The sequence below is a fragment of the Evansella sp. AB-P1 genome, assembly GCF_029688925.1.
In the GTDB taxonomy this organism is placed as follows: Bacteria; Bacillota; Bacilli; order Bacillales; family Salisediminibacteriaceae; genus Evansella.
The window spans coordinates 56,143-171,485 of the sequence record NZ_JARUKY010000008.1; the positions used below are offsets into that span (position 1 = coordinate 56,143).

A 115,343-nucleotide genomic window follows, 5' to 3' on the forward strand; every position below is an offset into this window, starting at 1 on the left:
TTCTAATTTTTCTGCTACATCCTTTGCTTTCATTTCTTATTCATCTCCTTTTTTAATAAACAGATTCTCTCAAAACCCATACACCAACATACCGCTTAACTGAATCGTTCATAATAGTGAACGTTTAGCCTATATCACCACCTACGATTTCGTTTATTCAACCAATCAATGAATCCAGCTGCTTTTTCAAATGCTTTATCAAAGGGGACGTTTTTTCCCAGAATAATAGTTTTATAGGATTGATTGTCCCCTACCTTATAGGATGACCTGTAGGCGTATGTAAGACCGTTATCCAGGCGTTCAATGAACAAAAAGCTATTAAAGCCATAACGGTACTCATATAGATCTCCATCGCCATATATCAAAAATTTTTTCTCTTTTGCTTTTTTATTTTCTTCTAAGCGTTGGATTAAATCTTTTTTATTTTCTTTTATTTGTTGTTTTATTTTTTTTATTTCTATATTATTTAATTTATCTTTCTTATATTTAATTGTTATATTTCCATTATCAAGAAATAACTGAATATCAAAGTAGTAAAGGGTATCTAGTAACTGATTTACTGTCATATTTTCTCTTCCACATAATCTTCTACTGAAGTAACTGAACTACTGAAGGTATCTGAATCAATTTTGCCCTTTCCCCCATAAAAATTTTCATAGGGGGGAATACCCTGAAACGGTTCAGTTTTCTTCAGTTCTTCAGTTCGTTCAGTAAAATCACGATCTAAAATACCAATTCCATGAAATTCTGTGTTTCCAGCTTTACCACTTCGCTTTTTGATAAATCCTTTTTCTTCTAATCTTCTATTAAACTTTCTTTGGCTAAGTTCATATTCTCCAGTTTCCTTACACCAGTTTTTATAAAGATCATATAATTCTTTTACACTAGATCTAGCACCAGGACGAATAACACAATAATCTAAAAGAAATTGACCAAGGATATCCATTTCATCTTTATAGCCTTGGGTAGCTTGTTTTACCTCATTCGGTTCACCTAATCCATCTTGCAGCCACTTCAAGCATCCTTGCACCGCCCAATTTAAAATACCTGGTAATTCTTCTTTAAGCTTTTCTGGAAGCTCTGTATCAATATCTTCCTTTGGGATCGTCACCGTAAATGGAATCAGCTTTATCCTTCTCCAGATCCCTTCATCATTTCCCTTTACAATCGGCTTATGGTTCGTTGTAAAAAAGATTTTAAACTGAGGAAGAAATTCAAAAAACTCTTTCCGTAAAAATCGTGCTGTAATGGGTTCTCCACCTGTAAGCTGCTTAATCAAAGACTCTGATAAGCGTTGCCCTTCTTCACTCTCTACTGCTGAAACGAATCTAGCATCATTTAATCTTGCAATATCGTTGTTTATTCCACCTTCATGTGTTTTAGATGTGAAGGTGTCCGCATTCGTTTGCTTTCCGTAATCACCTAACATATCTTTCACAGTGTTAATAAAAGTTGATTTACCATTTCTACCACTACCCCACAGGAAGAAAAGTACTTGCTCTCTTGTATCTCCAGTGAGAGTATAACCAATTGCTTTTTGTAAAAATTCAATCAGTTCTTGTTTTACAATCCCTTTTTCATCCTTCATAACGCTTTCTATAAAATTGATCCACGTAGGACATTCAGCTGCAGGATCATATTCAACATTGCTGTAATTCGTAATAAGCAAATCTTTATCATGTGGTAATAGTTGACCAGTTTTTAAATCAATGACTCCATTACGACAATTAAATTTAAAATTATCTTTATTTAAATCAGTTTGTAATACTGGAAGCATTGCTTTTGCTCGATCAATACTATTTAATAAAATGGAGCTCTTTTCACTGGATTGTGCCCACTTTACTAGTTTCCTTCGTGTTTCCTCGTCTTGAATGGTTGAAGCTTCCTTGTATATCTGACGGAATGTTTTAGTTGCAATTCGTTCTATTTGCTTTTTCTTATCGTTTTCCCAAACCTTCCCATTCCATATCAACCACTCATCAAATTCAATACAATATTTCAACTTATTTTGATGGTAATGTACTAGCCTTTCAGCATTACCTATTTCTGTTAAGTTGAAATTTTTATTTTCTGCGACTTTTTCCGTTTGTCTACTACTTGGAGGACTACTATTTCCTCCTGTTGGCTGTAAATAACTTTTTCCACTTTGTTCTCTCTTTAGCGCACTATGTATTGTATTTTGAAACTCTCGTTGATCAAGAGAGGGACGGAAAAAGTATTTATTTAAAAAATGAGTAATTTGAATCATTTCATCATCTCGATAACCAAACTCTACTAATCTACATGCGTGCTTGTATAATGTATTATTTCTCCCACCTTCTGAAAGGGGGATAGGGAATGGTCTCGTATGATCTACTCTTTTTAATCGATCAAAATAGATAGGCATTTCAGAAAGTTCTCCAGATGCTTGGTGTATCCAATAGCGACCATCCGTATTAGAGGATGGTAAAACAATTTGTCCTCTTTCAGCCAGTCGATAATCTCCAACTGATCCGCAAGCCATTAGTACTTTAGCATCCTGTGTTTTAATCCGATTATTTGATCTAAAGATGAATTGAAACCCGTTATTCGTTTTAATCGCATGAAAATTAAAGTTTTCTTGCTGGAGAGCTCGAAAAATGAGCTCCCCTTCTTCAACTTCATCAATGTCTAACACATCATACCCAGGAGGAATTAACAAACCGATCCAACCTTTTTTGTTTAACCACTGATTAATCTCATAGTGATTTAACCCTGGATTATTTTTATCCTGCCATCCTTTCATGAAAGGGCGCTTCGCTATGCTGTAACGTTTATGAACATCCTGTTCGTTATTTTTATAAGAATACCCTATAAGTGAAATAATTTTTATCACATTTGTGGAAGGGAATAATCCTTTTATATCATTGGAAGCATCCGTTTCTTTTAATGTTTGTGTTGTCATAGTATCCTCCCTTGCTACAGTCAATAAATCGTGTTACTATACATTCAAATAGTGTTTTTAATGGCTGTTAAGAGTTGGCGCTCCTGACAGCTCTTTTTTATTGCTCTTCATGCTGTTGATCCTTCTTGCTTTCTAAAAATTGTATTCTTTCAACGACAACTTCTGTAACATAGACTGTTTGACCACCATTATTTTCATATTTTCTTGTTTGAAGCCTTCCATCAATACCACACAAGCTACCTCTGTTTAGATACTTCACAGTGTTTTCAGCTTGCTTTCCCCATACGTTACAAGTAATAAAGTCTGCACCCTTTTCACCATTACCATCTGTGTATGTGCGATTTACAGCTAAAATAAAATTTGAAACAGCTTTCCCATTTGGTGTGTAATTCATCGTTGGTGCCTTTGTTAGTCGTCCTGTCAAAACAACTCGATTTATCATCAATTTCTCTCCTTTCTTCATTTCTACGACAACATTTTTCGCACATTATCGTTCTTTTTAGTCAACTTTTCGATAAACAATTAATACGCCATCTTCTACATTAGAAATTACTTTGATCTCAACGATTTCCACATCTCCATTGTTTTGAAGCCAATCGTTTATGAAAGATTCTCCGTACAAGAATTTCACTTGTAAAAATGCTGCAATTTCAGCATGTTCTGTCATATGTAACACCACCTTTCACATTCACCAATTTTGGAGACTCCCATTCATCGATAAATTTTATAGCTTCTTCATAGTCGGATACTCTTATATCTCTAAAAGAATCGACTAGGAATTTTGTTTTCAGATCTTGATAGATTTTTGAATAATATTTTCTTCTCCCACTATCTCTTACGTGAGAATATAAACTGTGAATCCTACGGCGTATGTTAACTTGGATTTCTTTTTGCTGTTTAGATTTTATTGTTATTTGGCATTTGAATTCTTCAAGTAATTGCGTATTATTACTATTTGTTTGTTGACTCTCCAAAATGGAACGCATCCGGTTAAATTCTTTGATGTACCTTTCCTTGAACTGCATGGATTCCTTTCCTGTATATCCCATTGCTAACATGGCGAATCCGTCCTGGGTGATAATATATTTTGGCATCAAACGCCCTTGCTTATTTTTGTATTTCGTCTCTCCAAAATTGGTGATGTAAAATTCCTTAGAACACTTTTGTTCTAGTTGGCGAATATCACGTAGCACTTTGTCGTGTCCTTTTTCAAAGGTTGATGCTAAAACTTTGGAGTCTGTTACGATTTGGGAATCTTGGAAATAAACTAAACTATTAGTCTCTGACACTTTGAAACCTCCTTAACATTGATTTACAGTCATTTCAACTAGACTAATGAGCATTAATTTTATTTTTACTTTCAGATAAATAAAGTGAAATTGCTTGTTTGATTTCCTTATCAGATTTACCTTGATTTCTCATATTTTCAGAAATCCGTTTCGAGTCAGCTATTTGCTTTAAATACAACGTTACTCCTCCTACCTATAAAGATCGTCTTCACAATCTCTACATAAAAAATATGGTTCTAAACCTTCCGGATAATAAGAGGTCAATTCTTCTGTGTTTCCACAATCCCTACATTCCTTTAATGGAAAGTCATGAGAAGTTATAGCTAGTTCACCTTCTACTAAACCGTTATCTTTATCGTAATACCCTTCATTTACATAAAAATTTGAGATCAAATAAGCGATAAATCCGTTACGATTAATGACTCCTGGTTCTTCTCCTTCCTTGTCTAATTCTTTAACCATGTAGTCCATTTTTATTACAATAGATGTAGGAATAGTTACTTCAAATGTAGTGAGATGACCATTTTTCTTATCCATTTTTTCTACCTCCAGTAATGAATAGTAATTCTCAACTATTTCTAAATTTTCCAACCTTCGTCCGAGATCTGTTGATGCAACATTGCCTTGTATTTTATTAAACGCTGCTGACGGTATTTATGAGATCTTGGTGGCTTAATAGCTGGATGAATCGCTGCTTTTTCAGCAACTTTTTTTGTATAATAAGCAATACGTTGTGGAACATCCTTTTTCATCAGTACCACGTCCCATCTAAAGTATAATGAAACCAGTCAGTATTCCCTTTCCAAAAAACATGAAAGCATCTTTCTTTTGGTACCCATTTCACTTCTTTCAAGTTTTCAGCAATGTACTTTTTTCTCATTGCTGTTCCCATAGCCGATAAGTGACGTTTATGGATCCGTTGGAATTTATCTTGCAGATCAGTGGATAACTTGGACAACCCTTTTACATTCTCATACATTTGACTTCACACCCTTTCATGGATTGCTTGTCCAACTGCAACAGGCTCAGCTGCCTGTTGTTTTTTGTATTTTTTTCTCGTACTTTTCAGCCATAATTAAGTACTGTTCAATGAATTCATCCAATGCTTTCTTAGTTGGTTCTGCCCTACCAATACAAGTTACCTTTGCTTGTGGCTTCTTCATATCACGATCACCTCGTGACAATATATGACCATTGGACATTTGTACTGCCCTATCTAAATACATTTTCTTCCCCTCCTATCTGTTTTGTGGTAGGAAATCCAAGGGCAAACTCGAATTATTTATGGTTAGTGAACAATTAATCTGCTTATGTTGTTCAATAACTTTAATAACGGATTCCGTTAGTTTTTCATCAAAAAAAATTCCTGGATTTACACCTAAAATATTTGCAATAATACTTAGTCTTTCAACATCTAGCCTTACTTCTCCAGAAGTGATGTGTCTGTAACCTTGTAAAGATAGACCTAATTGTGTTGCAATGAATGTTTTTGTGATCCCTTTTGCCTTCCTCACTCTTTCTACATTATCATGTATCATTTTATCCACCCCCTAACTAACGATTTCCGTTAATTAAAGTATACTAACGAATTCCGTTATAGTCAACACTATTTTTTTAATATTTCTCAATATCCGTTACTTTTGTATCTAAATCCGTTACCAAATGGTAAAATTTTATAAGAAACAATAGGAAGGGAAGGGCTTTCTATGTCTATAGGAAATCGTATTCGTACATTAAGAAAGAAAAATGGCTTTACACAAAAAGATTTAGCTGACAAAGTTAAAGTTTCTCCACAAGTAATATCTAATTGGGAAAGAGGATACACTTCTCCAGATCATAATGATGTAGAGAACCTTGCTGACTCACTCTCTTGCTCGACAGAATACCTTCATGGTAGAAGTGATAATCCAGAAGTAAATAAAAAAGCAGCTTATAACCCAATAAATGAAATAAATACAATCCTTGATGAATTAGGAATAGAGGATATATTTTTTCATGATATGGATGCCTGGAAAAATTTCACCCCAGAAGATGTGGAAGAATTAAGAAAACACTTTGAATGGGTATCTCATAAAGCTAAGGAGAGAAATAAGGATGCTTGAGGGAGTAGATAACTCGATTTTGACAGAAATGTCACTACAATTATATGGCGTTCTCTTAATAATATTAATTGTTTTTAGTCTTTTTTACTATTTATATAATAGAATATCGATTCCAAGAAGAGTAAGAAAATCAAAATATAATTTAATGGAAATCACTATAAATGATATAGATAATATGGAGAATAAAGGTAGCGATTTTGAAGATTATTTATTTGTACTTTTTTCAGCACTTGGATACAAAAATACATATCAAACAAAGTCAAGTGGAGATTTTGGAGCAGATTTAATTTTTACGGATAGTAATGGAAATAGAACTGTTGTGCAAGCAAAAAACTATGCGGATAATAAACCATTAGGTAATGATGCAATACAAGAATCATTTGGAGCAATGCCCTATTTTAAAGCTGCTAAAGCAGTTGTTATTACAACAACTTCAAGAATATCTAGACCATGTGAAATTCATGCGGCAGCCTGCGAAATTAAAATTATTACAAGATCTAATTTCAAAAGTATTATCAAGTATTTCAAAAAAGGGTTACATAGTGAAGCAAGAAAAATTATTGAAGGAGAATATAAAAAAATAGAATATACTCCAAAAGATAGGTTTAAAAACGATACTATTCATTCAAGTAAAAAAATCATTTCTGGGGATTATTATTATATAATTCCTGAGAGGAAAAAAAATACTGGTTAAAATTCAAAAAAAAATGACAAGGAACCCTGCTTGTCATTTTTTATTTTACATTATTCACACTGCAATGTAATCATTAATCCCAATCTCATAAATATACCTCCTCCCATTTCCGTTGTATTTTTAGTTCATTACAACACATTTATTAACCATCCCAAAACACCCCAAAACTCTAGCCATATGTATACCTAGGTCTTTTATCACTTGTTTCTTATATTACCAAATTCCCAAACCTACTATTTACAAATTAAGGTTTTTATTTTTATAATGAAATAAGAACATTTGTTCGATAATTTTTGGGAGGGACTCATGAAAGCTATATACAAACCAACACCATTAGAATCCTGGGTGTCACAAAGATATAAAAGAATGGGTATTTATAATCCGTCAGATTTGGATGAGAAACGAATTTGTGATGCATTAGGTATATTCTTCAAAAGAATAGAAAAAAGTTCTCACAGTATAGAACAAGGGGCATTTAAGCTTATTGCAGTGAACAGTCTATTAACAGTAGCTGAACAGAGGGAACAGTTTTATCATGAACTAGCTCATATATTGAGACATTCAGGCAGACAATCAATGATGACAAGTGCATTTCGAGAGCTCCAGGAATGGGATGCATCCCATTTTACTCGATATGCTGCTATTCCTTTTCATATGCTCCACCAGTTTGATTTAAATGATCAAAACATTGTCAAAAACCTTGCAGAACAGTTTCAGTGTACCCCAAATCTTTGTCATGAAAGATTAGAGAAAATTTATAATAATAGTAAGGTCGTTTAAAAGGGTGATAAGTGATGAAATGCGTTATTTATATTCGTGTATCAACAGAGGAACAAGTGAAAGAAGGTTTTTCAATTCCTGCACAACGTGAACGGCTCCGTGCTTTTTGTCAGAGTCAAGGATGGGAAATAGTAGAGGAATATATTGAAGAAGGAAAGTCAGCTAAAGACTTAGAAAGACCAAATTTGAAAAAGTTATTGAAAGATATCAAAAGAAAAGAGATTGATATTGTTTTAGTTTATCGCCTGGATCGTCTTACTCGTTCTGTACTCGATCTATATCAATTGTTAAAAACATTTGATAAAAATAATGTTGCCTTTAAATCAGCCACAGAGGTCTATGATACCTCTACAGCTATGGGAAGGTTATTTATCACATTGGTTGCTGCCCTTGCACAATGGGAACGTGAGAACCTTGCAGAACGTGTTAAATTTGGCATTGAACAAATGATAGATGAAGGAAAAAAACCTGGAGGACATTCTCCATATGGATATTATTTTGACAAGGATTTTAACTGCACAATCATCGAAAAAGAGTTGGATATAGTGAATAAAATTTTTAATTGGTATATAGAAGGTTTTGGCTATCGTTCTATAGCCAAAAGGCTTAATAATATGGGAATTAAACCTCGATTAGCTAAAGAGTGGAACCATAATTCTATAAGAGATATCTTAATGAATGATATGTACATCGGTACATATCGCTGGGGATCGAAAATGATTTTAAACAATCATGAACCGATTATTTCAGAACCAATCTTCTATAAAGTTCAAAAAGTTATGGAATCTAAGACAACAAATAGTTCAAGAATCGGAAAGTACCCTTTAACTGGAATATTACGATGTGGCAGCTGCACAGAACATAATATGCAAGGTTTCTTTGATAAACGTGATCAAAAATTATATTATCGTTGTTTAAAGTGTAATAAAATGACCTGGGATAAAAGAATATTGGAGCCTTTGTTGGATGAAATAGAAAAGTTAATTACATCTAAAGAGTATTTTCTTAGTAAAGTAGAAACTAGTAATTCCTCTCAAGTTGATATTAAAGAAATAATAATGCAAATAGAGAGTATTCAAGCTCAAAAGGAAAAATGGTATGACGTTTTTATGGATGATAAAAACCCAATATCTAAAGAAGTTCTATTTGAAAAAATAAATAACCTTAACAAAAAAGAAGATGAACTTCAGCAGCAGTTATATAAATTGGACGTTGATGATGACTCTCCAGAAGAAAAATACGAAATGATAAAGAGGTTAAAAAACTTTAAAGAAGTATACTTAAATTCAAGTACTGAAGATCAAAAATACCTGCTTCATAAAATATTTGAAACAGTTGTTATGTATAGGGAGTCAGGGAAAAACAAGCCGATTACTATTAACTATACATTAAAATAAATTAATTAAATATACGTTTTGTGTAAAGTTGCATCAATATATCCGAAAAAACAGGGGCTCAGTTGCCTCTGCTTTTCTTATTGAGATTAGTTATGTACTTTATAAAATTAACCACAGATTCATTTTTTATATCTATGTTTCCTTCTAAATTCTCCACCTGTATAGAAATTGGATAAAAAGTTAGATGTTCATCTACTATTACTTCTTCGTTGGTCTGTTCAGCAATCATTTCGATAACAATACTATGTTTGGTTTCACCTTGTGTATGCGCAACCTGATTGTCATCAACCCAATAAACATTAATTTCTATGGAATATTCTGATGGATCACTTACAGAATCTTACATCTTAAATTTAATATTTACTTCTTCCATTTAGTCCTTCTTTTGAAATACACTTATTTCGACTAGACCTTATTTTAATTGTGTCGAAAATAGCCAACTCCACACCCTTCTTTTCTGTGATATGATTACTTTATACACGGGAATGCATTGGTGAAACCTCCATTAAAGGAGGTGATAAGTCAAGTGTTTGATATTACAACAGCAATGTTCATGATAGTACTCTTCACGTTTCTTCATAATCATTTCGAACAAAAAAAATAACCCACAGCAAGCCGACCAAAGCTAAAAACCTGGGATTATTTTTTCGGAGACTTGCCAAATGCAGTCCCACAACGGTGATTAGGTGGTGGTCCACCTTGTCACGGTTTTTTTTATACTTTCATTATACATTATAACAAGTTGTTTCCAAAAAAAAAATTAAAAAATTAAGGTACAGGTTATAGATACAAATTAATTAAAAAGGATTAGTCAACCGATGGTTTTAAATCTATTTTGAGGCACTGGTAGTATATATAATATCACTCATTTAGCAATTATGATTACCATACGAATATAGGTAAAATTATAACAATTGATTGTAATTATAGGTTTATGACATAACAGAACACTTTATTAAAGCGATGAAATATTACTCTTTACTTCATCAATTAAAGCAACAGCATTACTTTTATCTGTAACTGTATTTAATAATAAATCTAAATATTTTCTAATTCTTATTACTTTGTTCCATTGATCGGAATTTTCAGAATACACCTGGATTGAAAGTTCTTTACAAAAGGCCGTATAGAATGTTAAATCTAATTTTGAATAATGTATTATTACTAATTCTTTTATAGGTCCATTTTCCTCAGTAATTAATTCAAAAACTTTTTCAGATGGTACATGTCCTATGGCTTCATAAATAGATTTTATAATATCAACATTATTACTATACTCTGAATTAATTTTTTTAAGGAATTTTTCCTGTTCTTCGTCTTTATCTAACGACTCTTTTCTGTTATTTAAATAGTAGATGAAAAATGCTACAAACCCTGATAAAAAGCTACCAATAAATACAAAAGACGTACGTAAAATGATTTCAAATATGTTTATGTTTGTTTCATCTACCAAAATTCCACGGTTAATTATAAATAATATAAGAGTAAATGCTGTACAAAGTGCAGTGAAGCTTATTAAAGTAGCAAATATAAAAAAAGAATTTGAAAGAATTTTTTTCACTTTATGTTTTCCTCATTGAAACTCTTAATGATTCTGCTATTTGTTCTCTGTACCAGTCAACATCTGGTGTTGATGGTCCCTTTTGGTTATGAACATCAGCAATATTAGGATTAGAACTTGACTGCTCCCTATCCTCCTCTAAGTCTCGCTTTGTTTCCTTAGAGGAGGATTGCACTTTTTTTATTTGTTGCTTCACATCCGTAAGTATTTCACTTTTTAACTTAAAAATAAACTCAATATATTTTAGGGAATTCTCATCTTCAATAAAAAACGGTGTATAACATTCATCACAAACTAACATTTCTGTAAGCACAAAAGAAGTTAATATCTTGGGTAAGTTACAATTCACACAATTATATTGATAATTCTTCTCGAAAACTGTAGCTTTTCCTGTTGATAAGGAAATGAAAAAATTTAATGACTTTTTGGAATCTAAACTAAATTCATTAGCAAATCTGTATGGGTTAAAATATTCCGCATTTAATTTTATTTCTTTGGTAATGTGACTTTGTAATAAAGGATAGTATTGATCGAATGGATAATGCTTTTCAAGAAAAGGTTTAGCTTCATAAATAGTCTTTAATTTTGTATATAACATAATCCTCCTTTAACCTCCGATCTGTTTTAGTGTTATAGAAGTGTATTTCAAGAGAGCCATTCTTTTCACGCAAACTAATTTCTACAAAAGAAAATTCTTTCCCTACAGGGACTTTGGTAAAATCCTCTTTATCAAAACGCCAATATAGAGAAATTTCAGTTAGTTCCTGTTGTTCATGAATTAAATCTTTTAAGTTCCAATATATTTTCTTGTTATATATAGGGTCTCTTTTAGAATTCCTAGTTGCAGATCTAGTTAATTCACGATCTAAAAATGAAATTGCAAAAACATAACCTTCATAGAAAATTTCGTCTCCTAATTGAGAGGAAAGGTCTTGGTAAAATGCAGATTTTACTCGATCTATATAATTATCTGGATCTTTTAGTTTCAAATCCTCTTCAAGAAAGTTTGTTACTTTTTCAATTAATGTTGATTCAGTAAATTCGTCCATATGTTTTTTTATTACTTTTTCAGCTTTATATGATTCATCTTCAAACATTTGAAATAAAACTTCATGTATTGATTTACTATTGAAATTAGAAATAGTGAAGTCAAAATCTTCATTGTCATTTATATCGTTAATTACAAGTTGGTGTATTTCATGTAAATTGGTATTTGACATTTTCACATGGTGTAATCTTACTTTCACAATAGCAAAATCATTTTCAAAATCCAATATACAAGGGATATATAAAGAAGCTTTCACTTCGCCAACTTCAGCAACACCACTCCTATATAACAAAACCACTTTATTATCAACTTGTCTTATAGTAATCAGTTTAGTTTCCGAAGGTAGAGTCATGGCAATTCTTCTATTTATTTCTTCTGCATCAGAATGTCTTTCCATAAACTCATTAGCATCAATCTCTGAAATAAGAGGGAGAATAAAAATATGGTCTGGAACATCAAATACTAATTTTTCAAACAACTCATTCTCAATTTCTGAATCGTCAAAACCATCACGAACTTTTTTGTTAAGTAAGTCAGTAATTTTAGCCCATCCAGTTACCCCTTCTGCTTCATTATACGCTTTGTTAAAATCAGGAATATGCTTTCCAATTAGAGGCTTGAGATACTGAACTTCAAAATTTCTTATTAATGGCACGTTATAAGTATTTAACAACTCTGCATCACTCATATTATCCCTCCTATTAATGTATCCAGTACAATTAAATTCAACTATAACATTATTTAACATTAGATATCATTTAATAGAATTCTCTGAAAAATTATAAATTCCTGCAAAAAATATAAATATACCTCAAAAAAAGACTATACAATCAAATATTTTTAGAATTTATTATATCTCTTTTCATATCCGTTATAGGATAACTTTATTTTTTCTCCGAAGCAATCTTTCACCTTTAATTAATAAATCTCTATACTCTTTAACTCCCCCAATTTAATATCAATAAACAAGATTACCCAGTTTTATAGTTATTCTTGCACAATTGACCCAAACAGATGGGACATTCCTTGTTTCACGCGAACCTGTTGATAATTTTGAATGGGACGATTTAAAGGGAAGCACTTTCCTTGGGCAACGTGCAGGTGGAATGCCTCAAATGGTTGGTGAATTTGTTCTTAAGCAACATGGTATTGACCCTCATAACGATTTAGAATTAATTCAAAATATTGACTTTGGAAACATTCCTTCTGCCTTTGCCTCCGGTACGGGAGATTACGTACAGTTATTTGAACCACAAGCTACTCAATTTGAAGAGGAAGGGATTGGCTATATTATCGATTCCTTTGGAACTCAATCTGGTAATATTCCATATACTGTTTATATGTCTAAGGATAGCTTTATCAGTGAAAACGAAGAAACAATTGAGAAATTTACTAGAGCACTTTATCGAGCTCAGCAATGGGTACAGGAACAATCAGCAGATGTAGTTGCAGAGGCTATTTCGGAATTCTTTGACGATACTTCTTTAGAGACTATTGAGCAAGTAGTAGAACGTTATCGTGACCAAGGATCCTATGCAGACACACCATTATTACAAGAGAATGCCTGGTATCTATTACAGGAAATGATGAATGAAGCTGGTGAATTGCCAATGGAAGTACAATACTCTGACTTAGTTAATACAGAGATATCAACGAAGATAATGGAAGAATAGTAAAGGTATAGAGTTTAAATGAACGTACGACAAATTACTAGGAAATAAATTCATTAAAAAGCAATGTCTCGAAAGGAATAGTGCCTTTTGAGACATTGTTCAACCCTTTTATGGAAGAAAGTTACAGTATTGAGAGGAGGTTTTATAATGGCTTTTCTTCAATTAGATAACGTTGATAAAACATTTTTTTCTAAGGATACGTTTACAGAAGCAGTAAAGGATATAAGTTTTTCTGTTCAACAAGGAGAATTTGTTTCTTTAATTGGTCCAAGTGGATGCGGTAAAACAACCCTCCTATCACTAATTTCTGGTCTAATTCTTCCTACAAGTGGAACAGTGAAACTGGACGGAAAGAACATTAAAAAACCTACACCTGAAACAGGCTATATGCTTCAGCAAGATTACTTATTTCCTTGGTTAACAATAGAAGATAATATTTTCTTAGGATTGAAAACGATGGATAAATTGACAAAAGAGACAAAGGAAAATGCTATAGATTTATTAAATCAAATGGGGTTAAAAAATAAACTAAAAGACTACCCTAATCAACTATCTGGCGGAATGAGACAGCGGGTTGCACTTGTGCGAATGTTATCCACAGACCCTAAATTACTATTATTAGATGAACCTTTCTCAGCATTAGACTTTCAGACAAAGCTCAAATTAGAAGATTTAGTATATTTAACAATAAAAGATCACGAAAAAACAGCTATTTTAGTAACACACGATATTGGTGAAGCTATCGCAATGAGTGATCGAGTTATTTTGCTTGATCATAGTCCAGGTAAAATTCACAAAGTTTTTACGATCCCAGATGAATTAAAATATAAGCAGCCTTTCGAAGTTCGAAACCATCCTTCCTATAATAATTGGTTTCAAGAGGTATGGAAGGAGTTGGAATCTCTTGAAAACTCTAAATGAAAAGCTTCATCGTGATTATGTAAATAAATTAGCTAAAACAAATCGTTATATTCGATTATCTCAAGTTTCCATGCTTATCTTCTTTTTTTCATTTTGGGAGATAGCTACTGTAAACCGATGGATCGATCCTTTACTATTTAGTTCTCCATCAAGAGTATGGAATCTTTTTCTAACTAGAATGCAAGATGGAAGTTTGTTTACCCATACTTCTGTTACCTTATTTGAAACTATACTAGGATTCTTACTAGGTACGATTTTAGGAACAATGATGGCTGGAATACTTTGGTGGTCACCATTTTTATCAAGAGTGTTAGACCCATATATCGTCATTTTAAATTCAATGCCAAAAGTAGCCCTTGGACCGATATTAATTGTAGGATTAGGGCCAGGCTTTACTTCAATCGTTGCCATGGGGGCATTAATTTCTGTCGTCATTACTACAATGGTTGTGTACAGTGCATTTAAAAATGTAGATGAGAATTATCTCAAAGTAATTAAGTCTTTTGGCGCGTCAAAAAGACAATCCTTTTTTTCAGTAATATTTCCCGCTTCCTATCCCACCATTATTTCAACTTTAAAAGTCAATGTTGGGCTTGCATGGGTTGGAGTAATTGTAGGTGAATTTTTAGTATCTAAGCAAGGATTAGGATATATGATTGTTTATGGATTCCAAGTATTTAATTTTACTCTTGTCATGCTATCACTTATCATAATTGCTATCCTTGCAACAATTATGTATCAATTAGTTGAGGTATTAGAGAGAAAACTTATTCATAAACATCAATCATAAGAAAAGCGTAAGGCGCCCCAATTATGCCTAACTACAGCCCACGTCCTGTGGGCAATGGCGTAATGTCACCGTCCTGGCTCTGGCGACAAGCAAATGTTCTGCCAGATAAAAAGCGCTTTTTTACTTTTTTTGCTGGTAGGTTATTTGACCTCGAGCCTCTGGCGCCTTAAGCTAGATATCATTAATAAAACTTATATTAAAAAAACCTTCGATTAACTTCCTTTATACTCAGCTCTAATACATCATCTTTCATAATGAAGCTATACTGATCATTCGTACGTACATTTGTAGGTATTTTTTTTAGTAGCTTTGGTCCCTTGGTTTCAAAATAGTTTTTCTTTGAAATTAAATCTTCTACAACAGCAAAGTAAACATTTTTTATAACTACTTCACTTTTTCCCTCTACCTTGTATTGACCAATGTAATGGAGTTCTGAAACAATTCCTCCAGTTTCTTCAAAAACTTCACGCTTAGCAGCTTCTGATGGAGCTTCACCTTCTTCAACCTTCCCTCCAGGAAATTCCAAACCTCTTGAAGGATGAATAGTTAATAGCCAGTTACCAAGATATTGACTTATAACCCAAACATGCTTTGGACTTTTTGAAAATGGGTGGTCAGCAGTGGAGAAGGAAACAAGATTATTATAGAAGTCTGTAAATTCTTTTGTAACTATGAAGACCACCTCCAGTCTAGTATCTATTCTGAAATTTATGCTTTTCTATAAATAATTTTAAATTGAAATGTTGTGCCTTTATATAGTCCTCTGGACGATTCATATTAAAAAAAGCCATTTCAACCTCTTCCTCAGTAAATCCTTTTTTATAGAAGTCCCTCTCAGAAATAATACAAACATCTAATTTTTCTAATAGTTCCGTTATTTTTAACGTGTTACTATTTAAGCTGTTTTCTACTTCCTGAAGAATAGATCGATGATATAAAGCATAGAGAGGGTGTAGCTTTCCGTTTATTTTCGGGACAATTCCTCCTATAGGCTCTTGTCCTATTAACGATATCATATATTGGCCAATGGGTTCATTAAAGAAAGGGAGATCACATGCCACTACAAAACACCATTCATTAGTAGAATGAGTAATACCAGAATGAATACCTGATAAGGGTCCTTTCCCTATGTGAATATCTTTTGCAATTTTATGTTGAATAAAACTAAACGCTTCTAGATTATTGGTAATTAATACGATATCATTCGTAATATTATTTAAATGCTTTTCAATACGATTTACTACCTTTTCTCCATTTATCTCTAATAAAGCTTTATTCGTTCCCATCCTACGTGATTTACCACCAGCTAAAATAACACCAGTTACAGGCTGTACAATATTTTGCAGTACCTTTTTACTCATTTAATTAGAATCACCATATCCTTCTTCCTGCGCAACAAAATCTAAAGGTAGTGTTTCTAAGTCTATAAGTGCAGCAGATTTCTTCTTATCTTTTTCCTTCTCAACAAGCTTTAAATAGTTCCTACAGGTTTTACACACTTCCAATAAGATAGAATCATCTTCTTCCATGCCTAAATATATAAGCATTCCTTCACGATCTTCTCCACAATGCACACATGCATTTTTTTTCTGATTCCAATCTGTTTCGCACCGTGGACATGTTAGCAATTTATTCTCCCCCTCATCTACTTTTCCTAATCGAGGTGGTTCTCCACAACATGGACAAGTCCCCATTACATCAAATTTATGAATAATGGTAGTACACTTTTCACTAACAACATGTAAAAATGGTCTTAACGCTTGTTCCGCAACAAAATGAGGCACCCATGCTTCAAGATCATTTTTCACAGAAAATGATTGGAAAAATTCTGTATCAAACATGATGCTAGATTTAATCCAATTCACTAGCTCTTCTTTCTTAAGCTGCTTTAAGGTATCAATTAGCTTATTTTCGATTAATGTGTTCTGTTCTATGAGAACATGTGCAATTTGTAGTAATGCTTCATGAAATAGAGGAAGCGGTATTGGAACCTGTTTTAATTGAGGTAAAACTGGTTTTTCAAAATTTAGCTCTTCTTCTATAATCTCTAATTCAATATTTTTTTCAATATTAACTTTTATTTTCTGCTGTGCTTCCATCATTTCATATTGAAGGGTTAAGTAGTCTTCTGACACAATACCTGATTCCATTCTTTCACCTTCCTTGAAGTTTGATTACATTTATAACATTTTTATTTACAGGACAATTCCATTCTCCCCCATTATATAGTTGAAAGGACAGGGATGTCTATGATAGACAAGTTAGGTTTTTCTATAAGTTACTTGTCATAGATAAAGAATAATGTAAAAATAACATTAGATGAGGAAGAGACAGGACCATGTGCTTCTGTATACAAAAAATATCTACGAACAAAATAACTTTTTTGGAGCAAAAATATGAAACGTTCGAACAAAATGATAGTTATATTTCCCCTGCTAGCATTCACCCTACTAGTATCCTTTTTATCTTATTATTTCAAACATGACAATGTTTCTAATACTACAATACTAGAAGGTCATCATATAATCTATAGTATGAATAAGAAAGAGATTCTTTTACCATCTATTGAAGAACAACACTCAATAGCCCAGGCGGATATAAAGGATATAAAAAATCGATGGGAAAGTGAATCATTACATCCAACACAATGGGGGGAGCAGGTTACAGGAGTAAAAAACAAGTTAGAAACGAATGACCATGTCATTGCCTTAACTTTTGATGCCTGTGGCGGTCCATATGGCAGTGGGTATGATGAGAAATTAATTAGGTATTTAAGAGAAAATAATATACCTGCAACTTTGTTTATCAATGCTAGGTGGATTAAAGAAAATAGAAGTGTATTTCTTGAATTAAGTGAAGACCCTCTCTTTTATATTGAAAATCACGGGACAGAGCATCTACCGTTATCAATTAATGGTGGAACAGCCTGGGGAATAAGTGGTACGAAAAGTGTAGAAGAAGTAATAGCCGAAGTTATGGAAAATCAACTGCTTATCTCAGAAATAACAGGAAGAAAACCTAGTTTCTTTCGTTCAGGAACTGCCTACTATGATGAAGTTGCGGTGAATATTGTTAATGACCTAGGGTTATCTGTCGTAAATTATAATGTTTTAGGTGATGCAGGAGCTACCTTTACTAGTGAGCAAGTGAAAAATTCTCTACTAGCTTCTCAACCAGGTTCAATCGTCTTACTTCACATGAATCAACCAACTAGTGGTACTGCTGAAGGAATAATAGAGGCAATTCCCATCCTACAACAACAAGGCTTTGAATTCGTAACATTATATGATTATTCTCTATCTGAATGATATTATTGGAATAAATTCATATGTATAAAATAGCTATCATTCAATTTCATACGTATCAATTTATTAATCGTTGTGAATGATAACATTAAAACAAAAATTGTTATTATCCATTCGCATCTTAAAATAAGAGTCATTATTATTCCAATGTATATCTCCTATACATGTTACCTATTTCGTTAATAATTTTTATCTATTATAATATATATCTAAGTATATTATTGACTATTCTACCTACCTACTTTGAGGTGAAAAAATGACAAATAGAAAGAAATTATATTATTTAGTTGGAGGAATAGCCCTATTCGCCTTATCATTATCTTTATTTTTCATGTACACAAATGAACCACAACAAGAGTCTCAACCAATTGCAATTAGTGAAACAATAGAACCAGATGAAGAAACGATTGCAACTGATATTGAATCCATCAACATTGCTGAAGAAAGAGAAGAGAATTTTGAAGCAACTATGGAAGATAACGAAGAGGATGAAGAAGATCTTCGAGAATTTGCAGAAGAAGCAATTGAAAGAGTAACTCTCACTCCACTAGAAGCACCAAGTGAGCAATCATTCTTTGAACATGCACGCCTTGACCAAGTACTATCCAGTCTTATGGGGAGCAACTTTACTGAAGACATTGAATTGGAGGATGAAGCAAGGTGGGTAGCTAGAGATCTTCAAGCATGGATGCAAGTAGCAACAGAGACTGCAGATTTCAGTTATTCAGATGAAGATTTTTTAGCATTTGTTGAGGAAGAAAACTTTCTAGAAGAGGATGACTTAAAGAAGACTGTTCTTGTAAATGAACTGAAGAGAATAGATGATTCATTGTATGTACGACATTTAGAATACCATTACTTAAAACCTTTTATATGGAATAATATTGAAAGTCATTTCAGTTCACAAAGCAGTCAAAATCATAGAGAAACAGATGAAGAGTATTTATATCGAATTTTCCTCCAATTTGAAGATGAAGTCACGAATCATTTATTAGAATCATATCCAGAACTCCAAGAAAATATGTAAGTATAAGGTGTACCAAATCTCTATTGGTACACCTTATTTTATTTTTCTCGACAATAGGCCTAATCAAAAAATAAATTACTATAATATATATTAAATAGCTTGATATTAAAGGAGTGAACAATATGGTTCGAAGTATTTACTTTTACTTAGTTATGTTAATTACTTTAGTAATGATGATTGGTGGCGCTGTTTCTTCATTTATATTTCTAAGTGATATAGTCTTTCCTACCCCTTATTACGAGTCATTTGATGAATATTCATTAAATCGCGCCTATTTTAATGACAAAAGCACCTCCAATGAGGATCTTTCACACGAGGAATTATATGAACGCTATGAACAATTAAAATCTGACTCTATTGATAGAGAAAAAGCATACGCTAAAAATGGTTTTTTTAAAAGTCTCGCTTGGATTCTAATTCCATTACCCGTCTTTTTTATTGCACGGAAACAATTAAAAAATAGAGAATAGTAGATGAAAAAAGTCATACTTGAGATTTAAATTAAAGTTTTGAGAAGTATAGCAATGTTTTTATTAGTAAAACTATATAAAAAAATGCTCTGATAAAAATTGGTGAGTTGTCTCACTGAAAACAAATAGCTATCTATGATTTAATGAATGTAATAATATAGGTAGGTGAAATCAAAATGGACTTTTACTCCACATTAAGTAATTATTATGATGATATTTTTGCTACGAATGAAAAAGCAATTTCATTAATTGAAAGCCTTGTATTACAAAAAACAGGGGCTATATCCGTATTAGATTTAGCTGCAGGAACTGGAGCAGAGGCAGCAAAGTTGACTCAAAAGGGATATAACGTAGTAGCGACAGACATAAATGAGGATATGGTATCACTAATGAACAAAAAGAATAGCCATTTATTAAAACCATTTCATGCGAAACAGATGAATATGAAAGACATAGGAACACTTTCTCCACAGACATTTGATATTATCCTTTGTATCGGTAATTCTTTTGTGCACTTAGATAGTCATAATGAGATGATAGACGTTTTAGATGATTGCTATGAACGATTAAATAACAATGGAATACTAATTATCCAAACTGTAAACTACGATCGAATATTCGAAAAAAATATAATGGAACTACCAATCATTATTAATGAAGAAAAGGAAATTCAGTTTGAACGTTCTTATAAACTAGAGGACCCTTGGATTATCTTTGAAGGAAAAATAACTATTAAGAACAACGAAGAGACGAATGAATTAAAAAATGTTACGAAGCTTCTACCACTTAAAAAGGATTCGTTTGTAAATATTATCAAGAAATCTAGTTTCTCACACTTTGATATTTTTGGTAGCTTTAATAAGGAGGAATTTACAATCAATTCCCCTGCATTAGTCGCAGTTTTAAGAAAAGTTTGATGTGATTATAGATAAACATCAAGGTGGTTCATCCTTTACTGGTGAACGCTTTCACCACAGGCAATAGTCACCTACTGCATTTCGGGCGTCTAGAACCCTTTTTATTTTCAGGGTGACAGCCCATGCAAGTGTAGATTTGCACCATAGGGGATGAAAATACTTATCAAGTAGGTTCATTTGTTACAGGTAGCAGCTTTCCGCGGGCTATGCCTCAGCCTCCACACTTCGCATTATCGTGCCGAATTGTCGGGTCTTCTGCTATTGCTTTTCCCGCTGGAGTCGTCACCCTTCACTACTGAACCGTCTATTTTCAGGGTAGAAAAAAAACATAACCTTATATAACTCTTACAAAGAAAAAAAGGAAATGCTCTTAGCCTAACGGGTTCTGTTACCTATCACAAATGTCAAAAATGCATTGCAAACTGAGTGTAAAAATGTACGCTAAATTGACACTCAATTTTTGTTGATATTGTAGGGTTTATCATTAAATCAATACAAAATATGTATCATAAGTTGCAGTACAAATTGTCCATATACACTGGCTGGTGTATATGGACAATTTTATATACAATTCCAGATATATTTAACCGAGCATATTTTTAAGGTTAATCATATATTAGTTATTTATTTGAATATTTCAAAAAATAATCTAACTATATATGTTAAAATATGTATATAGTTTGTGAACAAAGCTACTTAAACAAACGGGGAGTTGAAGAAACAATAAATCTATTGAGAAGTATAGGTAAATACATTATTGGAAAGGAGCTGTGAGTGTGCTTTTAAAGTCTTTTGAAAAACCTTTGAATAACATTAGCGGAAAAAGTGGAATAGGCATAACAACAAAAGAGTACTTGGAAATTAACGGCTCAAAACAAGGAATAATCATTGAATCTTTAAATCAAGGCAACCCTCTATTATTATTTTTACATGGTGGTCCAGGATTTCCTGCTTATCCTATCATTAAAGCTCATGGTATTAGGCTCGAACAGTTCTTCGACGTGTGTTATTGGGACCAAAGAGGAACAGGAATGTCATATCATGCTAAAGAAGCTAAAAAACCACTGACCGTCGAACAGTTAGTTGACGATACTATTGCAGTTGTAAATTATCTGAGAAGTAAATATTCACAAGACAAAGTGTTTATTCTTGGTCATTCATGGGGGACTTACCTTGGAAGTCTTGTAGCAAGTATGAATCCTGACCTTTTCCACGCTTATATTGGAGTTGGTCAAGTAGGCTCACCAAAAGAATCGGAAAATGAAACATATAACTTTATTTTAAAAACGGCAATCAATCACAATGATAAACGAGCGATTAAACAAATAGAAAATATAACATTTGATGAAAATTACTATAAGAATCGGTTATACGGTTCAGTTAGAGCTAAATTTACGAACAGGTATGGAGGTGGCTTTAAGCACAGTGGATACTCGAATTTTGAAAATCTAAGACAAGTTCTTTCTTGTCCAAATTATACTCTAAAAGAACGAATGAATATTTTTCAAGGGAGTGTTTCCAGCTACCAGTCATTAGCTCATGTTATGGCAACAACCGATTTGGTACATCTTGTTCCAACGCTTAACCTCCCAGTCTTTATACTTCAGGGGTTGCATGATTATCAAACAACACACACCCAAGCTAAACGTTTTTATGAATCAATTGAAGCTCCATACAAGAAAATGTACACCTTTAATAATTCCTCACATACTCCTTTTATTGAGGAGCAGGAACGTTTTTATAATATTATTCAAGATGAAGTTTTGGAAATTATTAAGAGGAATCAATAACGTCTAAGGAGATTATAGTGAAATCTTCTTCAACAATCGGGTGCTTTAGTTATTAACAAAATTTAATGAAAGAGGTACTAAATGAATATATTGTATGACGATAGATATCATCTGCATTTAGGTTATTACGAAGATAACTGTGATTATGAATCCGTAGCGTTCAAAAGACAATCAGAAGATGTATGGATATCTTCTTTAATTTTAAACAGTACGGATTTATAAATACTTTCCCAGAAAATGAATTATCATTAGATGAATTTGGAACAAGGATTTTTTCCATCCACAATAAAGAACTTAATTATGATATTGGAGTACAGAGATTTGGGCAGTGGTTATTCTTACATAAAATAATCTAATAATAATTGAATCCCTTGTTAAACAGGTGCGTTAGTTCAACAAGTAAAAAGTAAGAAAACTGTAAAAATGTATCGATCATTTTGATACATTTTTACAGTTTTTGATATGTCACAAATCAGGGTGAAATATAGGTACAAATTTACTTACATTTTCGGCTGTAATCTGCAATTTTGCGATAGGATACGGAACCCGTTACTCGTAGCATCTCCTTTTCTTCTTTTCATTATTTTAATGTTCCTCTAATATCTCTAAAAGTATATCTGGACGATCTGTAATTATACCATCCGCACCTAAATCTATTAATTCTTCCATCGTTTCTCGATCATTAATTGTCCAATAATGAACCTCCATCCCACGCCGATCAGCACCTTGAATTAATTTCCAATCCTGTAAATTAAAGTTACCTTCCTCAGTAGGAATTTGAACAGCATCTACCTTTGGCCTATACAAGCTGTTCAAAAATAACTTATGAAAGACAACAAACCTAGTAATTTCATCTCTCCCACCACTTACGGCGATTCTTCCATTTGTAATTTCAGTAAATTTCTCTATAATTTGTTGATCAAAAGAGGCAATTAATATTTGGTCTTCTAAATCATATTGCTGAATTAATTCCCAAAGCCTCTCCGTCATAGGCATGTACAATTCTGGATCATTTGTTTTTTTCGCTTCAATAACCATTTTCATATCCGAAAACTCTTCGAAAATCTCTTCAACCGTTGGTATTGTAATGCCCTGCCCTCGATAACGATACTCACCGTTTAAATCTTGAAAATAATCTGCCGCATCTAACATCTTTATTTCCTCTAAAGTAAGATCATTAACACGACCTTCACCATTTGTTGTTCGGTCCACTGTATTATCATGGATAGCAACAAGATGCCCATCCTTTGTCATATGTACATCAAATTCAATAGCATCTACCCCCATATTCCTTGCTTGTTCAAAGGCAATTAGGGTATTCGAAGGTGCTAAATGCTCTCCACCTTGATGCGCAATTACAATTGGGCGATCATGTTCCCATTCAAAAAATGGTTTCATAGGTCTTTCAGAGACTGGAAATATGAAAATAGTTGCCCAGATTAAAACAACTATACCTACGCCTATCCCAATCCCTTTAAAAATTTTCTTCTTTTTTGATTTAGAGCTTACATTTATTACTTGAATTCTCATATGCATCCCCACTTTGTAATTTTATATAAGATCTCCCTATGCAAGTGAAATTTTGCACCATGGAGGATGAAAATATTCTTTCTAAGGGTGTTCATCCGTTACTGGTGGCTTTCACCACAGGCATAAGTGCGACATCTGTTCATGCTTCACAGTGTCTTCTTTAACGTGGGCCACGGCCTCAAATTCCTACCACTTACTCGGTAAGTGGTAGGGGATTTTCGGACTCGTGCTGATCCCACTGGAGTCATCACCATTACCCTTCACTCCTGAACCATTTCTATTTTCAGTGTAGACCTCACATGCAAGCGAAGATCTGCACCATGGAGGATGAAAATATTCTTTCTAAGGGTGTTCATCCGTTACTGGTGAATCAATTACGCCTAAGGTCAGCCCACGTCCTGTGGGCAACGGCGTAATCCTGCCATCCTGGCTGCACGGGCAATGCTTCAGCCTCCACACTATATATTTTGTAAACTGCTAAAGTACATGGGCCTGTCTCTGCCTCTGCAAGTGTTGCTCTGTTGTTATATGCGTCGAGACAACTCGAAGCTTATTCGTGAAGCATATGCTCGTCGCTGGAGTCGTCACCCTTCACTCCTGAACTGTTTCTATTTTCAGGATAGACCTCACATGGAAGCAATACTTGTACCACATCCACTCTATATGGACAACTTAATTACAATTATGCATTTTCCAAGCCCATCATTCCTCTTTCTGAGAATTATAATATAAATAACAGAAAAAAATTAGTCCAATACGGTAAGTTTAAACAACCTATCATCATTTGAAACAGGAGTGCCTCTTCCATCTGTGTTATTAATTCACCCTTCACCTACATGAACGATGGGATCAGAGGTTTCTACAGGAAAACGTTCAAAAGATTGATTCTCCAATTCTACTATATTTCCTTCTCGTTCGGTAATAAAGAATGTATTTTCATATACATTAATATCCAAGGAATCTGCAAATTTTCTGCAACTATTTCTATATTCCAATTCCTTTCACCTATAATATTGTTATTTGTAATATTCATAGTCTTCACTCTCATTATCTTCACTAATTTTACAAGCAGAAAGTATAAATAAAGATAAAACAATAATAAAAAAGTACCTCACTTTCATCCCCCTTCTATACAAGTATACTGTTCTGTTAAAATTAAAATAAACCTTCAAATAATTGCAACTATTATAGTTGGTTTAATAACTTTTTATATCATTCTTTTATTTTGGCTATTCATGCATAAGTAAGTAACAATTGGTACAATTTTATCTCAATTCATTATTGGTAACGTTCTTTTTATTTTTCCTAGGGTTTATTCGATTTATTTTATCATTTTTTAGTTCATTAAAAATGTTGTTTGGATCTTCTGCTTTAATGACACTTTTACTAAGTGGAGGCTGAGGAAACTTGGCTTGGATTAGATCAATCACCATTTGAATATCTTCCTTGGTTGCATATTGCAAATGCTTTTTTAATGCATAGCCAATTTCACCATTTGGTTCGATTGTTGCCCACTGCACATCTTCAATTTTTTTCACATTTTTTTGTCTCAATCTCATTTCTAATTTATCAACAGTTAACCGAAGCTTCTTTAAGTTTTCAATATTTAATTCTCCATTTTCAATTATAACGATTGCATTGCCACTAAAAAACTTTTCAAATTTTTCAAACTTTATTTGCAAATATTCGATAACAAATAATGTTATGACTAGTAGAATTGCTATTAAAAAAGTAATCCAAATGTTCTTATCACTTACTGGCTGAATCATCAATGTACCAATAGATATCATAAGTACCGTTTGAGCTACAGTCATTTGAGATATTGATTTTCGCCCCGCAACTCTTAAAACAACTGTACCAAACAGCACGATGATGACAGCTTTCCAAATCCAATGAAATTCCATTCGTAATACCCCTTCCTAAAAATCAATCCTTTGCTTAGGATACTTCCTACTACCTCCACCTATACTTATAAACCTCCCCCTATTTCCTATTTATGGACTAAGTAGATTCACTACATAACTTTTGAATGATTAGAAAAAATAACATCAAGCTATATACTATTTTTTTAAAGGAGTACAGAAAATGAAAGCTGTCACTTATCAAGGAATAAAGGATGTAAAAGTAAAAGAAGTTCCAAATGCAAAGCTAGAAAAAAAGGATGACGTCCTCGTTAAAATTACAAGTACTTCTATCTGCGGTTCAGACCTTCATCTCGTTCACGGAATGGTTCCCAATTTCCCTGAGGATTATATTATTGGACACGAACCGATGGGGATTGTAGAAGAGGTAGGTCCTGAAGTAACAAAAGTAAAAAAAGGAGATCGAGTCATCATCCCATTTAATATCGCATGTGGAGAATGCTTTTTCTGTAAAAATGAATTAGAGAGTCAATGTGACAATGCAAATCCCAATGGAGAAGCAGGAGCATATTTTGGGTACTCAAATACTTTTGGTGGTTATCCAGGAGGTCAAGCTGAATTACTAAGGGTTCCTTATGGGAATTTTACACCGTTTGTCGTACCTGAGTCCTGTGAATTAGAAGATGAAAAGCTGCTATTTTTATCTGATATTATTCCAACTGCCTATTGGGGAGTAGAGCAAGGGGAAGTAAAAAAAGATGATACAGTCATCGTTTTGGGCTGTGGTCCAGTAGGGCTTTTAGCTCAAAAGTTTGCATGGTTAAAAGGGGCAAAGCGAGTAATTGCCGTAGATTATGTTCAATACCGATTAGAGCATGCGAAAAGGACTAATAATGTGGAAGTGTTTGACTTTTCAACATTTGATAATCTTGGATCTCACTTGAAGGAAATAACAGGAGGAGGTGCTGATGCTGTCATTGATTGTGTAGGAATGGATGGAAAAAAATCAGCAATGGAAATGGTGGAAACAGCCCTTAAGCTTCAAGGGGGGACAATGGGACCAATCGTTATGGCAAGTCAATGCGTTCGAAAAGGGGGTACTGTTAGCATCGTTGGTGTTTACGGAACAAGGTACAACATGTTTCCTTTAGGAGACTTTTTTGCTAGAAATATTACTTTACGAATGGGACAAGCACCAGTGATCCATTTCATTCCTGAATTATATAAAAAAATAGTAAACGAAGAATTCGATCCAACTGATATTATTAGTCATCGTCTACCTCTAGATAAAGCTGAATATGGCTATGATATTTTTGATGAAAAGCACGATGACTGTATTAAAGTTGTATTAAAGCCTTAAATATTCATAATTCACGGAAGTGGATAAATGCATGGTGCTTCACACTACAAATATTAAGTACGAAAGGAAATAAAAATGTACAATACATGCTTCTACTGTCAAAATGAAATTGGTGAATATACTCGATTCGCAGTTTTTACGAATACAACGGAAAGTGAACACATGGAAAAACCTCTGTGTTATGATTGCTATAAGGAATGGTTAGAAGGGATTAAGGAGTAATGTTAACTGTCTCAAAGAGACTGAAAAACCTTTGAGACAGTCATTTACATCCATATAAAAACCTTACTAATAATTACTTATTCTTAAAGTGTAAGAAATCCTTTGGAACCTCCGTTCCTCGAGAACCTCTAATATCTAACTCCTCTTCTTCAGCTGGATAAAAGATAATAAAGCTTTTGCACTCTGCTTGGACGAACTTTACAGGTAATTTTTCTAATTGAGAATGCCAAGCGATTGTTCCTCTTCTAGCACTTAAGATAATCGTTAAATCATCCTTATTCATTTTAGGTACAAAGTTATTATAAAAAAGCTCCCATGATTCTATTTGAATTAAAGTAGTAGGAGGTGTAGGCTTTATTGTTTTCATGTATTGCACGTATTTTTCTGTTTCTTCGTTTACAACAAATACAACTAAAGAAACATTTAATTTAGTTGTAATCAATTTTATTTTCTGTAAAGCATCTGTGAATCCTGGTTTACGATTAGCACCATAAGAAATAACTAAAACTACTCGTTTAGTCGTATTTAGCGGTTGACCTAATTTAGACACGAGTACAGTCTGATTCGTTTGATCAATTACACGATCAATAACACTTCCAAACAGTTGCTTGTATGACATTTTAGCATCCCAACCTGCAACAATAATATTAATTCTTTCTTCCGTTATAGCACGAGCAATACCATCTGACACGTTTAAATCTACTCTCGTTAACACACGTACAGGCATATCTGCACCAGAGGCATACATAACCGCATGCCCAAGCATTTTTTCAGCTTGCGCCACTCCACTTTCTGCGGCTTTTCCTTCCTTTTGAACAACAGTTAATGGATATAATGGTTGATCCACACTCTTGGATTCTTTAATAATAAAAGATAGATCTAGCAAAGATTCCATCGTATTAGGATCCGATAATGGAATCATAATACGTTCTGGCCCCTCTTTTCTTATATATGGTTTTTCTTCCTCGCTTAATGCTAGTTTTCGTCCAAATTTATCAACATACGATGGGCCAATGATACAAGTAATGAGTATCATAACGATGACTCCATTAATCGTTGATTGATCTAATAGTCCGACATTAAATCCAACTAGTGTTGCAGCTAATGTTGCTGCTGCTTGTGGAATGGTTAAACCAAACATCACTTTAATCTCTGTGGTACTGTATCCGTATATTTTCCCTATTAGATATGGTGCAAGTGCTTTTCCAAGAAATACAGCACCTAAGATTAAAGTTGTTAAAAGCCAAGCACTTGGATCACTAAAAAGGACAGTTAAATCCATTAGCATTCCTACAGATAATAAGAAAAAAGGGATAAACAATGCATTTCCAAAAAAGCGAATACGATTCATCAGTGGGCCATTTTCAATAATGAGTCGATTTAGTGCTAAGCCTGCTAGAAAAGCTCCAATTATAGGTTCTAATCCTGCAACTAAAGCTAAAAAACCTGCCACAAATAATATAACCATTACAAAAGTGAAATCTTTAATTCCTTCGCTACTAATATTTCTAAAAAACCAGCGTGAAATATACGGGATACCTACTAAAACAACTGATACAAATATGGTAATTGAAATACCTAATGTAATCCAAAATTGTAATGACAGCTCACCATACACGGCCCCTGTAATCACTGCTAATACAAGCAATGCCGAAGTATCTGTTACTAGAGTTCCTCCAACAGCAGTGGTTACAGCTTTGTTTTTACCTATACCTAATCTACTTGCAATCGGATATCCGAGTAATGTGTGAGAACCAACAATGGAACCAATCAAAATAGATGCGATAACAGAATAGCCCATCATAAGACAAAATGTTGTTCCTAGCATAAAAGGAATTAAAAAAGATAAACCACCAAAGTAAAAGCTTCTATCCTTGTATTTTTTAAAACCATCAAGATCTAATTCCAATCCAGCAATAAAAATAATAAACAATAACCCTACAGTCCCAAGTAAAACGATGGTTTGATCCCGATCTAAAATATTTAGACCATTTGGGCCAATAATAATTCCAGCCAAAATTGGACCAATAATACCAGGTATTCTCAATTTATTCATTAAAAGAGGGGCCAAAAAAAAGATGACCATTGTTAATGCAAATATCTTAACAGGATCTTGTATAGGTAATTGAAACAAGAAACATCCCCCTTTTAAGAGTATTTTCTTCCTGGCCAGTTATTTATTTTGATAAAACAATACTATGTATATGATGTTGGAATTATTTAATCATTAATGTACAAGATATAATTCATCACATAGGTTGTATTTTTTATGCAACAACAGAATTATTTCTAGATTTCCAATTAAAATCTAAATAAACATATTAGCTTTTTTGTTATAATTAGGTCTATATCATTTTTTAAAAGGAGTTAATTATGGAAAATAAAAATAAAGTAATGTTAGTAGACGGTATGGCCTTACTATTTCGATCCTTTTATGCAACTGCAATGAGTGGCTATTTTATGATAAACAGTAAAGGAACACCTACAAACGCCATCCATGGCTTTGTAAAACATCTCTTTACGGCTGTTAATACGTATAAACCGACACACGTCATATGCTGTTGGGATATGGGGAGTAAAACTTTCAGAACTGAAATGTATCCTAATTATAAAGCCAATCGCGGAGAACCACCTGTGGAGTTAATTCCACAATTTGACATTGTTAAGGATGTTGTTGAAGAGCTTGATATTCCAAATGTAGGATTAGTTGGATACGAGGCTGATGATTGTATCGGCACGTTAGCACATCATTACAAAGAAGATTCCGAAGTTTATATCCTTACAGGTGATCAAGATATCTTGCAGCTAATTGAAGAAAATGTTTATGTGGTACTTCTTAAAAAAGGGTATGGAAATTATGAAGTATATAAAGAAGATGTATTTTTTGAAGAGAAAGGTATCACTCCTCAGCAAATGGTAGACTTAAAGGCTCTTATGGGTGATAGTAGTGACAACTACCCTGGTGTAAAAGGTATAGGAGAAAAGACAGCACTAAATTTACTGAAAAAATATGAAACGATTGAAGGGATTTTGGACAACATTCAAGAGCTTACTAAATCACAACGAAATAAGATTGAAACAGATTTAGAAATGCTTCATCTTTCACGAAAGCTTGCAAGAATTTATTGTGAGGTTGGGGTTACTTGTCCACTAGACTCTGCTATCTTTAATATTAACCGTTCTAAAATGGTAAAGAAATTTGAGGAATTAGAATTAAAGAATTTAGATTCCATGATTGGATAGGACTTGTTTGGAAAACAATAGAGGTTCTCTTTCCAGATATAACAATAATCGCACTGAGACTAAGTCTTAGTGCGATTATTTTATAAAGGATAGTAAAAAACAGTAAGTTAGAAGCTCATTTATAACAAATCCATTCCAGTATTCTTCATTCTAACCTACACACTAAAATATCTACCTTCTGGATGAGCAAACACCATTGCAGTAACAGAAGCCTCAGGCTCCATCATAAACCCTTCTGTTAATTGAACACCAATATCCTCAGGATGGATTAATTGAAATAACTTTGCTTGATCTTCAAGATTTGGGCATGCTGGATATCCATACGATACTCTGACACCTTGATATTTTGCGGAAAAACGATCTTGCATTGTAAAATCCGCCGAATCAGGAATGCCCCATTGATCTCGCATTAAATGGTGTACGTATTCCGCTAGTCCTTCTGCTAACTCTAATGCCAATGCTTGTAATGCGTGACTGCGTAAATAATCTCCTGCTTCTTTCATCTTCTGCGCTTGCTCTCTTATTCCTTTTCCAGCAGTAACAGATAAGAAACCAACATAATCCATTTCTCCACTACTCACAGGACGTAAGAAGTCCCCTAACGTTAAATATGGTTCCTTCTGCTGCCTAGGAAAACTAAACCTTTTAATGACTGTTTTTTCATCAGCAGGATCATAAATGAGAATATCATTATTATCCGCTTGAGCAGGGAAAAACTGATACATCCCATTTAAAGAGATATTCCCATCTCTAGTGGCTTCTTTAATTAATTCATCGATTACCTCTTTTAGCTCAATAGCTTTTTCATTTTTTTCATCTAACAACCTTTTGACTTTTCCTTGCAACCCTAAATGCTTTCCTAATAACATTTGCAAATTTATATAAGGCACGATGTGTGGTAAAGAAATATTTCGTAAAATATGTCGCACAGTATCAGGTGGTGTATATACAGGAACAGTCGTTGAAACTTTTGAACGTACCTTCACCGCGGTCATTGTTGTAGTAATTTCACTTGCTACATTATTTCCTTCAGCTAGCTGTCTCTGCTCCTGCTTTTCTTGGAAAGAGAGATCGATTTTTTCCCTCTCCTCAGGGTTCTGTAATCTATTTGCTATATTTAATCCATCCATTGCATCCTTAGCATAAATAACAGGTCCTAAGTATTCAGCAGAGATCTTATTATCTGTAAACTTTCTTGAAAGGGCAGCTCCCCCAACAAGAATTGGAATAGATATATCTGACTGACGTAAGTCTTGGGCCGTTAACACCATTTGCTGAGCAGATTTCACAAGTAATCCTGAAAGTCCAATCATATCTGGATTCTCTTTGCGTACTGCTTCAATTAATGTTTGAGGTGCCACCTTAATTCCTAAATCTACGACCCTAAAACCATTATTACTTAGTATGATTTCAACAAGATTTTTTCCTATATCGTGTACATCACCTTTTACAGTTGCTAATAGTACCTTTCCTTTTCCACTATCATCTTTTATCTCCATAAATTGCTCTAAATAGGCAACAGCAGCCTTCATAACCTCAGCACTTTGTAGTACTTCCGCCACTATTAATTGATTCTTATCAAATAGTTCCCCTACTTCTGCCATCCCTGTCATCAAAGGACCATTTATTATTTCCAATGGATCTGAGTAAGTAGATAATGCCTTTTCAAGGTCTGGAATTAATCCTTCCTTTGTACCTTCTACAACGTAATGAGCCAAACGTTCCTCCAATGGCATTGTATTTACTGGTTTCTTATCAATGGACTTTTTCCCTCGATAGAACTCCACTAATTTTGCCAATGTTTCATCTGTCGTATCAAACAACAGCTTTTCAGCCATCTCTCTCTCCACATTTGGGATAGAGGCAAAACGTTCTAGCTTTTCCGTGTTAACAATTGCATAATCTAGACCTGCTTTTGTACAGTGATACAAATACACAGCATTCACGATTTCTCTACCTACAGGAGGAAGTCCAAAGGAAACATTACTGACACCTAATATTGTTAAACATTTAGGTAGTGCTTCTTTAATTAGTTTAATACCTTCTACAGTTGCTTTTGCAGCACCGATGTACTGTTCATCTCCTGTACCTACAGGAAAGACGAGTGGATCAAAAATAATATCCGTTGGATTTAACCCATACTTGTTTACTAATAAATCATAAGACCGCTTAGCAACCTCTAATTTTCTCTCGGCAGTCGTTGCCATTCCAACTTCATCAATTGTTCCGACAACAACCGCTGCTCCAAATTTATGAACGAGAGGGATAATCTTTTCAAAACGTTCTTCCCCATCCTCTAAATTAATTGAATTTATAATTGCCTTACCTTGAGAATAAGTAAGTGCCCGTTCTATCACTAGCTCATCGGTAGAGTCAATCATTAATGGAACCTTCACTTTGTTAATTACTTGTTGAAGAAATAGCTCCATATCCTCTAGCTCGTCACTATCAGGGTCTGCCAAGCACAAGTCAATAATATGTGCCCCACCTTTTACCTGAGCTCGTGCAATTTCAGAAGCTTCTTCAAATTTCCTCTCATTAATAAGACGCTTAAACTTTCGCGAACCAATCACATTCGTACGTTCTCCAACCATGAGTGGACGCATTCCCTCATCATAAACTAATGGCTCTATTCCAGAAACAGCATGAGGGTGGTCCTTTGGAATTTCTCTTGGTGGAAAGTCTTTAACAGCTTCAGCCATTGCTTTTATATGTTCAGGCCTTGTCCCACAACATCCTCCAACTAGATTTAGCCAGCCCTTTTCAGCAAAAGCTGCAATTTTCGTTGCAAGAGATTCAGGAGATTCATGATAATTTCCATCTTCATCTGGAAGACCCGCATTAGGATAACAACTCACAGCTGTAGTAGCCAAATCAGACAACGAACGTATGTGATCTCTCATAAACTCCGGACCTGTAGCACAGTTTAATCCAACCATTACTGGCTTCATATGCTCTAAGGAAAGATAAAAGGCTTCAATATTTTGACCTGCCAACGTCGTTCCCATCGGTTCGATCGTACCAGAAACAATTAACGGTAATTCCTTCTTTAATGCTTTCGATGCTTTTTGAATTCCTAAAAAGCCCGCCTTCACATTTCTCATATCTTGACTTGTTTCCAATAATAAAACATCCACACCGCCACGAATCAAACCACGAACTTGCTCCTCATAAGTATCAACTAATTCTTCAAAGGTAACTCCTCCTGTGACAGAGATTGCCTTTGTCGTTGGACCCATAGCACCTGCAACAAAGCGCGGCCATTCCGGTGTAGAAAGCTTATCTGCGGCTTTTCGTGCAATTTGAGCAGAAACATAATTAATTTCTTCTGCTCGATGACCTAAATCATAATCATCTAAAACAATGCTAGTTGCTCCGAATGTATTTGTTTCAATCATATCTGAGCCCGCTTCAAGATATTTCAGATGTACATCCTCAACAATTTTAGGAGAAATAATATTTAAAAACTCATTACAGCCTTCATATTCCTCTCCCCCAAAATGTTCAGCTGTTAAATTAGCCTCTTGAAACATCGTTCCTGTTGCACCATCAAATACGATGATTTTCTTTTGAAGCTGCTGCTCAAACAATGAATTGCCCATTTCCAGCATTCCTTTCCAATTGACGTTGAGGTTGAATGATTGTACCTGTTTTTTCTCTTATATATTCTGTTAACTCAACGGTCATTTCATAATTCATAAACGGGGTAATTAAATAAATCCCCTTAAAATAGTCTAATGCACAATCAATAAGTGATTTCGCTATGGCAATACCTTCTTTTTTAGATGCTACCTTGTCGTCCTTATGTTGTGCCATAATATTACGAACACTATCTGTTAGTTTAATACCAGGAACTTCATGATGCAAAAATTCCGCATTACGATATCCTGTAAGTGGCATTATTCCAATATAAATAGGTGTTGTTAAATGTTTCGTTTCTTCATAGATTGCTCTTATCTGTTCATCTGAATATACTGGCTGTGTTAAAAAGTAATCGGCACCGTACTCAATTTTCTTTTCCATTCTTCTCACTGCTTGATCTAGGTGTCGTACGTTAGGATTAAAGGCTGCAGCAACAGAAAAATTTGTTTTAGCACCTAAAGGTTTCCCTGAAAATGATATACCATCATTACATTGTTTTATTAGCTGAATAAATTCAAAGGATGAAACATCATACACAGAAGTTGCACCAGGGAAATCCCCCACCTTTGCAGGATCTCCAGTAATAGCCAGCAAGTTTTTAATGCCTAATGTTGATAATCCCATGAGATGAGATTGAAGACCAATTAAATTACGATCCCGACACGTAATATGCACAAGTGGTGTCGTATTCATTTTTTCTTTTAAAATCATAGCCATACTTAAATTACAAATCCGAGGTGTTGCTAATGAGTTATCAGCTAATGTAATGGCATCTACTCCAGCTCTTTTTAATGCATTTGCCCCTTCAATAAACTTATCTTTTTGCAGCCCTTTTGGAGGATCTAACTCAACGATGACTGCATCTCTATGTTTTGGAATTTCTTGAAGATCTTCATCATTTTGTTTGAAAATTGGCTTTTCAACAACTACTTTGTGAGTAATTTTAGGGATATCATTTTTAGTCATTTCCTTTGTTAGGATTGGCTTCTTTCCTTTTACTGCCCTAGAAATTGATCGAATGTGGTCAGGTGTCGTTCCACAGCACCCTCCAATAAGTCGTACTCCTTGCTTCCAAAGATGAATAGCTGATTCCTCAAAGTAGTCAGAATTAGCTGAATAATGGTAGTTACCATCATCATAGCTAGGCAAGCTCGCGTTTGGATAGGTTGATAAAAAAGCCTTCGATAAAATAGATACTTTTTCTAAAGAACGAATCATATGATGAGGACCCATACGACAGTTTAATCCAACCACGTCTGCTCCCAGTTCTTCAATTTTTTCTAAAGCATCATTCACAGGTATCCCACCATGAACTATTCCTACATCCGTTAAAGACAGCTGAGCAACAATCGGTAAATCTGTTTCCTCTCTCGCAATTTCCACCACTATCTTTAACTCTTCAAAATCATGGTATGTTTCTAAAAGAATACCATCGACACCTTCATTTAATAAGGTAGAAAGCTGTTCTATAAAGACTCTTTTTATATCCGCCTCTGGAATTGGCTTTCCTGGTACGGTCCTTATACCACCTATTGTTCCGAATAAGTATTTCTGTTCTCGTTCTTGCTCGCCAATTAGACCACTATTGTTAAAATCATTTATTGCTGCTTTAGCTAATTGAACTGCCGCAATATTTATTTCCTTTACTTGTCCCTCTAAACCATATCGAGATAGTTTTTCGTAATTTGCCCCATACGTATTTGTTTGAATGAGTTGTGCACCTGCATCCAAATACGCACGATGAATGCTTTTTATTTGATCAGGCTGTGAAAGATTTAATTCCTCTAAGCAATTTCCAATACCATATGAATAGAGTAGTGTACCCATTGCCCCATCAGCAACGATAATATTCTTTTTAATGTCTTCTAAAAAACCCATTGTAATGGCTCCTCTACTCTCGTTTTTAATTAAATTGTTTTTCCTTTTTCTTGTTTTTCAATCTTATTTTTTCAAAACCATTCTCAAAATCTTCAATTAAATCTTCCACACTTTCCAATCCAACAGATAGCCTTAATAATCCATCATGAATTCCTCTACTCTCCCGTTCTTCCTTCGGCATTGCAGCATGAGACATCTTTGCTGGATACGATAAAATAGATTCTACTGCACCAAGACTAACAGCGAATACTGGAATTTTTAATTGATCTACGAATGTTCGAACTGTATCTGCATTATCTAAACGGAAAGATAAGACAGCTCCTGGTCCATCTGACTGCTTGAAATGAATATCTCCACCAGCATAGTTTTTTAGACCTGGATAATATACGTGATTTACTTCAGGAACAGTTTCTAAGTACTCTGCAATTTTTTGTGCAGATGCTTGTGATTGCTTTAACCGTACTTGTAAAGTCTTCAATCCTCTTAATACTAACCAACAGTCTTGAACACCTAATACAGCACCAAATGTATTTTGTAAAAATCCTAATTGTTCTCCAAGCTTTTCATCTTTTACTACAGCAAGACCTGCCACTACATCACTGTGACCAGATAAAAATTTTGTAGCACTGTGCAGAACAATATCTGCTCCTAATTCTAATGGTCTTTGTAGTGCTGGAGTCAAAAATGTATTATCAACAAACGTTAAACACCCATTTTCTTTTGCAATTCTGCAAACTTCTTTTAAATCAGTAATCTTTAAAAGTGGATTTGAAGGTGTTTCCACATAAATCATTTTTGTGTTTTCTTTTATGCTTTCCTTCACTTTATTTAGATCGGTTGTATCAATAAATGAATGCTCAATACCAAAGCGATGCAACACTTGCGAGACAAGGCGGAAGGTTCCTCCATATACATCTTCACATATAAGGACATGGTCCTCTTTAGAGAGAAGAAGAAATGCAGTTGAAATGGCAGCCATTCCAGAGGCAAAGGCAAATCCTCTCGTTCCACCTTCTAGGTGAGCAATCGTATCCTCTAAAATTTCCCTTGTAGGATTCCCCGAACGTGCGTAATCATATTTACCAAAGGAATCAAAATCAAATTGATGAAAAGTGGATGTATGATTGATAGGGACACTTACTGCTCCCGAATCTTTATCGACAGAATGTTCATTATGAATTAAACGGGTACCAAACTCAAAATTATTATTACTCATTGGATACTGCTCCCTTCACCGCAAGCTCAAATGCTTGTTGAATATCATTTTGTAAATCAGTAACTTCTTCAATCCCAACAGAAAACCTTAATAAACGATTACAAACACCATTTTTAATCCGTATTTCCTCTGGTATATCTGCATGCGTTTGAGTTGCCGGATATGTTATAAAACTCTCTACACCACCTAAGCTTTCAGCAAAGGTAACTAATTTCAATTGCTGTAAAAATGGATTGATTATATTCTCATCATGAACTCTAAATGAAATCATTCCTCCACGGCCAGGATATAAAACTTCATGAACTTGAGGATGATTTTCTAAAAATTCCTGGATGAACTTAGCATTCTCTTCATGCTTTTTCATCCTTAAGGCTAACGTTTTCATCCCTCTAATGAGTAACCAAGAATCTAAAGATCCTAATGTTGCTCCAATGGCATTATGGAGCATAGCTAGTTTTTCACATAGTGCCGTTCCTTTAGCAACGATTAAACCAGCTAGTACGTCATTATGTCCACCTAAGTATTTCGTAGCACTATGAATAACTATATGAGCACCATCATTGATAGGCTGTTGGATTAAAGGTGTATAAAACGTGTTATCAACAATTAAAAGTACATCATTTATTTTTGCCATTTCTCCATAAACAGCAATATCTGCTTCTTGCATTAATGGATTAGTAGGCGTTTCAATAAATAGTGCCTTCGTATTTTCATTAATCAAATCTTCAAATTTTTCTGGATAACGAATATCAGCGTAATGAAAAACAATCCCATAGTTATCTAAAATTTGTTCAAATAATCGATACGTTCCTCCATATAAATCCTGAGAAACAATCACTTCATCTCCTTGTTTAAATAAACCGAAAATAGTGTGTATTGCTGCCATACCAGAACTACAGGCATAGCCTTGATCACCATTTTCTAAATCTGCAATAGCATCTTCCACTATATGTCTCGTTGGATTTCCTGTTCGAGTGTAATCATACCCAGTTGATTCACCAATTCCTTTATGTGAATATGCTGTTGAAAAATAAACTGGTGGATTTACTGCACCTGTCACATGATCACTGCGATTACCAACTTGCACCAGCTTTGTACCAATACAATAATGATTGCCTTCCTTTTCTTTGCCCACTTCTTCTTCCCCCTTGCTACTAAAGACAAAATAATTAAACAAAAAACGACCCCTTCATGAAAAGAGGTCGTCGATAGGATCGTTAATTAAATGCCTGCCGGGACCTCTCATCTTTCAGAATGACAAATTCTGCTGGATTTGGCACCTGTTGAATGAATGCATTCAATGGTTGCCGAGGTGTCATTGGGCCAGATCCCTCAACCTCTCTTGATAAGAGTCCTATAAATTTTTAATTAAAACGATTATAAGTTTTATTTAGCTTTACGTCAATAACAAATAAATACAATTTTCATAATCTTATATTTTATTAAACTATTACCTGAACAAAATACGTGCATATCTGTCCCTTCTTCATTTCGTACGCAATTACGATATGTTTTTCGGTCCAGATGAACTTTTTAATTATTCCTCTTCTTGGAATAATACAGTTGATAAATATCTTTCACCAGTATCTGGTAGGATCGTTACAATTGTTTTCCCTTTATTCTCTGGACGTTGGGCAATTTCTTTAGCTGCATGAATAGCTGCACCAGATGAAATTCCTACTAATAATCCTTCTGATTTACCAATATAACGTGCCGCCTTAAATGAATCGTCGTTTGATACCTTAACAACCTCGTCGAATATTTCTGTATTTAAAACGTCAGGTACAAACCCTGGTCCAATCCCTTGAATCTTATGAGGTCCAGGTGATCCGCCACTTAATACTGGTGAATCAGTTGGTTCGATTGCAATTGCTTTAAATTCAGGGTTTCGTTCTTTTAGTACTTCTGTAACACCGGTGATTGTACCACCAGTACCAATACCACTAATTAAAATATCTACTTTTCCATCAGTATCTGCCCAAATTTCTTCAGCTGTTGTTTGACGGTGAACCTCAGGGTTTGCAGGGTTCGAAAATTGTTGCGGCATAAATGCATTTGGAGTTTCATCAACTAGTTCTGTTGCTTTAGCAATAGCACCTTTCATTCCTTTTGCACCTTCCGTTAAAACAAGCTTTGCACCAAGGGCTTTAAGGAGATTACGACGTTCAATACTCATTGTATCAGGCATTACAAGGGTTAAGGAATATCCTTTTGCAGCACAAACGAATGCAAGGGCGATACCAGTGTTACCACTTGTTGGTTCAATAATTTCTGTATTTTCTTGAATAAGGCCTTGCTCTTCTGCTGCAGTGATCATAGCGTTACCAATACGATCCTTTACACTCCCTAATGGGTTAAAATACTCTAATTTCCCAAGAACTTCTGCACCAGTTTCATCACTGATATCGTTTAATCTTAAAAGCGGTGTTCTCCCAATTAATTCTGTTAAATTCTTCGCTACCTTTGGTCTGTTAAGTACTTCTGTCATCTTCATCATCCTCCTAATTGGAATATATTTATTAATAAGGCTATGTTATATAGTGTAACAACAAGGTTTAACAGAGCCATTCTTCAAAGTGCACTACTTCCTTCCAAACACTACATTTATGCATACTACTTATAAGTTTACAGCTTCATTTAAAAGAGCTTCAGGATTACTCTTTTCTTCAAACCAAGCTAGTTTCTCTTTTAAGGATACGACTTCTCCAATAACAATGATTGCTGGAGATTTAAAATTTTCTTTCACAGCCTGTTCTTGTATATTACTTAAAGTCCCCACCAACGTACGCTGTTTATCTAATGTTCCCCATTGAATTAAGGCAACTGGAGTTTTAGAATTTCTACCATATTCTATTAATTTTTTTTGGATTAAACTGAGATTGTTAACTCCCATGTAAAAGACAACCGTATCTATTCCAGTTGCAAGTGCTCTCCAATTAATTTCTCTTTCTTTTCCATCATTCCTTTGATGACCAGTAACAATAGCAAGTGATGCACTAAGATCACGGTGGGTGAGAGGAATCCCAGCATAAGCAGGTGCTGCTATTCCTGAAGTAATTCCTGGAATGATTTCATATGGAATATCATTATTTACACATTGCTCTGCTTCTTCTCCTACTCTACCAAAAATAGTAGGATCTCCACCTTTTAATCTCACTATCGTTTTCCCTCGCTTACCATGGGATACAATAATACTATTTATCTCTTCTTGTGTAACAGAAGGAAGACTAGGAGTTTTTCCACAATAGATTAATTTAGCTTCTTTTGATGCATACTGTAATAATTCACGGTTTACTAACCGATCGTATACGATGACTTCGGCTAGCTTTAGTACTTCAGCCCCTCTAACAGTGATAAGCTTAGGATCTCCTGGGCCTGCACCAACAAAATATACAATACCTCTTTGTTTCACCATCTATTCTCCTCTCCTAGCTCCATCTAATACTTCACTTATTCTCTAAATTTTCTCGTTCTAAGACGAAGCCTCCACCTTTTGATATCTTTCTCTTTTCGTATAGAGTAAGTTCATCAATTACAGGCAATTTTAAATAGTGTCGTTCTAATTCCATTTCTGCTAACTTAAATGCAGACTCTTCATCCTCTGCTGCAATAATAATATCTACAGTACGATCATTATTAATGACAGCTTCAAACCGAAAAATAGTCATAGTATACCTCTTCACTTTTATTTAGAGATGAAGCATGAATTTATGCTGCTACACCTTTTAATATCTCATCTAACTTTGCTTGTAAGGAGTCTTTTCCTACTCGAAGGAAAAACGCATGGAAATTTTCTTCTTCTTCTCTCTCTTCTTTAAAATATGTTAATAGTTGTAGTAGAACATTGTCTAAATCCTCTGCATGAATTTTTCCTTTTAATTTTTCATTGAACATTGCATCATGCGTCAGTGTTCCTCCAACATAAATCTCAAATGCTTCAACCATTTTCTTATCTTTTGTCTTCATCTTTATTCCTTGTAGCCCAATATCAGCAATCTGTCTTTGCCCACATGAATTAGGGCAACCTACCATATGAATACGAATCGGTAAATCTAATGAAAGCTTTTCATCTAAATATTCCGCAATCATTCTCATTCTTTCCTTCGTTTCAACTAGTGCTAAGTTACAATATTCAATACCTGTACAGGAAACGGAATAGCCTATAAATTTATTCGGTTCCACTGTTATCCGTTCAAAGATTTTTTCCTTTAGTACATCATTCACCTTATCATCATCAACACCAGGGATAACAACGTTTTGGGAATTACAAGTACGAATTTCTCCACTTCCGTACTCTTTTGAAATACGGCAAAGCTCGATTAATTCGTCAGAGCTTAAACGACCAACTGGTACGTTAAATCCAATATAGTTTTTCCCTTCTTGCTTTTGTTTATGAACACCGTAAAAATAACCAGCATTCCATTCTTCAAAGCGGTTTGTTCCTTTAGATGGAAGGTCAACATACTTTAACAATTCTTCTTTGAACTTATCTACACCCCAATCAGCAACTAAAAATTTTAGACGGGAACGGTGTCTTTTTTCACGGTAGCCCATATCTCTGAAAATTTTAGTTACAGCAATTGTAACTTCCATTACTTCTTCAGGTTTCACAAAAACATCAAGTTCTTGCGCTAAATATGGCTTAGAAGATAACCCACCTCCAACATACACGTGGAATCCAACAACTTCCTCACCATCAATTTCCTTCACTGCTGGTACATAAGAGAGACAGTTTATTTCAGCATTTTGTGCATTGTTTACATTTGAAGAAATGGAAATTTTATATTTTCTTGGAAGGTTCGAGTATTCTTCATTTCTTTGGAAATACCAATAAATATCTTCTACTATTTCTCTCGTATCTAGTAATTCATTGCGATCAATACCCGCTAATGGATTACCTACGATTGTTCTCATAATATCTCCACAAGCTCCTACTGAAGATAAACCAACGTTCTCTAGTCTTTTGTATATATCCGGAATTTGTTCAATTTCAAGCCAGTGGAACTGAATTGCTTGACGAGTAGTAATATCAACTACGTCACGACCGTAATCCTTAGCAATATTAGCAAGGACAAGGGCTTGTTCATTGGATAAAATACCAGAAGGAACATTAACTCTCATCATAAAGTAGCCTGCTTCCTTCGGCTTTTGTAAATAAAGTCCTGCCCATTTAAATAAGTTCCATTGATCCTGTGGGATGGAATCAAAACCTTGTTCTGCATATTTCGGTATATCATTTAATATTTCTAAACCATCTTTTTCTAATTTAAGCTTTTCTTCTTTACTTAATTTTTCATTGTTTTCCCAGACCTTTGTATAAGACACGTTCTTTCCTCCTCATTCTTTCTTTACATTATAGAGATTCTTTCTTACCATTCTCTAGTTTATCAAGAAATTAATAGATAATCGAATGTTCTTTTAGTTTAATAATTACTTGGTCCACACATTCCTCTATTGAAAAGCGGTCTGTTTCAACAATTATTTCTGGGTTCTCTGGCTCTTCATAAGGGGCACTTATTCCCGTAAACTCTTTAATGTCACCATTTCTTGCTTTCTTATAAAGTCCTTTAGGGTCTCTTTTTTCACATTCACTGATAGAACATTTTACATAAACCTCAAAAAATTCATTCTCATCAAGGAGGTCTCTTACAACTTTACGATCATCTTTATAAGGCGAAATAAACGCTGTTAAGACAATTGATCCCCCATCTACAAATAGCTTTGAGACTTCTCCGATTCTCCTAATGTTCTCCTTGCGATCATCGGGACTAAAGCCTAAATCATTGTTTAAGCCGTGACGAATATTATCTCCGTCTAAAACATAGCTCCGTGTTCCTAATTCATGTAATCGATTTTCCACTGCATTTGCTAAAGTAGACTTCCCTGAACCTGAAAGACCTGTAAACCAAATGGTACAGCTTTTATGATTGTTCAATTTTTGACGATCTTCTTTTGTAATGGCTGTATCGTGCCAATAGATGTTTGTTGCTGCTTGTTGTGTCATACTGTCACCTTCATTCCGCGAATAAGGACTTGAACGACTTCATTTCGACTAAATTCTGGTGGAGGTGTTTCCCCATTACGAAGCATCTCTCTTACCTTCGTCCCTGATAAAATGACACGATCTTCTTTGCCATGCGGACATGTTTTTGTCGATGCCATCCCTTCACACTTTTTGCAATAAAAGCTATGTTCAAAGAATAACGGTGTAATCCCTAACTCTTCATCTGTGAAATGACGGAAAATCAATTGAGCATCATATGTTCCATAATAATCACCAACACCTGCATGATCTCGGCCTACTATAAAATGTGTGCATCCATAGTTTTTACGTACCATTGCGTGAAAAATCGCTTCTCTCGGCCCAGCATATCTCATTGCTGCCGGAAAAACTGCTAAGAAAACACGATCCTCTGGATAATAGTTTTCTAGTAAAACTTGATAGCTTTCCATTCGCACATCAGCAGGAATATCATCTGATTTCGTTTCCCCTACTAATGGATTTAAAAATAGACCATCTACAATTTCTAAAGCAGCCTTTTGAATGTATTCATGAGCACGGTGAACTGGATTTCTAGTCTGGAAGCCCACTACCGTTTTCCAGCCCCGATTTTCAAAGGCTTTTCGCGTTTCAATAGGAGACAAATAAAAGGATTCAAATTGACTTTTTTCAGGTACTTTCACTAATGTAATCGGTCCTCCCAAGTAGACTGATCCTCTATCAAATAGTTTTTTCACACCTGGATGAGCTAACTCCGTTGTTTTATAGACATTTTCTGCTTCCACTTCTTTATTTGGTTCATAAATTTCTTGTAATTCCAACACACCGTAAACCTCATCCTCAAAGGTTAATTTAACTTTCTCCCCTACCTTTAAATCTGAGGACTGAATTGGCGATACTGGTAATGTTATTGGTATACTCCATACATTACCGTCCTTCAGCTTCATTTGATGGATGACACTCTCATAATCCTCTTTCCCAAAAAATCCATTGATAGGACTATAAGCTCCGTTTGCGATTAATTCTAAATCTGATAAAGCCATTTTATCTATCTCGATTGCTTTATTTAGGTTTGTTACGTCATAATTTAAATCAATTCTATTTACTAGTTTTCCTCCATGAGGTTGACTTAGTGTCATGTCATCCACTCCTTTTATCATTTTAAATTTTTATTTTGAATGTAATCCGCACTCTGTTTTATCTAGTCCAGACCATCTACCAGCCCGTAAGTCTTCCCCTTCTTTTACAGCGAATGTACACTTACTACATCCGATACTAGGATAACCTTTGTCATGAAGCTCGTTATACGGTAAGTCAAAGAGCTTTATATATTGCCATATTTCATCCCATGTCCAATGGATGAGAGGACAAATTTTAATTGATTGAAATTTATCATCTTTATTTACAAATTGAGTATTAGCTCTTGTTGGAGATTGTTCTCTTCTTAATCCTGTTAGCCAAGCTTTACTTCCTGATAAAGCTTTTTCTAACGGCTTATTTTTTCTAAGCTTACAGCATAAATCAGGGTTTGACTCCCAAAGTTTTTCTCCATACGTTTCAGCTTGTTCCTCTAGTGATAACTCAGATTCAGCTATATCAATTTGTAGCTCGGGATACTTCTCTTTTACCTTTTGGATTAATTCGTACGTTTCTTTAAAGTGAAGATGAGTATCTAAAAATACAACTCTAGCATCCTTCTTAACTTTACTAATTAAGTCAAGCAATACTATCGCTTCCGCACCAAAGCTACAAGCATACGTTAAGTCATTGTCGTATTGCTCATATGCCCACCTCAAAACTCCAATTGTGTCCTTCTTAGCAAGAACCTCATTAATCTTTTTATAGTCCTCTTCCATACTTACTTTATAAGAAAGAGTGTGAATATTCTTCTTCATACTTATATGCCTCCTCCCTCGTCATGCACTGACCTTTTTTCTTCTTTTATAGATTGATAAAGACTAATGGAACCAAAAGTCGTTACGAAGATACTAATAACAATTACGATAATATAAGGATTTGGATTTAAAATCATATGTATTAAGCTGTAAGATACAACAAGTGACATAACAGGTGAGACTATCCATACTTTAATAATCTTCTTAATCACCGTTTTCTGCCAAAGTTCAAATCCATTTTCTGCAGTACCTATACCAACAATGGCTGATGTGGTCGCTTGTGTTAACGGAACTGGTATACCGAAAATAGAAGCAATCACTACTAAACTAGCACCTGTTCCTGATACCGCTGTTCCTTGAAGCAAAGAGAGTGACGTAATTTTTTTCCCATTCGTCTCTAGTACTCTACCTCCAAGAAAAATTGCACCTAACGCAAGAAATATAGCTCCAAGCCAAATGCCTGCTGTTTCCCCTATAAGACTTGCTCCTATTAACGGGCCTATGGCATTAGCAACATTGTTCATCCCTGCAGAAAAGGCTTCAAAGAAACCAGTGGCAATCATTAAAATACCGAGATACGTTTTCCATTTTCCCTTCCCCTTTAAATGAGGCCAGCGTCTTTCCATAACGGAAATAACTTTCCCTGCTACAAATGCAATACCAAATGCTACTAAAGGAATGATAAGCCAAAAAGAAACAATTATTAATACGTTGTTTACATATAGTGCTTGAAATGCTATTCCGACACCAACGATGGATCCAATGGTCACTTCACTAGTGGATAAGGGAATACCAATAACATTTGCTATAAATAAGGTTAATGTGGCAGCTATTAAAATAACTAAAACAATTTCTACAGTTAAAATGCTAGTAGGAATTATCCCTTCTCCTACTGTCTTAATTACTTGCCCACTTCCAATCACTGCACCGAGCATTGCACCCAATCCTACTAGACAGAGTACCAACCTTTTATTCTTTATAGCTCCACTCCCATAAACTGGCCCCATCGTTGCCGCTGCACCACTAGCTCCAATATTCATTGCAAAAAACAAAGCGATTATTATAGCAATAGCTGTTAGTACCATGTCTCAATCACACACCTTCTCCATAGGGTTACACACCATCGTCACCATTAACCTTCAATGTCTATAAAACATGTAATTCTTACCCATTTACTATGTTTTAAAGATATAAAAAAACAACCGATCCTATTTTATTTTTTTTTAGAGGATGACTAGTGGGTAACAAAAGATGTATGTCATACCCCTTACCTTTCAGAATAACTATTCTACTGGAATAAGAACCTACGAATAAATACAAGGTTGACGAGAAGTCATTAGGCCAAATCCCTCAATATCTTAGATAAGAGTAAGAATATTATTTTTTTTGTTGTTTTAAATTCTAAAGGATTAAAAAAAAATAGTCAACAAAAATTTTAATTTTTATTTAAAGCTAACTGAATATATAAATCCTTCAGGAGTAAAAAGGTGCGACTCCTGTCACCAGTATTCATTTCACGAATTCACTACGAGATGTCTCGACCGATGAAGCTTCAGAACACACTATGCAGAGCTAGTGAAAGAGGTGTTCTAGAAAACTTTGAGATTTATCAGATGATTTCATAAAACAAAATTCACAATATAATAGACCATAAAAATAAAAACGAATATCGTATCAAAGATAGACCTTATTAATGGGATCTTACTTTTCCGTATCTTCTCTACTTTAAAATGATAAATAGCGTCATAACTATCCACAATAATAAAAATAGACAAAAGTATTATAATAAATGGAGTTCCTACTAATGGATAAGTAATAAAGTATATTAACCAACTTCTAATAAACTGAAAGGCTAACCTCAAAAATATTACACGGAAGCCCCCAATATTGATTTCAATTTCATCGTTTGATATATTTTTAAGCTTTTCTTGGATATACGAATAATCTATCAAATAAGTGACATTTATATACAAAAGTAACAGACAATAAAGAACGATAAGGATATCTTGATTAAAAATATCAGCTATATTTTCCCCCTCCTTATTCAATCGTTTGTATTTTGTAATTGAAAAGCGAACCATTTCACAATACTTTTTAAGCCACTTAAATATGGAGAATTTCACAAACTTTACAGCTGAATATTTGTGATGAGGACAGGCTTGATATGGAGCCTCTACGGACATGACCTCTTTGCGAAAGCATGCAGTAAGTAGGTGTTTCGCATTCCTGCAAGGGTATCATGCCCACCTTTCCATATAAAGGTATACTTTGTTAAGTGTTTTTATTTATTGTACTTAAATAGAGGTTTAATGAATCTTCTACTTCGATTGTGACTAACTTAATAAAGTCATCATATTCTTTTTGTGTATGCGCTTTGTCTAATGCTTCGTAATAAGCTAGGCGATTATCCACTTTAATTACAATTGGTGGAAAACCCTCTTTCATGAGTTCTAAATTTAATAACAAACGTGAGATCCGCCCATTTCCATCAATAAATGGATGAATTCCAACAAAAATAGCATGTAACATAGCTCCACGAGCAACGGGATGCAATTTTATCGTTTCTGATTGTTCATACCATGCCATCAACTGCTCCATCTCATCTTTTATGAGGAAGGAAGCTGGAGGTATATGTTTAGCACCAGAAATAAAAACTTGCTGGTCCCGATATACACCTGCATATTCATCATCTATTCCTTTTAGTACAAGTCGATGTAGCTTCTTAATTTGCCACTCCGACAACGGTTCACCCTTTTGTACAATCTCCTCTACATAATTGATGGCATCCCGATGATTAAGAACCTCCAAGTGTTCACGCATCGTTTTACCGCCAACAGTAATTCCTTCTAGAACAACTTTCGTTTCGTTAATTGTTAACGTGTTTCCTTCAATTGCATTTGTATTATATGTCCACTCGAGTAATAACTTCTCACGTAAGCTTTTTACTGTGTATTTAGGTAACGGTCGATTGGCATCTAGATGTTGCTTCTTTTGATTAATTTGTTCAAACATTTGCTTCACCTCTCACACTGAAACATATAAATAAATTGAGAATATCATCGTGCTCTGAATATATCTTCTAAACCAATTTTAATCAAATTTTTGATTAAATAGAATATCTTCTACCTCAAAAAAATGTTCATATATAATGAATCGCTACTTTTTCTTAAGAGTAGAATCATTCTCGTTTTTTGTTATATTAGATGTACGACTATAGAATTTACTACGACCTTGTGCTATATAGATCTCCTTTTTTAATTGTATATTTTATTTTTTTTAATCTATCAATCTCTTTTAAAGCTTGGTTGAGCTGTTCTTGAATATCCATAAGGCTACTCCAACCATTAAAATCTTTAACTCTAGTGTAGCCAAGATTGTTCTTAATTTAACAATATTAAACTAAAGAAATAAACATTACGTAATATAGTTTACATTATAATTGACGAAAGACTTTTGCATAGTTTATTCAAGTTATACGAGAATTGAATTAACAAGGCTATTTAATGTAGAACTCTTTACTATTTATTTCATCATTTATTATTCCACGTATGTTAGTTTTAAACAACACCCGATATGTGTTGTTCTATTAGTCATGATACTGATATACAAAAGCACAAAAACTATATTTACTTCATTCCTTAAAGGCTAAAGCAGTCTTAATTTGTTTCTAACAATAAAGATAAAAAGGCTTCTCAATAGTTTAACCAACTAATGAGAAGCCTCTTTTATATACTTAATGTTAGCATTTTGTTAGCAAATCACTCCAAAACCCTTATACATCAAGGGGGTGATCGGTCAACACATCATGCCGCCCATTCCGCCTCCAGCACCTTCTAGCTCAGGAAGATCAGCAACTACAGCTTCTGTAGTGAAGGAGGACGACTCCAGTGGAACAGTACGAACCGAAATCCCCGATTCCGTAACGGAGCATGAGGGATGATTAGCACCCTTTATCTTACATCAAAAATAGATTCCACTATATAATCTGGACGCCTTTTCTTATGTACTGAATCAATCATGTCTGTCGAAGTATTCCCTGATAGAACTAGAGTTGTTTTCATACCTTGTAGCTTTCCCATAGCAATATCTGATTCTAGACTATCACCGATGATCATACATTTATTTGCAGGTAACATTAATTGCTCTAGAGCTGCTTCCATCATAAAACAGGAAGGCTTCCCTATTACTAGCTCTGTTTTCCTTCCCGTTGTTGCTTCAATTGCACCGATCATCCCAGCCACATCTATGGCACTTCCGTTTTCGTTAGGATACATTTTATCGCTATTTGTAGCAATGATTCTTGCACCATGCTTTGCCGCTTTAAATGCTAAATTTAACTCAGAATAATGAATATCATCATGAAGAGTAATGACTAAAAAATCAGCCTCCTCTGGGATGTTGGCTAATTCAACATCGTACGTCTTCATTTCTTCTTTCAACCCGTCATTCCCAAGGATCCACACAGAACCAAAAGGGTAATGTTTTTTTATAAATAAAGCTGTTACGGTTGATGACAAGATAATATCTTGCTCTACTGTCTTTATTCCATGTTGAAGAAGCTTATGTAAGCACATTTTTCTTGAGATATTTCCCCTATTACTTAAGTAAACTACTTTTTTATTCAATGAACGAAAATAAGTGATGGCTTCCTCTGCCTTTGGAATTAATTGCTCCCCTTTAAAAATTGTCCCATCTAAATCTATTAGCAGTCCTTCTATGTTTTTTAACACTTCGCAACCTCCTGAACTAAAATCTTATTGTTTCATTTCTATTTGTTTATATTATTAATGTACAGACTATAATATTGCTCCTTTAGTAATCAGTTTATTTTGAATAAAACAGATGAAAAGCGATGTAGGATCTTAATAGAGACTACATCGCTTTACCCACAGTTATCCTTGCACCACATTATTCTATCTAACATTTGGTTATATTCTTTAATAATAACATCAAATTCCCTTCAATTTAAAGCATACTACTTTCGTTTCTGTCATTGCTTCAATGGATGATCGAACCCCTTCTCTTCCTAGACCCGACCCTTTTACTCCACCAAATGGCATGGAATCTATACGATAATCCGTGCTATCATTAACCATTACTCCACCTACATTTAAGTGTTGTATTGAATAGAAAGCCTTATCTACATCCTTCGTAAATATTCCTGCATGTAACCCATAATCCACTTTATTAGAACGTTCCACCGCTTCCTCTAAGCTATCTATAGGATACAGAATAACTACTGGACCAAAGACCTCTTCATTAGCAATTTTAGAATTTTCGGAGACGTTAGATAATACTGTCGGTTCATAAAAGGAACCAAAACGTTTTCCGCCAACGTGTAGCTTCGCCCCCTCATTTAATGCTTCTAACACCCAAGACTCAACACGCTTGGCTTCCTCCTCCTTGATCATTGGGCCAACATCTGTTATTTCCAACATTTTGTCACCCACATTAAGTTGAGAGGTTAATTCATTAAAAAGCTCCAAAAATTCTGGGAAAATATCCTTCTCAATATAAATTCTTTGCACTCCAATACAATTTTGCCCAACTGCTGAAAAGGCACCAGACACACATGATTTAACTGCTGCAAACAGATCTGCATCTTTCAAAACAATGACCGGTGAATTAGAACCAAGCTCCATGTTTACTTTTTTAAGCCCAGCTTGGTGGGCAATTTTCTTACCTGTCTCTAAGCCGCCTGTAAAGGAAACCATCTTCACTGCTGGGTGAGTAATAAGGGTTTCTCCAACCTCACGACCTGAACCTGGAATGATAGATAGATAACCTTTAGGTAATCCAGCTTTCGTAAATGCTTCTCCTAGTAATAGAGCACTTAATGGAGTTACGGAAGCTGGTTTTACAACAATTGGATTACCAGCTGCGATTGCTGGCCCTATTTTATGGGCTACAAGATTCAACGGATCATTAAAGGGGGTAATTGCACCAACTAATCCAATAGGAAAACGATAGTGATAGCCTACTCGATTTTCACTTCCTTCATTTTGATCAAAATTAATTGTCTCACCTTGTATCCTGCGTGTTTCTTCCGCACTAATTCGTATCGTCTGTATTGTTCGCTTCACTTCTCCACGTGCTTCTGTTATCGTTTTACTACCCTCTAATGCAATCGTATTGGCATACATATCACTATTCTGTTGTATATAATCTGCAGCTTTATTTAATATCTCCATTCTTTTATGAATTGGCCATTCCATATTATTCTCGTATACTGCTGCCCCCTTTTCGATGGCTAACAGCATATCTTCCTTTGTTGCTAATGGAACCTTTGCAATAAGACGATTATCCTGAGGATTATAAACATCAAACGTTTGTTCAGAATTCATCCACTCTCCTGCTAGCAACATCTTCTCTGATATTACTTCTGTATGCATGATGCACCACTCTCCTTTATAATTTCATAGCGGTGTTATGCTTCTCCTTGCCATAGTGAATCAAATCTATTAATAGTGAATACCCCGTCTCTACAAGTCCAGCACCTGGTCCTGTCAACATAATTTCTCCAGCAAGGTTACAATCAAATACGATAGCATTGGTGGCTCCTGTAACTCCTGCTAATGGATCGTTATCATTAATTAACTCAGGATGAACCGATGCCTTCACTAAACCTTCATTCTTTGAAATTTTTGCTAACAAACGCCATTTTTTCTTATTTTTTGTTGCTTCCTCCACCATTTCCTTCGTTATACCGTCGATACCTTTGCAAGGAATATCATCTGATTTAATTGGTGTGTTCATTATATAATTAGATAAAATACAAGCCTTGTACCTTGCATCATACCCTTTAACATCACTTGTAGGGTCTGCTTCTGCATAGCCTAAATTTTGTGCGTTTTTCAATGCAGCTTCATAAGATTCCCCCTTTTCCATTTCCGTTAAAATAAAATTAGTTGTGCCATTAAGAATTCCTCTAATTTCTGAAATTTCATTACCAGCCAAGGTTTCTACCGGCATTCTTAACGCTGGTGTTCCACTCATCACCGTCCCTTCAAATCCCCAAAATGCAGAATGCTTTTTTGCAAGAGACGATAGCTCATTATAGGCTAATGCTACAGGACCTTTGTTTGTCGTAATAACACTTTTCCCATTTTCAAAAGCTGCTTTACAATGATCAATTGCCGGTTGCCCTGTTTGTACATCCGTAAACGTTACTTCCACAATTAAGTCAGCATTTGATTTTTTTATCGTTTCTAAACTATTCCAGCCTTTAGTAAGTCCTGGTTCATCCTCATAGTATTCAACATTCCCATGTTTTTCGACACAATCTAACAATTCATCAATTCGTAAGCCTTCTGGATGATAAATGGAACCCTTCATGACATCCGACACTGCAACAATCTCTGGTTTAATATGATAGTTACTTTTCAAATCTTCCTGTTGCTCTAAGATGAGCTTCGCTAAAGTCTGACCTACTCCTCCAAAACCAATAAAAGCAATTTTTGTACGCAATCACACCACCCCTTAATTTTCCTTCCTTTGCATAAGCTGATGTGCACATTCCATTAATAAGGAAACACCAATTGGTAAAGCTTCTTCATCTAGATTAAACGTTGGTGTGTGTAGAACAGCATCATTCTTTGAATTCTTTCCACACCCTAGAAAAAACATTGCTCCTGGAATTTTTTCTGTAATATGACCGAGGTCTTCTCCTCCCATGCCAAAAGGTCCCTCATGTATATTCATCTTAGGATAAAGCTTATATGCTGAATCCACCAACACATTCGTTATCCAATGATCATTAAATAGTGCTGGTTCACCATATTCAATTTCTAGATCATACTCTCCACCTAACGTATTTGCTATTTCCGCTACTCCACGTAATTCGTTTATAAGTTGTTTACGGATATGTGGCCGATATGAACGAATAGTACCGCTTATTTTTACTTCTTCAGGGATAACATTAAAGGCGGATCCACCGTGAATATGACCAATGCTAATTGTTCCAACCTCCATTGGGTTTACTTTTCGGCTTATTAAGCTATATATTCCCTGTAATATAAAGGACGTAATCCATACTGGATCCTTCGTTTGCTGAGGGTATCCTCCGTGACCACCTTCTCCTTTAATTGTTAAAGAAAAATTATCTATATTTGCCATGCTAGGTCCTCGATTGATTTGTAGCTCTCCTGTCTTTCTCCAAGGGCAGACATGGAGAGCAATAATTTGTTCAACATCATCAATAGCACCGGATTGCAAGAGATATGGAGCCCCTGTTAAGCCAGTTTCATCTCCGTTCTCCTCTGCTGGCTGAAAAATAAGCTTTATCGTTCCTTTCAGCCTTCCAGCTTTCGCATCCTCAGCAATTAAATGCGCTACCCCTAATAGGATTGCCATATGAGCATCATGACCACATGCATGCATGACGTACGGATGAACAGATTGATAATCTTCTTCCGTTTCTTCTTGTATAGGCAATGCATCCATATCAGCTCTGATTCCTATTACAGGACCCTTACTAGCTCTAATAGTCGCAACGATTCCATACCCTCCAATATTTCTTTCAATCTCAAATACTCCTAAAGAGTTTAGTATATTTAGGATAAAATCACTTGTTCTTCTCTCTCTAAAACTAAGTTCAGGATACTTGTGAAAATGACGTCTCCAGGCTATTAAGCTATTTTTTAATTCCTTCGAACGTTGAACAAGCTCTTCATTTTCCAAATTCAAGGAAGCACCTCCTATTAGCTATTCATAAATAAGTATTTCGGAAGTGCATGAAAAGCTTGCTCTAAATCATCAATTAGATCCTCAACATCCTCTATTCCGGCAGAGTAACGAATTAAGCTTTCTGGAATTCCCATTGCTTTTCGTTCTTCTGGTGTACATTCCACATGACTTGTGGTTCTAGTAGGTCCAACTATCGTTTCAACAGATCCTAAATTAGCTGCACGATTCGCATAGTTTAATTTTGGTAGTAAATGGCGTACCGTTTCTACTCCACCTTTTACGGAGAAACTAAGCATACCTCCGAAATTACTCATTTGTTTTTTTGCTATATCATGGCCAGGATGTTCCTTTAAGCCTGGATAAAAGACGTCATCCACCACATCTACGGATTTTAAATAGTTTGCAATCTTCATTGCATTTTCACATTGCTTATCAATTCTAAGCTTTAACGTTTTCATCCCTCGTAGCAATAAATATGCAGCCATCGGATCTAATGTTGCACCATTAATTTCTCGATAATGATAAATGGCTTCTACCAATTCCTTTGATCCACATACAGACCCACCTAATGCGTCTGCATGGCCACCTAAAAATTTCGTCGCACTATGAATGACTAAGTCAGCACCTAATGCTAATGGATTTTGATTTATTGGAGTGGCAAACGTATTATCCACAATAACTGTTGCCCCAACAGCTTTACCAGCCTTCGCCATTCGTTCAATATCTGTTATTTTTACTGTTGGATTCGTTGGACTTTCTAGATATAATACTTTACAACCCTTCGCAACTTCTTTTTCAATAGCTTCATGATCTCCCGTTTCACATAAGACAACTTCAATTTTTTGCTTCGGTAAAAATTCCGTAAATATTTTGTTTGTTCCACCGTACGTATCTTTAATAGATACAATTCGATCTCCAGGGAACAATAGTGTTCCTAGCGTATTACTTATTGCCGCCATTCCTGTTGAAAAGCTAGTAGAAGCTTCAGCATTTTCTAAAATTCTAATCTTCTCTTCAAATGCTTCTACTGTTGGATTCGTGTTTCTTCCGTATATGTGGCCTTTTTTATTACCGATTGCTACTTCATACCATTCATCCATATCATCATAGCCATATGACACACTGTGAACCACTGGAACCTGTGTAGCTCCGAAAGCAAGATAATCTCTTTCCCCTGCCCAAATGGATTCAGTTGATTTTCTTGGTTTTTTCATTAGTGATCCCCTCCATTTTTTATGATTTATTAACTAATTTTCCCTCCTTGTTTATTCATTCTGAAAGGTGGCTGAATGATTAAATCTCTAGGATAATTCGTAAATGTTTCACAACCATTTTCTGTTATTCGGAACGACTCACTAATCTCTATACCGTAATTGTCAAACCATAATGCAGGAATAAAGTGAAAAGTCATATTTGGTTTGAGTACTGTGTCATCATCTTTCCGTAAACTTGCCGTATGCTCTCCCCAATCAGGTGGATAATTTAAGCCAATGGAATAACCAAGCCGAGCTTCTTTTTCGTAGCCTCGCTTTTTAATGCTTTCTCGCCAAATCCGTTCTACCTCACCACAGGTCATCCCTGGCTTTGTTTGATGTAGCACTTCATTAATTCCATCTACGACAATAGGGGTGATTTGCTGTAGCCTATCTGATGGATTGCCAATCGTTACTGTTCTTGCAATTGGAACATGATAGCGTTTATAGCATCCTGCTAATTCAATAATAACAGCGTCCCCTTCTTGAAATTTCCTATCTGTCCACGTAAGGTGAGGGATTGATGTTCGTTCTCCCGATGGTAATAAAGGAACGATAGCTGGATAATCTCCCCCATATTCTTCTGTACCCGACAGCATATGATAATAAATCTGTGCTGCAGTATCACACTCTCTATTACCTGCTTGAATACTTTCTATCCCCTTATACATGGCTTGCTCTGCAATCTTTGCTGCTCGCTTCATATATTCAATTTCTTGATCAGACTTTATTAAGCGAACATAGTTAACAAGTAGATCGCCATCTTTAAACGTTGCATTTGGAAGTTTTGTCTTTAACCGTTCATATGCTTTTGCTGAAAAATAATAATTATCCATTTCAACGCCGATGGATCTATTACCATGACCAATTTCCGTGAGTATATCTCCAATAAAATCCATTGGATGTAATGTTGTTGATTGTACATAATAGTCTGGATAAGGGATAACATTTTCTTCATATATCCATGTAGTCTCTTTTGCTCCATTTGCATCTAGGTATCTCCCTATCCAAATTGGTTGTGGTTCTTCGTCAATAATGATTAACATTTGATGAACATAAAAGGACCAAGCATCATAACCTGATAAATAATTCATATTGGCAGGATCTGTTACTAGTAAAACCTCAATCCCCTTATCAGCCATTCGTTTTTTCGTTTCCTTTAAACGTTTTTGATATTCCAAAATATCAAATGGTAGCACTGAGGTTCCCTCCTTCCAATTTTCAGAAAATTTAAACTCTTGTTACTTATACAGTATTAAAAAAATTGTTATAAGGTAATGTTCAAATTGTATGAACTTTTGTCAGGGTTTTTATACAAATTTATATTTTAAGGTGAAAAATAGGAAAAAAGGTGATTTAATGGCTTTATTACACCTTTAAGTCACCTTTTTCTATGTGAGATAATCTAATCAATTTTTTTTAACATCCATATTCGAACGCTTAGATCTAATAAAAATAAATCATCTGAATCCACTAAAGACATTTGTGTTAGTGATTCAATATTCCTTAACCTGTGAAGAAGAGATTGTCGATGTAAGTTTAAAGCCCTTGCCGTTTGACTCACATTACCTTTATATTTGTTGTATATCATAAAGGTATAAATTAAATCTGTTTGTCTTTTTTTATCGTAATCTAATAAAGGCTGTAACGTATCTCTTACAATTTCAGCAATTTCAGCTTTATCTGATAGAGCCATTAGCAAGCGATTAATTCGTGTATCACTAAAGAAAGTCCTTTCTCCTATCCCGTTTTGCTGTTTCCCTATATCTAGCGCTGTTTTTGCTTCCTCATAACTATTATAAAAAGCATAGTGTCCATCTTTGTGTGTAGCAATGCCCCATGTTAAATCTATTCCCGATAAAAGATTGTATAATCTTCTTTCTATAACATCTAAAAATTGATTAGCAGTTTCCATATAGGGGTGATTATCTGCTTCTAAATAGATGATTACTTCATTTTCATCAAAACTAGCCATCGTACGACGATGTAGTAATTTTCCTGCAGACGTAATTTCTTTCTGTATATAGTAATTCATACTTTGTAATGAAGAGGTAGGCGGACTATCCTTTGTAGTCTTTTTTTTATTATATTTTTTTTGATGGGTGATATGGCCAACTATACAAATATATGGCCTCGTTAAATCATATCCCAGTAGTTGTGCTTTAGAAATGAGTTGATTTGTAACATCTGTATGCTTTTTGGCCAAATTTAAAATAAAATTATCCTTCAGTCTAACTTCCGTCATTTCAATTGCGTTTTCTTTTACAAAATACAGAGCACATGCTGTAAGTGCATGATCTAACACATTCATGACAAATGAAGTAAGCTTTTCTCTATCTTTAGGTTGTACGAGAATATGTCCTTGTTTATGATGATTATTAACTATTGGAATTTGATAGCACATTTGGTTTTCTATCATTATTTCTTCCAACTGATTAAATAAAGGGTGGTCATGATGTAAAATATCTGATTGGGGAATTGGTTGAATTTTATCGGATTCATTATCATATAGGGTACGTAAAATTTCCTTAGGAAAATGTTTATTTGCACGAACTAACAGATCATCGTCTATTATTGCTATTGATATTTTTATATGTTTATATAATGTATTAACAATATCTTGAAGCCCTTTACCATGGAGAACACAGTTAATTAATTCTTGACGAACATCCTCTGCTAGTTGTCGTTCCCCTTGCTTATCTTTATTAATCTCCTGTAAAACGTTATGAAGAATATCACTGAAACGAACCTCCCATGGAACATCAATAATAATTAATTGGTGATCTTGAGCTAATTGTATTACTCGGTCAGGAATATCGTAAATATACCTCCCTGTTGCAAAAGCTAAAGCAGATGCACCTGAATCAATAATATCCTTCACAAATTCTTCTAGTAATACTGGATCACCTTCACATCCAATTCCAGTACTAAGAACAAATTCATTTTTTCGTACAAAGTTTTCCACTGGTACTTCAATAACTGAAATCCATTCAACAAGCTTTTTATCCATCATTTCTTTCCCTGATTTAATTTTAGAGGTTTGCAGGATTGGTAATTTGACGATGTTCCTTACAGATAACCCCATATAACCACCTCAATTATGCTAAAACATCCGTTTATTAATTCTATACATAAGTCCTTTTCCCCATACCTCTTTATTCATAACTTACTGATATTCTTTTATTAATCAAAATCAAAACGAAGTTCCGGCATCCATTGGGCTACGTGTTCCTTTGTATTTTCATAATGCTGCTGGGCATTCATTAAAACATCGTCTCCAATATCCTCAAGTATATGAAGTTTATAGTTCCTCCAATTATGCTTATACGTAAAAACAGGAACAAACCGAGGGTCTCCTAACTCAATGGTTACCTCTTCACCCTTTGTTGTTTTTTTAACCTCAAGCTGAGCTATTCCACCAATTTCCCTTTCTACACCTTCTTGTCCAGAAATAAAATTTCCTAAAGAATAGGCTACGAATGTTCTGCGTCCGTCCTCTTGTTCAATCCATTCCATAGGCTGCAGGACGTGTGGATGATGACCAAAAATAATATCTGCACCTGTTTGAGCAAATTCATTAGCTAACGACTTTTGGTTTTCATTTGGCATTGGTTCATATTCATTTCCGAAATGCAAGCTCAATACAACAACATCTGACACTTCTTTAGCTGCAATTATATCTTCATTAATTTGTTCTCTATCTATAAGATTAACTAAGTATTCCTTCCCATCAGGAACTGGTATACCGTTCGTTCCGTAAGAATACGCTAAAAATGAAAATATAATTCCGTTCGCTTCAATCGTTCGAATTTCTAACCGATCTTCTGCAGAACGATAACCTCCAGTATAGACCATCCCTACGGAGTCATAATAATCTATGGCATTCAACACGCCTTGTTCCCCAACATCTAGCGTGTGATTATTAGCAATACTAACAACATCTATTCCAATATATTGTAAAGCGTCACCAACTTCTGTAGGACTATTAAAAAGGGGATAATCGGATAATCCTAATTCCACTCCACCTAGCATCGTTTCTTGGTTAGCAAAGCCAATATCTGCTTGGCTAATATAAGGCTTTGTATTTTCAAGCATTGGTTTAAAATTATACTCTCCCTCTACATAGGCGTCATAATATAAGGAACGATGAATTAAAACATCACCTACACCGGCAATAGTAGCGGAGGTGACTTCCACCTTCTCTTCTATTTCGTCCTCTTCTTCCAATTCATTTTTTTGTTCTAATGATCCTTCATCCTCTTCCTCATTATTTTCTGAAAAGTCATTTACACTATCTGACTCAGATAATTTTTCATCTTCTACATACTCCTCTTCTGTTTGAAAAACAAATACGATACTACCAAAAATCAAAATAATAAGTGCACAAATTGCTACAATAATACTTATTTTTTTCACATTTAAACCTCCAAAAATAATAATACTTTTTAACTATTTTATACTATTTCGTCTATTATTTGGTTAAATTATGTAATTATACTAGAAATATAAATTAGCATTCTTGAAGGGTAGTTACAATTATCGTACATGTTTTTTATTTCAGGGTACAAAAAAAAGAACAAGCTTATTTCACTTTGTTCTTTTCTACTTAACTAACATTATCTCTTTATTTGGTCCTACTAATATAATAATATTATAGAGAACTTATATTTCCTTTGTCTGAGGAACAATAATATTAGTTCCAATATTGATGAGGCTATCCATATAAGAATTTTTTAGATCCTTATTCGTAATGATATGATTTAATTGGTCAAAGGAACATATTTTCTTTAAAGCTTGAACACCAAACTTACTTTTATCTACCATTAAATATACTTCATTAGATAGTTGTATCACTTTTTGTTTTAATCTCGCTTGAAATTGGTTTGAATCACTTATTCCCCTATCCATATGGATTCCTTTACAAGAGATGAATGCTTTATCAACAAAGAAACAATCTATTGATGCTTCTGATAAAGGGCCAACGAAAGAAAGAGAGCTAGGGCTAAGGTTACCTCCTATACAAATAACCTCAATTTTATTCTTATCAGCTAACTCATGAACTACTTTAATAGAATTGGTTATTACTGTAATGGACATATTGGGAATAGCAGCTGCTGTATACCAAGCAGTCGTACTTGCATCCAAAAAAATTCTATCGTTCACAGATATATAGTTAACGGATTCACTTGCAATTTCCTTTTTTTCTTCAACATTCATTACTTCACGGGTTAAATAGGATAACTCAGGCTGATTATCATCCGCAGATACAGCTCCACCATGGCTCCGAATAAGTTTCCCTTCCTTTTCTAGTTTAGCAAGATCCCTCCTTATAGTTTCCTCAGTAACAGTAAAAATTTCACTAAGCTCAGATACCCGAATGCTACCTCTTTGATTAACTATTTCTACTGTTTTTTTATATCTTTCTTCTGCTAACATACTAATTACCTCTTTCTTCACATCCGAATTTTCCAATCAATTTTCACAACTATCATGAAGATTTTTTAGTTTGCAGTATTTAATTTAAATAATGTTGTTTCAACTATTATTGAACCCCTCTCTCCTTTATATTAAAGGAGAAAACTCGTTTATTAAAAATAGCTGAACACTAGCTATTGGTTATTTTTTAACTTTTAGGCTCTGTTAAACGTTCTTGTCGATCGCTTCAGACACTCGATTTCCTCGGGCAACGCTACAATACTATTCTTTAACAGAGCTAACTTTTAAAAAGAATGCTCACTTTTTATTATTGTTTTTTTATGTATTAATAGTTTATCGTATTATTAAATTTATCTGAATACTTTTTATATGTTTTTAACAAATGAAATAAACGCTAATTTTTTTGTATGTCTTCATGAGATCAAGATTGCTTATATTCTCTTATAGGAAAAAGAAAAAACCGCCTTTCTTGGTATAATTTAAAGTACATCAACCATACCAAAGAGGCGATTTTCTTATAAACAGAGACTATTTCTCTTAATTAGTATGCAGTTATCTTATAATTTTAAGGACATCTTTACCAATAAATATATTACCATTCGTGAAATACCCTGTAATAGTCACTTCAATTTCCCCGGTAATACCGTCGAAAGCATTGATAATTGCTTGTCTATCAAACTTTATCATTGCACTATTACCATTATTATTACTAGGACTTATTTCTGCAAACACGGATTTTCCATTTACATTCATTTTTACAGTAGGAATATCTATATCAGAAATGTTGTAGTCTGATTGTAACTCAATTCGTGTATTAAACGAATTCTTCCCACCATTTGATTTTAAATTTAAAGTATTAGGAGATACTTGTACATCTGCATTTATAACATCACCCGTAAAAATATATGGTGTTGGTGGTTCCTCCATATTATGACCGATAAAGAAACTTGGATGTGGAGGTTGATTATAAGCCACGTTTTGCCACGCAACAGCTAGTCTATACATAGGATCATGCATAAGAGTATAGATTCGATGCTCTGTTACATCTGTTGTTGTGTAGATTCGAAGCTCAGTACTATCTGCAGAAGGCCAGATAATTTCTTCTCTCCAATCACCGAATAAATCGGCTTGAAGTGTAGGATTGCCCTTTGTTCCATTATTTGAACGAGTGCCTTCTGGAGTTAAGATATTTACTAATTGCTCATTTTCCCAATCCCACTTATCAATTTTACCTACACCATGAGGGTCTGTACTAGAATTAAATGTATGGTCAACAAGTTCTCGAAGAAGATCCCCTGTCCACCACGCTGCATGATTGATCGATCTCGGGTTATTTTCAGTTATCAGTTCCCCTTCTACAGTAAATAATCCACTACCACCTGATGCCCATAATTCCTTTCCATCATAACGAGGGTCAATATCAGCTGCCATTGCTCTCCCTACGTCATTTCCCGTTCGAACGCCCCAGAGTAGTTCCCCTGTTTCCGCATCACGAATACCAAATCCAACTGGTGAACTTGACGATTCATGAGGCTGATACACTTCATAACCAGGGCGATTTGGATTTAAATTTGTCATATGGTTTGCATCCCCATGCCCCCATCCTGTCGAGTATAAGCCAGTTCCATCGTTATCAATTACCATAGCCCCAAAAATAATTTCGTCTTTGCCATCACCATCTACATCACCAACTGTGAGACTATGATTCCCTTGCCCAGCATAAGCCCCATTTCCAGGATCATTACTGTCAAATACCCATTCTTCTGTAAGCTCACCATCTCTCCAATTATAAGCTACAAGAACAGATCGTGTATAATATCCTCGAGTCATTACGAAACTAGGACGTTCCCCATCTAAATAGGCTACACCAGCAAGGAAACGATCTACACGATTCCCATAGCTATCTCCCCAAGAACCTACATTTCCTCTCGGAGGATTATAATCAGTTGTGGCAAGAGCTTCTCCAGTCTCTCCATCAAAAACAGTCAAAAACTCTGGGCCAGACAGGATGTATCCTCGATTGTTACGCCAGTCAGCATTAGGATCACCTATCACATTCCCTTGTCCATCAATCGTACCGTCAGCAGTTTTAAATACAACTTCAGATTTCCCATTACCATCAAAATCATACACAAGGAACTGCGTATAATGTGCCCCTGCTCTAATATTTTTACCTAAATCCATCCTCCAAAGCTTTGTCCCATCAAGCTTATAAGCATCAATGTAAACATTTCCTGTATATCCAGAAAGAGAATTATCCTTAGAATTAGATGGATCCCACTTTAAGATAATTTCATAGTTTCCATCTCCAGTTAAATCACCAACACTTGCATCATTTGCTGAATACTCATATGCAACACCATCAGGAGTAACTCCACCTTCAGGTTTATCAAGTGGTATACTTAAATATTGTTCTTCCCATACTTGTGCGATCTCCGTTTCTACTTGATTCGATACATTTAGTGCACGGATATGATAAATTGACTCCGCTGTACCATCTTCATCAATGTAGTTTGTACTTTCAGTTATCGGAATGTCGTTTATTTTCACGCCATCTCGATACACATCAAATGCCACGCTATCTGGATCTGTTCCAAGCATTCTCCATCCAAGGTAAACCCCGTTTTCCACCTTTACTGCAACTGGGCTACGGGTAATATCCTCCATTTGTCGCAATGTTACTTTCGTACTCGGTGCGATTAAGACATCTGACTCCTCAGAAAATCCACCTAAATTCATTGCTACTACTTTATAATAAAAGTTAAGACTAGTTAAAACATTATCGTCGATAAATGATGCATCTTCTGTGACACCTACTAATTCGTAAGGACGATGCTCATACTTTGTCCGATAAACATAATATTGTAATGCACCATCCACTGGATCCCACTTTAATTCATTTCTATCATCTGAAGCGCTTACAATTGATAATCCACTTGGTGCAGATGAAACATCAACAGATTCATCAATCATCTCCACAGATACTTCTTCACTTTTTGCAGATTCAATATTGTCTTCATTGATTTGCGTTACAGCGTAAGTATATGTTTTTCCAATTTCAAGTCCTTCTTCATCTATGAAACTCGTTGACTCAGTACTACCAATTTTTCCAAAGTCTTCTGATCCTTTTCTGTATACATTGTATCGTTTCGTATTCTCTACTTCACTCCAGTTGAGTGTCACAGAAGTATTAGGTAAGACTGTTTTATTATCAACTGTTATATCATTCGGAGGTGTCATAGGAAGAATTTCTAATCCATTTATGCGGCCATTTTCTGTTAAATGAATGTCTAATTGACCACCAGTAACGGTAATCACTTCCGTATATTCTGTATACTCCCCAGCACTTGAAGTGATTTCTCCTTTACTTTCACCATTTATAGTGATGCCAGTTCTATTAAAGGCAATATCATCTCCAGCAGTCAAATTTATTTTATAGTCACCATCTGGTAAATCAACGTAAAAATGAAAGTTGCTATCAATGATAAAATCTCTTCTAAGGCGGTCAGGGTTTCCTCGATCTCTACTTGCAACATTTTTACTTATACCATAACCTCTTTCGCTATTATATTGCATTGTGTTTGAAACTTTTTTGTAATTTTCCGCAACAGGACTAGAACTTGTCCCAAAATCAAAAAACAAATAAGTCAATTCATCACCATCGTCAGCACTTACTTTTTCATTGTTGGTAACACTGAAACTTGTGAAAATTGAAAAAATTAAAATAAAAATCATGGAAATAGACATTATTTTTTTCATTTTACGTTCACTCCTCCCTTAATAACAAAGCAAAATGCAAAATTTCAAAAAGGATCTTCTAAGTAATATAATCTATCCTCCTTCCTCAAAATAATCAGGCTATCTATGTTATTGAACATGATGTTAAATAATCCAAGTTCCAAGTCTTCCTAAGGATTTATTCTTGTATTAGATAAAACAATCAAAAACAAAAAACATTTTAATTTGATTACCTTTATATATATTTGTTTGTGTGGAGAAAGTGTATCATAGTTAATTAACTCTTACTATTATGTGAATTATTAAACTAATAAGCTTTGTCCTTAAATTCGTTTACAAAGCAAAATTAAATTAGGATTTTAGTTTCATTTTTATCATTTTTTTTTAGTTTTTTTTCAATTTATTTAGGTAAATAGAAACAAAAAAATACACCTATTTCACTTCACTAGTGAAATAGATGCATTTTTTATTTCTTTTAAAATTTAATCAATTTATCCACTTTTACTGCTTGACCAGTTTTTAATGAGATATTACCTGCAATGCCTGTTAAAATAGACATGGAACCGTCAACGTGATTAGCAGCACGATGGAATTCATCTTCTTCTGGAGTCCCAAAGATATCATTCAATAATAATGGATCTCCACCACCATGACCGCCTTCCCCTTCTACTACCTCGACTTCATAAGGCTTCCCAAACATTGGTAGTATTTGGATTGATTTCTCTGCAAGAGCTCCTTCATCTGCTTTATCTCCACCAGAGTTAATATAAGATTGTTCTCTTACCTTTACTTCCATTCTACCTTTACTTCCATTAAAGGATACGATAAAGCCTTCCCAAGGTAAATAAGCATTTAAGGAATAATTTAGTATAGCTTTATTTTTATAAGAAACCATCACACCTAAAGTGTCCTCAATGCTTATCCCTTCACCGAATACACTTTGATCTCGTTGATATCCATCTTCCTTCTCAGCATCCAAGTACATTGCTTTTAAATGTGGATTTTCTTCTAATTGTATTGCGAATGGATCATTTTTTGCATATTCACTTCCATGGGCCCGTTGATAAAACTTTGTTTCTCCTCTAGCTTCAGCATTTTCTCTACCGTAGAAACGTAGTCCGCCATTCGCATATACTGTTTCAGGTGTTGTACCGAGCCAGAAATTAACTAAATCAAAATGGTGAGTAGACTTATGAACAAGTAAACCACCACTATTTTGTTTATATCGGTGCCATCTTCTAAAGTAGTCTGCACCGTGTTGTGTATCTAGTGCCCATTCAAAATTAACTGAATAAACATCACCTATTACACCATCTTTAATAAGCTCTCTAATCTTTGTATTGTGTGGAGCATATCGATAGTTAAACGTTACCCTTACTTCTTTTCCTGTTTTATGAACCGTATCAATAATTTCCTGACACTTCTCTGCATCTACTGTCATAGGCTTTTCTGTTATAACGTTACAACCTAACTCTAAAGCTCTTTTAATATAAGTATGGTGCGTTCGATCTACTGTTGTAACAATCACATAATCTGGTTTCTCTTTACTAATCATCTCTTCAAATTCATGGCTTAAATAAGTAGAAATAGCATGATGTTCATATTTTTCCTCGAGTAACTTGTTAGCATAATCCATACGTGTTTGATTTAAATCACAAAATGCAACTAATTCACCTGTTTCTTTAAAATCCTTTGCTAATGAACCATAAAAGAACTCAGCTCTTCCACCAGTGCCAACTAGTACGTATTTCTTTTTCATGCTCGTCTCCCCTTACTCTACAAATTTTTGATGATATTTTTACCTGTAGCCCTTTTAAAAAGGGTAACAAGGAACATCCATGAAGCTAATTATGACAGTTTGATTTCAATTTCCTTACTATATTAATAATCTTGAACAAATACTAAAAAATTATGTTAAAATGTTATAGTATTATGTCTACACTAAAAAAACAACGTTGTTATTTTTTTCTAAAAAATAATGTATGCGCTATCATTACATACTATTGTATACCTTTGTTATTTTTTAGTAAAGTTTTATTCTAATCATAAAATTGAATAGTGATTAAGGTTTTATCCGAGAACGTTCGAATTTTAATGTAACGTATTAAAAATTTGTAATTCCTTATACATTTTTGATTTGATTTCACTATAAAATGAAAGCGATTTCTTTTTTAAAAGGAGGGTTATTTTCTAAGGTTTATTCACCTAAGAAGACCATAAAATTTATTACGTAAAAAAATCTAACTTTTAATAAAAGATTTTAAAATTAATAGGTAATCGTTATATACGTAAGAATCAACTTTTTGATATAATTACAGAATAACAACGTTGTTATCCGATGCATTTTGATTAACTTTTTTACAATTAAATTTATTTGTACAAAGGTGAAGGTATAGTTTTTGCCCTTATAAAAATATTTTATAACTTACTTATTCGCAATCACTTTTTTACGATAAAGATATAGTTCTCAAAGTGGATTAAAGGAGGGGAAAAAATGGGAGTGACAATTAAAGATGTTGCAAAAGCAGCTGGTGTAAGCTATTCAACTGTTTCAAAGGCACTAAGAGACAGCCCACTAGTGAAACCACCTACAAAGAAAAGAATAATTGCTATTGCAAATGAACTAGGTTATCAACCAAATGTAGCTGCTAGGAGCCTGGTTTCTAAAAAATCAAATACAATAGGTGTTGTCTGGCCAACCGTTGAAAGGGCTGCTCATGCAGCTTTAATTACAAAAATAAACGAAGAGCTTGAATGCCATTCATATACAACATTACTTTCAATAAATAGAGTGGAGTCTGCAATTAATACATTTAATCGACTGCAAGTAGATGCCATTTTAGTATTTAGCGACAAAAGCTATTTAGATGATCATTCATCTAACGTTCCCATACTATCTTATGGCATAGCGAAAGAACCTATACACCCAACTGTGGATGTAAACCGGAGAGATGCAATATTACTAGCAGTCCGATACCTTTATAGTATTGGTCATAAAAATATTGCTTTTATTGGTGATGTTTCACAACAGGACCAACTACAAGAAGAAAAGGTTATTGGTTTTAAACAAGGTATGTTAGAATGCTTTAATGAAATACCAGATGATGCCCTTATTCACACTTTCGGTCTTGAGCTTTATGATGGTTATTTAGCCCTAAAAACAAGATTAGAGAAGCCAAATAGACCAACAGCTATTATATGCGGTAGTTATGATTTAACAAAAGGAAGTATTCGAGCTATTAATGAAATGAATTTATCTATTCCTAACGATATTTCTATTATTAGTTACGATAATATTCCTCAAATCAATACATTCGATCAGCCTATTTCTATTGTAGGTGTTCCTAATGAAATTATTACTAATACCATTACCAAAGCCTTATTGGATATTATTGAGAAGAAAGATATTACAAATTCAATCATACTAACCCCAGAATTAAATATAAATGAATCCTGTATAGGAATAAAGTAAAAAAAGTGTCTCAGAGGCAATTGAAGCCTTTGAGACACTTTTTATTTTAGAATTATTTAGAAGCAAAATACTTGTATAATTGAACACTTGCTAAGACGAATGCACCAACACCGTGCAAGTCATTTGCAATAGTGTCACGATCAACATAATATTCGTAAACACCGATTGAAGTTCCAATACAAATACCTGTAAGGGCAATTCCACCAGTAGGCGTTACTTCAATGTAATTATTTACGATACCGTCATATCCTTTTTTCGCTGCTTCCATGTATTTTGCATCGACATAACCCTTGTTTACAGCTTTGGCAATCGCAAAGACAAATAAAGCAGACCCTGAGCTCTCTAGCCAGTTATCTTCAAGATGTCCTTTATCAACAATTTGATACCATAGTCCAGATTCTTCATCTTGGAACTTAACAATATTAGCTACTAGTTCTTGAAGGGTTTCGATTAATTCTTGTCTTTTTGGATGGGACTCAGGTAGTCTTTCAATGATGTTCACTAAAGCCATACCATACCAGCCTAATGAACGTCCCCAAATTTCTGGAGCTGTGTTAGTACCTGGTACTGACCAAGGAGTTTCTCCACTTTCATCATACCCATGGAAATATAGTCCAGTCTTTTCATCCTTCGTATGTTTTCTCATAAGCCCTTCTTGATGTAATACGAGATCAACAAGCTCAGGCTCATCAAAAGTTTGACCGTATTCGATAGTATAAGGTCCTGCCATATATAATCCGTCTAACCACATTTGATATGGATATTTATCTTTATGCCAAAATCCTCCTGCTTTTGTCATATTTAATGTTTTTAATAGGTTTCTTAGTTTATCCGCTGCAACTTTATAACGCTTATCACCAGTTTTTTCATATAGAGGGAATAATAATAATCCTGGTTGAATTGCATCTAATTCACTACGACGGAAATAGAAGTTCCCTTCTTCATCAACTAATTTATCAACATACTCTTTAAAATACTCATAATACTCATTGTTCTCAGTTACTTCCCAAACATCACGCATCCCACAAAGGAATACCCCTTGATGATAATGCCAACGGTCTTTTGGTGGTAACTTCACTGGCTCATATTGATCCATTAAACTTCTACAAGCTTCCTCTGCCCATTGCATAGGCTCTTTTCCTTTAAATAATAGTTGTTCTCCCATTGTATTTCCTCCTTGTAATTCCAGTTATTTACATTGATGTATATTAAAATATTCAACATCTACAAATCCAGAGCTTTCTTGCTTTCCTTTATTCATACAAAAAATACCTATTTGTGCCCCAACCCATTGTCCTTCTTTAGCAGTGAAAAGCTTATCTATAGCATGAAAATCATTACCATCCTCACTGAAGCTAAACTGACAATGAGCATTCTCTTGTACATCTACCCTTAAATAAAAAGTTTGAGCATCGATATGCCCTACTACGCTTTCAACTTCCTGCGTACTTCCTGATTCCGTATCTCCGAAAAAATGGATAACATCTAAGCCCATATCTGACTTTTTCAACATTAAGCCTGAATATTTTAATCCGAAAACAATGATCCCAGTATAGTCTTCATCACTTTGTGGATTAAAATGCATTTTAGTTGTTGTCGTAAAAGCAGGAGCAGGAAATTTCTGTGTTAATATATTAGGAAGATCGTACAATGTCTCAACATCTTTAGGGCGACTGATGGAATGTAATCTTAAGTTATTGTTAAGTAAGGTATACCAGAATGGCTTCTGATTGGCACGCCATTGCCATTGAAGACCTAAAGATTCTGTATGGAAATCATCTGATGTTTGTGGATTCATTATTTCTTGCTGTACTGGTACATTTGGTTTTTCCCAGCGAAGTACTGGCTCTCCAATACCTTCTTTATTTACATTATGCCCCATAACTGGCCAATCATTATCCCAACTCATAGGTTGAAGATGAGTAATTCTACCGTAAGCACCCTTATCTTGAAAATGAATAAACCAAGATTCCCCTGAATCTAATTCAACGTATCCACCCTGATGTGGTCCATTGACCTCTGTATTACCTTGATGGAGTACAATTTTATCCTCATAAGGTCCATAAATGGATTTTGAACGTAAGATTGTTTGCCAGCCTGTTGGAACACCACCTGCAGGTGCAAAAATATAATAATAACCATTACGTTTATACATTTTAGGGCCTTCCATTGTAGGATGATTCTCTGTCCCATCATAGACGTATGTACCTTCATCCAAAAGAGCAGTTCCATCAGGCTTCATCTTGCAAATTTGTAGAATATGCTTTATTCCGCTTCTACTTCTAGCAAATGCATGGACAAGATAGGCTTGTCCATCTTCATCCCAAAAAGGACATGGATCAATCCAACCTTTTGCTTCTTTTACTAAATGAAGTGGAGACCATTTTCCAAATGGATCTTCTGTCGTACTCATAAATATTCCTTCATCAGGTGCTCCAAAAAACACCCAATACTTCCCATCATGATAACGAATACTTGGAGCCCAAACACCGTCTCCATGACGAGGCTTATCATACGAATCTAACGGGAATGTATCACAAACATGATTCACAATCTTCCAATTCACTAAATCTTTAGAATGTAAAATCGGTAAACACGGTGACATATTAAAGCTCGATGCCACCATAAAGAAATCATCACCAACTCTTATTATATCTGGGTCTGAGTAATCTGCATAGATAATTGGATTTTGGTATGTTCCATCACCTAAATCTGCATTCCAGACAGACTTCTCATAGTCTCCAACGTTGACCATCCTTTTCATATTATCACTCATTACATTCTCCTTTCAATTAACTTATTAAACTTTTACTATAAAAAATATTAATTGTTAACTTTCGTACACATTTTACAGGTATAAATTACATTATTGAATAATAAGACATTCAAAGAACTCTTTTTAGCCAATCATATGACTTCTTACCACTCACTTCATGACCACCATCAAAGACTTCATGATCAAATGCATGTAACGAACCCATTTCTTTATACGTGCGTTCCAATTTATCTATTGCTGTTTTTACATGATTGTTAGGAAAGAGTTCGTCCTTTACTCCGGCTTCAACAAATAAAGGTCTTGGAGCTATTAATCCTATAAGCTCAGGCATCTCAGCAAGGTTTAAAATACTAGGGATATAATTATCGAGACAGTGTTTCCTCGCCATAATACTTCCTTGAAAAGTATTCGTATACCCACTGATAATCGTAGCATTGATTCGTTCATCAATAATACTTGTATACACTGCTACTAATCCACCACCAGAGAAACCCATACAGCCTACTCTTTGATGATTTACCCCTTTTAAAGTCATCATAAAATCTATGACTCTCATACATTCAAAGACTCTTAAACCAGCTAATGTTTGTCCGAATAATAATAATTGACTAGCTAAGGTGTAACAGGAATTATCCGTATGTGAGGATTCCTCACTATCTTTCTTTAGCTTCCTTTCACCGAAACCTACTAATTCTGGACACACAACAATGAAACCTTTCCTAACTAAATCAATCGCAAAGTTTTTATGAATTCCTGGTTCATCAAGATTTTCACTACCATCTGCATGTAAACCAACAATTTCCTTACTTCCATACCCGTGTCCATGTAAGGCAAGGACAGCAGACCCTTTAGTTTCTTTTTCATTCGGTTCCTTAGGGTATAAAACATACACCGGTATTCTGATGTAATCTGTTATTTTAACCTCTACCCGTTGTCGAATATATTCGTCTAATTCCTTTTCTTCTAATAGCTTAAATGAAACAGGTTCTCCTCCTATTTGCTGAGGTAAACCGATGGCTTTTATAAATTGCGATTTAAGCAACTGTCTCCTTCCATCATATTGCTGATGGTGTTTAGTTACCGTTTCACTATACAATTGCTTCAAATAATTATCCGGCGTCCAATGATTATTGTTCATATGGGTCACCTACATATTCAAACCAATCAAAATCTACATAATGATCGCTTGTTTGCCCATTGCTACTAGCATACATACCAATATACGTACCTACAAAGCCTCCAGCAATATCAGTACTTAATATAGACCCATCCACGTTTTCTATGAAAGTGTTCCACTCTTCAGATTTTTCACCGTAATAAAAGCTATATTGCTGTCCTACCGCCTCTATTTTGATAAAAATCTTTGAAACGTTAAGTGGATGCTCTTGTAACGTTTCTTCTCTTCCATCTGACCTTCTTATTAACTGGACCACTTTATTGTTATTCTGTAGTCGGCATTCCAATCGAAGTTGATATTGACTACTTTGTAACAAAATGACTCCTGCAGATTCCCATTCTTCCAACGGTGTAAACTCCATTAACGTTCTTACTACAAAGTTCTTATGCTGTTGTCTTCTTCCAATAAAGCTTGCATTTGAAGGTTCCATGATCGTTTCTGGTTTAAGCTTTAACCGTAAAAAACCAGGACGTTCTTTTAGAGACCAATAATCTCCGCGGGGAGTCCTAACAAAATTCCATATGTGAGATAATTTTTCCTTATCAAAGTGATCACATGCTGGAGATAAAGACCACTTTCTTTCCTTTAGTTTTGGCTTAGGCATTTCCAGTTCAATCATTCCCTTACCAGGATTTATGACTGGCCAACCGTCCTCCCATGTAAAAGGAACTAGAAAAGTCTCTCTACCTAAGTTTCTAAAGTCACCACCATAAGGTCTAGAACCAAGACATACCATCCACCATTCACCATATTGTGTTTGTACAATGTCCCCATGGCCTACATTAGAGATGGGATATCCTTTCCCCAAATGGCGATGAGTCAAAATAGGATTTGTCATGGATGGTTCATAGGGTCCCTTTATGGACTTACTACGAGAAATAGTAACAGAATGAGTAAAGCTTGTCCCACCCTCAGCAATCAGTAAGTAGTACTTACCTTCCACTTTATAGATGTGTGGTCCTTCCGGTGCTATTGCTTGTTTTACTGCACCATCCCACAGGACAATTTTTTCACCAACTAATTCTTGCTTATCTAAGTCTAATTCTTGTAACCAAATCTCCCTTTGCTTAGGATATTGTTCACCACCAGCAGGTACACGATTCCCCGTATAATAACATTTCCCATCATCATCAAAAAACAATGAAGGATCAATTCCAGGTGCACTTTGTAACCAATAGGGGTCTGACCATGGTCCTTCAGGGTCTGTTGCTGTCACGTAAAAGTTTTTTCTTTCTCCGGTTCTCGTAACGACAAAGGTTGTAATCATATAAAAGATTCCTTCATGATAACGAAGAGTCGGAGCATAGATGCCACACGAACATGGTGTTTCGTCTAAGTTAAGCTGGGAAGATCGATCTAATACGTGACCTAGTTGATTCCAGTGGACTAAATCCTTACTATGAAAAATTGGTACACCTGGAAAATACTCAAATGTAGACGTAACTAAATAATAATCATCCCCAACCCTACAAATTGAAGGATCGGGGTAAAAGCCTGGTAAAATTGGATTCTTAAATGTCTCCATTTAATTTCTCCTTTCCATTTGCTTTCACCCCAGGATACTAATGGGATCCGAATCAAAATTCCTTTATTTTAAGGTTTAACGTTGTGGTAAAACTTTAGAACGACTTGCTTCATCTACTTCTAAGTACGTATCGGAGGAAACAGTGGCTTGTCTACCTTCAATATATACATTTTCTACATTATTTAATTTAACAACAGGCGTATTTTCATGTACCTTTTTCATGGAAAGGTTTGTTATATCAGCATTAGACACTTCTTCCATGTATAAAGCAGGACCTTGTCTCGTTTCTACTCGAACACGATCAAATTCAATACCTTCTACATATTTACAGAAAATGCCGTCACCGGCACGAATAATAACTTCTTTAACCATGTCAGGCTCTCCACCCTCTTCATTCGGGTCAGTGGTCATTTCAAAAACAACATTACTCAAGGTAATATCTCTTATTGGCATTTCTGGTAACCCATAAATAAAGCCTGCTGCAGCACGACAATTTTTAGCTGTTATATTACTAATTTGAACTTGCTCCACAACCGGTGTTTTTTCCGTTATTTCAATTGGCTCTTGAACAGTCATTAATGGATCATTCACATCAACACCGTAACGATAGAATGAATTCATTGCTAATGGACAAAATACATCTTCCATATAAATGTTATTTATAATAATATTTTTAATATAGGAACCTCGAGCACGGTTTGTTTTAAAACGAATTCCACGATCTGTACCTATAAACACACAGTTAGATACAGTTACATTACGGATACCACCTGAATTTTCACTACCAAATACAATACCACCATGTCCTGCAGCCATTGTACAATTTGTAACTGTAACATTTTCTGTTGGTTTTCCAATTTTTCTACCATCTTCGTTGATACCTGATTTTAAACAAAGGCAATCATCACCCACATCAAAGTGACAATCCGTTACACGAACGTTGGAGCAAGAATCTATATCAAAACCATCTCCATTTGGTGTATCCCATGGATTATTAATTGTTACTCCTCGCACGCTAACGTGGTTACAATATACTAAGTGTGTATTCCAGAATGGTGAGTTTTGAAGGGTAACTCCTTCAACTGTTACGTGTTCGCAATCTAACAATTGCAGTAAGGCTGGACGTAAAAATTGCGTATCCCATTCAAGAATATTTGTTGTGATAGGCTCCATGTACTCTTCATTTCGTTTTCTAATTTCTTCAGTCCGTTCAGAAGAGTATGTTTCACCTTTTTTCAAGGAATTAGCAATATTCCACCAAGCTCTTCCTTGTCCATCGAAAGTTCCTTCACCTTTAATTGTTACATTTTTTAAACCTTTACCATAGATAAGTGGTTGATATCCATAACATTCATATCCTGACCACCTCGTTAAAGCAACTGGGTAAGCATCAAAATCATCTTTAAATAAAATTAATGAACCTGCATCTAAATGAAATGTAATATCACTCTTTAATTCAATTGAACCTGTTAAGTATGTTCCAGCAGGTACAAATACCGTTCCTCCACCGTTTTCGGAACAAGCGGCTATTGCCTTCGCGAAGGCTTCTGTGTTATCTGTTACCTTGTCCCCTTTTGCACCATATTCTGTTACGTTATAAAATACCATCATTCAACAACCTCCAAATTTTATCTTTTACTTTGTTACTATTTACCTTTATGAAACTTTCTAAAACAAGCTTCTTAGTTATTAGATTTAATTTATTTATCTTCGCAATTAAGAATATGAATGTGAAGAATAATCCTTTGCCTCTATCTCCTCCTTTTCAAAATTTCATTATATAAGCATTTCATCACATGGTGAAATTTTAAACTTATATGGGTGGTCTACCCTAAAAATAGAAAATACCAATCTAAATATAGTATTCATTCGTTACATCCCACTCATTCCAATTGAGATAATTTTTTTCATCCAGCATGGTCTAAGTTTTGCTTGCATGGGTGGTCTACACTGAAATACTCAAAGTAATATGACTTCTATTTACTTATCTTTTGCTAACCAAGGGATTAAAAATTGAATACTCATCACAGCTATTAAAACCCATGGAATGGTTGTAGGATTTATTTCTGTAGAAAAAATCATAAATACTATAATGCCTGAACCTCTACCAAGATTCGTAATTGTTTCCCTTAAAACAACTGACTCCATTCGAAAATTTTCTTTTAATGGAATCATGCCTACCCATTTAAAATAAAATGCCGCATATGCGTTTCCTTGCAATGGCTTAAACATATGGCTAATGGACATAAATAAAACAACTGTCCAAACCGAAATCTCCCAAAATAAAAACGATGCCGACACCATTAAACCAATGGCAGAATAAAGAAGGTATTTCCTTGTTGATTGTATATTTGCAACTCGCGAAATAATATAGCTAGAAATAATAGAAATGCTTAAAAAGGCCACATTCAAATATCCAACAGTGCTTTCCTCTAAAAATATTGTGTAAAGTAATATTGGTGGCACATACGATATAATTCCTTGTGGAAAACCAATAACAAACCAGCCTATAAGTACTTTTAGGAAATTCGGTTTCTTTTTTATTATTAAAGGTAAATACTTCATATAATATTGCTTATGGTGAGACGTTTCTTTCTTTATTTTAAGACTACCTATTGTTGCTATTAAAAACATAATAAATGCAATTGTAAACACGAAAACGTATCCACTTAAACCAGCATACATGCTTATAATGGCACCAGATGCAGCTGGACCTATTAAATTAGCACTCTGTGTTGTAATTTGATTCCACCCTAAATATCGGTGACGATTTTCATTATTGGATACTTCATATGCTAGTGTAAAATAACCAAGCCAATATGCAGATTGAGCAGCTCCTCTCATCAAGGCGAATAAATAAAAGTACTTAACCATATCTTCCTGTACTAGAATAATACACAAATAAAATAGTGCAGTTAGAAATATTCCATAACGATAAATGGTTAAACGACCTTTTTCCTTTGCTACTTTCCCTACAGAATATGTAATAATTGCTTGGGAAAAAATTGCAATTAAGTTAAAAAGACCATTAATTAATAAACTATTGGTTAGACGCCATAAATACAAATTAATAAAGATAATCGATAATGAATTTCCAAATTGAAAGATTGTATGATTTACAAGGGTAATTACAGCTTGGTTTGACAGCATTTTTTCTTTAGATAATTTTAATAATTTCATTTATATACAACACTTCTCTCATAAGGAGTTTTCGTAATAAAAGACGGAGATAAATTAAATATTGATGTATGAAAGATTCTCGTATAATTGAAATTCTAAGTTATTTCAAAAATATTCTAGCTGACTATGAAAGATGCACTGTAATAAAATTACGTCTAATTAATTATGAAAGTTAACATACACAACCATCATTTTCCTAATACTACTGCTAATGATATGATATAGTAGTAAGTACTTTATTAAAATAGTATTATAAGCACCTAATTATTTTTCACGTAATGAAACGAGGGATTCTATGGAAATGAGTGGATTTTCTAAACGGTTTTACCAAATTACTGAATGGATTATGAGGTTAGCCTATGTAAATTTCCTTTGGATCTTATTTACATTAGCAGGTTTAATAATTCTAGGTATCATGCCTGCTTCCATTGCAATGTTTAGTATCATTAACCAATGGCTAAATAAGAACACTGAAATACCTATATTTAAGACTTTTTTAACCGTTTACAAAAATCAATTCCTAAAAGGAAATATACTTAGTCTAATCACTATTATAATAGGTTTAATTATCTATGTTGATTTACAATTTTTAGGTACTGTTGATGGACCATTATATATCATACTTTTTGTTGTATTTACTTTAGCTGCCATTCTTTTTACTATATTCCTCATATATATCGTACCGGTCTATGTATATTATGATCTAAAGCTTATTGACTACATTAAAACTGCAATTATGATTGGTGTCATTAACCTTCACATTAGTATAACAATGGTTTTAGGAATCTTAGGTATTCAATATATATTATTCATTTTCCCAAGTATAATCCCGTTCTTTAGTTTTAGTTTAACGGGGCTATATATTATGTGGTCAGCAACGATAGCTTTTAACCGGCCAGTTGTAAAGAAAGAAATGAATAAAAAATATATTAGAGTTAAAAAGGAAATTAATTAGTTTTGTTCATTCAAGAGGAGATCCTTGTCATAAATACAAGGATCTCCTTTGAACGATAAGACTTTTATATGCTTACTTATTGTTAACTAAGCTCTCAACGCTTGCTTTCATACCATTATCAACAATTTGTTGTAAATAATCACTTACAGCATCCGTTAAGCCGTTAATGTCATTTAGATCTTCACTCCAGATGTCTTTGTTTCCTAATAATGAAGTAACTAGTTCCTTCACAGTTGCTTCACCATTATCAACTTTCCCCCATCCAGCAAGTACCGCTTGAATAACTTCATCGTTTTCACGCATAGTATACTCTTCACCATTACGACTACCTACTAATGCATCCCCTTCTTGACGAATAGGGCGATAGAATGCGAACAATGAAGCTAATGAGAAGACGATAGTTTTTGGTAATGTTCCTTCTTGCTCTGCAAATCTTTGTAATGAAGGAAGAATACGAGACTTGTACTTATACACTGCATTCAATCCAATATCCAATAAGAAATGCTTGTTGTATGGATTTAAGAAGCGTTCTACAACTGAATCGACAAATTGCTTCTTTTCACCTTCATCAGAACGTACAGTTGGCACTAACTCTTCAAAGCCTTGGTCTACGAATTTACGTAGCGTTTCGTTTTCCATTACCTCTAATACAGTGTCAACACCATATAAATAAGAAGCCGAGAACATCATTGTGTGTGGTGCATTTAAAAGGCGTACTTTTAACTCACGGTGAGGTGTAATGTCTCCCCATTTAATGTTTAAACCAGCTTTATGGAAAGGAATTTTTTCTTGTACTACTTCGTCACCATCAACAGCGAACATGTGGTATGGCTCACCTACAGTGATAAGGTTATCTTTATATCCTAAAAGCTCACGGAATTCTTCAACAGCATCACGTGGATAACCAGTAACAATTCGATCTACTAACGTGTTACAGAAACGGTTATTATCGCTTAACCATTGTGTGAATTCAGCAGGTAACTTCCACTCTTCAGCTAAACGGAATACTAACTCTTTTAATTTTGTCGCGTTTTCTTCAATCAATTCACAAGGAATAATAATTAACCCTGATTCCGGGCTACCATTAAATGCTTTGTAACGGTGGTATAAAAGAGATGTAAGTTTAGCTGGGTAAGATTCTGGCGTTTTACCTTCTTCAAATTCTTCTTTTACATAAGTAATCCCTGCTTCAGTAGTATTAGAAATTACAATTTCTAAATCTTTAGATGCTGCAACAGCTTGAACATCTTCCCATTGTGTGTAAGGATTTAATCCACGAGAGATAGAAGAAATCACTTCACTTTTTTCGACAACTTCTCCGTTTTGTACTCCTCTTAACACAACAGTGTATAGACCATCTTGGTCGTTAAGCATTTGAATAACTGGCCCTTGGTTAATAGGTTGTACAACTACCGCTTTTCCATTAAATACACCTTGCTTGTTCATTTGGTGGATTAGCCAGTCGATAAATCCACGTAAGAAGTTACCTTCACCAATTTGAAGTACTTTCTCTGGTAAATTGTCTTGGATGTTAAATTCTACCGCTGATGACATGTCTGCCTTTGTAATTGTTTTGTTCAATTCTTTCATCCTATGCACCTCTTCTTTTAAATTTACTTGCGTTGCTATGATACTAAGTATGTCTTATAGATATAGAGCTTTTATGTATTTTAGCCCTATATATGTACGGACTGTTTTTATAATACCACTATTGTATGATCGGTATACTAATCGTACAGTATACCGAACACCAACAGGGTTGTTATACATTTTCTTCACATGAATTTATGTGAATAGAAACTGTAATTATAGAATTACGCCATCTTTGAAAATTGAAATTTCTTTAAAACCATATTTTTCATTGTTAGCTTTTAAATCACCAGAAGCTAACTGAATAATATATTCGAAAAACTCATCTGTAAGTTCATCTTTATCCTTACCGTGTACTAATTGACCTGCATCGAAGTCAATCCAGTTTTTCTTCTTGTTATAAAGCTCAGTGTTCGTTGAAATTTTTACAGTTGGAACTGGTCCACCAAATGGTGTTCCACGACCTGTAGTAAATAACACAATGTGAGCACCAGAAGCTGCTAACGCTGTAACAGAAACTAAGTCATTTCCTGGTCCCTGAAGTAAAGTTAATCCATCTTCCTTCATGCGATCACCATATGGAAGTACATCAACAACTTCAGCAAAGCCACCCTTTTGAACATTACCAAGTGATTTTTCTTCAAGAGTAGTAATACCACCTTTTTTATTACCAGGAGATGGGTTTTCATAAACATTTTGATCATGTTTAATGAAATACTCTTTAAAGTCATTTACAAGATCAACAATCTTAGTAAATGTCGCTTCATCTTTTGCTCTTTCCATTAGCATTTCTTCTGCACCGAATAATTCTGGTGTTTCAGTTAATACTGTAGATCCTCCATGGCTAATTAACTTATCTGAGAAAGAACCAAGTAGAGGGTTACCAGTAATACCTGAGAATCCGTCAGATCCTCCACACTTCAATCCAACTTTCAGTTTAGAAACAGGAACTGGTTCACGTTCGAATGACTTCGCATACGATACTAAATCTTCCATTAAGTCCATTGCTTCTTCAATTTCATCGTCAGCAATTTGTACTTCTAAGAATTTTACACGGTTTTCATCATAGTCACCAAGTACTTCTTTAAATACATCAATGTAATTATTTTCACAGCCTAATCCCATTACTAGAATAGAAGCAGCATTAGGGTGGTGAACTAAATTACTAAGGATTTTTTGCGTATTGTGAAGGTCATCTCCTAATTGAGAACAGCCAAATAAATGAGGATAGTGATATACTCCGTCAAGATTTTCGTCCTTATATTGGTCGTTTGCCATCTTAGCAACTGCTTCTGCTGTTTTATTGATACAGCCAACAGTGTTAATTACCCAGATTTCATTACGAATTCCGACTTCACCATTTTTACGTACATATCCATTAAATGTTCTTTCACTAGCACCCTTCTTTACTTTTGAAGGCTTAGGATTATATGAATATTCTAACGTACCTGATAAGTTCGTTTTTACATTGTGAGTATGAACCCAGCTACCTGCTTCGATACGTTCTTTTGCACTACCAATTGGATAACCAAATTTGATTACGTTCTCATTTTGATCAATTGTTTCTAACGCAATCTTATGACCTGATGGAATATCCTCAGTAATTTTAATTTTCTTATCCCCAACTTCTAGGATGTCACCAGTTTTATATTCTTTTAACGACACGACTACGTTATCGGTTTTGTTTACAACTATATGGGTAGATGCCATAATATCCTCCTTAAATTTTCGTTGTAAAAATAACAACGTTGTTATTTTCATTATAAATAGAATTCCCTAAAAAGTCAATGAGCAAATCTTTTACTTTAATGGTATGATATAAGATTCATATAATCAAGGTTATTTTGAAACTTGTCCACGAATATTTTCAATAAAGAATTTTGTTTCTCGCCTTTCTTCCGTTGTTTTCGCATGCTCCATGATGATGTTTACTTGAGGCTTATATTGATTCAATAGTTTCATATATAATTCGTAGTTCATTTCCCCTTGACCAGCTCGAACAGTGTGCAATTCATTATCATCAAGAATAATACGATCCTTCGCATGTGCGGCAACAATACGGTCCCCCAGTAATTCAAATGCTTCTTCAATCACTTGATCTTGTTCTTTAAAATTATGCGTTTTTAACAAGTTTCCAGGGTCTATAACAACTCCAATATTAGACGACGGTACCTCCTCCATCATTTGTTTTAATTGTGCTGCTGATTCGATTAGGTGGTCATTCGCTGGTTCAATACCGACAATTACTCCCCACTTTTCCGCTTCCTCTACAAGTTCTTCTATTGATTCCCTTAGTGTTACCCAATCACTGTCATCCACTTCTCCTTTTGGTTTTCCAACCTCCATTGCAACAATAGGTGCACCTAAGTGAGGGGCATAGCGAATTAATTCTTTAAAGCGTTCAATATTTTCCCGTCTTTTCTGCTCATCTCGATCATAAAAATGCAAGTAACAAGCGAGAACGGAAATAGATACACCATTCTTAGCAAATTCTTCCTTAATGTCTTTTGCTAGCCCTGGATTTAACAACCCCCCTTTATTGAAGTCATAATCTTCAATTGCCTTCCACATTGCTAACTGAACATGCTTAAAACCTTCTGATCCAATCTCATATGCAAGTTGTTTATAAGGTAGTTTTCCGAATAAATGTGCTAAAATTCCTACTGACATTATTACATCTCCTCTGTTTTCAATTTTTCAAGAAAGACCAATACTTATTTTTATGGTAGACCGCCCCTGCAAGAGAAATTTGCACCCGGGTGGATGAAAATTTTATTTTCAAGGGTGATTCTTACGTTACATGCGGACGCTATCCGCGTGCACGACCTCAACTTCCTAAAATTTACACAGTAAGCTTTTAGGGGGATTTTCGTCTCGTGCTGATCCTATCTTTTAACTAAAAGTCTTTATTGGTTCGCCGCATTTTTCATAAATATCAATAATTAATTCAGTTGCTTTTTTTGCAGATTCACCATCAATAAATGGAGGATTGTTCGTTTCAATGGCTTTAATAAAATCCATTGCAAGTTCTTTAAAGAGTGCTTCATTACTAGAATCACTACTACTAAAATCAGGTAATGGAACACCAGGAACATCGAAATTAATAATTTCATCATAATTTGCTGTTATTGAACCTTTCGTTCCTGAGATTTCAATTCCTTCATTTTTTAGCCCATAGCTTGCAGTTGATGCTTCAATCATGCCAATTGCCCCATTATTGTATTTCACAAGGGCATAGCCATGATCCTCAGTCTCAATGTCATGATACACTTGAAAGCGTTTTCCTTGAAGTACCTCTTTATATCCTCCACATAACCATAATGCTAAATCAATAATATGACTTCCTTGTTGGATAAATGGTCCGCCACCATCAAGAGCTTTCGTTCCATGCCATGAATCGTAATATTCCTTTGGTCGAAAGTGCTTAATTGTCACATCAAAGACCATTATTCTACCAAGCTTTCCAGAGTCAACTACCTCTTTTATAAATCGGAGATGCTGTATGAATCTACGCATATAAGAAACTGCTAGCTTAACACCATGTTTTTCACAGCTACTAATCATTTCCTCTTGTTTTTTTGGTGAAATATCTAACGGTTTTTCACACAGACAATGTAGTCCTAATTGAGAAGCAGTCATTACTGCATCATAATGTAACGCATTTGGTGTACAAATAATTGCAGCAGTAGCTCTTCCTTGATGAGATACTTCCTTTACATCAATCCCAAAGTTAGAAATATTATGTGTTTCTGCAAAAGCCTTCACTCTTTCCAAGTTGCGACCAACAACACCTACTATTTCTGCATCATCAACATTTGAGAAAGCATTTAAATAAGCCTTACTTATATTACCGTGACCAATTAAGATAAGTCTATGCTTAGACAAAATTTCCCCTCCTTTCATTCATTAAAAATTTTTAAAATAACTAACATTTGTCGTTGCCCACATGACGTGGGCAACTAGTAAGACATTACATTGCTAAAACTCTAACCTTCTTTTATATTGATAATTTTACTTCCGATGGATTAACTCCTTCTTTAACAACAAATTTATCTTTTTCATCTACAAGATTAGAGTGACAAGACATATTTTCTGTTTTTTCACCTGATACTTGTAAATAGATATTCGAATCTTTCGTAGTAGTGAATTGATTTATAGAAGTATTAACACAATTTTCTAAAGAAAATAAAGGTCCATTTTCTACTGTGATGGCTACATTTGAAAAATTTACGTCTTTGCATTGAGAGCCTGTAATACCACTTTTTGATACAAGCGATAGGTTTTCAAAAGTAATTCCTTCTAGAGGCATTTCTGGCAAGCCCTTCATTAGGATTGCCGTTTCTGAACCAGTACTTACGATATTACGTATATCCACATGTCTAAAAATTGGAGTTTCTTCTGTTACTGGTACTACCCCTTTCACTACATCTTCATCAGATATTTCGTAAAACATATGAAAAACAATAGCTTCCTTTTTGATGTTATTCATACAAATATTATTAATTACAATATTTTCTACTACTCCCCCACGTCCGCGAGTACTTTTAAATCGCAAACCAGTATCTGTGCCAAAGAAAGTACAGTCTGTTATACTAACATTTCTAACGCCACCAGACATTTCACTTCCTACAACGAAACCACCGTGTCCACTATAAACTTGGCAATCACGAATAGTGATATCTTCACTTGGGGTACCTAACTTTCGTCCTTCTTCATTTTTACCCGATTTAATGCAGATAGCATCATCACCTACATCAAAAATACAATTTTCAACGATTGCATAACGACATGCTTCTAGATCTAAACCATCCCCATTTTGTGAAAACCATGGATTTCTGACAGTTACATTTCTCATTGTCACATGTTGACATACAAATGGATGCACATTCCAAGCTGGTGAATTTTGAAAAGTTGGCCCTTCTAATAATACTCGTCTTGATCTTCTAATACTCACCATATTAGGACGTAAGAAGTCTCTAATTTGTTGATAATCATCTATGTTTTTAGATCCTTTTGCACGTAACTCTTTTAATATCTTTGCACCATTTGCTGCCTGCTCAGTTGGCCACCATATCTCTTCTCTTTCTTTAGCGATAAATCCTCCTGATTTAATAAGTTTTTCCCATTGTATATCAGTCATTTTCCAGCGTTTTACTGGGCGCCACGCTTCACCGGATCCATCAAAGGTACCTTTCCCTGTAATCGCTACATCTTCAAGTCCTTCTCCGTCAATTGGTGATTGACATCGGATCACTTCTTCTCCTTCAAAAGTAGAATGGATAAGAGGGTAGTGATCAAAATTATCGCTAAATAAAACAACCGCACCAGATTCAACATGAAGGTTTAATTTGCTCTTTAAAGAAATTGGACCAGTCAACCAGATCCCTGCTGGAACGACGACTTTTCCTCCACCATTCTCTACACATGCTGAAATAGCATTTGCAAATGCTTCTGTGTTTAAATGCACGCCATCACCAATAGCACCAAAATCTGTTATACTAAATTCTTTATCCGGTATTTCAGGAAGTAAAACATCAAACGTAGGTAGTGTTAATTTTTCTGAAGTTGTCATGTGAAAAAGCCTCCTAATATATATGTATAATAAACATTAAGTGTTTTCTTTTGCTATTCATTGATATATTTTGCTAATCTTAGATTCATTGACTTAATTTCCTGTAAAACTAGTTTAACAATATGATGAGCTCCATACTCAGAGAAATGAGTGTTATCTTCTTCCCCATTAGGATAATTTAGTTCTTCTCCTGGCTTAAACCATAAGAAAAGCTTTTTTGTCTTCTCTGCTCCTAACTCTTCATATAGAATCCTACTTTTTTCTCCTAAATCTATCAACGGAATATTACATTCCTCAGCAAGCTCTTTCATTGCTATAGGATATTCACCGTGCGTTTCTTGAAACACTCCCTTTTCATCAAAACTTCGACGTTGAACAGGAGTAATTAATATAGGTAATGCTCCACTATTTTCAGCTACCTGAATATATTCCTTTAAGTACTCTTTATATGTTGAATATGGATCAGTGTGCCTTTCAAGATCATCCTTTTCATCGTTATGCCCAAATTGAATGAGCAAAAAGTCCCCTTCTTTAATATGGGCTTTTACTGGAGCTAGTCTTCCTTCATTAATAAAACTCTTCGAACTTCTGCCAGATGCAGCCTCATTATAAACTTTAGCATCTTTTGTTAAATATTGATCTAATACTTGGCCCCAGCCAGCTCTCGGCGCCCTCGAGGCATCATAGTTAGATAACGTGGAATCGCCTACAAGAAAAATATTTACATTTGCCATGTATACCCCCACTTATGTATTTATAATTTTAAGTTTATATTATGATTAGTAGTAAAATTTCTATACCTACAGGTTTTTAATAATAACCTTTACAATAGATCATCACTGTTTATTAATGACTTAAATCCTAATTCTTCTTCTGCACTAGTCATATCCCATGGTTTTCCACAATTATTCGAAACGCCATAGTACGTTCCAAACTTCACTTTTGCTTCTATTGCATTACGAAACAATTGAGCTACGTCATCATCTGTAAAAATAGTCTTTTTTAGTCTGGGATCTTGTTGGATTGCTATTTTTTCGTTTTTTGAAGGAACTGAGCCAATACGAATATTTATTACAGAAATATTATGATTGATAGAAAAAATAAAACCTGCTTGTTCTGATGCTAATTTTAAAAGACCATAAACACTTCTCATTTTTGGATAATCATTAACATTAATTTCTCGACCTAATAACGAATCACCATTTTTTTCATAATAGTCTGTAACATGGTTACTACTTGCGAAAATAACTTTAGGTATTTCAAAAGTAGCAGCTATCATCAAAATATAATATGTGGCTTTGAAGTATACATTTGTCATACTATCAAAATGATTGATTTCTTCTATTGGTCCATTTGTATCAATTTTTAATAAATTTATAATTGTGTTTGTATCTCTTGGAATCTTAGACATTAATTCGTGGTAATTTGTTGCATCTCCATGAATAAATTCTACACCGTCAATTTCTAAGGGAGTTTGGTCAATGATAACAATGCGATATACTGAGGATAAGTCATTCGCAAGAATTTTTCCAACTGTCCCAGCTCCACCAATAATAACAACCTTCTTCATTTAATAAAATCATCCCTTCGTTATTACATAAAAGTTTCCATTTATTAATTTTTACCTGTATGGGTTGTTATTATGTATAGGGATAAAACTACAATACAACTTCTATTTTCAGGGTAGACTTCACTAAAAATGGTGTATTAGAGAAACAGCCTTCGTTTCACTTGAAATCGAAGGCTGTTAATTTATTCATTGAGCATTTGCTTTAAAAGCTATTGGAAATAGCTTTTAAATTAAAACTTAAAGTAGTTTTCTGAGTTGTTGTAGCAAATGTCCTCAATCATTTTACCTAATAGTTCATAATCTTCTGGTGCTTCACCTTTTTCAACCCACTCACCTACTAGGTCACATAAAATACGACGGAAGTATTCGTGACGTGGATATGAAAGGAAACTTCTAGAGTCCGTAAGCATACCTACAAATGTGCTTAGAATTCCATGATTAGCTAAGTCTTTTAATTGAGATAGCATACCTTCTTTTTGGTCATTAAACCACCAACCAGAACCAAATTGGATTTTCCCCCTTGTTTCACTTGATTGGAAGTTTCCAATAGCAGTTGCAATAACATGGTTATGAACTTGGTTTAAGTTATAAATGATAGATTTAGGAAGTTCATTTGTACTATCTAGCTCATTGAAGAAGCCGTTTAAAGACTCAGCCAAATCAAAATCATGAATAGAATCAAATCCTGTATCTGGTCCTAACTCATTGAAGCGACGTACGTTGTTGTTACGAATTGCACCAATGTGTAATTGCATAACCCAATCTAATGAACGATATAATCTTCCTAAGAATAACAACGTATGTGTTTTATATTTTTCTTCTTCTTCAGGAGTGATTGTTTCCCCAGCTAAGCCTTTTTCAAAGATAGCGGCTGCCTCTTCTTCTGTACACGTTACGAATGGCAATGTTTTAATACCGTGATCAGAAAGACGGCATCCCATTTCGTGGAAAAATTGTGCTCTTTTTTCGATTGCTTTTTGAAGTTGATCATAAGACTTAATTTCCATGTCAGCTGCATCAGCTAATTTAGAAACATAGTCAGCAAATTCTGGACGTTGAACTTCCAATGACTTATCCGGACGGAATGCTGGAAGAACTTTTGTTTTAAAGTCATCATTTTCTTTAATTTGAACATGATACTCTAGATTGTCAGTCGGGTCATCTGTCGTACAAATATAGTTCACATTGAATTTTTCTGCAATCTTTTGAGTAGAAAGCTCGCCAGCCTGTAACATTTTATTACAATGCTCCCAAACCTCATCACATGTTTCTTCACTTAACAATACGTCTAATCCAAAGTAACGTTTTAGTTCCATGTGAGTCCAATGGTATAAAGGGTTTCCAATTGTTTCTGGCACACATTTAGCCCAAGCTTTGAACTTTTCATAGTCACTAGCATCTCCAGTAATATACTTTTCATCTACACCTAATGCTCTCATTGCTCTCCACTTATAGTGGTCACCTTTTAACCAAATTTGAAAAAGGTTTTCAAAGTTTTTGTCTTCTGCTAGTTCTTGAGGACTTAAGTGACAATGGAAATCATTAATTGGCATTTTTTCCGCATAATCATGATACAATTTCTTTGCAGCTTTACTATTCAATACAAAATCATCGTGAATAAATGTTTTCAAAATAAACCCTCCTAAAAATTTTATTATTCATTTTCTAAAATTTAAAAAATGCAAACGTTGTTATTTTTTCAGAAAAATTAAATTTGCATTATTTGAAAGATATTTTAAATCTTTATCTCGTTGTACTTTGCTTTCCTGCAATAATATTTTCTACTTCTGATAATGAAGGAGCACCTTCCCAATCACCTTTAAATTGCGTTGCAAGGGCACCCATTGTATTGGCACGGGTTAAGGCTTTTGGTGCAGCCGATTGTAAAGCATTTAAGCTTAAAGGATCTTCCAAATCTAACAATACAGATAAAAATCCTGCTGCGAACGCATCCCCTGCTCCTACTGTATCAACAACAGATTCTACTTTATAAGGATCACCATAAATAACGGTGTCACCAAATTTAGCCATTGATCCTTTCGTTCCTAGTTTAAGAACAACAAGCTTAGCACCCATTTCAATGAATGCTTGACAGTATTCTTCTTCCGTTTTTTCACCAAGGAGGAAATTTGCTTCATCATCACCTGGCATAAAAATATCACACAACGGAATAAGAGATAAAAGAGTTTCTCTCGCTTCCTCTTCACTCCATAGCTTACGACGAAGATTTGGATCAAAGGATACAGTTAATCCTTGTTCTTTCGCTTTCTTCATGGCTTCTTTAATCATGTCCGTTGTGTTTTCACCAAGGGCTGGAGTTATTCCAGTAACATGAAGATGACGAGCATTTTCAAACCACTTCGAATCCACATCTTCAGGTTTAAATTTACTTGCCGCAGAATGTTTACGGTAATAATACACGTTAGGATCTCCATAGCCTTTCGCTTCTTTAAAGAAAACTGCAGTTGGAGATGCTTCTTCGTCTCGAATGACGTGGGATACATCTACCCCTTCCCCAGCTAATGTAGACATGATAATATCTCCGAAAGGATCTTTACCTAATCTACTAATCCAACGAGTGTTTTTACCTAATCGGCTTAAACCTAAAGCAACATTTGATTCAGCTCCACCTACAGATTTCGAGTATAACGGTGCATAAGCAATGGATCCTTCTGGCATCGGCTGAAACAAAATCATACTTTCACCAATGGTTACAAAATCGACTTTTGGTAAAGAACTCATACCATTAAACTCCTTTCACTTTATCAGCAAAAGCTTGTGCTAATTTAGTGATCTCATCATATTTTCCTTCTTCAATAAGCTGCTTATTAACTAGGTTTCCACCTAAACCTACAGCGATAGCACCTTTTGATAAGAAGTCATTAACATTGTCGATGTTAATTCCACCAGTAACCATCATTGGAATGTGGTTTAAAGGACCTCTAATATCTTTTAAGTAGTTAACACCTAACGCACCAATTGGGAATACTTTTACAGCAGAAGCACCAAGGCTATATGCCCGTACAATTTCAGTTGGTGTTAATGTCCCAGGCCAAACGTCTACACCTTGAGAAACTCCATAATCTACTACTTTCTCATCTAAATTTGGAGAAACGATGTATTCCGCCCCAGCTGAAACTGCATCCTTTGCCATATCTAGATTAAGTACAGTTCCTGCACCTACAGATAATTGGTCACCAAACTTATCTTTACAATCAGAAATCATTTTTAAAGCACCATCAGTATTTAAAGTGATCTCAAGAAATTTGATTCCACCATCTAATAATGCCTGAGCTGTTGCTTCACCAGATTCGTATGAAATCCCTCTAATGATTGCAACTAACTTTTCTTGCTTAAGTAATTCTAAATTTTTAGTCATAATTTCCTTACTCTCCTACTCATTTATAATTTTGCTAATGGGGTTGTTCAAAAAGGAAGTATAAACAGCACATACGTAGGTAATATTCGGAGTTAAGATTAACAAAACGCATGGCACTTCAATTCGAGAAAATAATACGAATTCTCGATAGTATCATCAATCCAAAATAAAAATAAAGTGCTATTTTCTATACTTTTTGAACAGCTAAAAGCTAATAAAACGCTTACTTACTTATTATACTATTTGTAAACGCTGACACCATACTTTTTTTAACAAAATATTGACTATCTCTACATAATAGACATAAAGTACCTGATTTAATATTGGAATAAACCAGGTACTTTATGAAAAAAATTATTATTTAAGGTCTTCCATTTTCACGAAGTCCATGTCTGTAAATGTATAGTTTTCTCCTGCCATTGCCCAAATAAACGTATAGTTCTTTGTCCCTACACCTGAATGGATAGACCATGGTGGTGATAGAATGGCTTGTTCATTTTTTACTAAAAGGTGACGAGTTTCACTTGGTTCCCCCATAAAGTGGAACACTCTAGAATCCTCATCCATATCAAAGTACAAATATGCTTCCATACGACGATCATGCACATGTGCAGGCATCGTATTCCACATGTTGTTTGGTTCTAATAAAGTCATCCCCATCATTAACTGGCAGCTTTGAATACCGTCACCATGGATGTACTTATAGATCGTACGATTATTAGATTCAGCATCAGACCCAAGCTTTGTAGGTGTTGCTTCAGCAATTGGAAGTACACGTGTTGGGTATTCTTTATGAGCTAAAGAAGACACAATGTAAAATTTCGCTGGGTTAGAAGCATCTTCACTATGTAAAGTAACTTCCTTCTTCCCCAACCCTACATATAAGCAGTCTCTTTTATTTAACTCATATTCTTCACCATCAACGACAACTTTACCTTTAGCACCAATGTTAACGAATCCAACTTCTCTTCTTTCTAAGAAGTATTCTGTTCTTAAATTATCACCGGCATCTAATAATAAACCTTCTGAAGTTGGAATAGCTCCACCAACAACAACACGATCATAGTGGGTGTATGTTAAATTGATTTTTCCTGCAACGAATAAATCTTCGATAAGGAAATCTTTTCTTAATCTCTCAGTAGTATAATGCTTAAAATCTTCTGGATTCGTAGTATGTCTAATATCCATTAAAATCTACTCCTTTATTTTAAAATCAAGAACTCATCCATCCGCCGTCAACACATAGAATGTGACCAGTCACATAGCTAGATGCATCAGATGCTAAGAATACAACTGGACCTTTAAGGTCATCTGGAGTTCCCCAGTCACCTTTTGGAATTCTTGATAAAATAGATGCGCTGCGGTCTTCATCTGCACGTAATGGTGCTGTATTAGCTGTAGCAAAGTAACCAGGTGCAATCGCGTTTACATTAACTCCACGACCTGCCCACTCATTTGCAAATGATTTAGTAAGACCAGCTACAGCATGCTTACTTGCAGTATATGAAGGTACTCTTAGTCCACCTTGGTAAGAAAGCATAGACGCTACATTAATAATACGTCCGGATCCATTTTCTAGCATATGTTTACCGAATTCTCTACATAATTTAAATACAGCATGTTGGTTAACATCAATTACATCATGCCAATCTTTATCTGAGAAATTTTCTACTTCAGTACGACGAATGATTCCGGCGTTATTTACAAGAATATCTACTTTATCCACTGATTGTAGAGCTTCTTTTACTACACGGTAAACTTCTTCTTCCTTTGAAAGGTCTGCTACTAGTTCAGTATATTTGCGACCAAGAGCTTCTACCTTCTCTTTAGTTTCAGCAGTAGGACCGTAATTAACTCCTACGATATCTGCTCCAGCTTCAGCTAACCCTAAAGCCATCCCTTGTCCTAATCCTTGTCCTGAACCTGTAACTACTGCTACTTTACCTTCTAATGTAAATGCTGCTTTCATATTAATGTACTACCTCCCTATTTCCTTTTAAAATTTCTTCGATGTTCGTTTTGGTTCGTTTCCAATCTAGATTATAGCATTAAACATTTATACTGACAATAAACTTCAAGATATATTTTATTTGAAAGCTACAATCGTCACAGAAACTTCTTTTTTTACTAATTCTTCTTTTATATCTTCCGTTAATTTATCATCTGTTATAATTTCATCAACCTCCTCTAATGATGCAAATTGAATTAATGCGACCTTTTCAAACTTCGTTGAATCGGCTAATAATGTTACCTTTTCTGCACTTTGAATGACTTGACGTTTCCAGTCTGCATGTAAGTTATTTAATACTGTTAAGCCATGATTAACTGATACCCCTGTCGTTCCACAAAAAAACCGTTTTACTCGAATTCTTTTTAAAAGTTCTGTTGCTTCCGCACCTATTAAAGAAGAGGATGTACCAATTCTAGTTCCTCCTAAAACAATTAATTGCACTTTTTCCTTATAAATTAATGTTGTTGCTATTTGAATATCATTTGTAATAACAGTAACAGGGAAATCCCCTAATAAGTCCGCTAATGCTTGAGTAGTACTTCCCCCATCCATTAAAATGGTTTCACCAGGCTCTATTAACTTAAGAGCCTCTTTCGCAATATTTGTCTTTAGATCACTTCTCATAGATTGTCTTTCATTAATAGGAAAGATTCTACTTTCTCCCTCTGGTAAAACTGCTCCACCATGTATCCTTTTTAATAGTCCTCGTCGTTCTAACATTTCTAAGTCCACACGAATCGTTTTCTCTGTGACACCAAGTAAGGGGCTAAGCTCAGACACTTTAATAATTTTTTCTTTATCTAGCTGTTCTAAAATAATTTCATACCTTTCTACAGATAACATTTTAGTCCTCCATAGTTATATTTCAAAATCTATATGCACCTAAATAAACACCTCTCCTTTCTATTATCGAACGAAAACGAACATTTGTAAACTTGTTTATGATAGATAAACATTAAGAAATATTTCAAAACAACAGCTTTGATAATGCCCCTTTGAAAAATAAGAAAAACATGTGATTTTATTTTATTAAAATCACATGTTTTAATATTTCCAAATTTAGAATTACCTATCCTGAAATTCAATATATTAAAAATAATTTAAAAAGGATCTGTTAATTCTTTGTTGTTTTTTACTCCTCACTACATCAATTACACCTAAGTACAACCTACGTTCTGTAGGAAAAGACGTAATGTCAGCAACCTCTGAAGCAAGAACAGATGTCACACTTATACCCTTGTGGTGAAAGGGAAGTTGGATATAATGAGTAATAACTGTATTGCAATTTGCAGGGCAGATTAAAAAGGAAGCAAATATGACACTTTTTCAATACCTCCGAACTTTTTTCAAAACTAATAATTCATAGGGAGATATAAAAGTATATTCTCCATTTATTTCCGATTCGATCAATACCCTTTCGTCAATGTTAGTTGCCGCAATATGCCAATTTCCAGGAGAGGGCAGATGTAATTCGAACCTGCGTTTTGTCGGATTAACATAAATGGCAAAATCCTCCCGATCTCCAAATAGAGTCCAGCCAAAGATAGGCGCTGGTGTAATTAATATATGAAGCCTTCGTTTTATTTCTTCTTTGGTACATAACCGAAAAACATCATAGTGCTTCCTTATATGAATTAAAGTTCGTATAAAGGAGATTTTATTATCATTTTCTTCACGTTGCTTCCAATTCAACTGGTTTATTTCGTCTCCTGAAATATAGCTGTTTTCGTCACCTTTTTTACTTCGGAACCATTCTTGTCCTCCGTGAATAAATGGAACACCTTGACTTAACAATGTAATACCCGTTGCAAGTTGATGTATTTTCTCTCTATCACTAATAGACTCTTCTTCATTTGTAATTGCTAATCTATCCCAAAGTGTGTGGTTATCATGACATTCTACATAATTAACTGTCTGATTTACAGCCGATACATGTGTATGACCAAACTCTTCTATTGAAGAACCTGAAACTAACTGTGGTAATCGTTCAATATATCTACCCTTCCCATTAACATAGCCTAAATCATGTTGCTCAAATAAATTTCCTTTTAAAGTATCACGAAAAAAGTCATTAAAGAAACGAATGCCCTGTAATTGATGTGATTGAAAGGAAGTCGCTTTTGTTTCTGATGGGATCGCTGTAGGAAGATCCCACCCTTCTCCTAATAACATAATTGGTATATCTTCACCCCTACACCGGTCCTTAATTTGTTTCATCGTTTCTACATCTATTGCACCCATTAAGTCAAAACGAAACCCATCTACTTTATATTCAGTAAGCCAATAATCGATAGTATCTAATATAAATTTTCTAACCATCGTACGTTCCGTTGCTATATCATTCCCTACACCAGTTCCGTTACTGATCGTTCCATCAGCATAGTATCTAAAGTAGTACCCTGGCACTATTTTCTCAAATGAAGAATCTTCCATAATATAGACATGGTTATATACAACATCAACTATTATTGAGATTTCTTCTTCATGTAATGACATGATCATTTCCTTTAATTCTATAATTCTACTTACTGGATTTTCAACATCAGTTGCATAACTTCCTTCTGGCGCTTGAAAAAATAATGGGTCATACCCCCAATTGTACCCACGTTCTGGGTTATACTCATCAACACGAGCAAAATCATTTATTGGTAATAATTGGACGTGTGTGTATCCTAATTCTTTTATATATGATAAGACAGTTGTATATCCGTTAGCTGTTGTTGTATTCCGTTCCCCTAAACCTAGAAATTTTCCTTTGTTCTTCACACCACTTCCATCAAATATGGTTGCATCCCTAACATGTAGCTCATAGATGATGGAATCTTGAAGTTTTTCTACAGACGGTCTGCTCTGTTTTTGAAAGTTTTTCGGATTTGTTCCCCCTAAATCAATAACTACCCCACGTTTGCTATTCCCAAGTAACGTTTTTGCATAAGGATCATTCACACGATTTCGGACACCATTCACTTCAACTTCATAATCGTATGCTGAACCATTCCAATCACCCAAAACTTTCTTTTGCCACACCCCTCTTTTTTGTCGAATTAAGGAATATTGATTATTATTCAAAAATAATTTCACTGCCGTTGCAGTAGGTGCCCAAACAGTAAAAGTTGTAGCTTCCTTTTCATAGATAGCTCCTAATAAACTATTAGGAGTGCTATAGTTTTCATCAAACCATGAAGTACGTACTATTCCACGTGCATATATAGGAATTTTTCCTTCTCCCCAACAAAGAAATAATTTTTCTCCCATAGGAAGTTCATCTTTAAATGACATTAACATTGTTTGATCATTCACTTCACTTTCAACTGTAACTGAAAATGACTTATTCCCCCATTTAATAAAAGGTGAATCCTTCCTTTCACGTAAAGAATCAAGGTTTTTTGAAACTACAGTCAATAGATACACATCATCAATCCATGCTATTTGAGTATCCACACGAGCACTCCTTCTTAGGGTTACTTTTTTTCATAACATTTAATAAGATTTAACCATTTCTGATAACTATCATTTTATACTATCTCTATTTCATTTGCATATATATCCGTTGTTATGTTTAAATAATTCATTCGACACAAACGCACAAAATGCGATATTCATTCAATAAATTGTAAGAAATTTTTTTGTTTTAAAAAAGGAACTTTGCCTTTATTATAGAACTTATATTTAACTGCAGTAATTCTCCTCTCCTATTCTGTCCATTGCTCTAGTCAAATATAATTTATAGTTAGAAAATTTAACATATTCTGTTCATTGCATAAATAAACAATATATTATTAATTTCTTGGCTGTGTTAAAAAATGGTATTGACTTAGTAATAATTTGATTTTTGTGGTTCGTGCTTTACTTCAACGGGAAAAGCAATAGGGAAGACCCCAGTCGCAAAAATCAACAACAAAATCTTAACAAAGCCAATTTCTTATGAAGGGAGTTACCACAATGCTCTTTAATATTTCAGAACAGGATATTTTCCTATTCCACCAAGGAACTAACTACCATAGTCATCATATGCTCGGATGCCATGAAATTGTATGGGAAAATAAAATAGGCTTCCGATTTGGTGTATGGGCACCACATGCAAAAGAAATTCGTGTAGTAGGAGATTTTAATGACTGGAACGGTGAAAACCACAAGCTTCAAAAAATCAGTAATGAAGGATTATGGTTCGGATTCTTTACTGATATTCAATCAAATATTTGTTACAAATATGAAATTGTACATTCAAGTGGTCAACATGTATTAAAAGCAGATCCATTTGCTTTTAAGTCAGAGGTTAGACCTAAGACAGCATCCTTAACTACTAGTCCATCATCGTATGATTGGAAAGATGTTAAATGGCAAAAAGAAAAAGAAAAAGTTGATGTATTCACGTCTCCAATTCTTATATATGAAGTTCATCTAGGGTCTTGGAAAATAAAAGATAATGGGGACTTATATACGTATCGTGAACTAGCTGATGAGCTTATTCCATATGTGAAAAATTTAGGATATACACATATAGAGGTATTGCCACTAGCAGAACATCCTTTTGACTTATCATGGGGATATCAGATTACAGGTTACTACTCTGTCACAAGTAGATTTGGAACACCTGATGATTTTAAATATTTTGTGGATCAATGTCACCAAAATAATTTAGGGATTATTATGGATTGGGTTCCTGGACATTTTTGTAAGGATGAACACGGTTTACGTCAATTTGATGGTTCTCCACTTTATGAATATTCTGATCCGAAAAAAGCGGAAAAAACATCTTGGGGCACCCTTACTTTTGATTTTGGCAGACCAGAAGTACAGAGCTTCTTAATTTCAAATGCATTATTTTGGATTCATGAATACCATATTGATGGTTTTCGTGTTGATGCAGTTGCAAGTATGCTCTACCTAAATTTTGATCGAAATGATGGTGAAGAGAAAATATTAAACTCATACAATGGTGAGGAAAACCTAGAAGCCTACGCATTCATCCGTAAGTTAAATGAAATAATTTTTCACTATGAACCGAATGTCCTCATGATGGCAGAAGACAGCTCCGATCTCCCGCTAGTAACAGCTCCAACCTATAGTGGGGGATTAGGATTTAACTTCAAGTGGAACATGGGTTGGATGAATGACATGCTTAATTATATGGAATACGACCCAGTTTATCGAAAATGGCACCATAACTTGCTAACTTTTTCTTTTATGTATACATATTCCGAGAACTTTCTTCTTCCTTTGTCACATGATGAAGTGGTTCATGGTAAGAAATCACTCCTAGATAAAATGCCTGGAGATCAGTGGCAGAAATTTGCAAACTTAAGACTATTATATGCCTACAAAATGACACATCCAGGAAAAAAACTACTTTTTATGGGTGGAGAGTTCGGTCAGTATGCTGAATGGAAGGATAAAGAACAGTTAGATTGGCACTTATTTAACTACCCTCTTCATTCCTCCATGTTTCAATACGTAAAAGAACTTAATCACTTTTATTTAGAAAACAAAGCTCTGTATGAATATGATCATCGCCCTGAAGGCTTTGAATGGATCGATCCTCACAATATAGACCAGAGCATTATTGCATTTAGAAGAAAGGGGAAATCCCCTTTAGATGATCTTATTATAATTTGTAACTTTACACCAAACGTTTATTACGACTATAAAGTTGGTGTCCCAATACCAGGTAAATTTAAAGAGGTTTTCAATTCGGATGCTGCTCAATATGGTGGTTCTAACCAAATTAATGAGGGGGATTATTTTAGTTTTCCAAAAAAATGGCACGGATTACCTCAACACATTAAAGTGAAGGTTCCGCCGCTAGCCATTACCATTTATAAAAGATCAACAGATTCCAATACAATCATAAAGGAGGAGAACGTTATATGAAGAAAGAATGTGTAGCGATGCTTCTAGCTGGAGGAGAAGGAAAACGACTAGGTGCACTTACAAAAAACTTAGCAAAACCTGCTGTGCATTTCGGAGGAAAATACCGAATCATTGATTTTACTTTAAGTAATTGTACAAATTCAGGTATTCATACAGTAGGTGTATTAACCCAATACTCTCCTCTAGTACTAAATAAGCACATCGGTATTGGAAAACCATGGGATCTGGATCGACAAAAAGATGGAGTGACAATCCTTTCTCCTTATACAGCAAAAAAAGGAGGAAGTTGGTATTCCGGAACAGCTGATGCAATCTATCAAAATATTCATTTTATCGATCAATATAGTCCTGAATATGTTCTTGTTATTTCAGGTGATCACATTTATCAAATGAATTATAATAGCCTTCTTAATCATCATAAGGAAAATGGTGCGGACGCAACTATTTCGGTGATGGAAGTTCCTTTAGAAGATGCATCTAGATTCGGAATATTAAACACAACAGAAGACCTCCGAATATATGAATTTGAAGAGAAACCAAAGGAACCGAAAAATAATTTAGCCTCTATGGGAATCTATATTTTTAGCTGGACAACGTTAAGAAAATATTTATTAGAAGATGCAGAATTGATGCATTCCAGCCATGATTTTGGAAAAGATGTTATTCCTGCCATGCTAGAGGATAACCTTCGTTTATATGCTTATCGTTTCGAAGGTTATTGGAAGGATGTTGGAACAGTTCAAAGCTATTGGGAAGCTAACATGGATTTATTAGAGGAGGATCTTACTCTATCCTTGAACAATAAAAGCTGGAGAACTTATTCCCATGATTCAAATTTCCCACCACAGTTTACTAGTGAGGCTGCAGTTGTTACACAATCATTAATTAATTCCGGTTGTTGGATTTGTGGCACAGTAAAGAATTCCATCCTATTCGACAATGTTACTGTACACGAAGGTAGTTCAATTAATCAATCAATCCTTCACCCAGGTGTAATAATTAATGAAAATGTCGTTTTAAATCGAGTTATTGTAATGGAAAACACAATAATTCCTGCTAATACCCATATTTATTCAAATGAAAATGGCGAACCTTTGGTAATTGATAAAAATAATATTGCCACTATTTTAGCAGAGCAAGGGCAATTAAAGGGGGCTTCAAAGTGAAATCATTGATGGGACTCATAAACTTAGAGCATGAGCATGATTTTTTAAAGGAGTTAACATACTTCCGTTGTGGTGCAGCTGTCCCTTTTGCAGGAAGATACCGTCTCATCGATTTCACCCTATCAAATATGATTCAATCAAGGGTAAAAGATGTGGCCATCTTCTGTCGCAGTAAGTATCGTTCATTAATGGATCACCTTGGTACAGGAGGGAACTGGGAGCTAGCACGTCGGAACGGAGGATTATTTATCCTACCGCCAGACTTTAATGATCCAACAGATATTTCAAAAGGAGATTTACAGTATTTCCATAATAATAGGGATTATTTCCTACGTGGGAGTGCTAGTCATGTTGTCGTAAGTGGGAGTCAATTTATTTCAAACAATGATTACCAAGAAGCATTTCAACACCACTTAAAAACTAACGCGGAAATTACTCTTATTTATACAAAAGTGGATCAATTTAGTGATGAACATAGTCCATGTCTACGTGCGGAATTAGATGAAGATGGATGGGTAACAAATTTAACAAATGATAAAACAAACCCATGTATTTATACAGGTGTATATATCATTAATAAAGACCTTTTAATTGGGTTGGTAGACGATTGCATCGCCCATCATAAAGATCACTTCTTCCAACATGGGATTAAAGATAATATTAGTAAGTTAAAAGTACAAACATTTGAACATAAAGGATATTGTGCATTTATTAACTCAGTGGATAGCTTTTTCAAACATAATATGGACTTACTGTCCATGGATAACTATAAATCTTTATTTTATAAAGATTCTTTTATTAAAACGAAAAATAGTAACGAACCACCAACAAAATACAAGGATCAGGCTGAAGTAAAAGGGTCGTTAATTGCAAATGGATGCGTGATTAATGGTGTTGTTGAAAAAAGTGTTCTATTTCGTGGTGTTAATGTAAAGGAAGGAGCATCAATTAAAAATTCTGTTATCATGCAGCGATGTACTATTGAATCAGGGGTTCATTTAGAAAATGTGATTTTAGATAAGGATGTCTATGTTACAGCTGGGCAAACGCTTATTGGAGGAAAAGACCAGCCTTTTGTAGTAGCTAAACGAAAAATCATGTAAGAAAGGGTACCCCTCCACTGAGTGTGCTCTGTACTAAAGGAAGTGGAAGGAACGAATAAATAGTACTCTAGATTAAATTTTAGGTACCTCATTCATTAACTATTTTTTGTATAAATGGGTAAAAAAACCTATTTCATTTGTGAAATTATTATTTACTATTAAAAGTATTGAAAGGAGAGATCTATTATGAAAAACGTGTTATTTGTCGCCTCAGAATGTTCACCATTTATCAAAACAGGAGGACTTGCAGATGTAATAGGCTCTCTTCCACAAGCTCTAAAGAAATATGAACGAGTCGATGTGAGAGTTATATTGCCACTATATGATGAAATTCCATCTGAATGGCGGGATAAAATGAAGTATGAAACATCTTTCCGCGTCCCTCTCGGATGGAGAAATCAAGAGGCTAGTTTATATTCCCTAGAGCATAACAGTATCAAATATTATTTTATTTCAAATGATTACTATTTTACTAGAAAAGGCATTTATGGTTATTACGATGATGGAGAAAGATTTATCTTTTTCAGTCGAGCTGTTATAGAAGTATTTCCTCACCTTGATTTTACTCCAGATGTACTTCATGGTCATGATTGGCAGGCAGGGATTGCAGTAGCATTAGCAAAAATCATACAACCGGTTGAAAATTTGAAAACAATATTTACTATTCATAATATTAAATATCAAGGTCTAATGCCTCATGATATGTTTGAGGAATTCTTTAATCTACCATCCAGTCATTTTGGTGGCTTTGAATGGAATGGCATGCTTAATTGTATGAAAAGCGGTATTTTTCACGCTGACAAAGTCACTACCGTAAGCCCATCCTATGCTGAAGAGATAAAGAATCCATTTTTTAGTGAAGGACTTCACCCTATCCTTTTAGAAAAGTCAGAGGATTTAGTTGGCGTCATTAATGGGATTGACACTGATGAGTATAACCCAATGAAGGACTCTCATATTGAAGTTAACTATCGACATTCTAGAGTAAAAAAGAAGGAAAACAAAGTGGCACTTCAAGAAAGGCTTGGATTACCTATATCTGAAGAAAAACCCCTTTATGTTATGATTAGTCGTTTAGTAGAACAAAAAGGATTTCATCTAATTCAATGTATTTTAGAGGAATTTTTACAAGAGGATGTTCAAATAGCAATATTAGGAACAGGTGATGAAGAATTCGAAGGTTATTTCTCACATATTTCTGAAAATCACCCTGAAAAATTAAAAGCTTACCTAGCTTTTGATGAAGGTCTAGCACGACAAATGTATGCTGCTGCAGATTTCTTTATTATGCCATCAAAATTTGAACCATGTGGCCTATCTCAGCTCATTGCACTCCAATATAAAGCTGTACCTATCGTTAGGGAAACAGGTGGATTAAAAGATACAGTAACTCCTTTTAATGAGTTAACTGGGGAAGGTAACGGATTTAGCTTTTCTAATTATAATGCACATGATCTCTTAACAGTCTTACACTACTCACTTCGCGTGTATCATGATGACACGAAATGGGGTAAACTGTTAAAAAATGTTAACAAAAGTCAATTTAGCTGGAAACAATCAGCTCGAGAATATGTAAATGTTTACGAATGTACAACAAAAGTAACCATATAAGGAGTGAACACATCGTGTCTCGACATACAACGATTAATGAACTTGTGGAATGCATCACAGAAAAAATGAAAACAGAACGTGGAAAAGACTTAAAGGATGCAACAGACAAGGATGTATACTATGTGATCACTTCTATTGTAAATGATGAACTCAATTCTCACTGGCTTAAAACAGAAAAAAAGTATAGGAAGAAAAAAGCAAGACAAGTATATTATTTATCTATGGAGTTTTTAGTTGGTCGTTTATTAGAAAGTAACCTACTCAACTGCGGACTACTAGACACTGCAAATAAAGCACTCCAAAAATTAGGATTTGACCCTGAAAAGGTTTATTTTCAAGAACACGATGCAGGTCTAGGAAACGGTGGCTTAGGACGTTTGGCTGCCTGCTTCCTAGATTCCCTAGCATCGTTGAATTATCCAGGTCATGGATATGGAATCCGCTATCGCTATGGATTATTTGAACAAAGAATTATACACGGTAATCAAATAGAACTACCAGATTACTGGTTAAAGGAAGAATACCCATGGGAAAGACGAAGGGTAGACGAAGCAGTCAAAATACACTTTTGCGGACAGGTTCATATGTTTAAAAAGAACGATGGAAGTTTAGAATTCAGGTATGAAAATACGGATCAAGTAATGGCAGTTCCGTACGACATCCCTATCGTTGGTTACGAAAATGAAGTTGTGAATAACCTTCGTTTATGGAGTGCAGAATCTCCTAGTAGTGAAGATGAAGATGTTGCAAGCCAAAACTCCCAGTATTATCATCACCTAGATCATAAGCACTCCATTGAACAAATATCTGGCTTTTTGTATCCTGATGACTCTAGTTTTGAAGGAAAAGAGCTTCGCTTAAAGCAACAATACTTCCTCGTTTCTGCAAGCATACAAAATATAATAAAAAGCTATAAAAAGAATAGTAAAAAGTCTTTAAACTACTTACCTGAAAAAGTCGTTATTCAAATTAATGACACCCATCCAAGCTTAGCTATTCCAGAACTGATGAGGATTTTAATGGATGAAGAACATTTCAGCTGGAATGATGCATGGAAAATAACGACGAACATAATCGCATATACAAACCATACCACCTTAAGTGAAGCATTAGAAACATGGCCAAAGGAAATGATACAAAATCTCTTACCACGCTTATATATGATAATTGATGAAATAAATGAACGATTTTGTAAAAAAATATGGATGGACCATCATCATTTAAGAGATAAAATTCCTGAATTAGCAATAATAGCTTATGATCAAGTTCATATGAGCCGTTTAGCAATTGTTGGTAGCTTCAGTGTAAATGGTGTAGCTAGAATTCATACTGACATATTAATAAAGAAAGAAATGAAAGATTTTTACAGCTTATTCCCGAGCAAATTCAACAATAAAACAAATGGAATTACCCATCGTCGGTGGCTTTTACAAGTGAATCCAAATTTAGCATCTCTAATAACAGATGTAATAGGACCTCAATGGATTAAACGACCTAACCAACTCATTAGTCTACTTCGGTATACAAAGGATAGACCTTTTTTAGATAAGATAGATCAGGTAAAGCATGAAAATAAGAAAGCTTTAGCTAAGTTTATTTTTGATCGTACAGGTATTTTAGTTGATGATCAATCTATTTTCGACGTTCAAATTAAACGACTACATGAATATAAACGACAGCTACTAAATATCTTTCATGTTATTTATTTATACAATGAGCTTAAAGATAACCCTAATCAAGATATTACTCCGAGAACGTTTTTATTTGGTGCAAAGGCTGCACCAAGCTACCACTTAGCAAAAGAAGTAATAAAACTAATTAATAAAGTAGCATCAATCGTTAACCATGATCCGGAAATTAAAGATAAACTCAAGGTTGTTTTTTTAGAAAATTATAATGTCAGCTTAGCTGAAAAAATTATTCCAGCAGCAGATATAAGTGAACAAATCTCCACTGCTAGTAAAGAAGCTTCTGGTACAGGAAATATGAAAATGATGATGAATGGTGCAATTACTCTCGGAACATTAGACGGAGCAAATATTGAGATTCGTGATTTTGTTGGGGATAGAAATATATTTATTTTTGGTCTAACTGCAGACGAAGTACTCCATTATTATCATCATGGAGGTTATGTTGCAAGGGATATTTATAATACTGATGATCGAGTACGTCGAATTTTAGATCAATTAAATGAAGGTTGGTTTGGCAGTCAGGAAATAGAGTTTAAAGATATTTACTATAATATTCTTTATCATAATGACCCATATTTTGTTCTTAAAGATTTTGACCCGTACATTGAATCACACGAATTAGTAGAGCAGTCATATCGTGATAAGTTTACTTGGCTAAGCATGAGTGTAACGAACATTGCACATTCCGGTAAATTCTCTAGTGATCGTACTATTCAAGAATATGCATCATCAATATGGAAACTTAACAAAATTTAATGGTCTATTTCGAAACTTAGACCGTTCGAAGAAAGTATTTCAGTAGTTGAATTAACAGAACAAATTTATCATAATCTAAAAACGCTTGGATATTGAGCTGCACCTCAAATGGCTAAATTCTTTGTCATTTGAGAAATAGTTCAAAATGATATCCAAGCGTTTTACATAGCTTTTTTCACTTTAAGAGTCTTCTACTACTTTGTTATGTTGGTTTCTAATTAATTTTTCATAAAAGGAAGTTAATTGATTAATACCATTTTTAATATCAATTCCTGTCGTTGGAATCACTTCTATCGTCCCTACTGATTCACTAATTATTACCGAATCTTTTTCTTCCTGTGAATGTATAATACCATTAGTAAATACTGATTGAAGCATAGCTTCATAGTTTTTCAAGCGTCTTAATTCCTCTTCCAATAACCATTCCTTAAAAGAATATTGGTTCGTCATTTCTATTTCTTTTAGTAATATGGCATGATCTGACTCTCCATAATCAACGACAATATCTGTATTCCTAAACTCCATCTCAAAAAAATTGATAGCTATTTTACTTTGTACATGAATAAGGTCAATTGTTGTATTTTCCAGTACTTCTTCAACTATAAACGTCATCTCCTTATTAATATAGTTAAAGAGTAAAAAAGGATGACCTTTCAAGAAATACAAAAATCTATTTAACGTCCTTTTTTTATTTTCATATATTTTTACTTCCTTCGTATTAAAGGTAGAATGAATAACATCCTTACTTGAAAATTTATAAATAAATCTCTCATGAAAAAATAGACACTCTACATGAATTCCTTTTTCTACTAAGCCTTTAATATGTTCATATGCTCGAACACTTTCTTTTCCTCCAGTAGGATACGGAACTTTCTCTGAAATATATAGTACTTTCATACCCCTATTACCTCACTTTTTATAGAAACATGCATAGGCTTATGCTATCCCTTTTGAATTTGGTGTTTTCTTCTTACTATTTTCTTGTGCAAATAACTTTTTTAGCTTTTTTGATATAGGTTTTTCCATAAAAATATAAACAATGCTGGAAGAAGTAATCGTAAATATAAGAATGATACACATCGATAGAAAGTATCCGAACAAATAGATCAAATTTAATTCGTAAAACACATACGTATAAAGCTGTAAAAAAACACTATGAGAAATATAGATAGAATAAGAAGCATCTCCTAAAAAAGAAAGGACTTTAGGAATTTTTCGTTCTTTTTCGTCTTTTACAGCTAAGCCAACTAAAATAAACATAGAAAACAAGGCAAAAATGAATGGTTCTGGAACAGGGATAAAGCCATATACATTATTTAGCCATCCTATTACAAAGCCAATAATGCCAATTACAATCATAAAAGTTGAATACTTTAATTTGAAATGGAGAACAACATAGCACAATAGCATACCTATAAAAACTTCTAAGCTACTAAAACTGAAGAGAAAGTAACCCTGTGATGGAATAATGTTTAAGCCTATAAATATGGTAGCAATTGCCCAAATAGCAATGAATGGCTTAATAATTTTAGGACTGAATAATAAACATCCAAACATAATATAAAAAAACATAATATGAGGTAAGGACCAAGCTTCTGGGATAATAATGGGATCTGTTGGTAATAGTAAAAGAGATTTAAGTAATACTTCAAATGAATAATTGTTATACCACATTGGAATGGTTACCATCAACAGGAGTGTGATTATAGTAAAAATCCAATATAAAGGATAAATTTTAATCATACGCTTAATAAAGAATTCCTTAGCCTTTCCTTTCACACCAAGATCTTTATGATACACGTAGTAAATCATAAATCCGGTTATCAGAAAGAAATAGTCTACCCCTCCCGTCCGTTCCCATCGGCCCATTCCAAACCAATTATATGAAAATTGGTTAAAAAATAACAGATTCAGATGCCCTATTACAATTAGAATAATTGCTACTCCCCTAGATAAATGAACGTACGAAAGTCTCATTCCCTTCTGTTGTCTTTCCATTAGTTATTCCTCCGAAAATGATTTATTCTCTTTATTAGACTCTGTTATTTTGAAAGAAAGTATATTCCTTAACTAATGGCAGAAGAACTTAAGTTCGTAACCTCATCCCATGTTAAGCATATTCGCTTTATATCCTCTTCTATTAATTCTGATCCTGACTGAACCTCAATAATTTCCATGTCAGTAATGGCTCGAATAGCATGCCTTGAACGTACTGGTATTTGTAAAACATCTCCTTGTCTAACCTTTTTCATCTTTCCATTCATAACAAATTCACCATGTCCTTTTACAACAGTCCACACTTCACTTCTCTTGAAATGAAGCTGGTAGCTTAAATTTCTCCCTGCAAGAATTCCCAATCGTTTCGTCAATACTTCGTTGCCATCATATTTCGTGTAATCTAATACTTTGTACCAGCCCCATCGCCTCTCTTCGTACATCGGTCGTTGAGTAATCTTTAATTCATTTTTTAGTCGTGGACTAGCTTGTTTGTCTGTAACCAATAAGCCATCTGGACTAAGTGCAACCACAATGTTTGATAAGCCTAATATAGTAACTGGAATATCTAACTCATTCACTAAATGTGTATTTAAACTATCGTGGCTAATCATGCCTTTTCCTATTTTTTCTGTTCCCATTTCTTCTGTTAACGTGTTCCAAGTCCCAAGGTCTTTCCAATAGCCATCATAGGAAATAGCAATAACATCCTTTGCTTGTTCAACCACCTCGTAATCAAAACTAATCTTTGGTAATCTATCATAATGGTGTAATAATTCATCATAGGTCGTAGGAAACCCATTTTGTTTGAGATAATTAATTACATATTCTAATTTGAAAGCAAATACTCCACTGTTCCATCTTGCATTCTCCTCATTAATAAGGACTTGAGCATCCTCTTCAGATGGCTTTTCTTTAAAATAATCCACAGTAAAATAATTAGTTTTTGAAGTATTTGGTACAATATAGCCATATTTTTCAGAAGGATATGTGGGTTCAATACCAATTAGGGCAAGTTCAGCCTTTGAATGTAACAATGATTTTTCTAATACTTCTAAATGTTGAAAAAATTCCGTTTCTACATATGGATCAACTGGTAGTACTCCAATAACTTCGTGTAAACTGACTCCTTTGACGGAATACAAATATACTGCAGATAAGGCAATGGCTGGAAACGTGTCTCTTCTTTCTGGTTCTACTATGAGAGGTACATGACTACCCAATTGATTTTGAATAATATCAACCTGGCTTTTGCTAGTGGCTATTACAGTATTATCCTGCAAACCAGCTTCAGCAAGTTGTTTCCATACCCTCTGTACCATTGATTCTAAAATACCTTCCTTATTCTCTAATAACCTTAAAAACTGTTTTGAACGAGCATCATTAGACAGGGGCCACAATCGTTTACCTGAACCTCCAGAAAGCAATATTAACTCCATTCACCTCACCCTTTCATTAATTAATTACTAACATTCAGCTGGGAAGAATTAACTACTTCACTTATGCTCTTGACCCCTTCCCTTTCCATCGCCTTCGACCAAATTTTTTCTAAATTTGTAACGTTTTTATCCCAAGAATAATGATTAAATATAAATTGTTGTCCTAATTTTGAATATTTATTTCTTATAACTTCATTGTCAATTAATCTTTCAATCATTTTTATTGTCTCTTCTTTATTATGAGCAATAGCAACGTCATTTGGAGAAATGGTTGGAAAACCTTGCAATGCTAGTGGGGTCGCTACAGTTGGTAGGCCACACGCTAACGCCTCAAGTATCTTATTTTGCATACCAGTTCCAGATTGTAATGGGTAAACCCCAATCATTGCCTTACTTAAATATTCACCTATTTCTTCTACAAAACCAGTAACAACAATATTGTTCATCCCGTTTAACTTTTGTATTTTTTTTACAGGATCTTTCCCTACAATATAAAACTTAAATCCAGGATATTTTTTATTAATTTGTGGCCAAATTTGTTTTACAAAAAATAACACAGCCTCCACATTTGGGTAGTATTGCATGTTTCCATGAAATACAATTGCTTCTTCTTTTTTCACATCTTTGTACCTTGCAAGAAAGTCTTTCGTAATATACGTTCCATTAGGATTTATCGTAATCTTTTCATTATTTTCCAAAGAGCTCTTATCTTTTTCAGAGACTAATAGAACCTCATCAAAATTTCTAATTACTTTTTGTTCATATTCCTTAACCAAATAGCTTTCTAAAGAGATAACCTGCTTAAATAATATGGACTCATTCTCTGCTCGCCTTTTCATATTCAATGAAATAGCATCAATCATATCTATAACTTTTGGTATCTTTATGGATTTAAAAAGCTCTGCTATCCTAATCGTTTGTAAGTGAACGATATCCGGATTAATTTTATTTAATAGTATTCTCATCTTTTCCTTATTTTTATTGCTAGTAAATAAATTGACTTGAAGAGGTTTAAAATTGTATAGTGTTTTAAATACACGGCTAAGAGAAAATTTATTTTCATAAATAAAATGTATGTCCTTACAATATGGACCTAATTCCGCTTTTGCTAGTGGTATATCTTCTTTATTATTAACAAAGCTCACGAGATACAGATCGTGTCTTTTCCCTAATATTTTTATTTGTTCATAAGCGATTAATTGGTCCCCTTTATGTGGAGGGTATGGAACTCTACTTGTTACATAAAGTATTTTCATTGGTTTTAGCTCCTTATGAACAGATTTTTATTACTGATTGATAACTCGTTTTTGATTAACAAGCTCTAGCAGTTTTTCCCTACGTGCTACAGCTTCTTCATCAATTCCTTTCGCATGTTCTCGCTGAAGGACAACTCTTAACGTTTGCACTAAAATTTTCATATCTACAATGAATGAATAGTTACTAACGTACATGAGATCATAACGGAGCTTATCCTCCACAGTTGTACTATAATAAGAAAGAACTTGTGCTAACCCTGTTATTCCTGGTTTCACATGAAAGCGTAGAGAATAATCTGGAAACTGCTTTTTAAATTGACTAATGAAAAACATTCTTTCTGGTCTGGGACCTATTAAGCTCATTTCTCCCTTTAATACATTAAATAATTGTGGAAGCTCATCTAATCTTGTTGCTCGAAGGATCTTTCCTAACGTCGTTATTCTTGGATCCTTTTCCGATGCTAATACTGGCCCTGATATTCTCTCAGCATCCTGTACCATGCTTCTAAATTTATACAATTGGAATGGCTGTTCATTTAACCCTAATCTCTCCTGTTTAAACAGTGCTGGTCCGCTAGATGTTAATGGAATAAGGAAAAACAATAGAATAATAAATGGACTTAAGACAATTAGTAAAGTAACTGAAACAGCAATATCTACTGTCCGTTTTACTCCTTTTTGAATGTTTGATAAATTAGATGATGGGATGGAAAACACGAGCAAGTCATCAATTTGTTGTGTTTTTGCTCCAGCTAGGTACACTTCAAAAAATTGAGGTACGAGAAGCACTTCCTTCCCTTCTTTTACACAAAGCTTCATCAATTTCTCTCTTTCGCCTTTTGATAGTGTGGAACTAAGCAGAACCACATCTACATGAAGTAATTGATCCTTAATTAATTTGCTGTTTTTTATAGAAACAAAGCCCTTAAGCATAAACCAACCTGTATAATGATTTAAGAATTTATCTCCTAATATAAAACCTTCATCCTCTGCCTCTCCAATAATTAACACTCTCTTCCTACCATGTATTCTTTTAGAAAAATAATACAAACTCATTCTTACTATTAAAAATAAACATGTCTGTATAACTAACGAAATAACTAGATATCCTATTGAAACCATTCCTCCTATTACATGATTAATAAATAATAGAAAGATAGTATACGTTAACAAAGACAGAACAATTGTATACATTAAATGCGTTCCGCTTTTTCTATGCCAATTGGTGTATAAATCAAATAAATAAAAGCAAATAAAAGCTACAATAGATATCCATGTTAATAAAAGATAACCATCATTTAGTATTAAAAATGGAGAAGAAACATAGTAAATCCAAAATGCTACCAAAAAGCCTAAGTGGATCATTGTAATATCTACGAAGCTTAAAAATAGTGTCTTAAAATGTTGTAAAGGTTCATTACTCATCATTCTTCTCCTCCTTTCTAGGAATGTTCTTTATTTAGTGTTTAATTTTTATGAAAAATAAACAAATGTGCGTTATTAAGAACTATTTCACCAAAAAAATTTCAGTTTTATAGTATAAGTATAGAATCTCTTTATTTTTATTTATCATTTGTTTGTAATGTCATTTCTACCCTCCTAGTTATTCTTTTTTTGTTTAACCTGTATATTTTTTTTATGAAATGATGGAACCCATAGTCAAAACGTTTTCCATCTAAGATCGTAACATTTCCCACTGACGAAATAGTGTGTAACCCATCAGGATATAGACTATCCATCCTTGGACTAATTGTACTTACTGTTTCTTCGTTAAATTGTGTAGTGGTTAATGTTGTTATCTTATTCAGTACAACTCTTCCACCATATGTTTTCGAACAATCTTGTGCAGGTCGATAAATAACTCCCTTACTTATGAACGGTGTTCCAGCAGGTCTACTAGATTTCACATCAACCTTTACTGGATTCAATAGATGTGCTTTCCAATCGCCTAGTAATTCCTTCGCATAATAAATATATAACTCACTATTATCACTTTGAATAGAAGAATTCCCTTTTGTACAAAACAACCACCAAAATCCATTGTATTTAATTACAGTTGAATCAACTCCAGGAAAACCGCTAATTAAAGTTTTTACTTTTCTCAAACAAATACGATCTTTGTCTACTTTGTATATGGAAACCTCATTAGCCTCAGATGTTTCAGGAATACAATAAATATTATTTTTATATTCAACTATATAAGGATAGGACATATGACTTGGTAGTTTAAGAACGGGCGATGTAAATGAAACGTTTGATTCAATACTGTTTAAATGCACTTCTGCCTGTGTAATAAACCCATTAACTTGCTTATAATCTAACTCTTCCATAAAAAGCTTATACCCGGTCTCATCCTTATATCCAAATGGATCTGCATAAAACAAATTATTTCTATTTACCAACCAATTAATAGTAGGTTCTGTTTCCTCTATAAAGCTATTAATTGGTTTTTCAACAATACCGACATTCCAGTATTCATAGCGAAAGAACTTATTAAACATTTTCTTCATCTTATTTTTATACATGAGGTAAAGAAACTTTAATGTTTGACTATTTGATGGTTCATCAAGATAGTCTGGATACATTTTAACTATTTTTTTTTCTTGGATACTCTTACCACCATATAGTATTTCCTTACAAATGATTGAAGGCCAATTTGTTATTGCTGAATAAATATGGTCCCTATTCTTAACATAAGAATCTGCAATAGTAGAATAAAATCCATTCTTCAATACAATTTTTTCTTCTATTTTTTCTGTTAATCGATGCAATGCAACACCACACATACAGTCATGATGAAATAACTCCCAAAAGTACGCTGGTTTCCCTACTTGAATTTGATCATCTCCGAAATAAAATTCCCATATTCCATACCTAGCACTAGAATTTTGTATTATATCTCTTTCAATACGGGAATCAGATAAATTCAAAACAAAGTCCACACCATACTGATTTAAGTATTTTAACGTTTTATTTGACATTCCATCGGTATTTTCAATATTAAATTTCGTTATTGTAGTTAATTTGGTAGTGAGATGATTCTCGACATCAACCTGTTTACAACATTTCATTCGTTTAGTTGAATAACTTTCAAAATAATGAAATAGTACGTTTTTTAACGATGCCTTCTTTTTTCTCACCTCCTTTTTCTTAATAACTAATATAAAACGCAAATGTACATTATCTAACCTCAGTAAATTGTTAATACATTCTATTTTCCAGCTTTCTACTTTTGTATTCGATAATATAACACCGAAGCTAAGGGGCTCCTTCCTTTGCAAGATTTCATCCCTCCTTTCTAATGTTCTTACAGTTTCATGGCATTATCTTTGTTTCTCATATTTCAAATATTGGTTTAATGTTTGCTGAATCATATTCTGTAACGAAAACTTTTTGTTCACTAACTGCTGTGCTCCTAAGATCAACTGGCTTTTCAACGAATCATTCATTTCGATTGTAATAATTTTATTACAAAACTCCTCTACTGAATGGTTTTCTATAAGGCAACCTGTTTGATTATTTATAACAGCCTCTTTGATTCCACCTTTGTTAATAGAGATCATTGGGGTTCCAACAGCCATTGCTTCTATAACTACCATCGGAAAAACTTCTCTGTGAGATGTCAAAAGTAAAACATCCATATTATTTACAAACTCTTCTGGTTGATGAATTTGACCCAGCATTGTTATTTTATCGTTAAGTTCTAAAGCATGAATCCTCTTCATTATTTTGTCCAGTTCAGGTCCATCACCACCAATGAAAAATTTATAATTTTCGTAGTTTCTCAGCTTATGAGCAATCTGAATAAAAAACTCATGATTTTTCTCCTCTGAAAGCCTAGCTAAAATACCGATGTGGAAGAAATTATTTTTCTTTTTCTTTTTATATAAAAATTGCTGTAAATCAACTCCATTATAAATTGTTGTTATTTTATTTTTGTTAACTCCCAATTCGATTAAATTATCTTTTTCATAATTACTTACTGTGATGACGGAGTCTACAAAGTGATTCAATAATAATTGAAAAACAACAGGTGTCCACTTTTCTAAGAAAGTAACATTGTGTTTCGTATAAATAACGTTGCTCTTTTTCCACTTAAAAAAATTTAATATAGAGGTATATAACACCATCCTCAAACTATTCGCATGAAAAATAGTAATATTATTCCGTTTAATAAATCTCTTTAACTTTAAAAGATTAAATAGATGATTTCGCTTCGATAATAAGAGAAAGTTTTTTTTATTTTTTATTTTCTCAAATAGTTCTCCTTCACTAGCTGCGGAAAATAGCTGCAAGCTAGGATGGTTTAATTCATTTTCAAGCTTACAAAAATATATTTCGGCTCCACCTGTCGTTAATTTATCTGTCAGCATTAACACATTCATTTACCATTCACCTCCATAAGAAAATACTTTAAAAAGAACTGTTCATCCTAATCTTTTCATTTCTTTATTTCCGTAATTAAACTCTCTCATAGAAATGACTCGTTTATTCTTTTCAGAACTCCCCTTCTTATCATTAACCTCTTTTATGTAAATAGACAAAATAGCTAAATACATAAAAAACATGTCATTTATAATAACGGATAATGAAAGAAGTTGAAGTACATAACCTATATAAGTAAAGAAAAGATATGGTTTCTTTCGATGAACATTATTCTGGATCAATTGTATGAATACAAACAAGATAAATAACATGTAAAAGAAGAAGCCTAATACCCCTGATTCTGATAAAATATCAAAAAATGTATTGTGTACACTTAAGTTATCACCGTAATAAAAATCATTATAATCAGAAAAATTAAAAGCCCCGATTCCTACGAGAATATTTGTTGAAAAGAAATCAATAGCTCTTCCCCATAACTCAAAGCGACCACTACCACCATCATTAGAAAAATCGCCAAATCTAGAATCTAACATTTCAATGACATTCAACTGTGAAAACAAAAGGCTAATATAAATGGCTACTAAAGATAGAGATACAGAAATCATCAACATCTTCAGTTGTTTTCCAATGTTACTCATAATAAAGTAAAGAAAGAATAGGATCCCAATCACTAGTAATCCTCCTCTGGAAAAGGTGAGAATACTTGTAATGATACAAAGGAATAGCCCAAGCTTATTTAACGATGACTTCGAATTACATAAATAATACGCAAAGAAGATTGTATTATAAAAAACATAGAAGTTTGGATCCTCCACTAGTCCAATGAGCCTCGGATAACTTCGATCAACCATGACACCAAATGCAATCACTCTCTCCCCAAGATCAAATTGAAAATTCAAAGCCTGTAACCCAATTAAATAAAGTACTATGCTTAAGCCATTAAAGAGGATTCCAGCGTAAGAAATACCCTTTTCAATAATTGATTGTGTCGAATAGCTTAATATTGATTTAATAATAAAGTAACAGGAAAGATAGATGATAATCCCAATTAGTATTCTAAGACTGGAGGTGGAATATAAAGCAAATGCACCTGAAAAGCTATACATTAAATAAAAAACAAGCATTAATATTTCAAAGAATTGGAGTCTTACAAACCGAAAAGCTGCAAGATGAATAAAAATGAATAATAGCAAAAAAATCATATAAGGCTTAAATGAAAAGCCAATATAAATACTATATTTTCCTATCGTAATAAGAAATAAGAGGATGAACACTGTAAAAGCATGGTTTTTCGATTGTGATATTCTACCATTTTCCATTTTAGACACCCTCTGTATCCTTTCCTTTTACTCTTTTAAACCGTATTTTTTTTACTACATCCCGTCTTATTTTCTCCTTCAACTCACTATCAATAAAAAGTAGCATGGATAAAAAGATTAAATTAATCGCCATTGCTAAAAGGGGGATTTCACGGAAAAAGTATTCACTCACACCTAAACTTATGGCAAAAAATAGTAGGTACGGAATAATAGCCTTTATGGCTATGACACCTCTATTAGGAATGCATAATAAGAAACCTAATAAGGTAATTCCTTCTATTGCGATACCAGCAAAAGCAGCTCCTATTACTCCATATGATTGACTTAGTACAAAGTAAAGAATCACTCCACTTATCACCGCAATTAACTGGCAGACCATTCGATATGTCTGCATTCCTCTAGATGTAAGTCCATCTGCTAATGCAATATTGATGGCTTGAAAGGTCAACAATAGAGAAAGTATCTTTAATGGAGTAGCCGCCATTGTCCATTCAGCTCCGAATAGGAACTGAATAACAAATTCTGAAAGATGGAAGAAGGGAATTGTCATCCCCATTCCAATTAGTGACATGATCTTTATTTGCGTTATATTTAATTTTAAATGTTCATTAGGCATTCCTCCGTTAAAATACCGAAATAATACTGGATAATATGCACCTGCTACAACAAAAGGTATTTGCTGCAACGCTTGAGGAATACGATAAGCGATAGCAAACAATCCTACATCCTTTAAGCTTATAGTCCTTTCAAGTACCAGTGGTCCAAGATGAGGAAGAATAACAAATAATAACCCTCCAATTGTAAAAGATCCTAAATTTTGTAGAATCCCCTTATGAAACTTACTTTTTAAAGGAATTTTTATTTTTTTAGAAACTAAAACTAAACCGAAAATTCC

The 115,343-nt window shown here is 34.3% G+C and carries 96 protein-coding genes, 3 pseudogenes and 1 riboswitch (2 of these 100 only partly in view); of the genes and pseudogenes, 23 read left to right on the forward strand and 76 right to left on the reverse strand.

From position 1 onward, the window contains the following. The 12 genes and pseudogenes from QA612_RS09810 to QA612_RS09865 form a co-directional block, all read right to left on the reverse strand. On the reverse strand, positions 1 to 33 hold the start of the coding sequence (locus QA612_RS09810) for a hypothetical protein (protein ID WP_278283633.1). 168 nt of this gene lie to the left of the window's left edge; the window shows 33 of its 201 coding nt (coding positions 1-33); it begins with the start codon at positions 31 to 33; its stop codon lies off the left edge, out of view. A 101-nt stretch (positions 34 to 134) separates the two neighbouring features. Further along, positions 135 to 566 carry a hypothetical protein gene (locus QA612_RS09815; protein ID WP_278283634.1) on the reverse strand — a complete coding sequence of 144 codons (432 nt, stop codon included), beginning with the start codon at positions 564 to 566 and terminating at the stop codon, positions 135 to 137. Continuing rightward, positions 563 to 2,923, reverse strand: a complete 2,361-nt coding sequence (locus QA612_RS09820; protein ID WP_278283635.1) for a phage/plasmid primase, P4 family — start codon at positions 2,921 to 2,923, stop codon at positions 563 to 565. Before QA612_RS09820 ends, QA612_RS09815 begins: the two co-directional genes overlap by 4 nt. A 115-nt stretch (positions 2,924 to 3,038) precedes the next feature. Further along, a pseudogene (locus QA612_RS09825) lies at positions 3,039 to 3,365 on the reverse strand (single-stranded DNA-binding protein); the annotation flags it as partial. Between the two features lie 57 nt (positions 3,366 to 3,422). Further along, positions 3,423 to 3,590: a hypothetical protein gene (locus QA612_RS09830; protein WP_278283636.1), complete on the reverse strand. Its 168-nt coding sequence runs from the start codon at positions 3,588 to 3,590 to the stop codon at positions 3,423 to 3,425. Then, entirely contained in the window at positions 3,574 to 4,212 is a 639-nt protein-coding gene (locus QA612_RS09835) for a Rha family transcriptional regulator (RefSeq protein ID WP_278283638.1), read from the reverse strand. The genes QA612_RS09830 and QA612_RS09835 overlap by 17 nt, the downstream gene beginning before the upstream one ends. A 43-nt stretch (positions 4,213 to 4,255) precedes the next feature. Continuing rightward, positions 4,256 to 4,390, reverse strand: coding sequence for a hypothetical protein (locus QA612_RS09840; RefSeq protein WP_278283639.1), 135 nt, complete (start codon positions 4,388 to 4,390; stop codon positions 4,256 to 4,258). Positions 4,391 to 4,401: 11 nt separating this feature from the next. Beyond that, on the reverse strand, positions 4,402 to 4,749 hold the full coding sequence (locus QA612_RS09845) for a hypothetical protein (protein WP_278283640.1): 348 nt from the start codon (positions 4,747 to 4,749) through the stop codon (positions 4,402 to 4,404). Positions 4,750 to 4,790: 41 nt separating this feature from the next. Next, positions 4,791 to 4,964, reverse strand: coding sequence for a hypothetical protein (locus QA612_RS09850; RefSeq protein ID WP_278283641.1), 174 nt, complete (start codon positions 4,962 to 4,964; stop codon positions 4,791 to 4,793). Beyond that, on the reverse strand, positions 4,964 to 5,191 hold the full coding sequence (locus QA612_RS09855) for a hypothetical protein (protein WP_278283642.1): 228 nt from the start codon (positions 5,189 to 5,191) through the stop codon (positions 4,964 to 4,966). The genes QA612_RS09850 and QA612_RS09855 overlap by 1 nt, the downstream gene beginning before the upstream one ends. Before the next feature lie 46 nt (positions 5,192 to 5,237). Continuing rightward, positions 5,238 to 5,438 carry a hypothetical protein gene (locus QA612_RS09860; protein WP_278283643.1) on the reverse strand — a complete coding sequence of 67 codons (201 nt, stop codon included), beginning with the start codon at positions 5,436 to 5,438 and terminating at the stop codon, positions 5,238 to 5,240. A 12-nt stretch (positions 5,439 to 5,450) separates the two neighbouring features. After that, positions 5,451 to 5,750 (reverse strand): helix-turn-helix domain-containing protein, encoded by a 300-nt coding sequence (locus QA612_RS09865; protein ID WP_278283644.1) that lies wholly within the window; start codon positions 5,748 to 5,750, stop codon positions 5,451 to 5,453. A 168-nt stretch (positions 5,751 to 5,918) separates the two neighbouring features. Here QA612_RS09865 and QA612_RS09870 point away from each other — a divergent pair, with 168 nt between their 5' ends. From QA612_RS09870 to QA612_RS09885, 4 genes are all read left to right on the forward strand, one after another. Beyond that, entirely contained in the window at positions 5,919 to 6,314 is a 396-nt protein-coding gene (locus QA612_RS09870) for a helix-turn-helix domain-containing protein (protein ID WP_278283645.1), read from the forward strand. Beyond that, positions 6,307 to 7,008 (forward strand): restriction endonuclease, encoded by a 702-nt coding sequence (locus tag QA612_RS09875; protein WP_278283646.1) that lies wholly within the window; start codon positions 6,307 to 6,309, stop codon positions 7,006 to 7,008. Before QA612_RS09870 ends, QA612_RS09875 begins: the two co-directional genes overlap by 8 nt. Before the next feature lie 306 nt (positions 7,009 to 7,314). Further along, positions 7,315 to 7,788, forward strand: a complete 474-nt coding sequence (locus QA612_RS09880; protein WP_278283647.1) for an ImmA/IrrE family metallo-endopeptidase — start codon at positions 7,315 to 7,317, stop codon at positions 7,786 to 7,788. 14 nt (positions 7,789 to 7,802) lie between these two features. After that, positions 7,803 to 9,185 carry a recombinase family protein gene (locus QA612_RS09885; protein WP_278283648.1) on the forward strand — a complete coding sequence of 461 codons (1,383 nt, stop codon included), beginning with the start codon at positions 7,803 to 7,805 and terminating at the stop codon, positions 9,183 to 9,185. A gap of 955 nt (positions 9,186 to 10,140) precedes the next feature. Here the strand turns inward: QA612_RS09885 and QA612_RS09890 are convergent. The 3 genes from QA612_RS09890 to QA612_RS09900 are packed head-to-tail and all read right to left on the reverse strand — an operon-like array spanning position 10,141 to position 12,482. Further along, positions 10,141 to 10,746: a hypothetical protein gene (locus tag QA612_RS09890; protein ID WP_278283650.1), complete on the reverse strand. Its 606-nt coding sequence runs from the start codon at positions 10,744 to 10,746 to the stop codon at positions 10,141 to 10,143. A 1-nt stretch (position 10,747) separates the two neighbouring features. After that, positions 10,748 to 11,344 (reverse strand): hypothetical protein, encoded by a 597-nt coding sequence (locus QA612_RS09895; RefSeq protein WP_278283651.1) that lies wholly within the window; start codon positions 11,342 to 11,344, stop codon positions 10,748 to 10,750. Beyond that, entirely contained in the window at positions 11,313 to 12,482 is a 1,170-nt protein-coding gene (locus QA612_RS09900; protein ID WP_278283653.1) for a hypothetical protein, read from the reverse strand. Before QA612_RS09900 ends, QA612_RS09895 begins: the two co-directional genes overlap by 32 nt. 295 nt (positions 12,483 to 12,777) lie before the next feature. Here QA612_RS09900 and QA612_RS09905 point away from each other — a divergent pair. From QA612_RS09905 to QA612_RS09915, 3 genes and pseudogenes are all read left to right on the forward strand, one after another. Beyond that, positions 12,778 to 13,467, forward strand: a pseudogene (locus QA612_RS09905) (ABC transporter substrate-binding protein); the annotation flags it as partial. Positions 13,468 to 13,614: 147 nt separating this feature from the next. Further along, positions 13,615 to 14,388, forward strand: coding sequence for an ABC transporter ATP-binding protein (locus QA612_RS09910; RefSeq protein WP_278283654.1), 774 nt, complete (start codon positions 13,615 to 13,617; stop codon positions 14,386 to 14,388). Then, complete coding sequence (locus QA612_RS09915) at positions 14,372 to 15,178, forward strand: ABC transporter permease (protein ID WP_278283656.1); 807 nt, start codon at positions 14,372 to 14,374, stop codon at positions 15,176 to 15,178. The genes QA612_RS09910 and QA612_RS09915 overlap by 17 nt, the downstream gene beginning before the upstream one ends. Before the next feature lie 196 nt (positions 15,179 to 15,374). Here QA612_RS09915 and ytkD read toward each other — a convergent pair whose 3' ends face one another. The 3 genes from ytkD to QA612_RS09930 are packed head-to-tail and all read right to left on the reverse strand — an operon-like array spanning position 15,375 to position 17,328. Continuing rightward, positions 15,375 to 15,860 carry an RNA deprotection pyrophosphohydrolase gene (gene ytkD / locus QA612_RS09920; protein ID WP_481804432.1) on the reverse strand — a complete coding sequence of 162 codons (486 nt, stop codon included), beginning with the start codon at positions 15,858 to 15,860 and terminating at the stop codon, positions 15,375 to 15,377. Between the two features lie 7 nt (positions 15,861 to 15,867). Continuing rightward, complete coding sequence (gene mobA, locus QA612_RS09925; protein ID WP_278283657.1) at positions 15,868 to 16,539, reverse strand: molybdenum cofactor guanylyltransferase; 672 nt, start codon at positions 16,537 to 16,539, stop codon at positions 15,868 to 15,870. Further along, the gene (locus tag QA612_RS09930; protein WP_278283658.1) at positions 16,540 to 17,328 is read right to left on the reverse strand and encodes a formate dehydrogenase accessory protein FdhE; all 789 of its coding nucleotides are present in this window, start codon (positions 17,326 to 17,328) and stop codon (positions 16,540 to 16,542) included. A gap of 246 nt (positions 17,329 to 17,574) precedes the next feature. Here QA612_RS09930 and QA612_RS09935 point away from each other — a divergent pair, with 246 nt between their 5' ends. From QA612_RS09935 to QA612_RS09960, 6 genes and pseudogenes are all read left to right on the forward strand, one after another. Beyond that, positions 17,575 to 18,486, forward strand: a complete 912-nt coding sequence (locus tag QA612_RS09935; protein ID WP_278283659.1) for a polysaccharide deacetylase family protein — start codon at positions 17,575 to 17,577, stop codon at positions 18,484 to 18,486. A gap of 253 nt (positions 18,487 to 18,739) precedes the next feature. Next, the gene (locus tag QA612_RS09940) at positions 18,740 to 19,510 is read left to right on the forward strand and encodes a hypothetical protein (RefSeq protein ID WP_278283660.1); all 771 of its coding nucleotides are present in this window, start codon (positions 18,740 to 18,742) and stop codon (positions 19,508 to 19,510) included. 122 nt (positions 19,511 to 19,632) lie between these two features. Then, on the forward strand, positions 19,633 to 19,980 hold the full coding sequence (locus tag QA612_RS09945; protein WP_278283661.1) for a hypothetical protein: 348 nt from the start codon (positions 19,633 to 19,635) through the stop codon (positions 19,978 to 19,980). 176 nt (positions 19,981 to 20,156) lie between these two features. Continuing rightward, positions 20,157 to 20,897 (forward strand): class I SAM-dependent methyltransferase, encoded by a 741-nt coding sequence (locus QA612_RS09950; protein ID WP_278283662.1) that lies wholly within the window; start codon positions 20,157 to 20,159, stop codon positions 20,895 to 20,897. A gap of 776 nt (positions 20,898 to 21,673) precedes the next feature. Further along, complete coding sequence (locus QA612_RS09955; RefSeq protein WP_278283663.1) at positions 21,674 to 22,687, forward strand: alpha/beta fold hydrolase; 1,014 nt, start codon at positions 21,674 to 21,676, stop codon at positions 22,685 to 22,687. 81 nt (positions 22,688 to 22,768) lie between these two features. Next, positions 22,769 to 23,043: pseudogene (locus QA612_RS09960) on the forward strand (DUF3986 family protein). Positions 23,044 to 23,272: 229 nt separating this feature from the next. Here QA612_RS09960 and QA612_RS09965 read toward each other — a convergent pair. The 3 genes from QA612_RS09965 to QA612_RS09975 all read right to left on the reverse strand — a co-directional run bounded on the left by QA612_RS09965 (position 23,273) and on the right by QA612_RS09975 (position 26,121). Beyond that, positions 23,273 to 24,217, reverse strand: coding sequence for a glycerophosphodiester phosphodiesterase family protein (locus tag QA612_RS09965; protein WP_278283664.1), 945 nt, complete (start codon positions 24,215 to 24,217; stop codon positions 23,273 to 23,275). A gap of 821 nt (positions 24,218 to 25,038) precedes the next feature. Continuing rightward, positions 25,039 to 25,212 (reverse strand): hypothetical protein, encoded by a 174-nt coding sequence (locus QA612_RS09970; protein ID WP_278283665.1) that lies wholly within the window; start codon positions 25,210 to 25,212, stop codon positions 25,039 to 25,041. Positions 25,213 to 25,482: 270 nt separating this feature from the next. Next, on the reverse strand, positions 25,483 to 26,121 hold the full coding sequence (locus QA612_RS09975; RefSeq protein WP_278283666.1) for a DUF421 domain-containing protein: 639 nt from the start codon (positions 26,119 to 26,121) through the stop codon (positions 25,483 to 25,485). Positions 26,122 to 26,302: 181 nt separating this feature from the next. Between QA612_RS09975 and QA612_RS09980 the strand changes: the two genes are divergently transcribed. Beyond that, positions 26,303 to 27,439, forward strand: a complete 1,137-nt coding sequence (locus QA612_RS09980; RefSeq protein ID WP_278283667.1) for a zinc-dependent alcohol dehydrogenase — start codon at positions 26,303 to 26,305, stop codon at positions 27,437 to 27,439. Between the two features lie 295 nt (positions 27,440 to 27,734). Here QA612_RS09980 and QA612_RS09985 read toward each other — a convergent pair whose 3' ends face one another. Continuing rightward, complete coding sequence (locus tag QA612_RS09985) at positions 27,735 to 29,795, reverse strand: cation:proton antiporter (RefSeq protein WP_278283668.1); 2,061 nt, start codon at positions 29,793 to 29,795, stop codon at positions 27,735 to 27,737. Positions 29,796 to 30,034: 239 nt separating this feature from the next. Here QA612_RS09985 and QA612_RS09990 point away from each other — a divergent pair, with 239 nt between their 5' ends. Further along, positions 30,035 to 30,904 (forward strand): 5'-3' exonuclease, encoded by an 870-nt coding sequence (locus QA612_RS09990; RefSeq protein ID WP_278283669.1) that lies wholly within the window; start codon positions 30,035 to 30,037, stop codon positions 30,902 to 30,904. A gap of 155 nt (positions 30,905 to 31,059) precedes the next feature. Here QA612_RS09990 and metH read toward each other — a convergent pair whose 3' ends face one another. From metH to QA612_RS10060, 14 genes are all read right to left on the reverse strand, one after another. Then, positions 31,060 to 34,506: a methionine synthase gene (gene metH / locus QA612_RS09995; protein ID WP_278283670.1), complete on the reverse strand. Its 3,447-nt coding sequence runs from the start codon at positions 34,504 to 34,506 to the stop codon at positions 31,060 to 31,062. Then, a complete protein-coding gene (locus QA612_RS10000) occupies positions 34,487 to 36,424 on the reverse strand; it encodes a bifunctional homocysteine S-methyltransferase/methylenetetrahydrofolate reductase (RefSeq protein WP_278283671.1) in 1,938 nt (645 codons plus the stop codon). Before QA612_RS10000 ends, metH begins: the two co-directional genes overlap by 20 nt. 25 nt (positions 36,425 to 36,449) lie before the next feature. Further along, complete coding sequence (gene metC, locus QA612_RS10005; RefSeq protein WP_278283672.1) at positions 36,450 to 37,640, reverse strand: cystathionine beta-lyase; 1,191 nt, start codon at positions 37,638 to 37,640, stop codon at positions 36,450 to 36,452. After that, complete coding sequence (locus QA612_RS10010; RefSeq protein ID WP_278283673.1) at positions 37,633 to 38,775, reverse strand: methionine biosynthesis PLP-dependent protein; 1,143 nt, start codon at positions 38,773 to 38,775, stop codon at positions 37,633 to 37,635. Before QA612_RS10010 ends, metC begins: the two co-directional genes overlap by 8 nt. A gap of 104 nt (positions 38,776 to 38,879) precedes the next feature. Beyond that, a riboswitch (SAM riboswitch) is annotated at positions 38,880 to 38,992 on the reverse strand. 185 nt (positions 38,993 to 39,177) lie between these two features. Further along, the gene (cysK, locus tag QA612_RS10015; RefSeq protein WP_278283674.1) at positions 39,178 to 40,128 is read right to left on the reverse strand and encodes a cysteine synthase A; all 951 of its coding nucleotides are present in this window, start codon (positions 40,126 to 40,128) and stop codon (positions 39,178 to 39,180) included. A gap of 129 nt (positions 40,129 to 40,257) precedes the next feature. After that, positions 40,258 to 41,055 (reverse strand): uroporphyrinogen-III C-methyltransferase, encoded by a 798-nt coding sequence (gene cobA / locus QA612_RS10020; protein ID WP_278283675.1) that lies wholly within the window; start codon positions 41,053 to 41,055, stop codon positions 40,258 to 40,260. 31 nt (positions 41,056 to 41,086) lie between these two features. After that, on the reverse strand, positions 41,087 to 41,308 hold the full coding sequence (locus QA612_RS10025; RefSeq protein WP_278283677.1) for a DUF3906 family protein: 222 nt from the start codon (positions 41,306 to 41,308) through the stop codon (positions 41,087 to 41,089). 40 nt (positions 41,309 to 41,348) lie between these two features. After that, positions 41,349 to 42,965, reverse strand: coding sequence for a nitrite/sulfite reductase (locus tag QA612_RS10030; protein ID WP_278283678.1), 1,617 nt, complete (start codon positions 42,963 to 42,965; stop codon positions 41,349 to 41,351). A gap of 70 nt (positions 42,966 to 43,035) precedes the next feature. Then, positions 43,036 to 43,644: an adenylyl-sulfate kinase gene (cysC, locus tag QA612_RS10035; RefSeq protein WP_278283679.1), complete on the reverse strand. Its 609-nt coding sequence runs from the start codon at positions 43,642 to 43,644 to the stop codon at positions 43,036 to 43,038. Next, on the reverse strand, positions 43,641 to 44,780 hold the full coding sequence (sat, locus tag QA612_RS10040) for a sulfate adenylyltransferase (protein ID WP_278283680.1): 1,140 nt from the start codon (positions 44,778 to 44,780) through the stop codon (positions 43,641 to 43,643). The genes cysC and sat overlap by 4 nt, the downstream gene beginning before the upstream one ends. A 30-nt stretch (positions 44,781 to 44,810) precedes the next feature. Next, a complete protein-coding gene (locus QA612_RS10045) occupies positions 44,811 to 45,536 on the reverse strand; it encodes a phosphoadenylyl-sulfate reductase (protein ID WP_278283681.1) in 726 nt (241 codons plus the stop codon). Between the two features lie 2 nt (positions 45,537 to 45,538). Next, positions 45,539 to 46,621 carry an inorganic phosphate transporter gene (locus tag QA612_RS10050; RefSeq protein WP_278283682.1) on the reverse strand — a complete coding sequence of 361 codons (1,083 nt, stop codon included), beginning with the start codon at positions 46,619 to 46,621 and terminating at the stop codon, positions 45,539 to 45,541. A 534-nt stretch (positions 46,622 to 47,155) separates the two neighbouring features. Beyond that, entirely contained in the window at positions 47,156 to 47,719 is a 564-nt protein-coding gene (locus QA612_RS10055) for a hypothetical protein (protein WP_278283683.1), read from the reverse strand. An 88-nt stretch (positions 47,720 to 47,807) separates the two neighbouring features. Then, positions 47,808 to 48,548, reverse strand: a complete 741-nt coding sequence (locus QA612_RS10060; RefSeq protein ID WP_278283684.1) for a Fic family protein — start codon at positions 48,546 to 48,548, stop codon at positions 47,808 to 47,810. 793 nt (positions 48,549 to 49,341) lie between these two features. Between QA612_RS10060 and QA612_RS10065 the strand changes: the two genes are divergently transcribed. Then, on the forward strand, positions 49,342 to 49,476 hold the full coding sequence (locus QA612_RS10065) for a hypothetical protein (RefSeq protein WP_278283685.1): 135 nt from the start codon (positions 49,342 to 49,344) through the stop codon (positions 49,474 to 49,476). 10 nt (positions 49,477 to 49,486) lie between these two features. Here QA612_RS10065 and QA612_RS10070 read toward each other — a convergent pair whose 3' ends face one another. The 11 genes from QA612_RS10070 to QA612_RS10120 all read right to left on the reverse strand — a co-directional run bounded on the left by QA612_RS10070 (position 49,487) and on the right by QA612_RS10120 (position 66,407). Continuing rightward, positions 49,487 to 50,266 (reverse strand): HAD-IIA family hydrolase, encoded by a 780-nt coding sequence (locus QA612_RS10070; RefSeq protein WP_278283686.1) that lies wholly within the window; start codon positions 50,264 to 50,266, stop codon positions 49,487 to 49,489. A 219-nt stretch (positions 50,267 to 50,485) separates the two neighbouring features. Beyond that, positions 50,486 to 51,928, reverse strand: coding sequence for an aldehyde dehydrogenase family protein (locus QA612_RS10075; RefSeq protein ID WP_278283687.1), 1,443 nt, complete (start codon positions 51,926 to 51,928; stop codon positions 50,486 to 50,488). A gap of 16 nt (positions 51,929 to 51,944) precedes the next feature. Next, positions 51,945 to 53,003 carry a homoserine dehydrogenase gene (locus QA612_RS10080; RefSeq protein ID WP_278283688.1) on the reverse strand — a complete coding sequence of 353 codons (1,059 nt, stop codon included), beginning with the start codon at positions 53,001 to 53,003 and terminating at the stop codon, positions 51,945 to 51,947. Between the two features lie 12 nt (positions 53,004 to 53,015). After that, a complete protein-coding gene (locus QA612_RS10085) occupies positions 53,016 to 54,221 on the reverse strand; it encodes a M20 metallopeptidase family protein (protein ID WP_278283690.1) in 1,206 nt (401 codons plus the stop codon). A gap of 14 nt (positions 54,222 to 54,235) precedes the next feature. After that, positions 54,236 to 55,435, reverse strand: coding sequence for a cystathionine gamma-synthase family protein (locus tag QA612_RS10090; RefSeq protein ID WP_278283691.1), 1,200 nt, complete (start codon positions 55,433 to 55,435; stop codon positions 54,236 to 54,238). 29 nt (positions 55,436 to 55,464) lie between these two features. Next, complete coding sequence (locus tag QA612_RS10095; protein ID WP_278283692.1) at positions 55,465 to 56,673, reverse strand: M24 family metallopeptidase; 1,209 nt, start codon at positions 56,671 to 56,673, stop codon at positions 55,465 to 55,467. 206 nt (positions 56,674 to 56,879) lie between these two features. Next, complete coding sequence (locus tag QA612_RS10100; RefSeq protein ID WP_278283693.1) at positions 56,880 to 58,559, reverse strand: PucR family transcriptional regulator; 1,680 nt, start codon at positions 58,557 to 58,559, stop codon at positions 56,880 to 56,882. A gap of 98 nt (positions 58,560 to 58,657) precedes the next feature. Then, positions 58,658 to 59,890 (reverse strand): CapA family protein, encoded by a 1,233-nt coding sequence (locus tag QA612_RS10105; protein WP_278283694.1) that lies wholly within the window; start codon positions 59,888 to 59,890, stop codon positions 58,658 to 58,660. 246 nt (positions 59,891 to 60,136) lie between these two features. Further along, positions 60,137 to 60,910, reverse strand: a complete 774-nt coding sequence (locus tag QA612_RS10110; RefSeq protein ID WP_278283695.1) for a DeoR/GlpR family DNA-binding transcription regulator — start codon at positions 60,908 to 60,910, stop codon at positions 60,137 to 60,139. A gap of 552 nt (positions 60,911 to 61,462) precedes the next feature. Beyond that, a complete protein-coding gene (locus QA612_RS10115; RefSeq protein ID WP_278283696.1) occupies positions 61,463 to 64,669 on the reverse strand; it encodes a rhamnogalacturonan lyase family protein in 3,207 nt (1,068 codons plus the stop codon). Between the two features lie 454 nt (positions 64,670 to 65,123). Further along, complete coding sequence (locus QA612_RS10120) at positions 65,124 to 66,407, reverse strand: Gfo/Idh/MocA family protein (RefSeq protein WP_278283697.1); 1,284 nt, start codon at positions 66,405 to 66,407, stop codon at positions 65,124 to 65,126. A 735-nt stretch (positions 66,408 to 67,142) separates the two neighbouring features. Here QA612_RS10120 and QA612_RS10125 point away from each other — a divergent pair. After that, positions 67,143 to 68,120 carry a LacI family DNA-binding transcriptional regulator gene (locus QA612_RS10125; RefSeq protein ID WP_278283698.1) on the forward strand — a complete coding sequence of 326 codons (978 nt, stop codon included), beginning with the start codon at positions 67,143 to 67,145 and terminating at the stop codon, positions 68,118 to 68,120. 52 nt (positions 68,121 to 68,172) lie between these two features. Here the strand turns inward: QA612_RS10125 and QA612_RS10130 are convergent, their stop codons facing one another. The 6 genes from QA612_RS10130 to QA612_RS10155 form a co-directional block, all read right to left on the reverse strand. Beyond that, positions 68,173 to 69,285, reverse strand: a complete 1,113-nt coding sequence (locus tag QA612_RS10130) for a glycoside hydrolase family 88/105 protein (RefSeq protein ID WP_278283699.1) — start codon at positions 69,283 to 69,285, stop codon at positions 68,173 to 68,175. A 24-nt stretch (positions 69,286 to 69,309) separates the two neighbouring features. Then, positions 69,310 to 70,896, reverse strand: a complete 1,587-nt coding sequence (locus QA612_RS10135) for a glycoside hydrolase family 43 protein (RefSeq protein WP_278283700.1) — start codon at positions 70,894 to 70,896, stop codon at positions 69,310 to 69,312. 109 nt (positions 70,897 to 71,005) lie between these two features. Continuing rightward, on the reverse strand, positions 71,006 to 72,034 hold the full coding sequence (locus QA612_RS10140; RefSeq protein ID WP_278283701.1) for a dienelactone hydrolase family protein: 1,029 nt from the start codon (positions 72,032 to 72,034) through the stop codon (positions 71,006 to 71,008). Continuing rightward, positions 72,024 to 73,598: a glycoside hydrolase family 43 protein gene (locus tag QA612_RS10145; RefSeq protein ID WP_278283702.1), complete on the reverse strand. Its 1,575-nt coding sequence runs from the start codon at positions 73,596 to 73,598 to the stop codon at positions 72,024 to 72,026. The genes QA612_RS10140 and QA612_RS10145 overlap by 11 nt, the downstream gene beginning before the upstream one ends. Positions 73,599 to 73,673: 75 nt before the next feature. Next, positions 73,674 to 75,209 (reverse strand): glycoside hydrolase family 28 protein, encoded by a 1,536-nt coding sequence (locus tag QA612_RS10150; RefSeq protein ID WP_347568870.1) that lies wholly within the window; start codon positions 75,207 to 75,209, stop codon positions 73,674 to 73,676. Between the two features lie 369 nt (positions 75,210 to 75,578). After that, the gene (locus QA612_RS10155; RefSeq protein ID WP_278283703.1) at positions 75,579 to 76,778 is read right to left on the reverse strand and encodes an MFS transporter; all 1,200 of its coding nucleotides are present in this window, start codon (positions 76,776 to 76,778) and stop codon (positions 75,579 to 75,581) included. 301 nt (positions 76,779 to 77,079) lie between these two features. Here QA612_RS10155 and QA612_RS10160 point away from each other — a divergent pair, with 301 nt between their 5' ends. After that, the gene (locus QA612_RS10160; RefSeq protein ID WP_278283704.1) at positions 77,080 to 77,733 is read left to right on the forward strand and encodes a YesL family protein; all 654 of its coding nucleotides are present in this window, start codon (positions 77,080 to 77,082) and stop codon (positions 77,731 to 77,733) included. A 72-nt stretch (positions 77,734 to 77,805) separates the two neighbouring features. On the opposite strand, the gene QA612_RS10165 is transcribed toward QA612_RS10160, so the two are convergent. From QA612_RS10165 to pulA, 14 genes are all read right to left on the reverse strand, one after another. Continuing rightward, a complete protein-coding gene (locus QA612_RS10165) occupies positions 77,806 to 79,323 on the reverse strand; it encodes a tagaturonate reductase (protein WP_278283705.1) in 1,518 nt (505 codons plus the stop codon). A 216-nt stretch (positions 79,324 to 79,539) separates the two neighbouring features. Then, positions 79,540 to 81,033 carry a UxaA family hydrolase gene (locus QA612_RS10170; protein WP_278283706.1) on the reverse strand — a complete coding sequence of 498 codons (1,494 nt, stop codon included), beginning with the start codon at positions 81,031 to 81,033 and terminating at the stop codon, positions 79,540 to 79,542. 129 nt (positions 81,034 to 81,162) lie between these two features. Then, on the reverse strand, positions 81,163 to 81,993 hold the full coding sequence (locus tag QA612_RS10175) for a sugar phosphate isomerase/epimerase family protein (RefSeq protein WP_278283707.1): 831 nt from the start codon (positions 81,991 to 81,993) through the stop codon (positions 81,163 to 81,165). A 222-nt stretch (positions 81,994 to 82,215) separates the two neighbouring features. After that, positions 82,216 to 83,208, reverse strand: coding sequence for a Gfo/Idh/MocA family protein (locus QA612_RS10180; protein ID WP_278283708.1), 993 nt, complete (start codon positions 83,206 to 83,208; stop codon positions 82,216 to 82,218). A gap of 112 nt (positions 83,209 to 83,320) precedes the next feature. Further along, positions 83,321 to 84,895 carry a glycoside hydrolase family 28 protein gene (locus QA612_RS10185; RefSeq protein ID WP_278283709.1) on the reverse strand — a complete coding sequence of 525 codons (1,575 nt, stop codon included), beginning with the start codon at positions 84,893 to 84,895 and terminating at the stop codon, positions 83,321 to 83,323. A 53-nt stretch (positions 84,896 to 84,948) separates the two neighbouring features. Next, positions 84,949 to 85,629: a rhamnogalacturonan acetylesterase gene (locus QA612_RS10190; protein ID WP_278283710.1), complete on the reverse strand. Its 681-nt coding sequence runs from the start codon at positions 85,627 to 85,629 to the stop codon at positions 84,949 to 84,951. An 89-nt stretch (positions 85,630 to 85,718) separates the two neighbouring features. After that, positions 85,719 to 86,465 (reverse strand): NAD-dependent epimerase/dehydratase family protein, encoded by a 747-nt coding sequence (locus tag QA612_RS10195; protein WP_278283711.1) that lies wholly within the window; start codon positions 86,463 to 86,465, stop codon positions 85,719 to 85,721. Positions 86,466 to 86,695: 230 nt separating this feature from the next. Further along, the gene (gene uxaC, locus QA612_RS10200) at positions 86,696 to 88,096 is read right to left on the reverse strand and encodes a glucuronate isomerase (protein WP_278283712.1); all 1,401 of its coding nucleotides are present in this window, start codon (positions 88,094 to 88,096) and stop codon (positions 86,696 to 86,698) included. 112 nt (positions 88,097 to 88,208) lie between these two features. Beyond that, positions 88,209 to 89,207, reverse strand: coding sequence for a sugar kinase (locus tag QA612_RS10205; protein WP_278283713.1), 999 nt, complete (start codon positions 89,205 to 89,207; stop codon positions 88,209 to 88,211). Between the two features lie 4 nt (positions 89,208 to 89,211). Further along, positions 89,212 to 89,844, reverse strand: coding sequence for a bifunctional 4-hydroxy-2-oxoglutarate aldolase/2-dehydro-3-deoxy-phosphogluconate aldolase (locus QA612_RS10210; RefSeq protein WP_278283714.1), 633 nt, complete (start codon positions 89,842 to 89,844; stop codon positions 89,212 to 89,214). 357 nt (positions 89,845 to 90,201) lie between these two features. Further along, entirely contained in the window at positions 90,202 to 91,032 is an 831-nt protein-coding gene (gene kduI, locus QA612_RS10215; protein WP_278283715.1) for a 5-dehydro-4-deoxy-D-glucuronate isomerase, read from the reverse strand. Positions 91,033 to 91,057: 25 nt separating this feature from the next. Continuing rightward, positions 91,058 to 91,813, reverse strand: coding sequence for a 2-dehydro-3-deoxy-D-gluconate 5-dehydrogenase KduD (gene kduD / locus QA612_RS10220; RefSeq protein ID WP_278283716.1), 756 nt, complete (start codon positions 91,811 to 91,813; stop codon positions 91,058 to 91,060). Positions 91,814 to 91,930: 117 nt separating this feature from the next. Beyond that, a complete protein-coding gene (locus QA612_RS10225) occupies positions 91,931 to 92,698 on the reverse strand; it encodes a DeoR/GlpR family DNA-binding transcription regulator (RefSeq protein ID WP_278283717.1) in 768 nt (255 codons plus the stop codon). 483 nt (positions 92,699 to 93,181) lie between these two features. Beyond that, positions 93,182 to 95,296: a type I pullulanase gene (pulA, locus tag QA612_RS10230; protein WP_278283718.1), complete on the reverse strand. Its 2,115-nt coding sequence runs from the start codon at positions 95,294 to 95,296 to the stop codon at positions 93,182 to 93,184. A 501-nt stretch (positions 95,297 to 95,797) separates the two neighbouring features. Between pulA and glgB the strand changes: the two genes are divergently transcribed. From glgB to QA612_RS10255, 5 genes are all read left to right on the forward strand, one after another. Continuing rightward, complete coding sequence (gene glgB, locus QA612_RS10235; protein WP_278283719.1) at positions 95,798 to 97,726, forward strand: 1,4-alpha-glucan branching protein GlgB; 1,929 nt, start codon at positions 95,798 to 95,800, stop codon at positions 97,724 to 97,726. Continuing rightward, a complete protein-coding gene (locus QA612_RS10240) occupies positions 97,723 to 98,892 on the forward strand; it encodes a glucose-1-phosphate adenylyltransferase (protein WP_278283720.1) in 1,170 nt (389 codons plus the stop codon). The genes glgB and QA612_RS10240 overlap by 4 nt, the downstream gene beginning before the upstream one ends. Continuing rightward, entirely contained in the window at positions 98,889 to 99,995 is a 1,107-nt protein-coding gene (gene glgD, locus QA612_RS10245) for a glucose-1-phosphate adenylyltransferase subunit GlgD (protein WP_278283721.1), read from the forward strand. The genes QA612_RS10240 and glgD overlap by 4 nt, the downstream gene beginning before the upstream one ends. Positions 99,996 to 100,181: 186 nt before the next feature. Next, a complete protein-coding gene (gene glgA / locus QA612_RS10250; RefSeq protein WP_278283722.1) occupies positions 100,182 to 101,606 on the forward strand; it encodes a glycogen synthase GlgA in 1,425 nt (474 codons plus the stop codon). Further along, positions 101,582 to 104,053 (forward strand): glycogen/starch/alpha-glucan phosphorylase, encoded by a 2,472-nt coding sequence (locus QA612_RS10255; RefSeq protein WP_481804433.1) that lies wholly within the window; start codon positions 101,582 to 101,584, stop codon positions 104,051 to 104,053. The genes glgA and QA612_RS10255 overlap by 25 nt, the downstream gene beginning before the upstream one ends. Before the next feature lie 180 nt (positions 104,054 to 104,233). Here the strand turns inward: QA612_RS10255 and QA612_RS10260 are convergent, their stop codons facing one another. From QA612_RS10260 to QA612_RS10300, 9 genes are all read right to left on the reverse strand, one after another. Then, entirely contained in the window at positions 104,234 to 104,950 is a 717-nt protein-coding gene (locus tag QA612_RS10260; RefSeq protein WP_278283724.1) for a hypothetical protein, read from the reverse strand. Between the two features lie 39 nt (positions 104,951 to 104,989). After that, a complete protein-coding gene (locus QA612_RS10265) occupies positions 104,990 to 106,051 on the reverse strand; it encodes an acyltransferase family protein (RefSeq protein ID WP_278283725.1) in 1,062 nt (353 codons plus the stop codon). A 68-nt stretch (positions 106,052 to 106,119) separates the two neighbouring features. Further along, entirely contained in the window at positions 106,120 to 107,487 is a 1,368-nt protein-coding gene (locus tag QA612_RS10270) for a sugar phosphate nucleotidyltransferase (RefSeq protein WP_278283726.1), read from the reverse strand. Positions 107,488 to 107,507: 20 nt separating this feature from the next. Further along, positions 107,508 to 108,743, reverse strand: a complete 1,236-nt coding sequence (locus tag QA612_RS10275) for a glycosyltransferase family 4 protein (protein ID WP_278283727.1) — start codon at positions 108,741 to 108,743, stop codon at positions 107,508 to 107,510. A 30-nt stretch (positions 108,744 to 108,773) separates the two neighbouring features. Beyond that, on the reverse strand, positions 108,774 to 110,168 hold the full coding sequence (locus tag QA612_RS10280) for a sugar transferase (protein ID WP_278283728.1): 1,395 nt from the start codon (positions 110,166 to 110,168) through the stop codon (positions 108,774 to 108,776). Between the two features lie 137 nt (positions 110,169 to 110,305). Continuing rightward, positions 110,306 to 112,024, reverse strand: coding sequence for a glucosamine inositolphosphorylceramide transferase family protein (locus QA612_RS10285; protein WP_278283729.1), 1,719 nt, complete (start codon positions 112,022 to 112,024; stop codon positions 110,306 to 110,308). A 42-nt stretch (positions 112,025 to 112,066) separates the two neighbouring features. After that, positions 112,067 to 113,128: a glycosyltransferase family 4 protein gene (locus tag QA612_RS10290; RefSeq protein ID WP_278283730.1), complete on the reverse strand. Its 1,062-nt coding sequence runs from the start codon at positions 113,126 to 113,128 to the stop codon at positions 112,067 to 112,069. 42 nt (positions 113,129 to 113,170) lie between these two features. After that, complete coding sequence (locus QA612_RS10295) at positions 113,171 to 114,448, reverse strand: O-antigen ligase family protein (RefSeq protein WP_278283731.1); 1,278 nt, start codon at positions 114,446 to 114,448, stop codon at positions 113,171 to 113,173. A 1-nt stretch (position 114,449) separates the two neighbouring features. Further along, on the reverse strand, positions 114,450 to 115,343 hold the 3' portion of the coding sequence (locus tag QA612_RS10300) for an oligosaccharide flippase family protein (protein ID WP_278283732.1). 564 nt of this gene lie beyond the right edge of the window; 894 of the gene's 1,458 nt are visible here — the last part of the coding sequence; the start codon falls outside the window, past its right edge; the stop codon is at positions 114,450 to 114,452.

Excerpts from the sequence above, each read along its gene's own strand:
- QA612_RS09815 (WP_278283634.1), bottom strand. The coding sequence starts at position 566 with ATGACAGTAAATCAGTTACTAGATACCCTTTACTACTTTGATATTCAG.
- QA612_RS09820 (WP_278283635.1), bottom strand. The coding sequence starts at position 2,923 with ATGACAACACAAACATTAAAAGAAACGGATGCTTCCAATGATATAAAA.
- QA612_RS09830 (WP_278283636.1), bottom strand. The coding sequence starts at position 3,590 with ATGACAGAACATGCTGAAATTGCAGCATTTTTACAAGTGAAATTCTTG.
- QA612_RS09845 (WP_278283640.1), bottom strand. The coding sequence starts at position 4,749 with ATGGATAAGAAAAATGGTCATCTCACTACATTTGAAGTAACTATTCCT.
- QA612_RS09850 (WP_278283641.1), bottom strand. The coding sequence starts at position 4,964 with ATGAAAAAGGATGTTCCACAACGTATTGCTTATTATACAAAAAAAGTT.
- QA612_RS09855 (WP_278283642.1), bottom strand. The coding sequence starts at position 5,191 with ATGTATGAGAATGTAAAAGGGTTGTCCAAGTTATCCACTGATCTGCAA.
- QA612_RS09860 (WP_278283643.1), bottom strand. The coding sequence starts at position 5,438 with ATGTATTTAGATAGGGCAGTACAAATGTCCAATGGTCATATATTGTCA.
- QA612_RS09865 (WP_278283644.1), bottom strand. The coding sequence starts at position 5,750 with ATGATACATGATAATGTAGAAAGAGTGAGGAAGGCAAAAGGGATCACA.
- QA612_RS09870 (WP_278283645.1), top strand. The coding sequence starts at position 5,919 with ATGTCTATAGGAAATCGTATTCGTACATTAAGAAAGAAAAATGGCTTT.
- QA612_RS09875 (WP_278283646.1), top strand. The coding sequence starts at position 6,307 with ATGCTTGAGGGAGTAGATAACTCGATTTTGACAGAAATGTCACTACAA.
- QA612_RS09880 (WP_278283647.1), top strand. The coding sequence starts at position 7,315 with ATGAAAGCTATATACAAACCAACACCATTAGAATCCTGGGTGTCACAA.
- QA612_RS09885 (WP_278283648.1), top strand. The coding sequence starts at position 7,803 with ATGAAATGCGTTATTTATATTCGTGTATCAACAGAGGAACAAGTGAAA.
- QA612_RS09895 (WP_278283651.1), bottom strand. The coding sequence starts at position 11,344 with ATGTTATATACAAAATTAAAGACTATTTATGAAGCTAAACCTTTTCTT.
- QA612_RS09900 (WP_278283653.1), bottom strand. The coding sequence starts at position 12,482 with ATGAGTGATGCAGAGTTGTTAAATACTTATAACGTGCCATTAATAAGA.
- QA612_RS09910 (WP_278283654.1), top strand. The coding sequence starts at position 13,615 with ATGGCTTTTCTTCAATTAGATAACGTTGATAAAACATTTTTTTCTAAG.
- mobA (WP_278283657.1), bottom strand. The coding sequence starts at position 16,539 with ATGAGTAAAAAGGTACTGCAAAATATTGTACAGCCTGTAACTGGTGTT.
- QA612_RS09930 (WP_278283658.1), bottom strand. The coding sequence starts at position 17,328 with ATGGAATCAGGTATTGTGTCAGAAGACTACTTAACCCTTCAATATGAA.
- QA612_RS09935 (WP_278283659.1), top strand. The coding sequence starts at position 17,575 with ATGAAACGTTCGAACAAAATGATAGTTATATTTCCCCTGCTAGCATTC.
- QA612_RS09940 (WP_278283660.1), top strand. The coding sequence starts at position 18,740 with ATGACAAATAGAAAGAAATTATATTATTTAGTTGGAGGAATAGCCCTA.
- QA612_RS09945 (WP_278283661.1), top strand. The coding sequence starts at position 19,633 with ATGGTTCGAAGTATTTACTTTTACTTAGTTATGTTAATTACTTTAGTA.
- QA612_RS09950 (WP_278283662.1), top strand. The coding sequence starts at position 20,157 with ATGGACTTTTACTCCACATTAAGTAATTATTATGATGATATTTTTGCT.
- QA612_RS09965 (WP_278283664.1), bottom strand. The coding sequence starts at position 24,217 with ATGAGAATTCAAGTAATAAATGTAAGCTCTAAATCAAAAAAGAAGAAA.
- QA612_RS09975 (WP_278283666.1), bottom strand. The coding sequence starts at position 26,121 with ATGGAATTTCATTGGATTTGGAAAGCTGTCATCATCGTGCTGTTTGGT.
- QA612_RS09980 (WP_278283667.1), top strand. The coding sequence starts at position 26,303 with ATGAAAGCTGTCACTTATCAAGGAATAAAGGATGTAAAAGTAAAAGAA.
- QA612_RS09990 (WP_278283669.1), top strand. The coding sequence starts at position 30,035 with ATGGAAAATAAAAATAAAGTAATGTTAGTAGACGGTATGGCCTTACTA.
- metH (WP_278283670.1), bottom strand. The coding sequence starts at position 34,506 with ATGGGCAATTCATTGTTTGAGCAGCAGCTTCAAAAGAAAATCATCGTA.
- QA612_RS10000 (WP_278283671.1), bottom strand. The coding sequence starts at position 36,424 with ATGGGTTTTTTAGAAGACATTAAAAAGAATATTATCGTTGCTGATGGG.
- metC (WP_278283672.1), bottom strand. The coding sequence starts at position 37,640 with ATGAGTAATAATAATTTTGAGTTTGGTACCCGTTTAATTCATAATGAA.
- cysK (WP_278283674.1), bottom strand. The coding sequence starts at position 40,128 with ATGACAGAAGTACTTAACAGACCAAAGGTAGCGAAGAATTTAACAGAA.
- cobA (WP_278283675.1), bottom strand. The coding sequence starts at position 41,055 with ATGGTGAAACAAAGAGGTATTGTATATTTTGTTGGTGCAGGCCCAGGA.
- QA612_RS10025 (WP_278283677.1), bottom strand. The coding sequence starts at position 41,308 with ATGACTATTTTTCGGTTTGAAGCTGTCATTAATAATGATCGTACTGTA.
- cysC (WP_278283679.1), bottom strand. The coding sequence starts at position 43,644 with ATGACACAACAAGCAGCAACAAACATCTATTGGCACGATACAGCCATT.
- sat (WP_278283680.1), bottom strand. The coding sequence starts at position 44,780 with ATGACACTAAGTCAACCTCATGGAGGAAAACTAGTAAATAGAATTGAT.
- QA612_RS10045 (WP_278283681.1), bottom strand. The coding sequence starts at position 45,536 with ATGAAGAAGAATATTCACACTCTTTCTTATAAAGTAAGTATGGAAGAG.
- QA612_RS10050 (WP_278283682.1), bottom strand. The coding sequence starts at position 46,621 with ATGGTACTAACAGCTATTGCTATAATAATCGCTTTGTTTTTTGCAATG.
- QA612_RS10055 (WP_278283683.1), bottom strand. The coding sequence starts at position 47,719 with ATGTCCGTAGAGGCTCCATATCAAGCCTGTCCTCATCACAAATATTCA.
- QA612_RS10060 (WP_278283684.1), bottom strand. The coding sequence starts at position 48,548 with ATGTTTGAACAAATTAATCAAAAGAAGCAACATCTAGATGCCAATCGA.
- QA612_RS10065 (WP_278283685.1), top strand. The coding sequence starts at position 49,342 with ATGCCGCCCATTCCGCCTCCAGCACCTTCTAGCTCAGGAAGATCAGCA.
- QA612_RS10075 (WP_278283687.1), bottom strand. The coding sequence starts at position 51,928 with ATGCATACAGAAGTAATATCAGAGAAGATGTTGCTAGCAGGAGAGTGG.
- QA612_RS10090 (WP_278283691.1), bottom strand. The coding sequence starts at position 55,435 with ATGAAAAAACCAAGAAAATCAACTGAATCCATTTGGGCAGGGGAAAGA.
- QA612_RS10100 (WP_278283693.1), bottom strand. The coding sequence starts at position 58,559 with ATGGGGTTATCTGTAAGGAACATCGTCAAATTACCAATCCTGCAAACC.
- QA612_RS10110 (WP_278283695.1), bottom strand. The coding sequence starts at position 60,910 with ATGTTAGCAGAAGAAAGATATAAAAAAACAGTAGAAATAGTTAATCAA.
- QA612_RS10115 (WP_278283696.1), bottom strand. The coding sequence starts at position 64,669 with ATGAAAAAAATAATGTCTATTTCCATGATTTTTATTTTAATTTTTTCA.
- QA612_RS10120 (WP_278283697.1), bottom strand. The coding sequence starts at position 66,407 with ATGAAAAAGAAATACGTACTAGTTGGCACTGGTGGAAGAGCTGAGTTC.
- QA612_RS10125 (WP_278283698.1), top strand. The coding sequence starts at position 67,143 with ATGGGAGTGACAATTAAAGATGTTGCAAAAGCAGCTGGTGTAAGCTAT.
- QA612_RS10130 (WP_278283699.1), bottom strand. The coding sequence starts at position 69,285 with ATGGGAGAACAACTATTATTTAAAGGAAAAGAGCCTATGCAATGGGCA.
- QA612_RS10135 (WP_278283700.1), bottom strand. The coding sequence starts at position 70,896 with ATGAGTGATAATATGAAAAGGATGGTCAACGTTGGAGACTATGAGAAG.
- QA612_RS10140 (WP_278283701.1), bottom strand. The coding sequence starts at position 72,034 with ATGAACAATAATCATTGGACGCCGGATAATTATTTGAAGCAATTGTAT.
- QA612_RS10145 (WP_278283702.1), bottom strand. The coding sequence starts at position 73,598 with ATGGAGACATTTAAGAATCCAATTTTACCAGGCTTTTACCCCGATCCT.
- QA612_RS10150 (WP_347568870.1), bottom strand. The coding sequence starts at position 75,209 with ATGATGGTATTTTATAACGTAACAGAATATGGTGCAAAAGGGGACAAG.
- QA612_RS10155 (WP_278283703.1), bottom strand. The coding sequence starts at position 76,778 with ATGAAATTATTAAAATTATCTAAAGAAAAAATGCTGTCAAACCAAGCT.
- QA612_RS10160 (WP_278283704.1), top strand. The coding sequence starts at position 77,080 with ATGAGTGGATTTTCTAAACGGTTTTACCAAATTACTGAATGGATTATG.
- QA612_RS10165 (WP_278283705.1), bottom strand. The coding sequence starts at position 79,323 with ATGAAAGAATTGAACAAAACAATTACAAAGGCAGACATGTCATCAGCG.
- QA612_RS10170 (WP_278283706.1), bottom strand. The coding sequence starts at position 81,033 with ATGGCATCTACCCATATAGTTGTAAACAAAACCGATAACGTAGTCGTG.
- QA612_RS10175 (WP_278283707.1), bottom strand. The coding sequence starts at position 81,993 with ATGTCAGTAGGAATTTTAGCACATTTATTCGGAAAACTACCTTATAAA.
- QA612_RS10185 (WP_278283709.1), bottom strand. The coding sequence starts at position 84,895 with ATGACAACTTCAGAAAAATTAACACTACCTACGTTTGATGTTTTACTT.
- QA612_RS10190 (WP_278283710.1), bottom strand. The coding sequence starts at position 85,629 with ATGGCAAATGTAAATATTTTTCTTGTAGGCGATTCCACGTTATCTAAC.
- QA612_RS10195 (WP_278283711.1), bottom strand. The coding sequence starts at position 86,465 with ATGAAGAAGGTTGTTATTATTGGTGGAGCTGGGACAGTTGGAAAAATT.
- QA612_RS10205 (WP_278283713.1), bottom strand. The coding sequence starts at position 89,207 with ATGAGTTCTTTACCAAAAGTCGATTTTGTAACCATTGGTGAAAGTATG.
- QA612_RS10210 (WP_278283714.1), bottom strand. The coding sequence starts at position 89,844 with ATGACTAAAAATTTAGAATTACTTAAGCAAGAAAAGTTAGTTGCAATC.
- kduI (WP_278283715.1), bottom strand. The coding sequence starts at position 91,032 with ATGGATATTAGACATACTACGAATCCAGAAGATTTTAAGCATTATACT.
- kduD (WP_278283716.1), bottom strand. The coding sequence starts at position 91,813 with ATGAAAGCAGCATTTACATTAGAAGGTAAAGTAGCAGTAGTTACAGGT.
- QA612_RS10225 (WP_278283717.1), bottom strand. The coding sequence starts at position 92,698 with ATGTTATCTGTAGAAAGGTATGAAATTATTTTAGAACAGCTAGATAAA.
- glgB (WP_278283719.1), top strand. The coding sequence starts at position 95,798 with ATGCTCTTTAATATTTCAGAACAGGATATTTTCCTATTCCACCAAGGA.
- QA612_RS10240 (WP_278283720.1), top strand. The coding sequence starts at position 97,723 with ATGAAGAAAGAATGTGTAGCGATGCTTCTAGCTGGAGGAGAAGGAAAA.
- glgA (WP_278283722.1), top strand. The coding sequence starts at position 100,182 with ATGAAAAACGTGTTATTTGTCGCCTCAGAATGTTCACCATTTATCAAA.
- QA612_RS10255 (WP_481804433.1), top strand. The coding sequence starts at position 101,582 with ATGTACAACAAAAGTAACCATATAAGGAGTGAACACATCGTGTCTCGA.
- QA612_RS10260 (WP_278283724.1), bottom strand. The coding sequence starts at position 104,950 with ATGAAAGTACTATATATTTCAGAGAAAGTTCCGTATCCTACTGGAGGA.
- QA612_RS10265 (WP_278283725.1), bottom strand. The coding sequence starts at position 106,051 with ATGGAAAGACAACAGAAGGGAATGAGACTTTCGTACGTTCATTTATCT.
- QA612_RS10270 (WP_278283726.1), bottom strand. The coding sequence starts at position 107,487 with ATGGAGTTAATATTGCTTTCTGGAGGTTCAGGTAAACGATTGTGGCCC.
- QA612_RS10275 (WP_278283727.1), bottom strand. The coding sequence starts at position 108,743 with ATGAAAATACTTTATGTAACAAGTAGAGTTCCATACCCTCCACATAAA.
- QA612_RS10280 (WP_278283728.1), bottom strand. The coding sequence starts at position 110,168 with ATGAGTAATGAACCTTTACAACATTTTAAGACACTATTTTTAAGCTTC.
- QA612_RS10290 (WP_278283730.1), bottom strand. The coding sequence starts at position 113,128 with ATGAATGTGTTAATGCTGACAGATAAATTAACGACAGGTGGAGCCGAA.
- QA612_RS10295 (WP_278283731.1), bottom strand. The coding sequence starts at position 114,448 with ATGGAAAATGGTAGAATATCACAATCGAAAAACCATGCTTTTACAGTG.